95 protein-coding genes and 2 tRNA genes are annotated in these 115,343 nt (G+C 35.4%); 45 read left to right on the top strand and 52 right to left on the bottom strand.

Annotated features, from left to right (window positions below; all coding sequences use genetic code 11):
* Window positions 1-13: 13 nt before the first annotated feature.
* From BZG02_RS00485 to BZG02_RS00475, 3 genes are all read left to right on the top strand, one after another.
* On the top strand, window positions 14-556 hold the full coding sequence (locus BZG02_RS00485; RefSeq protein WP_101259449.1) for a nitroreductase family protein: 543 nt from the start codon (window positions 14-16) through the stop codon (window positions 554-556).
* A 108-nt stretch (window positions 557-664) separates the two neighbouring features.
* A complete protein-coding gene (locus BZG02_RS00480) occupies window positions 665-1,465 on the top strand; it encodes an SDR family NAD(P)-dependent oxidoreductase (protein WP_101259448.1) in 801 nt (266 codons plus the stop codon).
* A gap of 78 nt (window positions 1,466-1,543) precedes the next feature.
* Entirely contained in the window at window positions 1,544-2,419 is an 876-nt protein-coding gene (locus tag BZG02_RS00475) for a radical SAM protein (RefSeq protein ID WP_101259447.1), read from the top strand.
* A gap of 633 nt (window positions 2,420-3,052) precedes the next feature.
* On the opposite strand, the gene BZG02_RS00465 is transcribed toward BZG02_RS00475, so the two are convergent.
* The 9 genes from BZG02_RS00465 to BZG02_RS00430 all read right to left on the bottom strand — a co-directional run bounded on the left by BZG02_RS00465 (window position 3,053) and on the right by BZG02_RS00430 (window position 14,261).
* A complete protein-coding gene (locus BZG02_RS00465) occupies window positions 3,053-4,837 on the bottom strand; it encodes an acyl-CoA dehydrogenase family protein (protein ID WP_101259445.1) in 1,785 nt (594 codons plus the stop codon).
* Between the two features lie 117 nt (window positions 4,838-4,954).
* Window positions 4,955-6,130 carry an acetyl-CoA C-acyltransferase gene (locus BZG02_RS00460; protein WP_101259444.1) on the bottom strand — a complete coding sequence of 392 codons (1,176 nt, stop codon included), beginning with the start codon at window positions 6,128-6,130 and terminating at the stop codon, window positions 4,955-4,957.
* A 26-nt stretch (window positions 6,131-6,156) separates the two neighbouring features.
* Window positions 6,157-8,559, bottom strand: a complete 2,403-nt coding sequence (locus BZG02_RS00455) for a 3-hydroxyacyl-CoA dehydrogenase/enoyl-CoA hydratase family protein (RefSeq protein ID WP_101259443.1) — start codon at window positions 8,557-8,559, stop codon at window positions 6,157-6,159.
* Between the two features lie 21 nt (window positions 8,560-8,580).
* Complete coding sequence (locus tag BZG02_RS00450) at window positions 8,581-10,350, bottom strand: AMP-dependent synthetase/ligase (protein WP_101259442.1); 1,770 nt, start codon at window positions 10,348-10,350, stop codon at window positions 8,581-8,583.
* Window positions 10,351-10,637: 287 nt separating this feature from the next.
* The gene (fmt, locus tag BZG02_RS00445) at window positions 10,638-11,606 is read right to left on the bottom strand and encodes a methionyl-tRNA formyltransferase (protein WP_245868038.1); all 969 of its coding nucleotides are present in this window, start codon (window positions 11,604-11,606) and stop codon (window positions 10,638-10,640) included.
* A gap of 3 nt (window positions 11,607-11,609) precedes the next feature.
* On the bottom strand, window positions 11,610-11,777 hold the full coding sequence (locus BZG02_RS20720; protein WP_180335581.1) for a DUF5522 domain-containing protein: 168 nt from the start codon (window positions 11,775-11,777) through the stop codon (window positions 11,610-11,612).
* A gap of 1 nt (window position 11,778) precedes the next feature.
* Window positions 11,779-12,249: a nuclear transport factor 2 family protein gene (locus BZG02_RS00440; protein WP_101259441.1), complete on the bottom strand. Its 471-nt coding sequence runs from the start codon at window positions 12,247-12,249 to the stop codon at window positions 11,779-11,781.
* On the bottom strand, window positions 12,242-13,702 hold the full coding sequence (locus tag BZG02_RS00435; RefSeq protein WP_101259440.1) for an LptF/LptG family permease: 1,461 nt from the start codon (window positions 13,700-13,702) through the stop codon (window positions 12,242-12,244). The genes BZG02_RS00440 and BZG02_RS00435 overlap by 8 nt, the downstream gene beginning before the upstream one ends.
* A 184-nt stretch (window positions 13,703-13,886) precedes the next feature.
* Window positions 13,887-14,261, bottom strand: a complete 375-nt coding sequence (locus tag BZG02_RS00430) for an START-like domain-containing protein (RefSeq protein WP_101259439.1) — start codon at window positions 14,259-14,261, stop codon at window positions 13,887-13,889.
* A 367-nt stretch (window positions 14,262-14,628) separates the two neighbouring features.
* Here BZG02_RS00430 and BZG02_RS00425 point away from each other — a divergent pair.
* From BZG02_RS00425 to tsaA, 4 genes are all read left to right on the top strand, one after another.
* Window positions 14,629-14,702 (top strand) — tRNA-Met (locus BZG02_RS00425).
* A gap of 366 nt (window positions 14,703-15,068) precedes the next feature.
* Window positions 15,069-15,142, top strand: a tRNA-Met gene (locus BZG02_RS00420).
* 106 nt (window positions 15,143-15,248) lie between these two features.
* The gene (locus BZG02_RS00415; RefSeq protein WP_245868037.1) at window positions 15,249-15,761 is read left to right on the top strand and encodes a DUF4494 domain-containing protein; all 513 of its coding nucleotides are present in this window, start codon (window positions 15,249-15,251) and stop codon (window positions 15,759-15,761) included.
* Between the two features lie 409 nt (window positions 15,762-16,170).
* Complete coding sequence (gene tsaA / locus BZG02_RS00410) at window positions 16,171-16,671, top strand: tRNA (N6-threonylcarbamoyladenosine(37)-N6)-methyltransferase TrmO (protein WP_101259437.1); 501 nt, start codon at window positions 16,171-16,173, stop codon at window positions 16,669-16,671.
* Window positions 16,672-16,683: 12 nt separating this feature from the next.
* Here tsaA and hemH read toward each other — a convergent pair whose 3' ends face one another.
* From hemH to BZG02_RS00390, 4 genes are all read right to left on the bottom strand, one after another.
* Window positions 16,684-17,697: a ferrochelatase gene (gene hemH, locus BZG02_RS00405; protein WP_101259436.1), complete on the bottom strand. Its 1,014-nt coding sequence runs from the start codon at window positions 17,695-17,697 to the stop codon at window positions 16,684-16,686.
* A gap of 135 nt (window positions 17,698-17,832) precedes the next feature.
* The gene (gene hemF, locus BZG02_RS00400; protein WP_245868036.1) at window positions 17,833-18,756 is read right to left on the bottom strand and encodes an oxygen-dependent coproporphyrinogen oxidase; all 924 of its coding nucleotides are present in this window, start codon (window positions 18,754-18,756) and stop codon (window positions 17,833-17,835) included.
* 11 nt (window positions 18,757-18,767) lie between these two features.
* On the bottom strand, window positions 18,768-19,088 hold the full coding sequence (locus BZG02_RS00395) for a DUF6787 family protein (protein ID WP_101259434.1): 321 nt from the start codon (window positions 19,086-19,088) through the stop codon (window positions 18,768-18,770).
* Between the two features lie 298 nt (window positions 19,089-19,386).
* Window positions 19,387-20,913, bottom strand: a complete 1,527-nt coding sequence (locus tag BZG02_RS00390; protein ID WP_101259433.1) for a peptide MFS transporter — start codon at window positions 20,911-20,913, stop codon at window positions 19,387-19,389.
* A 315-nt stretch (window positions 20,914-21,228) separates the two neighbouring features.
* Between BZG02_RS00390 and BZG02_RS00385 the strand changes: the two genes are divergently transcribed.
* Window positions 21,229-22,740: an NAD(P)H-hydrate dehydratase gene (locus BZG02_RS00385; RefSeq protein WP_101259432.1), complete on the top strand. Its 1,512-nt coding sequence runs from the start codon at window positions 21,229-21,231 to the stop codon at window positions 22,738-22,740.
* Window positions 22,741-22,818: 78 nt separating this feature from the next.
* Window positions 22,819-23,961 (top strand): DUF4831 family protein, encoded by a 1,143-nt coding sequence (locus BZG02_RS00380; RefSeq protein WP_101259431.1) that lies wholly within the window; start codon window positions 22,819-22,821, stop codon window positions 23,959-23,961.
* 144 nt (window positions 23,962-24,105) lie between these two features.
* Here BZG02_RS00380 and BZG02_RS00375 read toward each other — a convergent pair whose 3' ends face one another.
* From BZG02_RS00375 to BZG02_RS00350, 6 genes are all read right to left on the bottom strand, one after another.
* On the bottom strand, window positions 24,106-25,377 hold the full coding sequence (locus tag BZG02_RS00375) for an adenylosuccinate synthase (RefSeq protein ID WP_101259430.1): 1,272 nt from the start codon (window positions 25,375-25,377) through the stop codon (window positions 24,106-24,108).
* Between the two features lie 244 nt (window positions 25,378-25,621).
* Complete coding sequence (locus BZG02_RS00370; RefSeq protein ID WP_101259429.1) at window positions 25,622-26,080, bottom strand: Fur family transcriptional regulator; 459 nt, start codon at window positions 26,078-26,080, stop codon at window positions 25,622-25,624.
* 101 nt (window positions 26,081-26,181) lie between these two features.
* Complete coding sequence (locus BZG02_RS00365) at window positions 26,182-28,428, bottom strand: RelA/SpoT family protein (RefSeq protein WP_101259428.1); 2,247 nt, start codon at window positions 28,426-28,428, stop codon at window positions 26,182-26,184.
* Window positions 28,429-28,611: 183 nt separating this feature from the next.
* Window positions 28,612-29,928 (bottom strand): M16 family metallopeptidase, encoded by a 1,317-nt coding sequence (locus BZG02_RS00360; RefSeq protein WP_101259427.1) that lies wholly within the window; start codon window positions 29,926-29,928, stop codon window positions 28,612-28,614.
* A gap of 2 nt (window positions 29,929-29,930) precedes the next feature.
* The gene (locus BZG02_RS00355) at window positions 29,931-31,169 is read right to left on the bottom strand and encodes a M16 family metallopeptidase (protein WP_101259426.1); all 1,239 of its coding nucleotides are present in this window, start codon (window positions 31,167-31,169) and stop codon (window positions 29,931-29,933) included.
* Between the two features lie 35 nt (window positions 31,170-31,204).
* Entirely contained in the window at window positions 31,205-32,158 is a 954-nt protein-coding gene (locus BZG02_RS00350) for an NAD(P)H-dependent flavin oxidoreductase (RefSeq protein ID WP_101259425.1), read from the bottom strand.
* Between the two features lie 371 nt (window positions 32,159-32,529).
* On the opposite strand from BZG02_RS00350, the gene BZG02_RS00345 reads away from it, so the two are divergent.
* The 3 genes from BZG02_RS00345 to BZG02_RS00335 all read left to right on the top strand — a co-directional run bounded on the left by BZG02_RS00345 (window position 32,530) and on the right by BZG02_RS00335 (window position 38,321).
* A complete protein-coding gene (locus tag BZG02_RS00345) occupies window positions 32,530-34,305 on the top strand; it encodes a chloride channel protein (protein ID WP_245868035.1) in 1,776 nt (591 codons plus the stop codon).
* 337 nt (window positions 34,306-34,642) lie between these two features.
* A complete protein-coding gene (locus BZG02_RS00340; protein ID WP_101259424.1) occupies window positions 34,643-36,418 on the top strand; it encodes a chloride channel protein in 1,776 nt (591 codons plus the stop codon).
* Between the two features lie 127 nt (window positions 36,419-36,545).
* Window positions 36,546-38,321 carry a chloride channel protein gene (locus BZG02_RS00335; RefSeq protein ID WP_101259423.1) on the top strand — a complete coding sequence of 592 codons (1,776 nt, stop codon included), beginning with the start codon at window positions 36,546-36,548 and terminating at the stop codon, window positions 38,319-38,321.
* A 28-nt stretch (window positions 38,322-38,349) separates the two neighbouring features.
* Here BZG02_RS00335 and BZG02_RS00330 read toward each other — a convergent pair whose 3' ends face one another.
* The 3 genes from BZG02_RS00330 to BZG02_RS00320 all read right to left on the bottom strand — a co-directional run bounded on the left by BZG02_RS00330 (window position 38,350) and on the right by BZG02_RS00320 (window position 40,104).
* The gene (locus tag BZG02_RS00330) at window positions 38,350-38,940 is read right to left on the bottom strand and encodes a hypothetical protein (protein ID WP_101259422.1); all 591 of its coding nucleotides are present in this window, start codon (window positions 38,938-38,940) and stop codon (window positions 38,350-38,352) included.
* Window positions 38,941-39,082: 142 nt separating this feature from the next.
* Window positions 39,083-39,586, bottom strand: coding sequence for a hypothetical protein (locus BZG02_RS00325; protein WP_101259421.1), 504 nt, complete (start codon window positions 39,584-39,586; stop codon window positions 39,083-39,085).
* Between the two features lie 35 nt (window positions 39,587-39,621).
* Window positions 39,622-40,104 carry a hypothetical protein gene (locus tag BZG02_RS00320; protein WP_101259420.1) on the bottom strand — a complete coding sequence of 161 codons (483 nt, stop codon included), beginning with the start codon at window positions 40,102-40,104 and terminating at the stop codon, window positions 39,622-39,624.
* A 435-nt stretch (window positions 40,105-40,539) separates the two neighbouring features.
* Here BZG02_RS00320 and glyA point away from each other — a divergent pair, with 435 nt between their 5' ends.
* Window positions 40,540-41,820, top strand: coding sequence for a serine hydroxymethyltransferase (gene glyA / locus BZG02_RS00315; RefSeq protein ID WP_101259419.1), 1,281 nt, complete (start codon window positions 40,540-40,542; stop codon window positions 41,818-41,820).
* A gap of 203 nt (window positions 41,821-42,023) precedes the next feature.
* A complete protein-coding gene (locus BZG02_RS00310) occupies window positions 42,024-42,794 on the top strand; it encodes a sulfite exporter TauE/SafE family protein (protein ID WP_101259418.1) in 771 nt (256 codons plus the stop codon).
* A gap of 167 nt (window positions 42,795-42,961) precedes the next feature.
* On the opposite strand, the gene tolA is transcribed toward BZG02_RS00310, so the two are convergent.
* From tolA to BZG02_RS00285, 5 genes are all read right to left on the bottom strand, one after another.
* Window positions 42,962-43,909, bottom strand: a complete 948-nt coding sequence (gene tolA / locus BZG02_RS00305; protein ID WP_101259417.1) for a cell envelope integrity protein TolA — start codon at window positions 43,907-43,909, stop codon at window positions 42,962-42,964.
* An 8-nt stretch (window positions 43,910-43,917) separates the two neighbouring features.
* Window positions 43,918-44,310 (bottom strand): ExbD/TolR family protein, encoded by a 393-nt coding sequence (locus BZG02_RS00300; protein ID WP_101259416.1) that lies wholly within the window; start codon window positions 44,308-44,310, stop codon window positions 43,918-43,920.
* A 7-nt stretch (window positions 44,311-44,317) separates the two neighbouring features.
* Window positions 44,318-45,028 (bottom strand): MotA/TolQ/ExbB proton channel family protein, encoded by a 711-nt coding sequence (locus BZG02_RS00295; protein ID WP_101259415.1) that lies wholly within the window; start codon window positions 45,026-45,028, stop codon window positions 44,318-44,320.
* A gap of 122 nt (window positions 45,029-45,150) precedes the next feature.
* A complete protein-coding gene (nhaD, locus tag BZG02_RS00290) occupies window positions 45,151-46,536 on the bottom strand; it encodes a sodium:proton antiporter NhaD (protein ID WP_101259414.1) in 1,386 nt (461 codons plus the stop codon).
* A 162-nt stretch (window positions 46,537-46,698) separates the two neighbouring features.
* The gene (locus BZG02_RS00285) at window positions 46,699-51,096 is read right to left on the bottom strand and encodes a translocation/assembly module TamB domain-containing protein (protein WP_101259413.1); all 4,398 of its coding nucleotides are present in this window, start codon (window positions 51,094-51,096) and stop codon (window positions 46,699-46,701) included.
* A gap of 191 nt (window positions 51,097-51,287) precedes the next feature.
* Between BZG02_RS00285 and tsaD the strand changes: the two genes are divergently transcribed.
* Window positions 51,288-52,310: a tRNA (adenosine(37)-N6)-threonylcarbamoyltransferase complex transferase subunit TsaD gene (tsaD, locus tag BZG02_RS00280; RefSeq protein WP_101259412.1), complete on the top strand. Its 1,023-nt coding sequence runs from the start codon at window positions 51,288-51,290 to the stop codon at window positions 52,308-52,310.
* Window positions 52,311-52,347: 37 nt separating this feature from the next.
* On the opposite strand, the gene BZG02_RS00275 is transcribed toward tsaD, so the two are convergent.
* From BZG02_RS00275 to BZG02_RS00250, 6 genes are all read right to left on the bottom strand, one after another.
* On the bottom strand, window positions 52,348-52,785 hold the full coding sequence (locus BZG02_RS00275; protein ID WP_101259411.1) for a hypothetical protein: 438 nt from the start codon (window positions 52,783-52,785) through the stop codon (window positions 52,348-52,350).
* An 80-nt stretch (window positions 52,786-52,865) separates the two neighbouring features.
* Window positions 52,866-53,408 (bottom strand): class IV adenylate cyclase, encoded by a 543-nt coding sequence (locus BZG02_RS00270; protein WP_101259410.1) that lies wholly within the window; start codon window positions 53,406-53,408, stop codon window positions 52,866-52,868.
* Between the two features lie 124 nt (window positions 53,409-53,532).
* A complete protein-coding gene (locus tag BZG02_RS00265; RefSeq protein WP_101259409.1) occupies window positions 53,533-54,099 on the bottom strand; it encodes a chemotaxis protein CheB in 567 nt (188 codons plus the stop codon).
* A complete protein-coding gene (locus BZG02_RS00260) occupies window positions 54,092-54,940 on the bottom strand; it encodes a CheR family methyltransferase (RefSeq protein WP_101259408.1) in 849 nt (282 codons plus the stop codon). Before BZG02_RS00260 ends, BZG02_RS00265 begins: the two co-directional genes overlap by 8 nt.
* A gap of 9 nt (window positions 54,941-54,949) precedes the next feature.
* A complete protein-coding gene (locus BZG02_RS00255; protein ID WP_101259407.1) occupies window positions 54,950-56,545 on the bottom strand; it encodes a response regulator in 1,596 nt (531 codons plus the stop codon).
* 78 nt (window positions 56,546-56,623) lie between these two features.
* On the bottom strand, window positions 56,624-60,379 hold the full coding sequence (locus BZG02_RS00250; protein ID WP_101259406.1) for a response regulator: 3,756 nt from the start codon (window positions 60,377-60,379) through the stop codon (window positions 56,624-56,626).
* Between the two features lie 302 nt (window positions 60,380-60,681).
* Here BZG02_RS00250 and BZG02_RS00245 point away from each other — a divergent pair, with 302 nt between their 5' ends.
* From BZG02_RS00245 to BZG02_RS00235, 3 genes are all read left to right on the top strand, one after another.
* The gene (locus BZG02_RS00245) at window positions 60,682-61,218 is read left to right on the top strand and encodes a hypothetical protein (protein WP_101259405.1); all 537 of its coding nucleotides are present in this window, start codon (window positions 60,682-60,684) and stop codon (window positions 61,216-61,218) included.
* Window positions 61,202-61,747 carry a PepSY-associated TM helix domain-containing protein gene (locus BZG02_RS00240; RefSeq protein ID WP_101259404.1) on the top strand — a complete coding sequence of 182 codons (546 nt, stop codon included), beginning with the start codon at window positions 61,202-61,204 and terminating at the stop codon, window positions 61,745-61,747. The genes BZG02_RS00245 and BZG02_RS00240 overlap by 17 nt, the downstream gene beginning before the upstream one ends.
* 194 nt (window positions 61,748-61,941) lie before the next feature.
* Window positions 61,942-62,991, top strand: coding sequence for a tetratricopeptide repeat protein (locus BZG02_RS00235; RefSeq protein WP_101259403.1), 1,050 nt, complete (start codon window positions 61,942-61,944; stop codon window positions 62,989-62,991).
* Between the two features lie 64 nt (window positions 62,992-63,055).
* On the opposite strand, the gene BZG02_RS00230 is transcribed toward BZG02_RS00235, so the two are convergent.
* On the bottom strand, window positions 63,056-63,538 hold the full coding sequence (locus BZG02_RS00230) for a LytTR family transcriptional regulator DNA-binding domain-containing protein (protein ID WP_180335580.1): 483 nt from the start codon (window positions 63,536-63,538) through the stop codon (window positions 63,056-63,058).
* Window positions 63,539-64,078: 540 nt separating this feature from the next.
* On the opposite strand from BZG02_RS00230, the gene BZG02_RS00225 reads away from it, so the two are divergent.
* The 7 genes from BZG02_RS00225 to BZG02_RS00195 all read left to right on the top strand — a co-directional run bounded on the left by BZG02_RS00225 (window position 64,079) and on the right by BZG02_RS00195 (window position 73,498).
* Window positions 64,079-65,182 carry a sensor histidine kinase gene (locus BZG02_RS00225; RefSeq protein WP_101259401.1) on the top strand — a complete coding sequence of 368 codons (1,104 nt, stop codon included), beginning with the start codon at window positions 64,079-64,081 and terminating at the stop codon, window positions 65,180-65,182.
* 681 nt (window positions 65,183-65,863) lie between these two features.
* Window positions 65,864-66,487: a TetR/AcrR family transcriptional regulator gene (locus BZG02_RS00220; RefSeq protein WP_101259400.1), complete on the top strand. Its 624-nt coding sequence runs from the start codon at window positions 65,864-65,866 to the stop codon at window positions 66,485-66,487.
* Between the two features lie 132 nt (window positions 66,488-66,619).
* Complete coding sequence (locus BZG02_RS00215; protein WP_101259399.1) at window positions 66,620-67,708, top strand: efflux RND transporter periplasmic adaptor subunit; 1,089 nt, start codon at window positions 66,620-66,622, stop codon at window positions 67,706-67,708.
* Window positions 67,705-70,761, top strand: coding sequence for an efflux RND transporter permease subunit (locus tag BZG02_RS00210; RefSeq protein WP_101259398.1), 3,057 nt, complete (start codon window positions 67,705-67,707; stop codon window positions 70,759-70,761). The genes BZG02_RS00215 and BZG02_RS00210 overlap by 4 nt, the downstream gene beginning before the upstream one ends.
* Before the next feature lie 11 nt (window positions 70,762-70,772).
* Window positions 70,773-72,137 (top strand): TolC family protein, encoded by a 1,365-nt coding sequence (locus tag BZG02_RS00205; RefSeq protein ID WP_101259397.1) that lies wholly within the window; start codon window positions 70,773-70,775, stop codon window positions 72,135-72,137.
* Window positions 72,138-72,228: 91 nt separating this feature from the next.
* Window positions 72,229-72,426: a hypothetical protein gene (locus BZG02_RS00200; RefSeq protein WP_101259396.1), complete on the top strand. Its 198-nt coding sequence runs from the start codon at window positions 72,229-72,231 to the stop codon at window positions 72,424-72,426.
* Window positions 72,419-73,498 carry an adenylate/guanylate cyclase domain-containing protein gene (locus tag BZG02_RS00195; RefSeq protein ID WP_101259395.1) on the top strand — a complete coding sequence of 360 codons (1,080 nt, stop codon included), beginning with the start codon at window positions 72,419-72,421 and terminating at the stop codon, window positions 73,496-73,498. The genes BZG02_RS00200 and BZG02_RS00195 overlap by 8 nt, the downstream gene beginning before the upstream one ends.
* Here the strand turns inward: BZG02_RS00195 and BZG02_RS00190 are convergent.
* The 8 genes from BZG02_RS00190 to BZG02_RS00155 form a co-directional block, all read right to left on the bottom strand.
* Window positions 73,475-76,312, bottom strand: a complete 2,838-nt coding sequence (locus BZG02_RS00190) for an ATP-binding protein (protein WP_101259394.1) — start codon at window positions 76,310-76,312, stop codon at window positions 73,475-73,477. The two genes, BZG02_RS00195 and BZG02_RS00190, sit on opposite strands and share 24 nt — an antisense overlap.
* A gap of 201 nt (window positions 76,313-76,513) precedes the next feature.
* Window positions 76,514-77,086 carry an electron transport complex protein RnfA gene (locus tag BZG02_RS00185; protein ID WP_101259393.1) on the bottom strand — a complete coding sequence of 191 codons (573 nt, stop codon included), beginning with the start codon at window positions 77,084-77,086 and terminating at the stop codon, window positions 76,514-76,516.
* 12 nt (window positions 77,087-77,098) lie between these two features.
* Complete coding sequence (locus BZG02_RS00180; RefSeq protein WP_101259392.1) at window positions 77,099-77,683, bottom strand: RnfABCDGE type electron transport complex subunit E; 585 nt, start codon at window positions 77,681-77,683, stop codon at window positions 77,099-77,101.
* Window positions 77,676-78,293, bottom strand: a complete 618-nt coding sequence (locus tag BZG02_RS00175) for an RnfABCDGE type electron transport complex subunit G (protein WP_101259391.1) — start codon at window positions 78,291-78,293, stop codon at window positions 77,676-77,678. Before BZG02_RS00175 ends, BZG02_RS00180 begins: the two co-directional genes overlap by 8 nt.
* Before the next feature lie 2 nt (window positions 78,294-78,295).
* On the bottom strand, window positions 78,296-79,291 hold the full coding sequence (locus BZG02_RS00170; protein WP_101259390.1) for an RnfABCDGE type electron transport complex subunit D: 996 nt from the start codon (window positions 79,289-79,291) through the stop codon (window positions 78,296-78,298).
* Between the two features lie 81 nt (window positions 79,292-79,372).
* Window positions 79,373-80,701 carry an electron transport complex subunit RsxC gene (gene rsxC, locus BZG02_RS00165; RefSeq protein WP_101259389.1) on the bottom strand — a complete coding sequence of 443 codons (1,329 nt, stop codon included), beginning with the start codon at window positions 80,699-80,701 and terminating at the stop codon, window positions 79,373-79,375.
* Window positions 80,702-80,716: 15 nt separating this feature from the next.
* Window positions 80,717-81,634 carry a Fe-S cluster domain-containing protein gene (locus BZG02_RS00160; protein WP_101259388.1) on the bottom strand — a complete coding sequence of 306 codons (918 nt, stop codon included), beginning with the start codon at window positions 81,632-81,634 and terminating at the stop codon, window positions 80,717-80,719.
* Window positions 81,635-81,637: 3 nt separating this feature from the next.
* On the bottom strand, window positions 81,638-82,066 hold the full coding sequence (locus BZG02_RS00155) for a SoxR reducing system RseC family protein (RefSeq protein ID WP_143470399.1): 429 nt from the start codon (window positions 82,064-82,066) through the stop codon (window positions 81,638-81,640).
* 518 nt (window positions 82,067-82,584) lie between these two features.
* Here BZG02_RS00155 and BZG02_RS00150 point away from each other — a divergent pair.
* A complete protein-coding gene (locus BZG02_RS00150) occupies window positions 82,585-83,055 on the top strand; it encodes a hypothetical protein (RefSeq protein ID WP_101259386.1) in 471 nt (156 codons plus the stop codon).
* A 120-nt stretch (window positions 83,056-83,175) separates the two neighbouring features.
* Here BZG02_RS00150 and recG read toward each other — a convergent pair whose 3' ends face one another.
* A complete protein-coding gene (gene recG / locus BZG02_RS00145) occupies window positions 83,176-85,281 on the bottom strand; it encodes an ATP-dependent DNA helicase RecG (protein WP_101259385.1) in 2,106 nt (701 codons plus the stop codon).
* A gap of 234 nt (window positions 85,282-85,515) precedes the next feature.
* On the opposite strand from recG, the gene BZG02_RS00140 reads away from it, so the two are divergent.
* The 3 genes from BZG02_RS00140 (at window position 85,516) to BZG02_RS00130 (ending at window position 87,223) form a co-directional block, all read left to right on the top strand.
* On the top strand, window positions 85,516-86,283 hold the full coding sequence (locus tag BZG02_RS00140; protein ID WP_101259384.1) for a hypothetical protein: 768 nt from the start codon (window positions 85,516-85,518) through the stop codon (window positions 86,281-86,283).
* Window positions 86,284-86,379: 96 nt separating this feature from the next.
* On the top strand, window positions 86,380-86,940 hold the full coding sequence (locus tag BZG02_RS00135) for a cob(I)yrinic acid a,c-diamide adenosyltransferase (RefSeq protein ID WP_101259383.1): 561 nt from the start codon (window positions 86,380-86,382) through the stop codon (window positions 86,938-86,940).
* A 61-nt stretch (window positions 86,941-87,001) separates the two neighbouring features.
* Window positions 87,002-87,223, top strand: coding sequence for a DUF2795 domain-containing protein (locus tag BZG02_RS00130; protein ID WP_096428124.1), 222 nt, complete (start codon window positions 87,002-87,004; stop codon window positions 87,221-87,223).
* A 19-nt stretch (window positions 87,224-87,242) separates the two neighbouring features.
* On the opposite strand, the gene BZG02_RS00125 is transcribed toward BZG02_RS00130, so the two are convergent.
* From BZG02_RS00125 to guaB, 6 genes are all read right to left on the bottom strand, one after another.
* Window positions 87,243-88,823 (bottom strand): OstA-like protein, encoded by a 1,581-nt coding sequence (locus BZG02_RS00125; RefSeq protein WP_101259382.1) that lies wholly within the window; start codon window positions 88,821-88,823, stop codon window positions 87,243-87,245.
* Between the two features lie 5 nt (window positions 88,824-88,828).
* Entirely contained in the window at window positions 88,829-89,794 is a 966-nt protein-coding gene (locus tag BZG02_RS00120) for an AAA family ATPase (protein WP_101259381.1), read from the bottom strand.
* Window positions 89,795-89,872: 78 nt separating this feature from the next.
* Window positions 89,873-91,225, bottom strand: coding sequence for a peptidylprolyl isomerase (locus BZG02_RS00115; RefSeq protein ID WP_101259380.1), 1,353 nt, complete (start codon window positions 91,223-91,225; stop codon window positions 89,873-89,875).
* Window positions 91,226-91,235: 10 nt separating this feature from the next.
* Window positions 91,236-92,078, bottom strand: a complete 843-nt coding sequence (locus tag BZG02_RS00110; protein ID WP_101259379.1) for a hypothetical protein — start codon at window positions 92,076-92,078, stop codon at window positions 91,236-91,238.
* Window positions 92,071-93,687 carry a peptidylprolyl isomerase gene (locus BZG02_RS00105; protein WP_101259378.1) on the bottom strand — a complete coding sequence of 539 codons (1,617 nt, stop codon included), beginning with the start codon at window positions 93,685-93,687 and terminating at the stop codon, window positions 92,071-92,073. Before BZG02_RS00105 ends, BZG02_RS00110 begins: the two co-directional genes overlap by 8 nt.
* Window positions 93,688-93,771: 84 nt before the next feature.
* Window positions 93,772-95,241 (bottom strand): IMP dehydrogenase, encoded by a 1,470-nt coding sequence (gene guaB, locus BZG02_RS00100; RefSeq protein ID WP_101259377.1) that lies wholly within the window; start codon window positions 95,239-95,241, stop codon window positions 93,772-93,774.
* Window positions 95,242-95,421: 180 nt separating this feature from the next.
* Between guaB and BZG02_RS00095 the strand changes: the two genes are divergently transcribed.
* The 8 genes from BZG02_RS00095 to BZG02_RS00060 all read left to right on the top strand — a co-directional run bounded on the left by BZG02_RS00095 (window position 95,422) and on the right by BZG02_RS00060 (window position 105,308).
* A complete protein-coding gene (locus tag BZG02_RS00095; RefSeq protein ID WP_101259376.1) occupies window positions 95,422-97,329 on the top strand; it encodes a RecQ family ATP-dependent DNA helicase in 1,908 nt (635 codons plus the stop codon).
* 99 nt (window positions 97,330-97,428) lie between these two features.
* Window positions 97,429-98,055, top strand: a complete 627-nt coding sequence (locus BZG02_RS00090) for a DUF5063 domain-containing protein (protein ID WP_101259375.1) — start codon at window positions 97,429-97,431, stop codon at window positions 98,053-98,055.
* A gap of 47 nt (window positions 98,056-98,102) precedes the next feature.
* A complete protein-coding gene (locus BZG02_RS00085; RefSeq protein WP_101259374.1) occupies window positions 98,103-98,690 on the top strand; it encodes a 3'-5' exonuclease in 588 nt (195 codons plus the stop codon).
* A 141-nt stretch (window positions 98,691-98,831) separates the two neighbouring features.
* A complete protein-coding gene (locus BZG02_RS00080; RefSeq protein ID WP_101259373.1) occupies window positions 98,832-100,019 on the top strand; it encodes a class I SAM-dependent rRNA methyltransferase in 1,188 nt (395 codons plus the stop codon).
* A gap of 124 nt (window positions 100,020-100,143) precedes the next feature.
* Window positions 100,144-101,352 (top strand): DEAD/DEAH box helicase, encoded by a 1,209-nt coding sequence (locus BZG02_RS00075; protein ID WP_101259372.1) that lies wholly within the window; start codon window positions 100,144-100,146, stop codon window positions 101,350-101,352.
* A gap of 24 nt (window positions 101,353-101,376) precedes the next feature.
* Window positions 101,377-102,579: a protoporphyrinogen/coproporphyrinogen oxidase gene (locus BZG02_RS00070; protein ID WP_101259371.1), complete on the top strand. Its 1,203-nt coding sequence runs from the start codon at window positions 101,377-101,379 to the stop codon at window positions 102,577-102,579.
* Window positions 102,580-102,628: 49 nt separating this feature from the next.
* Window positions 102,629-104,758, top strand: a complete 2,130-nt coding sequence (locus BZG02_RS00065) for a Tex family protein (RefSeq protein WP_101259370.1) — start codon at window positions 102,629-102,631, stop codon at window positions 104,756-104,758.
* A 313-nt stretch (window positions 104,759-105,071) separates the two neighbouring features.
* On the top strand, window positions 105,072-105,308 hold the full coding sequence (locus BZG02_RS00060) for a hypothetical protein (RefSeq protein WP_101259369.1): 237 nt from the start codon (window positions 105,072-105,074) through the stop codon (window positions 105,306-105,308).
* Between the two features lie 360 nt (window positions 105,309-105,668).
* On the opposite strand, the gene BZG02_RS00055 is transcribed toward BZG02_RS00060, so the two are convergent.
* Both BZG02_RS00055 and BZG02_RS00050 read right to left on the bottom strand, forming a co-directional pair.
* The gene (locus BZG02_RS00055; RefSeq protein WP_101259368.1) at window positions 105,669-106,394 is read right to left on the bottom strand and encodes a head GIN domain-containing protein; all 726 of its coding nucleotides are present in this window, start codon (window positions 106,392-106,394) and stop codon (window positions 105,669-105,671) included.
* 193 nt (window positions 106,395-106,587) lie between these two features.
* Complete coding sequence (locus BZG02_RS00050; protein ID WP_101259367.1) at window positions 106,588-108,363, bottom strand: diflavin oxidoreductase; 1,776 nt, start codon at window positions 108,361-108,363, stop codon at window positions 106,588-106,590.
* A 510-nt stretch (window positions 108,364-108,873) separates the two neighbouring features.
* Here BZG02_RS00050 and BZG02_RS00045 point away from each other — a divergent pair.
* The 7 genes from BZG02_RS00045 to BZG02_RS00015 all read left to right on the top strand — a co-directional run bounded on the left by BZG02_RS00045 (window position 108,874) and on the right by BZG02_RS00015 (window position 112,683).
* Entirely contained in the window at window positions 108,874-109,164 is a 291-nt protein-coding gene (locus BZG02_RS00045; protein WP_101259366.1) for a hypothetical protein, read from the top strand.
* Between the two features lie 77 nt (window positions 109,165-109,241).
* Window positions 109,242-109,496 (top strand): hypothetical protein, encoded by a 255-nt coding sequence (locus BZG02_RS00040; protein ID WP_101259365.1) that lies wholly within the window; start codon window positions 109,242-109,244, stop codon window positions 109,494-109,496.
* A gap of 75 nt (window positions 109,497-109,571) precedes the next feature.
* A complete protein-coding gene (locus BZG02_RS00035) occupies window positions 109,572-109,760 on the top strand; it encodes a PspC domain-containing protein (protein WP_101259364.1) in 189 nt (62 codons plus the stop codon).
* A 279-nt stretch (window positions 109,761-110,039) separates the two neighbouring features.
* Entirely contained in the window at window positions 110,040-110,753 is a 714-nt protein-coding gene (locus BZG02_RS00030) for a hypothetical protein (protein ID WP_101259363.1), read from the top strand.
* A gap of 133 nt (window positions 110,754-110,886) precedes the next feature.
* A complete protein-coding gene (locus BZG02_RS00025; RefSeq protein WP_101259362.1) occupies window positions 110,887-111,276 on the top strand; it encodes a pyrophosphohydrolase domain-containing protein in 390 nt (129 codons plus the stop codon).
* 7 nt (window positions 111,277-111,283) lie between these two features.
* On the top strand, window positions 111,284-112,087 hold the full coding sequence (locus BZG02_RS00020) for a PhzF family phenazine biosynthesis protein (protein ID WP_101259361.1): 804 nt from the start codon (window positions 111,284-111,286) through the stop codon (window positions 112,085-112,087).
* 23 nt (window positions 112,088-112,110) lie between these two features.
* Window positions 112,111-112,683 (top strand): pentapeptide repeat-containing protein, encoded by a 573-nt coding sequence (locus BZG02_RS00015; RefSeq protein WP_101259360.1) that lies wholly within the window; start codon window positions 112,111-112,113, stop codon window positions 112,681-112,683.
* Window positions 112,684-112,962: 279 nt separating this feature from the next.
* Here the strand turns inward: BZG02_RS00015 and BZG02_RS00010 are convergent, their stop codons facing one another.
* Window positions 112,963-114,633, bottom strand: coding sequence for an alanine/glycine:cation symporter family protein (locus tag BZG02_RS00010; protein ID WP_101259359.1), 1,671 nt, complete (start codon window positions 114,631-114,633; stop codon window positions 112,963-112,965).
* 252 nt (window positions 114,634-114,885) lie between these two features.
* Here BZG02_RS00010 and BZG02_RS00005 point away from each other — a divergent pair, with 252 nt between their 5' ends.
* Entirely contained in the window at window positions 114,886-115,221 is a 336-nt protein-coding gene (locus BZG02_RS00005) for a zinc-dependent peptidase (RefSeq protein ID WP_101259358.1), read from the top strand.
* Window positions 115,222-115,343: the final 122 nt, after the last annotated feature.

Here is a 115,343-nt window from a genome sequence, read left to right as displayed (position 1 = left end):
AAAAATATACAAGATGGATGCAATTAAAGCAATTGAAGAACGTAGAAGTGTAAGAAAATTTAAGGAAGAGAAAGTTGACCGAGAAATCATGAAGGAAATTGTATCGATAAGTCGATGGGCACCTTCCTGGGGGAATTTTCAGGTAGCACGTTACACTTTGATTGATAATAAGGAGGTGATTACAAAATTGGCGACTGATGGTGTTGATGGCTTTGTATATAATGTAAACACCCTAAAAGAAGCCAAAGGTGTTGCGGTTTTGAGCTTTGTAAAAGGAAAAAGTGGCAAAGCAGATAGCGACGACTACATAACTTCAAAAGGAGGAGCTTGGGAAATTTTCGATGCAGGGATTGCTTGTCAGACTTTTTGCCTTGCAGCTCATGCCAAGGGTGTTGGTACTTGCGTGCTCGGTATTATTAACGATGAAAAAATATCAGGTATTGTTGGTTTACCAGAGGGAGAAAGCGTAGCAGCGCTTATCGTATATGGTTATCCTGATGAAACTCCAAAAGCTACACCAAGAAAAAATGTTGAAGATATCATGCGTTTTATTTAGGAATAACAATCTCTGAACCTAATAAAAAGTAAAACTGCGAACAATACCATTTCGTTGGCGGTTTTTCTTTCAAATCAGTAAATAGCTTTTACAACAAACACTAAAAACATGAGTAAAAAAAATATACTAGTAACAGGAAGTACCGATGGGATTGGGAAATTGGTGGCCATAAGATTTGCTAAAGAAGGTCATCGTGTTTTTGTTCACGGAAGAAGCCCCGAGAAAGTGAATACCTTAGTTTCTGAGATGAAAAAAGCTACTAATAATGAAGAAATTGATGGCTTTGTTGCTGATTTTTCAGATTTAAAAGCGGTAAGAGAAATGGCTCAGGATGTAATTGGTAAAGTTTCTCACATTGATGTGTTAATTAACAACGCGGGTGTGTTCAAAACTCCAATTCTTTTAAATAAGGATGGCATGGATTTGAGATTTGTGGTGAACTATTTAGCTCCCTACCTACTTACCAAAGACTTATTGCCTGTACTCAAAAAAGGAAATGAAACACGCATTATCAATCTAAGTTCGGCAGCTCAGTCTCCCGTTTCTTACGATGTGATGTTGGGTAAAAGCAATGTTTCTTTAAACGAATCGTATGCGCAAAGTAAGTTGGCTTTAACCATGTGGAGTTTCGATTTAGCAAAACAGTTGAATGATATTGCCGTTATTGCGGTGAATCCAGGTTCACTGCTAAACACGAAAATGGCAAATGAAGCTTATGGGCAACATTGGTCACCTGCTGATAAAGGCTCCAATATACTATACGATTTGGCAGTGTCGGAAGATCATCAAGGCATTACAGGAAAGTATTTCGATAATGATAATGGCGTTTATGCCCAAGCTCATCCCGATGCTTATAACCAGGCAGCCATTCAAGAACTTACCGAACAAACAGAAAAAATAATTGCTTAAAAAATAAGCAGATCAAGTTAGCGATCAGGAATCAGTAGCTACTGGCTTATTTCGATTTCTGTATCAAATTAAAAAGAGATGAATTATACAGGACCCGTTTACCGGCCTCCTTACGAGGCAAATACGCTTTTACTGCAAGTAACAGTAGGATGCGCACACAACAAATGTACCTTTTGTACCATGTATCGCGATGTAAAATTTTCGGTTGATAAAATGGATCAGGTGGAAATGGATTTGCAGGAAGCACAAGCAAATTACCCTGGCGTAAAGCGGATCTTTTTGGTCAATGGAGATGCATTTGTTCTATCAGGAAATCGATTAAAGGCAGTCGCCGAAATGATTCACAAGTACCTGCCCCAGGTGGAGATAATTACCATGTATGCGTCGATTAATAACATTATGGGCAAAACCGATGAAGAGCTGGCGGAATTGAAAAAGCTGGGTATTGGTGATTTGTGGGTTGGTGTTGAAACTGGTTTGGCCGATGCGCTCGACTATTTGAATAAAGGAGCTTCGCTTGCCGATGCCTACGAACAGTTAGAACGCCTAAACAAAGCAGGCATTACATTCTTCTACGGATTTATGTTTGGAGCGGCAGGCAAAGGACGAGGAATTGAAAATGCCGAAGCCAACGCGAAGCTGATTAATCAGGTGAAACCTTTGGGGATTGTGCCAACAAGTTTGAACGCAAATAAGGGAACCCAACTAGCTAAAGATATTGAAGCAGGAATTTTCGAAATGGCTAGCGAGGGAGAAGTGCTCGAGGAGCAAAAGAAAACCCTGGAACTAGTAGATGTGGATACCTACTATATGGGAATTCATATCATTAATACAGTCAGCTTCGATGCGCATTTGCCTAATGAGAAACAAGCTGCTATTGCCAAAGTAGAGCAGGTAATTTCAGAAACTCATGCGTCTATTTTAAATCGTGTTCCAAAGCGACATACGATTTGATGATTCGAAATTTATATGGAATAGGTGAAAAACAATCCATCTGTTTTTTTTAAAATAAGCAAAACCTCCGGCTGCAAATAAGCGGCAACTGGAGGTTTTTTTATTGACATGCTAACGTCTAATTTTGTTCACTTTTCCTTATTATATAGGCTTCCCAGACTTGCAGGTGGAGCTTTATACTTTTATTGAAGCCTATTTTCGCAACCAAATGGAGCTTTTCACTTTTGTGGAAGCCTATTTTCGCAACCAAATGGAGCTTTCTACATTTGTTGAAGCCTATTTCAGCATGAAAAAGAGACTTTCTGCATTTGTAGAGGCCTATTTTGCCGGAAAAAGAGACTTTCTGCATTTGTGGAAGCCTATTTTCGCAACAAAAAGAACCTTTCTACAATTGTAGATGCCTTGTTTTTTATAAAAAGGAAGCCTTCTATTTTCATAGAAACAAGTTTTCGCAGGAAAAGGAAAGCTTTCGTTTCGAGTTAAGCTTTCGGATAATTGCCTTGCAATATCTCTATTGTAGGGGATGTGTTGTTAGTGATGTTTTTATTCAAATCCACTACGAAAACAGAACTGATTTTCATTACAAGAGAGCTTTCAGGTACAATTGTCCTGCTTGTTTTTATTCTCCAGGCATTAGAAACAATATCGATTTTCTTCCATCAATTTTGCGGCAATTAATCGTCGCTGCTCTTTGCTGTTTAAACCGGCATGCTTAGTGAATCGTTTTAAGCCTAAGAGCATCATGCGCAATTCATCGCCTTGGGTAATTGCATTGGCTGCATCTTTGGCATTTTTATGAATACGGTCGGCCGCATCGTAAAAGAAAACCTTACACATAGCCAATTGTTCGGTACTGGCATCTTCACCTTTTAGTTCCATTAATTTTTTAACACGAAGAAGGAGAGATTCCGCCTGATAGCAGTCTATAATGATATCAGAAATATTCATTAGTATTTCCTGTTCATCGCTTAGCTTTTGCATAAATTTTTGAGCTGCAGCTCCGGCAATTAGCAAGGCGCTTTTCTTAAAGCCGATTATTAATTTACTTTCTCGTGCTAAAATTGCCGTATCCTCTTCTCCAAAATCAGGAATAGCCATTAGTTCTTTCACCACATTTTGGGCTGCCGTTAAAAGAGGCAATTCATTTTTGAATGCTTTTCGCAATAGAAAGTCTACAATAAGCATTCGGTTAATTTCATTGGTTCCTTCAAAAATTCTATTGATCCGGGAATCGCGGTAAGCGCGCTCCATAGGTGCTTCGGCCGAATAGCCCATGCCACCATAAATTTGAACGCCCTCGTCGGTAACATAGTCCAAAACTTCCGATCCGGCAACCTTAAGAATAGCAGCTTCGGCAGCAAATTCTTTCTGCGCCTGAATTACAGCCTTTTCTTTGGGCATTCCTTCCTCCATTAAATGATGCATTGCATTTTGTATGTCGTTACTGCAACGGTAAATGGCCGATTCAACCGCATAGGTTCGTATGGCTTGTTCGGCAATTTTGTACTGTATGGCTCCAAAGTTTGCAATGGCTTGTCCGAATTGAATTCGTTCATTTGCATAGATAATGGAGTGCGTTATTACTTTTTTGCCAGCACCTAAAACAGCTGCTGCTAATTTAATTCTACCATTATTTAGAATGTTTAGGGCTATTTTAAAACCTTCGCCACGCTCGCCCAAAAGATTTTCAACAGGCACCTTACAATCTTCAAAAAACATCATACAGGTCGACGAGCCTTTAATTCCCATCTTTTTTTCTTCTAGTCCGAGCTTAATACCATTAAAACTTTTCTCAATAATAAAGGCACTAAGGTTTTTATCATCAGCAATCTTGGCAAAAACAGTATAGATATCTGCAAAACCAGCATTGGTAATCCACATTTTCTGTCCGTTTAAAATAAAGTGCGATTCGTCTGCACTAAGTATCGCTTTACTTTTTCCCGAGTTGGCATCCGAACCAGCTCCAGGTTCCGTTAAGCAGTAAGCACCTTTAGCTTCACCACTTGCCAGTTTTGGTAAATATTTTTCTTTCTGATCTTGTGTTCCGTAATACAAAATAGGAAGAGTGCCGATTCCTACATGAGCCGCATAAGCTACAGCAAAAGAACTGTAGGTTCCCATAATTTCGGTACTCAGCATCGAGGTATTCAGGTCTTGACCGAAACCACCGTATTCTTCCGGCACGGCAATTCCTAATAAACCAAGTGCGCCGGCTTTATCCATTAGGCTGGTCATTAAACCTTCTTGCTGACTGTCGATTTCATCGAGAAGGGGAAGTATTTCTTTTTCCTGAAAATCACTACAGGTTTCCAGAATCATTTTTTGCTCCTCCGAAATTTCTTCGGGAATAAAAATATCTTGAGGACTGGTTTCTTTCACTAAGAATTGTCCGCCTTTTATTGTTTTTATCTTTTCCATATTTTATGAGTTTAGAGTTATCTTTCTCACCCCTAAATCCCCTAAAGGGGACTTTGAAAAAACATTGTCAATTATCTTTGAAGAAGAACTAGCCCCTTTAGGGGGTTGGGGGTAGTTTTATAATAATTCAAAAATCCCGGCAGCTCCTTGTCCCGAGCCAACGCACATGCTAACCATGCCGTATTTTTGCTTGCGCTTTTTCATTTCGTGAAGCAGTTGCACCGTTAGTTTTGCACCAGTACATCCAAGAGGGTGACCAAGAGCTATGGCTCCTCCGTTCACATTCGTGATTTCAGGATTCAGGTGTAGTTCTTTCATCACGGCAAGTGCCTGTACTGCAAAGGCTTCGTTCAGTTCAATTTGCTCTATTTGGTTCATTGCCAATCCAGAGCGTTTCAGCACCTTTGGAATAGCCTTTACCGGACCAATTCCCATATGTTTAGGCTCTACACCTGCAACCGAGTAGGATACAAACCGAGCTATTGGTTCTACATTTAGTTGTTTCAACATTTTTTCAGATACCACCAAAACAAAAGCTGCACCATCCGAAGTTTGCGAGGAATTACCAGCAGTAACACTTCCACCTTTTGCAAAAACGGGGCTTAACCTACTTAAGGCATCTATTGTGGTTCCCGGTCGGGGACCTTGGTCCAGACTAAGGATGTGTTCTCTGCTTTTTATTTTTTCCTGTTCATCAACAAAAGTTTCTAACATATGAATGGGAACTATTTCGGTTGCAAAGCGGTTTGTTGCTTGTGCTTCCAATGCTTTTCGGTGCGAGTGAAAAGCAAATTCGTCTTGCTCCTTACGGGATATGTTGTACTTCATCTGCAAAGCTTCGGCGGTAATTCCCATGTTCCAGTACCAATCGGGATGCGATTTTGCGATTCCCAGATTCGGCACCAATCGCCATCCACCCATGGGCATCAGCGACATCATTTCTACGCCGCCGGCAAAAATGCAATCGGCAAGGCCGGCTTCAATTTTCGAGGCAGCAATGGCAATGGTTTCCAATCCCGATGAGCAGTATCGATTTACCGTCATTCCTGGAACTTGCACGTTGTCCAATCCCAATAGGGCAATCATACGACCAACGTTTAAGCCTTGTTCTGCCTCGGGGGTGGCATTTCCAACAATCACATCATCCACCATGGTGGCATCTAAATTTGGAATTTCTTTCCTAATTCGTTGCACCACTTGGGCGGCCATATCGTCGGGACGAATAAATCTTAAATTTCCTTTTTTTGCTTTGCCTACAGGACTTCGGTAGGCGGCAACTATATATGCGTTCATAAATATCAGTTATCAATTAACATTAATCAGTTTCTAAGAATTTTACCTTTTTGTAGTAAGCTTTGCATTCGCTCCAGCGTTTTCTTTTGCTGACAAAGCTTTACAAAAGCAATGCGCTCCAAATTCAGCAGGTAATTCTCCGAAACTTCGGTAGGTTCGCTTAATTCGCCGCCACTCAATACTTTACCAAGTTCTATTGAGAGGTATTTATCGTACTCCGAAATGTAATTTCCAACTTCCATTCCATCTGCGCCGGAATATACTAATGCGAGTCCTTCGGCACCTAACACACGAATATCTTTGGTTGGAAGAGGAGGAGTGTAGCCTTTTTCGCACATCAAAAGAGCGGCTTTTTTTGTGTAAAGCAACTGATGTTTTCTGCTGATAATTACTTCATCTACATCTTTACGCAGGTAGCCTAAGTTGAAGGCTTCGTAGCCCGAAGTAGATACCTTTGCTTGTCCGATACTTAAAAATTTTTCGCGAAAACGGTTGGTTCTAATATCGTCGGCAGCCATTTCGTTCGATAGGCGGTAAGCAAATTCTTTCGTGCCACCACCAGCCGGAATCACGCCAACACCCAATTCAACCAATCCCATATAGGTTTCGGCGTGAGCAATCACCTTATCGGAGTGCATGCAAACCTCGCAACCGCCACCAAGTGCCATTCCATGCGGAGCGGCTATAACTGGAACCGATGCATATTTTAATTTTAACATGGTATTTTGGAAGGTACGAACCACCATATCAAGCTCTTCATATTCTTGCTCGATGGCCAACATAAATACCAAACCGATATTTGCTCCGGCAGAGAAGTTTTCGCCTTCGTTCGATATAATGAGGGCTTTGTATTGGGTTTCGGCCAAATCAATTGCTTTATTAATTCCCTGAATAATCTCACTGCCAATGGTGTTCATTTTGCTGTGAAATTCCAGATTAATTACGCCATCGCCCAAATCGATAATACTGCAGCCTTCGTTGTTCCAAATGCTGTGAGTAGAACGAAGATTATTAAGAACCACTAATTCTTCCGTTCCCGGGATCGTGCTGTATTTTTCAGAACTAATATCAAAGAATTGTTTGTTTCCAGCTTTAAGCTGATAAAATTTCTGATTTTTTTCTGCCATTTTATAGATCCAGTCGGCAGGTTTGTAACCCAGCTCTTCCATCATCGGAATAGTTTTCTGCAAACCTAGCTCATCCCAAATTTCGAAAGGCCCCATTTCCCAAGCAAAACCAGTACAAATTGCTTCGTCAATCTTGTAAATTTCGTTGGCTATTTCAGGAATTCGGTTCGATACATAAGCAAATAATCCCAGGAACAATTTGCGATAGAATTGACTGATTTTTCCTTCCCCTTTTAGTAGCAGTTTAAATCTATTGTTTAGATGAGGAATGGCTTTGGCAGCTTCAAATTCAGCAAATTTTATTTGTTGTTTGGCCTGATATTCAAAACTCGATAAGTTTAAGCTAAGAATCTCACTAACACCACTTTCATTTTTAATCTTTTTATAAAAACCTTGTCCGGTTTTTGCTCCCAGCCATTGGTTCTCCATTAATTTCTGAATAAAATCGGGAATCTGAAATACAGCTTTAGATTCGTCGTTTGCGAGTGCTTTCTGTAGGTTTTGAGCCACAAGCACCAAAGTATCCAAACCAACTACATCGCAGGTTCGGAAGGTTGCCGATTTTGGTCTCCCAATAATTGGGCCGGTCAATTTGTCTATCTCCTCCACCGAAAAGTCGAATTCTTTTTGAAGATGAAAAACCGACATCATGGAATAAACCCCAATTCTATTTGCAATAAATGCAGGAGTATCTTTGCAAATAACTACCGATTTACCCAAATATTTTTCTCCAAATTCCGTAAGGAAAGCGATCACTTCCTTCGAAGTATATTTGGAGGGAATAATCTCCAGCAGTTTCAAATACCTTGGCGGATTAAAAAAATGCGTACCACAAAACGATTGTTTAAAATCATCCGATCGTCCTTCCAATAGCATTCCAATTGGAATTCCTGATGTGTTGCTGGTAATTAAAGAATTAGGCTTTCTAAATTCCTCTATACGAGCATATAATTTTTGTTTGATTGCTAAATTTTCTACGATTACTTCTATCACCCAATCGCAATTCTGAATACGGGAAAGGTCATCTTCAAAGTTTCCGACAGAAATTCGCTTTGCAAAACACTTTAGATACAAAGGTGCCGGATTCATTTTTATGGTTTTGGCAAGCATTTGGCTCACAATTCTATTTCTCACTTGAAGATGTTCGAGGGATAAGCCTATTTTCTTTTCCTTAGCATTCAACGCTTTAGGAGGCATATCCAATAAAAGAACTTCTATGCCAATATTTGCAAAATGGCAGGCAATTTGGGCGCCCATAACACCGGCTCCTAAAACGGCTACTTTCCTTATTTTACGATGCATATATAGTATTTTTAGTGTGTGTTAGGAATAAATTTCTTCAATCATTAACTGATATTTATTTTTTAAAACAGTGCGTTTTAGTTTTAAAGTAGGGGAGAGTTCTCCGGTTTCGGGAGTCCAAACAGTAGCAACCAATCGGAAACTTTTAATTTTTTTCGGATGATCAAGATTGGTATTCATTTTTTGAATTTCTTTCCAAATTCGAATCTGAATTTGCTGGTTGTAGATGATTTGTTCTGCATTTTCGAATGGTATTTTTTTGCGGCGACAATATTCTTTTAGGAATACAAAGTTTGGAGAAATAATCACAGATGGGAACCTCCTATGTTCGCCAATAACAATACTTTGATCAATAAATGGAGATTCTTTTAATTTGTTCTCAATTTCCTGAGGAGCAATATATATTCCTCCCGAAGTTTTGAATATTTCCTTTTTGCGATCCGTAATTTTTAAGAATCGCTTGTCTTCCCAACAACCAATATCTCCAGTATGAAACCAGCCATCGTCGTCAAGAACTTCTTTGGTTAATTCAGGATTTTTATAGTACCCAAGCATTACATTTGGTCCTCGGGCCAGTATTTCTCCATCTGTCGCAATTTTTACCTCCACTCCTTTTAAAACTGGTCCAACGGTTCCAAATTTCACATCGGGATAAGCATTTTTATTTGCAGCAATAATTGGTGATGTTTCGGTTAATCCATATCCCTCTTGAACAGGAATTTCGGCGGCCCAAAATAGTCGTTCCAAACGAACTTGCAGGGGAGCACCTCCCGAGCACATGAACTTTATATTCCCGCCCAAGGCTTCCTGCCACTTACTAAAAACTAGTTTTCGTGCAATTTTTAATTGAAATTCATACCACCAGCCGTTTGCCCGGTTCAACTCATATCTTTGTCCCAGATTCACAGCCCACAGGAAAATTGTTTTCTGCAAAAAAGGTAAACTTTTTCCCTTGGTCATGATTTTATCGTAAACTTTCTCGAGCAAACGGGGAACCGTAGCAAATCCGTGCGGCTTCAATTCTCGTAAATTTTCACCGATAGTATCCATACTTTCGGCATAACAAATACTAATTCCTTTAAATTGATATTGGTAATTTACCATCCGTTCATACACATGATTTATTGGCAAAAAACTCAGGGTTTTGTGCGTTGAATCTAAATTTAAACTGCTTGCAGAAGCCATAACGTTACTCATGAAATTATGATGAGAAAGCATTACTCCTTTCGGATTTCCTGTTGTTCCTGAAGTGTAAATAATAGTTGCTAAATCGTTGGCTTGAATGCTATTTTTTATTGCCAATAATTCCTTTTCGAGTTTATGCTTTGCTTTTTCACCTGTTTCTAGTAAACGAGTCCAATGGCTTACTGATTTTACTTTTTCAAATGAATACACCAACTTAATCGACACATGTTTTTTTAGCAGAGGTGCAATTTTTTCGTACAAAAAATAATCGGATACAAAGATGGCAACGGGTTGGCATTGCAAAATAATGTAATCGTAACTTTTGGTGTTTATGGTTGGATAAAGGGGAACATGAATTGCTCCTATCTGCGCCAATCCCATATCCACAAAATTCCATTCGGGTCGGTTATTGGTTATGGTTATCACACAATCATTTTTTTTAATTCCATTTTCAAGCAAGCCATAACTTATAAAGTTGGAGTAGTTAACGTACTGTTCTGTTGAAAATGGAATCCATTCCGTTCCTTCTTTTTTTACAAAGGCATTTCTTTTGTCCGGATAATTTGTCTGGTAATTTTCAAGTAAGTCAAAAATGCGCGTTACCATAAATGGTGAGTTTAGGCAGATGAGGTTGTATAGCATATCAATATGTAGCTGTTACATATGATGAGGCGCAGAGAATATAGTCTCTATGGAAGAGGTGAGAGGATGAAAAAGTTGTTCTTGCAATAGGTTTTACTAAATATGTAATTGGAATTACTCCTAATCTAAAATTAGATTAGAGTTCTATAGAATTTACGAAAAGCTTTCCGAAAATAAAATATTAATTGCTGGGTATTGTTTTTTATTTGGTGGGCGTAAAAAAAAGGAAGCCGATAAAAGCTTCCTTTATATTATAAGTGATAATTTTTTATTTGTTGAAATCCCCGGAGGAAATCTTCTGTTTTCATGCGTTTTTTACCTGCCTGCTGTAACATTTTTATGGAGATAAAACCTCCTTTAACAGCTACTTTTAAATAAGATTTTCCGTCGGTAGTAAGATGTCCAATTTTTTCACTGTGTTTTTCTTCTTCTTTCTCAGCAGTAAAAATTTTCAGACCAATTGCTTTTCCTTCTTCCTTAGGGATTAGTTCGGTCCAGGATGCAGGGTAAGGACTCAATCCTCGAACAAGGTTATGAATAGCATTCAAATCCTGTGTCCAATCAATTTTACAATCCTCTTTAAATATTTTTGGAGCTACTTTTAGTTCCAGAACTTCTCCCGATAAGCTTTCCTGAGGAATTTGAGGATATTTTCCGGCTTCAATAGCACGAACCGTTTTAACAACCAGTTCAGAGCCAAGCGTCATCAATTTGTCATGAATAACTTCTACATTATCATTATCGCCAATGGAAATTTTTTCTTGAAACAGAATATTCCCAGTATCAATTTCGTGTTGAAGCAGAAAGGTAGAAACTCCTGTTTCTTTGTCGCCATTAATAATTGCCCAATTGATTGGAGCAGCTCCTCTGTACTGAGGGAGTAGGGAGGCATGTAGATTTAATGTTCCAAATTTAGGCATGTTCCAAACCATTTCAGGAAGCATTTTAAAAGCGACTACTACCTGAAGATCTGCTTTTAGTGCTCTTAATTCTTCGAGGAATTCTTCGTTTCGAAATTTCTCTGGTTGAAGAATTTTAAGTCCTTTATCTACTGCAAATTTTTTCACTGCAGCTTCTTGAATTTGTTGACCTCTTCCGGCAGGCTTGTCGGGATTGGTGATAACACCAACAACATTGCATCCGGCATTTAGTAAGGCTTCAAGAGGAGCAACCGCAAAATCGGGTGTGCCCATGTATACTATTCGTAATTTATTCATCATTCCTTACTCTTTTAATGTGCTGTTTCCTTTATTGTGTTTTGGGAAGTAGGGGCAGTGTTTGCATCCATTTCCACAACAATAGCCTCTTTCTGTTAAATACTTTTTGGTGAGTATTCGGTATCCATCAGGGCTCATTGTATAATCAATATCTGGTTGTAAGTCGTCGAACATACTATTCTTGTTGAATTAATAAAAATTCGTTCATCTTCTCATTTTTGATAGTTACTGAAAGATGGTAGTGAGAAATTTTGAGTTTTCCATTTTCCAGAATTATAATTCCCGAGCCACGACAAACTCCCATCCATGTAGTAAGTAATTCATCAAACCAAATGGTTTTGTTATCGTCCGAGAAATATATTTGTCGGTTGTAAGGCTTAAAATCCCAAGTTTTTCCCTTTGAAAAGTGAGGCTCGCAAAATGCGAAAAACTCTTTTTTAGTCCAACGTTCGCCGGCATCGGTACCAATATAAATGGCATTTTCACTAAAGCAATTAAAATAAGTATCCAATTGAGCTTCGGTTGCTGCCTGATGCCATTTGTTTATGAATTCATCGATTTCTTTCTTTTGTTTTGGTGCGTTTGTATTGCACGAAAAGGCAATTAGAATAAGGATAAATCCTAAAGTAGGAAATAGTTTATTCATTCTTTTTCTTGAAAAATTTCAATGGATTAATTTTCTTAAAGAAATCAATATAGTTCTCAATATTGAAAACAGTAGAGTCGGTGGTTGCTTTATAAGTAAGAATTATTCCAAGTGGCAACACAATAAGAGAAGACATCCACATGCCCCAGACAGGTTCAAGAACCAGTTCTTTTGAGAAACGTTCCGCTGTCATCGAAATAATATAGTAAATAATAAAGAACAAAATGGAGACAATTACTGGCATACCTAATCCTCCTTTACGGATAATTGCTCCAAGAGGAGCTCCAATAAAGAAGAAAATAAAGCAGGCAAAAGGCAATGTGAATTTACGATGCCACTCGTTCGTGAATTTTCGCAGCCATTTAATTTGCCCTGATAATTCGTTATCTTTTCTCGCAATATTTTCACGGGCTTTTCTCCCTTTGTCTAAAGCATAACTAATGGTAGTCAGCTTTTTAGAAGGATTAAGTTTGTTGAATAAAGAATCGGCATCCTTTATTTTTTCAGTTATCAAGACCGATTTAATAGAATCATTTAAAAGATTCTTAGGTTCTTTTTGGAAGTAATGTCGAACGAGTAAACTTTTCGAGAAATTATTCTTTTCCTCTTCAATTATTGAATTAAGTGAATCTTCCTGATTTACCAGTTGACCCAAATTTAGCATTCTGTAACTATTCTTAAATCGATTCTCGTCGGTTCGTTTTAAATCATTGCCTGGCAATGAAATATTCTGCTTGAATTCATCAAATTTTATTCTTCGCGAAGGATGGTTTTTATCTCTATCTCGTGGCTTTTGTTTTACTTCCTGATATATATTACCACTGTAAAGTGTAAGGTTCATGGTTAATTTGTCAGCCGAGGTAACCATAGTTCCCGAATCGGCAACCGTTACATCGGTGTTTCCCAAACCTTCACGATGATCGTAGATCAAAAGATCGTGCAGCATTCCAGTGTTTTTATCAATTTTACCAACCTTAACACTAAATTTTGGGAGGTCGTTGGTAAAAATACCTTCTTTAAGAATCAGTTCTGGATTTTGTTTTTTAATGTCGTATAGTAAGGTGCTGGTTTTTAGGGAAGCAATAGGCATTATTACATTTGAAAAATAGAATGCTCCTAAACTAATAAAGATAATTAGGATGATTAAGGGTTTCATAATCCTTTGCAGGGATATTCCAGCAGCTTTTAATGCGGTTAATTCATAGTTCTCACCCATATTTCCGAATGTCATTATGGATGCCAGCAAAATGGCTAATGGTAAAGCCATAGGAACCAAAGTTGCCGAAACATAAAAAAGAAATTCAGCAATAATAGTCCAATCCAAGCCTTTCCCTACAAATTCATCGATATAACGCCATAAGAATTGCATTAGCAAAACAAACATGCAGATAAAAAAGGTGAATGCCAGAGGCCCTAAAAAGCTTTTTAAAATAAATGAATGTAATCTTTTCATTCCTTGCCATTTTGGTTGATAAATGGAATCTAAATTATTTTCAACCAGATTAGTAAATCATGTTTGTTGAAACTTCACGATTTGTTCCATACAAAACAAGACCAATAACACAATGAGACTGGTCTTGAGGAATACAAAAATAAGGTATTTTAATTAGGTTTCGTAAATGTGGAGTGTTAAAAAATCATATCCCTAAAACTTGCTTTAGCTCTGAAATTTGAGAGTCCCATAATTCAATTCCCTCATCTACCTCATCTTCTTCGGCATAATCAGTAATTATTAAAGATAAATCGTTGGTAAGAGCATCTATTTCAATTTTGAACTCGAAGAAACTATCATCATCATCGCTGTCTAACCAATGAAAACGAACCAGACGATTGTCTTTCTTTAAAAGTAATTCTGCTTGTTGTTCGGAACCTTCCCATATAAAGGTGAATATTTTTCCTTTTTGATTAACATCATCGGCAAACCATTCTGATAAACCACTTGCGCTGCTTAATCTATCGTAAATTACTTTTTGTGAGGCTTGTAGCACATATTCTAGTTCAAATTGTTGCATTGGACGGACTTTTGTTGAATAAAATAATTAGATGAAAATATGTAAAAACTAATTAAACAAGTCTGAAGTTTTTTCATATAACCCGAAAACCGGATTTTTTTCTAACTAAAAACGTGAATTGTAAGTTACTACTGAAATTTTTCGCAAGATACTTAAGATAATGGAATTAAAAAAACAGGATTGCAACTTACAGGATTTCCATATTTATTAGTATTGGTTCGTTTTGCTAATTGTTTGATTTTAGTAATATAAGGAAATTTTTAGAAATAAAATTTAGATGCTTTTATTCTAAAAAAATATGAAAAAAAGGGGCAAGGATTTTTTTTAAATGAAAAAGGATTTTATATTTGCACCTCGTTAGAAAAACGGCGAGGTAGCTCAGCTGGTTAGAGCGCGTGATTCATAATCACGAGGTCGGCGGTTCAAGCCCGCCTCTCGCTACAAAAAGGGAATTGCTGAAAAGTGATTCCCTTTGTTTTTTTATTAAATGCGATATTAGACTTGGAAAGAATGAAATGGTATCGTAAACTTTCTTTTTTGGTAGAATGATTTGAGTTTGTTTTTTAGAGTGATTTGCTAGAAATAGAAGTTTTAGGTTTATATATTACGAATCGGAACCTTCTTTTTTTCCCGATTGAGTATGGATAATTTACTTTTTTGAAAAAAAACAAAATATTTTTTAGCTGTAATAATTCTGTAATTGAGATAGTTTGCAATATTATTCGGGAAGCTTACTTCGATTTCCAATAAAAAGATTTTTTTTAGAACTAAAATGCAATTATATTTGCACCGCAATCCAGCAAAAATGGCGAGGTAGCTCAGCTGGTTAGAGCGCGTGATTCATAATCACGAGGTCGGCGGTTCAAGCCCGCCTCTCGCTACAAAAAGGGAATAACTGAAGAGTTATTCCCTTTTTATTTTTAGGAATATTTCTTTCATAAAACAATGGTTATTTTATCTTTGTTAGGCTAAAAATTTAAATAGAATATGATGACAAGTAATTGGTTTGAGTGCAAAGTGAAATACGTGAAAATTGACGAAGCATCTGGGAAAGAGAAAAAAGTATCGGAGCCATATTTGGTGGATGCGGTATCTTTTACCGAGGCCGAAGCAAGAATTCACAAGGAGCTGGAACAAATGATTAGTGGCGATTTTAATGTAACAAACATTAGTAAATCTAATGTTACAGAATTATATCCAAACGAAAATGGCGACCGTTGGTTTAAAGCAAAGGTTTCTTTTGTTGATATTGATGAAGCATCTGGGAAAGAGAAAAAAGCAACTCAATATATGCTTACCCAAGCAAGTAATGTAAAACAAGCTTACGAATTTTTAGAAGAGTGCTTAAGTACGATGATCGTACCTTACGAAATTCCTGCTATTTCGGAAAGTCCGTTAATGGATGTATTTCCATATTTTAGCGATGAGCTGAATGAAGAAATTCCTGCACATTTAAAACCTGTTTCTGAAATGGAAGAGAATAGCAACGAATTCGAATAGATCAGATTTTTCTGATCCTCTTCTTATCGAAAACGTTTGTTTACTGTTTAAAAACAGGTGTAAAATTACAAATTAAGTGTTGTAAAACCCTGTGTGTGTTGATATAATAATCACACATACAGGGTTTTATGTTTTTAAATGGGAAGCGTGTTGTTTTTCTTTTAAATATTCGTTTAAATTTAATTCTTGTTTTACATTTGTTCCGATAAATAAACACAAATTAATTCTTACCGAATAATTCTTTCTTTGGTAAGAAGTTTTAAGCCTTTAATCTATTGTTTTGGCTTGAACAACATTGCTCTTCATAAGAGTTTTTGGCGCACGAAAGAGGTGGATATGCTTATTGCGATCCACCTCTTTTATTTGGATGAGAATTGTTAGTTTTAAGCTGTGTATTAAAAATCGAAAAATGACTGAAATTAAATTTGAAAGCTTGGGAGTGATTCGAACATCCTATAAAACGCTTGAAAATATGCCGATCCAGCCAATGGGAGCAAAAGGCGTAAAGGCTAATATTGTTTTAAATACTGAATTTGTTGATGGATTAAAAGATTTGGAGGGTTTTTCTCATATCACTCTTATTTACCATTTGCATAAAGTAAAAGACTACAAATTGCGTGTAATTCCATTTATGGATTCCGAAGAGCATGGCATTTTTGCAACACGTTCGCCGCGCAGACCCAATGCAATTGGTATCTCAACAGTAAAATTAATTGGGATAAACGAAAATATTATTCATATCGAGGATGCTGATGTTTTAGATGGAACCCCTTTACTGGATATTAAGCCTTTTTTTGGACGTTTTGATAATCGTGAAAATGTGCAATCGGGTTGGTTAGATCGAAAATGGGACGACAAGCATAAAACATTAAAGTCGGATGAACGATTTAAAGTCTGCGATAACGAATAAGAGGTAGTTGGTTTATGCTTTTAAAACCAAATCCTTTAAGGTAGCAATCCATTTAGGATGATCGTTTAAACTTTCTACCAATACTAATTTCTCACCGCCGTTTTCCTCGAAAATCTCTCTATATTCGATGCCAATTTCTACAGTTGTTTCTAAACAATCAGCAACAAATGCTGGACTAAAAACTAGTATTTTTTTGGCTCCGTTTTTTGCTTTTTCTTCCACTACTTTATCGGAAAAAGGTTCCAGCCAGTTCTTATCCAATCGCGATTGAAATGAAACAGTGTATTTTTCTTTCGGAATAGCGAGTTTTTCGGCTAATAAACGACTGGTTTCGAAACAGGTAGATCGATAGCAATAGTAGTCTGTATCGGGTTTAAACTCTTTGTGGCAATTACAGGTAAGACAATTTCGATTGGGATGCACCTTGTTTATCTGACGAATAGGTAAGCCGTGATAGGAGAATACGAAATGATCGAATTCATTCAAATCATTCTTCTGTGCATTTTCAACAATCGTATCCAAATATCCTTCATGGTCGAAGAATTGATTCACAAATTTAACCTCTGGAATTACCTCCCAGGTTTTAATGATTTCCATTGCTTTCTGGAAAGTGGAACCAGTAGAAGAGGAAGCGTATTGCGGATACATTGGCAGAATAATTAATTTCTGAGGCATATCCTTTTGTATCTTATCCAAAACACTTTTCATCGATGGTTGTTGGTATCGCATGGCTAATTCTACCGTGAAATTGGTTTCCAATTCTTTCTGAAGAAGTTGCTTCACTTTTTCACCGTAAATCATTAATGGCGAACCATCCTTAGTCCATACTTGCTTGTATATTTTCGAGGATCCTTTTGCGCGAAAAGGTACAATAATAAGATTCACTAATATTTTTCTTAGCAACCAGGGAATGTCAATAACTCTTGGGTCGTTTAGAAATTCGAAAAGATAGGTACGAACATCCGATACGTTAGGACTTTTTGGGGTGCCTAAATTAAGAAGTAAAACAGTTGTTTTTTTTGACATAGTGTTTATGTGGTTTATTAAGATAAAAGGAAAACGTAATTGTTTGTTGCTAGCTTAAAGTAATAAAAATTTTCTTCCACCACTAAACAATTTAAATAGTAATTTGTTTTTCGAAACAGTCACAATTTAGTTAATTCATTCGTTGATCCAATTAATTCCTTTCCGCAATAAGGAAAGTGTTTGTTGCTCTTTAGAATTTTTTTCAATTGGGTATTGATACGTCCATTTAACCTCAGGTGGCATACTAACCAATATTGATTCCGTTCTGCCATTGGTATCCAAGCCAAATTTTGTTCCCTTGTCGAGCACCAGGTTGAATTCTACATATCTTCCTCGTCGGTGTAATTGCCAGTCTTTCTCCTTTTCGGAATAAGGAGTTTTGGCATTTTGTTTCATTATCTGACAGTAAAGAGGTGCAAATAAGTTCCCAACATCCATCGTAAAATTAAAAATTTGCTCCTTACTTAAACCATCCGTTCCATTTAATTGATCAAAGAATATACCACCAACTCCTCTTGTTTCCTCTCGAAAGGGAAGATAAAAGTAGTCATCAGCCCAAGTTTTAAATTTGGCATAGTAGTCTATGTTATGACGATCACAAACTTCTTTTAGTTGTAAATGAAATTCTTTGGCTTGCATTTTATCAATATAAATAGGAGTAAGGTCTATGCCACCACCAAACCAAAACGTACCGTCTTCTAATTCAAAATAGCGAACATTCATATGAATAATAGGCACGTGTGGATTTTCAGGATGCATGATTAAGGAAACACCTGTTGCAAAGAAATTGGAATTGGAAAGGTGCAATTTGTTTCTTATTTTATCGGGCAGTTCGCCGTAAACTGCCGAAAATTGAACACCGCCTTTTTCAATAATGTTTCCATTGGTAATTACCCGACTTCGACCTCCACCACCAGCTTCTCGCTCCCAATTATCTTCCATGAAAAGTCCTTTTCCATCCGTTTTTTCAATGGACTTCGTGATTCTATCTTGTAGCTGTTTAAATTTGCCTGCGATTTCTTCTTTATGCATAGAATTGTTTACTTGTTTACGAATCAAACATTACTTTTTTAAGCTTCCTTAGAAATTGCTTGTCTCTTTTTTTTTGAAGAGAATCGGGAGAGCATTTTCTTCTCAAACTTCCAGAAAAAACGAAACTGCCCCAATAAGCTTCCAACAATGATTAATAATACTTGATAGCTTGGAGTAATGATTAAAATGCTTAAAATAATTTTGATGAGTAAATTGGTATCCGGTCCAATGGATAGAAATTCAAAAACTGGCTTACGAACCATAACCGAAAGACTTCCAGTAAGCGAAAAAGTAATAAGAATAAGAATCAATTGGATGTTAGAGGTGATTTCCCAACGCTTTTTAAGTTTCTCAAACATGAGGTTTATACTTTTTTTTAATGTGAAATTTATCTCGTATAATGTTGTCCCTATTTATCGGGATTACCATTCCATATTTGCTTTCGCAGATAAGGAATGAGTCAAATACTAATCGACATTATTTAGAATAGTTTTTAATAAGGACAAATATAATATAAAATACCTTTTAGTCTTTAATTGCGCGAAATAAATTGGATTGATTTTATTGATTAAGCAATTGAGCTCTTTGATCGCTAGTTTGAGGCATAAAAAAACCGCCTCATTACTGAGACGGTTCCTTAAAAATATTTTACTTCGATTATTTAGAAACTCTTTCCAACCATTTCACCATAAATATGATTGTAAACATCGAGATGGCTGTTGCGATAACAAAAATACTCCAAGTCATCCAAACTGGTATAGTTTGATATAAAACTGCACCAATCCATAATAGACCATTGCCTAATGCAGTAGCACCTAACCATCCACCTTGCATCATCCCTTGATATTGAGGAGGTGCAACCTTAGAAACAAATGAAATACCCATTGGGCTAATAAATAATTCAGCAACAGTTAATATGAAATAAGTTCCTAATAATAAATATGGAGCAACACGCTCCGAATCCATAAGAGGAGTACCACCTGCTGAAGGAGTAATAGTTTCCCATAAAGGTAAACCGAAAGAACCTAACATCATTACAACAAAACCTAAACAAGCTATACCCATACCGATAGCAATCTTTTTAGGAGTAGATGGTTCCATGTTTCGAGCTCTTAACCATCCAAAGATACCAACAACAACAGGAGTTAAGAATACAACAAAGAACGGATTCATTGATTGGAAAAGTTCTACTGAGAAATTCCAGTTTCCTATCTTAAGTACGGTGTAATCTTTAGCAAATAACGTTAATGTTAAGCCATTTTGGTGGAAAGAGAACCAAAAGAAGATAACAACGGAAAATACCGCTAATAAAGCATACATACGTTGCTTAATTTCCTTAGCTTCCATTTTCACTTCTTCCTTAGTGTATCCAGAACCTACAGTTTCTGTTCCTTTTGGATTCGGAAACTGTTTTTTATTTTTGATAAATACAATAAGAGAAATAACCATGGCTACAATTGCCGTTCCAAATGCGTAATGGAAACCAGTATTAAATACGTTTAAGTATCTATCTGCAAATTCAGCTAAATTAGCTACAGGTGCTCCGCTTGCTTTGTCAGCATACTCTTGAAATGTATGCATGGAAGCTTCTGAAATGTTACCATTAATGAAACTGTGACAATATTCAGGTAAACTCGCATCATATTGTAATTGATTTTTTCCTAACCACCAATTACGCATTACAATTGCAACAATTGGTGCAAAAATTGCACCGATATTTATGAACGCATAAAATAGAGAGAAACCTGAATCTCTTAATGCATTATACTTAGGATCGTCATACATTTGACCAACCAATGCTTGTAGGTTACCTTTGAAAAGACCGTTACCAAAAGCGATTACAAATAAACCAATTAGTGAAATAGTTAAAAAGAGAGGTACACTTGATACAGGCGTAGGAGTAGGTATAGCTAAAATAACATAACCTGCTGCCATCATAATTAAACCAGTTAGAATGGTACCTTTAAAGTTGTTTATTTTATCCGCAATTATACCTCCAACTAATGCAAGTATATAAATCGAAAAATAGAAAATAGAGTAAATAATACCAGCATTAGCTCCATCTAAATTAAATTTTGCTTGTAAGAATAATACCAGAATAGCCATCATGGTGTAGAAACCAAATCGTTCTCCCATGTTTGCTAGAGCAGCAGGAATTAGTCCTTTAGGATGTCCTTTAAACATAAATGTTAGTTTTAAATTATAATAGTATAGTTTTTCTTATTCTAAGAAGCACAAATATATAGAAAAAATCAGAAGAGAGTAACGAATTGATAGCAGAATCAATCTATTTAAAACGTTTTCGTAAGCAGAATTGATAATTGAAAGTTTAGTATCTTTGAGATAACGCTCCAAAAAAAGACGAATTTAAAATACATAGAGAAATAACATATATACGGGGGGACAGTTTCCTGATGTTTTGTTTTATTTGGTGTTGTTTTTATCATTTTTTGCTCTTTAGGAGGGGGTATAATTTATATTTTTTAAAATTTGATAACCATGAAAATATTTTCTGCAAAACAGATTGCTAAAATTGATGCATATACCATAGAGCATGAACCAATTATGTCTATCGACTTAATGGAAAGGGCGGCAAGTAAAATTTTTAAATGGATTGTTTCACATTTTCCTGCTCCACAAAATTGTAAAATTTTTGTGGGGCCAGGGAATAACGGAGGGGATGGTTTGGCCTTGGCTCGAATGTTGGCAGTTAAAAATTATGCAGTAGAGGTGCATGTACTTCGAATTACCGATAAGCTATCGACAGATGCTGCTAAAAATTTAGAACGTCTAAATGGATTGAATACATTGGATTTGTACGAAATGTCGTCTATTGAATCCATGCCTTGGCTTTTTAAAGACGATATAGTGGTCGATGCCATTTTTGGATCGGGTTTATCAAGACCTTTAGAGGGATTGGTTTTGGATGTTGTGAAGGCAATGAATGCTAGTGAAGCCAATGTTATAGCTATCGATATTCCATCTGGACTGATGACAGAGGATAATTCGGAAAATAGTGGGAGAGGAATTGTTCGGGCCGATTATACTCTAAGTTTTCAGTTTCCAAAATTGGCATTTCTTTTTCCCGAAAATGCACAATACATTGGTGAATGGGAGGTTTTGTCGATAGGGTTACATCCTGAAATTATTAGCTCAGAAACCACGCCTTATAGAATGCTTAGTAAGGAGTTCGTAAAATCTTTATTAATGCCAAGGAAAAAATTTGATCATAAGGGGACTTACGGTCACGGGTTACTAATTAGTGGAAGTTATGGAAAAATGGGAGCGGCAATATTGGCATCTCGGGCTAGTTTACGTTCGGGAATCGGTTTGTTAACCACTCATATTCCACGTTTGGGGTATCAAATTCTGCAAACAGCAGTACCCGAAGCAATGGTGAGTATCGATCGTTCCGATATTATTTTTACAGAATATCCAGATTTAAGTCAATTTAAGGCAATTGCTATTGGGCCGGGAATCGATAAAAAGCAAAATTCTTTTAGAGCGATGATTGATTTATTAAAGGAAGTTAAAGTTCCAATGGTTATAGATGCCGATGCAATTAATATTATTGGAGAACATCCCGAATTAAAAAAGGAATTGCCGTTGGGAAGTATTTTTACGCCACATGTGAAGGAATTTGAGCGTTTGGTAGGTAAAAGCGACGATAGTTATACCCGCAACTGTATGCAGCGAGAGTTTGCCAAAAATAATGAAATAAGCTTGGTGTTGAAAGGTGCGTACACTGCTATTTGTTGTCCCGAAGGAAGTTGTTATTTTAATCCGAAAGGAAACCCAGGAATGGCAACTGCAGGCAGTGGCGATGTGTTGACCGGAATAATATTATCTTTGTTATCGCAGGGCTATCCTTCGCATGTTGCGGCTATAATTGGAGTGTACCTGCATGGTTTGGCTGGCGATTTGGCCTCGGTTGATTTTGGGGTAGAAGCATTAACAGCCAGTGATATTGTTGACTATTTGCCAAAGGCATGGTTATATCTAAAAAAATAGGGTTTTCTAATATAATAGTTAGCCAGTAGTAAACGAGTTTAATGATCCAATTTGTAAACAAAAAAAATACAGAATATAATGAAACGAATGATTTTTAGAACCTTGTTGGTATCAGTTGTTGTAATTTCTTGTCAGTGGAATACTACAGCACAAAAGAGGAGAACTCTAGAAACTCCAAGTACCGTTGTGTATGCATTGCCACAAACGGTTATAAAGCTTAATGTAAAGGCCGAAAAATCAATTTTGAAGAGAGGTCCTTTTGCCGATTATGCGAAAAAATTTCTGAATGTTTCAGATGTGGTTGTTGCCGATGGAGTGGAGTGGAAACTTAAATCGATTGATGTTTCGGCCTACGGAGAAGTAGATCCGGAACAGTACCATAAAATTACTACTTCGGTAGATTATGAACCAAGCTTAATTTCTTTAACTCCCGATGGATTAATCAGTGGCTTTAATTTGCAAAAGAAAAAGATGTTGGGAGCAGAAAAAGAAGTGGTTTTTATTAACGATGATGAGGTTAAAATAGAATATGGAAGGTTTGCAATTGATCCAATAATTAAGTACAAAGAGGATACTGTTTTTAAAGTGGTGGAAACCGATACCGCTTTCGTAAAAGTTCCTGTACTTGAAAAGCAAGCTTTGGTAAAATCAATGGAGGAAAAAGCTGAAGAAGCGGCTCATCAGATATTTAAGTTACGGAAAAGAAGATTTAAAATACTAACAGCTAATTACGAAGTATTACCTCCAGATGGGAAAGCTTATGAGTTGATCGTTAAAGAATTGGAGAAATTAGAAAATGATTACTTGTCTTTATTTATTGGAAAGAGAGTTGCTTTTGCCGAAAATTTCGAGTTTTTATACACTCCTAAAAGTGGTGAGACTGGTGGGGTAATATTTAGAATGTCTCCTCAAACTGGTCCTGTTGGAGTTAATGATTTAGGAGGAAAACCAATTCGTATCGATTTCAAAAATTTAGAAACAACAAGAGAGTTAGCTATTGTTCCAACAGCTGGTGTTACTGCTCAAAAGCAGATATTCTACCGAATTCCTGGAATGGCTGATCTTAGCATTTCTAACGGAAAAGATATTTTATATAAAAACAGAATATCAATCGCACAATTTGGCAAAATTACGAGTATGCCAGCAGAGGTATTGATGAACGAAAACTACAGTATTGAATTTTATCCAGATTTAGGATCCATTAAAAATGTGAGCAAGTAGTTTCTTTTTAATTCTAAAAGTAGTTTTAAATAGAAGGAAGTTACTTATAGTTAGGTCGATACAAACAATAGAATAAAAAAAACCTGTTTGAATTTCAAACAGGTTTTTTTATGCGCCTTATTAGGCTTTTATTATTGTGCCCGACTAGTCAAGCATTCTTTCAATAGTTTGAGCTCTGTTTGGACCAACAGAAACAATTTTAACAGGTACTCCAGTTTCTTCTTCAATGAAATTAATGTAAGCATTGAATTCTTCCGAAAATTCATTTTCATGAGTAACCGAAGTCATGTCGGTTTTCCAACCGTTAAACTCTGTATAAACAGGTTTAATTTCGTCTGTCATCTCGTAAGGAACGTGTTCTACTTCTTCTCCATTAACAAGGTAAGAAGTACAAATTTTGATAGTATCGAAATCGTCCATTACATCCGATTTCATCATGGTTAGTTCAGTAACTCCATTAATCATGATGGAATATTTAAGGGCAACCATATCCAACCAACCGCATCTTCTTGCGCGACCTGTAGTAGAACCAAATTCATTTCCTTTTGTTCTTAGCATTTCGCCGTCTTCATCAAAAAGCTCGGTAGGGAAAGGACCCATACCAACTCTTGTACAATATGCTTTAAAAATACCAATTACTCTACCAATACGATTTGGAGCAACACCTAAACCAGTACAAGCTCCTGCGCATACTGTATTCGATGAAGTTACAAATGGGTACGATCCAAAATCAACATCCAATAAAGTTCCTTGTGCACCTTCGGCAAGAATAGATTTACCATCTTTAAGGGCATCATTAAGGAATTGTTCGCTATCAATTAACTGAAATTCACTTAATACTTTAATTCCTTCGAACCATTCTGCTTCGTATTCCGAAATATCATAATCGAATTCGTAAAGTTTGTCGAGCATTAAGCGATGCTTTTCAACCAGAGCATTATATTTTTCCTTAAAATTCAAGTTGATATCACCTACACGCAAACCGTTTCTACCTGTTTTATCCATATAGGTAGGTCCAATTCCTTTAAGAGTAGAACCAATTTTTGATTTTCCTTTTGCAGCTTCAGATGCGGCATCAAGAATTCGGTGAGAAGGTAAAATTAAATGAGCCTTTTTTGAAATAAATAAGGTTTTGGTAAGATTGATTCCAAGTTTTTTGATCCCTTCAATTTCTTTTTTGAATATCACAGGATCGATAACAACACCATTTCCAATAACATTAATCTTATCGTCGCGGAAGATACCGGAAGGAATTGTATGCAGAACGTGCTTAATTTTATTAAATTCTAAAGTGTGTCCTGCGTTAGGGCCACCCTGAAAACGGGTGATAAAATCGTACTTTGGGGTCAGTACGTCCACAACTTTTCCTTTACCTTCATCTCCCCATTGGAGGCCTAAAAGTACATCAACTTTCATCTTTCTAATAATTTGATAGTGAATCTTAACAAGTAACTATCCAAACCAATTTTATTATTGGATTTATAAAATGGTTCGGGGTATGAGGTTAAATCTTGAAGGAGTGCTTACAAGTTTTAACAGTCAAAGGTAATAATTATTTTTAGTTTGGGTAGTGCAAAATCGGTCTTGTTAATAAGTCAGTTTTGGACATAAAAAAACCTCCGTAATTCGGAGGTTTTAAGAGATATTATCTGTTGATAAATTAATTATTTTCTAATTTTCTACATTCTTGGCAAATTCCGTAAATGTATAAGGAGTGATGAGAAACTTTAAAGTCCATATCATCCGAAACATTTTTACGTACATCCTCTAGACGAGTATCGCAGAATTCAAGAACTTTGCCACAGCGGGTACAAATTAGATGATCGTGTTTATTACTGTCGTAGGCTTTTTCGAATTGAGCTATGTTTTTACCAAATTGATGTTTCACTACTAATTTGCAATCCAGAAGAAGATCTATAGTATTGTATAAAGTCGCTCGACTAACACGATAGTTTTTATTTTTCATGAATATGTAAAGCGATTCAATATCGAAATGCCCTTCTCGGGAATATATCTCGTCAAGGATTGCGTATCTTTCCGGAGTCTTTCGATGTCCCTTCTTTTGAAGATATTCTGTAAACATCTTCTTAACAATTTCTTTAGTGTCTTCGTTGCTCATATCAAAAAATAACCTAGGTGTTATCTAATCTAATTTAAAATAATGGGTCTAAAATAGTGATTTTTTTTAGAACTAAAAGCTTATTTAGAATAAATTTTAATTTAGCTATATTCTTCAATATTTTCGATACGTTTCACATTATCAAGTCCTTTAATCTTGATAAGTTTCATAATTAAATTGTTTAAATCTTCTGTATTGTGAACATAGAGATGGATTAAGCCCTCAAACACACCATCATGGCTTTCAAAATGTAAGGATCTCATATTTACATCATGATCCTTTGAAATAACATTTGTTACTTCATTAACGATACCAACTTTATCAATTCCGGTCAATTCAATAATTGCCAAAAAAGACATTAATCGATGACTCGTCCAATCTGCGGCAAGTATCCGGTCTCCCTGACTAGACATCAGTTTAAGTGCGTTGGGGCATTTTCTTTTGTGAATGGTAACATTATTGGCCATATCCAAATACCCAAGCACTTCGTCGCCGGGTATGGGTTTGCAACAAGTTGCAATTTTATAACTCTCATTAGCTGCTAATTCGGTAAGCATAAGAGTTTTCTTTTTATCAACTTCGGGCTTTATATTTTCGGTTTCCAGCACTTCATCCTCATCACTTTCTTCCGAATGTCCAAAAAACTGAAGTTTCCAATACTTAATAAATTTGCTTTTCGATTTTTTTCGAACGACTCCATCAATTTCATTGATATTAATTTTGCCTAAACCAATTTTATAAAATAATTCTTCTTTGTTGGCAAGTTTGTAGTGTTCGAGCATTTTCCGGAATGCTTTTGCATTCATAAGCAGGCCACTATCAATCAATTGATCTTCGATCATTCGGGCACCTTTTGCGGTGTATTCTTTTCGTTCCTTTTTAAAGGCTGATTTTATTTTAGATTTTGCTCGGGCAGTAATTACAAATTCGATCCATTCGTATTTTGGTGCTTGTTTTTCCGAAGTTAAAATTTCTACCTGATCGCCACTTTTTAATTCATGACTTAAAGGCACTAGTCGATGATTTACTTTAGCGCCAATGCAATGATTTCCGATATCGGTATGTATATCGTAGGCAAAATCAAGTGTAGTTGCTTTTTTTGGTAAAGTGCGGATATGTCCTTTAGGAGTAAAAACCTGAATTTCCTTCGAAAATAGATTCAATTTGAATTCATCCAGAAAGGCCATTGCATCGGCTTCCGGATTGTCTAGAATTTCGCGAACATCGTTTAGCCATTTATCTAATTCCGATTCTCCGCTACCATTATTATTGTATTTGGAATGAACTGCAAAACCTTTTTCGGCAATGTCATCCATTTTTTCGGTTCGGATTTGAAATTCCACCCACTTTCCTTGTGGTCCCATAGCGGTTACATGCAAAGCTTGATAACCGTTGGCTTTTGGTGTACTAACCCAATCGCGGATACGTTCTGGTTTTGGTTTGTAGATATCTGTAATAAGAGAATAGATATTCCAACATTGATTTTTTTCAGGAACACCTTCTTTAGGAGTGAAAACAACCCGTACCGAAATCATATCGTAAATTTCTTCGATACTGGTATTTTGGGTTTGTACCTTATTCCAAATCGAGAAAATGGATCGCGGTCTATTTTTAATAGAACAATGAATATCTGCTTCTTTCAGTTTTTCTTCGATAGGAGCAATAATACTTGAAATAATTTTTTGTTGCTTTTCTTCCTGCTCAATTATTTTTTTGGATATACTTTCAAAATCCTCAGGATGTTCGTATCGTAAACTTAAATCTTCAAGTTCCGATTTAATAGCATACAAACCCATTCTGTGAGCGAGAGGAGCAAAAAGAAAAAGTGTTTCACCAGCAATTTTCATCTGCTTTCTTAATGGCATCGAGCTCAGAGTACGCATATTGTGCAATCTGTCTGCCATTTTTATCAAAATAACTCTAAGGTCATCCGATAAAGTTAAAAGCATTTTTCTGAAATTTTCTGCCTGAAGAGAGGTTTGCTGTCCAAATACATCCGATATTTTAGTCAGACCATCTACAATTTGTGCAACTTTTTCTCCAAAATGATTTCGAATATCATCGAGAGTATATTCGGTGTCTTCAACAACATCATGTAATAAAGATGCCACAATCGACTTTGTTCCCAAGCCCATTTCTTTTGCTGCAATTTGAGCAACAGAAATTGGATGTAGCACATAAGGTTCTCCTGATTTACGGCGCACGCCTTTATGGGCTTCCCATGCAAAATGAAAAGCCTTATCTATCATTTGTTTGCTTTCCGGCTCACGACTTCTTTTGCAATGTGTCAAAAGTTGCTCGTAGGCGTCAAGTATCATTTGTTTGTCTTCCTCAGTCTCACCGCTCATAAAAACCTATTTGTTCAGAATTGTTTGTTGTAATTTTAAAAGTAACAAAAACTAATAATTTTTTAATACTAAATATAGGACTTGTTTGCCTTTTTTTATTGGGTAATCATGAATATGTGAGGTTTTGCAGCAAATTAGCATTCATTAAGCGGATGTAATATCCATTTCAGCAAAAAATGAATGCTAATTTATTGTAACAAGTGCGTCTTCACATTCTTTTGGTCCGCAAACCACAAGGTAAAGATCTTCAGCCTTTAAATATTCATTTGCCAATTGCATTAATCTTTCGGCACTAACAGCCTTTAAATCTTTAATAAATTTCGCAAAATAGGTATTGTCCAAACCAAAAGGCAAATTTCCTCTTAAACCATCCGATAAGGCAAAAGGACTATCTAAATTTCGAAGCATTTCACCTGAAAAATAGTTTTTCACTAGGCTTAATTCATCTTCGGAAACTAGTTCCTCTCTTAATCGTTTAATTTCCAGGAATATTTCTTGAACTGCAGCTTTACACACTTCGGCTCCAACTTCGGTAACAATTACAAAATGTCCTTCTTTTAAATGAGATAGCATAATGGAGTTAATACCATAGGTGTATCCTTTATCCTCGCGGATGTTTTGCATTAATCTCGATCCAAAATAACCTCCTAATATTAAATTAAGTAGTTGTATTCCAGTGTAGTCGGGGTGTGTTTTTGTAAATAATTTACGTCCAATACGAATGGTCGATTGCACTGCATCTTCTTTGCATACAAAAGCAGTTTTTTCTTTTGATCCGATATTTTGGTAAGTATGATCAATAAGTTCGCTTTGCTTTAACCATTTGTTCTCCCCAAATAAATTGTCAACTTGAGTTAATACATCTTCATCTACCTTACCGGCAATTATAATATGACAGTTGCTGGCTGTGTAGTTGGTCTGGTAGAATTCCTTTACCTCCTGTAAGCTGCAATTATCGAACTCGCTAATGTTGTAGGAGTTTGAATAGGGATGATTTTTACCATAAATCAATTCGGTAAATTTCTCTTTTGCTAAAACATTTGTTTTCTGATGATCTACTTGATATTGTTGCTTTCTATTGGTAAGAATTGTTTTGAATTCTTTCTCCGGAAAAATCGAATTTTTGATTAGGTCAGCGGTTAATTCAAGCGTTTCAGAAAAATGCTTTTTAAGGCTGTATAAGGTTACGCTAGCTTCATGTTTACTAGTTGAAAAACCGATATGCGCTCCTAAAAAATCAAATTTTTCTGCAATTTCGGATGCTGTTAAAGAAGTAGTTCCTTCGTTAAGCATGCTATTGGTGAGTGTTGCAATTAAAGGTTTTTTTTGTTGCCAGATTCCAGCATTAAAAACAAATTCAATTTTCACCACATCCTGACTTCCACCATTAATAATGTGGACAGGAATATGATTGCTTAAGGAATGCTTTTGCGATGGTAGAATCTCAATGCTATCAACAGTTTTAAATTTGGGCGCTGTGTTTCTATATAGATTTTCCATTCTTATTTTTTAGAGTAATAATAAAGTGTAGAACAATTTTCTTTTCGGAAAATTTTAGCAGAACTGTTTAACAGGTCATCAACGCTCACTTTTTGATATTTTTCCACTTCTTTATTAATGTCGTTGGCATCACCTAATAATTCATGGGTAGCCAAGTTCATGGCTTTATTTAGATAGCTGATTTCGGAAAATACTAAAGTCGATTCAACTTTATTTTTTACTTTTTGAAGTTCATACTCATCTACTTTAATGGTGGCAATTTTGTTGAGTTCTTCCCAAATGGCAGCTTCTGCGGTTTCCATACTAACTCCTTTAACAAGCTTCCCGGTGATTAGAAACAATCCAGGTTCAAATTCCCCGGTAATATATGCATCTATCGATGAGAATAAGTTTTTTTCTTTTACTAAAGATTGAAAAATTCGCGACGATTGTCCGTTCGACAATACATCCGAAACCAGATCAATGATATAGAAATCCTCGTCCATTCTTCTTCCCATATGAAATGCCATATATATGGCGTCCAAGGGTACGTTACTATCAATTCTCTTGCTTCGGAATTCATTTTGAATAGGTTCTTCCGGAAGATTTCTTGTTGCAAGTTCCCTTTTCTCAATTGGACCAAACCACTTCTCAGCTAGCTCTTTAACTTGTTGTGTATCTACATTTCCAGCAACAACCATAATTGCATTATTGGGAGCATAATGATGGAAAAAGAAATCTTTAACCTCTTCTAAGGTCGCTTTTTCGATGTGATCGATAGATTTTCCAATGGTAGGCCATTGATAAGGATGTTCTTTATAAGCTAAAGGACGTAGGTGCAACCATACATCCCCGTAAGGTTGATTGAAATACCTTTGTTTAAATTCTTCGATAACTACACTGCGTTGTACTTCCAGACTTTTTTCACTAAAAGCAAGGCTCAGCATTCTATCAGACTCCAACCAAAATGCAGTTTCTAAATTTGCTTTTGGAACGGTCAGATAGTAATTCGTTATATCATTATTGGTCCATGCATTATTATCGCCACCTACCATTTGTAAGGGTTCGTCGTAATTCGGAATATTTATCGATCCTCCAAACATTAGATGTTCAAAAAGGTGGGCAAATCCAGTTCGTTCTGGGTTTTCATCTTTAGCACCAATATTATATAAAATATTTACGGCAGCCATTGGAGTGGTTTCGTCACGATGCACAATCACTCGCAAACCATTCTTAAGTGTAAATTTATCAAATTCGATCATAGTTTCTTTTGTGTAGTTTTAAGAATGGTTCTCCCTTAAAATAGATATTTGTCGGATTTTAATTGAGCAAGACTGTTTTGATATTCTTTATTTATTTGAGTAATAATTTCAGAAACAGTTTGTATTTTATCGATTAGAGCAGAAACCTGTCCAATTTCCAATTCTCCTTCTTCCAAATCTCCCTCAAACATACCACTTTTAGCGCGACCTTTACCTAATAGTTGCTTCATTTCGTCAGCGGAAGCTCCACGGCATTCAGCTTCGTTCACCTGATTGAAAAATTGATTTTTAATTAAGCGGGTAGGAGCAAGTTTTTTTAAAGCAAGTTTTGTTTCCCCTTCTCCTAGTTGAAGGATCGAGTTCTTAAAGTTTATATGTGCCGAAGATTCTTCAGAAATGGCGAAACGAGTTCCCATTTGAACACCATCAGCCCCCAAAATCATTGCGGATAGCATACTTTCACCAGATCCAATTCCACCTGCAGCAATTAAAGGAAGTTGAATGGCCTTTCGAACCGAGGGAATTAAGGTCATTGTTGTAGTTTCCTCTCTGCCGTTATGGCCTCCTGCTTCAAAACCTTCTGCTACCACAGCATCAACACCTGTATCTTCACATTTTTTTGCAAAAAAAGCACTAGACACAACATGAACCACTGTAATTCCATGCTTCTTTAGGAATGGAGTCCATTTTTTAGGACTTCCTGCTGATGTAAATACAATTTTAACACCTTCGTTTACAATAATATCCATTATTTTATCCATTTCAGGATATAGTAATGGTACATTAACACCAAAGGGTTTATTCGTTGCTGCTTTTGTTTTTTGAATATGCTCTTGAAATGTATCTGGGTGCATCGATCCAGCACCAATTAAACCTAATCCTCCGGCATTGCTAACTGCTGCGGCTAATTTCCAACCCGAACACCAAACCATTCCACCTTGAATAATAGGGTATTGAATATTGAAAAGAGATGTTATTCTATTTGTCATGTTCTTTAAAATCTTAAGTAATTCAATCAAAAAAGACACAAGAACAAAAATAGTATGCTTGTGTCTGTGGATATGAATAGGAGATATTGCAAATTTAAAAAAAAATCTCGATAAGAATAAGACATCGAAGTATGATTTTAAGTAATATTAAATAAGTTGTTTGTCATCAGGACTCATTACTGCAGAGATCGTACTAGTTCTTTAGATTTAATATATATATCAGAATATAGGGAGTTTTTATCTTCTTTTATAGCTTGCTGCTTGTATCTTAAGGTAGATATTCCTTATTTTATGCTTCTTGTTGAAGTAGTAAGGAAACTTAGTTGTTTCGTAAGATTCTTATTTGCAGATGGATATTATTTAATTGAAAAGTGAAAAAAAAATCATTATTAGGTCGTTTTTTAGTTTGGCGCTTGAAGCATGTTAACGATCGCCAGTTTATTTCTATGTTAGCCATTCTTATTGGAGTAACATCGGGAATAGCTGCTGTAATTATTAAAAATTCGGTGCATTTTATTAGCTCTCTTCTACAAAATAATTCGTCGGTTGAATATGAAAATATACTATACGTTATCTATCCAACCATCGGAATTTTAATTGCCGTACTATTTATAAAATATGTAATAAGACGTCCGGTTCGGCATGGTATTCCTAATGTTCTTTATGGCATTTCGAAATCCAATGCCCAAATAAGCAGGCACAATATGTTTTCATCCATTATTACTTCCGCTTTTACGGTGGGTTTTGGTGGGTCTGTGGGATTGGAGGGACCAACCGTAGCAACAGGTGCTGCTCTAGGATCAAATATTGGTCGCTTGTTTCATTTAAACTACAAGCATATAACTCTGCTTTTGGGCTGTGCATGTGCTGGAGCCATGGCTGCTATTTTTAAAGCTCCGATTGCAGCCATTGTATTTGCCTTAGAGGTAATTATGCTTGATCTTACTATGTGGTCTTTGGTTCCACTTTTGTTGGCATCTACTTCTGCAGTAATTACTTCCTATTTCTTTTTGGGAATGGATGTGTTGTATCCTTTTAAAGTAGAAAATGGATTTATAATGTCGGATTTACCTTATTACATTGTATTGGGAATTTTTACAGGCTTATTAGCTACTTATTTTACCAAATGTTACATGTTTATTCATGGTATTTTCGATAAGATTGAATCAATTTATAAGAAATTAATTTTTGGGGGATTATCACTTGGTATTATTATCTTTTTCTTTCCCTCCTTATTTGGAGAGGGCTACGATGCTATAAATGCATCTCTTTCAGGAAACTACTCCTATTTGTTTAATAATTCATTGTTCTATTCTTTTCAGGATAATTTTTGGATGATTATTGTTTTGTTGGTAATGGTGATCTTCTTTAAAGTGATAGCGGCATCTATTACTTTTGGAGCTGGAGGGGTAGGTGGTATTTTTGCTCCAACACTATTTATGGGAGTTAATGCAGGAGTATTGTTCGCTAAATTGGTGCAACATCTAGGGTTTCGTGATTTAGAGGTTAATAATTTTGCTCTTATTGGCATGGCTGGTATGATTGCCGGAGTGCTGCATGCTCCATTAACTGGTTTATTTCTGATTGCTGATATTTCAGGAGGATATCAACTATTTGTTCCATTGATGATTACAGCTACGGTTTCCTATGCAACGGTAAAAACCTTCGAAACTCATTCTGTATATACAATACAGTTAGCCAAGCGCAAGGAGTTGATGACGCATGATAAAGATCAAAACGTGTTGTCGTTGATGCGGGTTACTAAATTAATTGAAAGAGATTTTAGTACAGTAGATGCGAATGCTACTCTAGGCGAATTGGTAAAAGTAATTGCCAAAGCGAACCGAAATATATTTATTGTTATTGATGAGGAGAATAATTTTAAAGGCATTGTGAAGTTGGATGATATCCGAGAAATTATGTTTCAGCCTGAAAAATACAATGATGTTTTCGTGCGTGACTTAATGGTGATGCCACAGGTAGTTATACAGCATGATGAATCGATGGCTGATGTGGCTAGTAAATATCAATATTCCGATAAATTTAATTTGGTAGTTTTAAACGATGGTAAATATTGTGGATGCGTATCGAGGGCGCAAATATTTTCTACCTACCGCCGTATGCTAAAACATTTTTCTGAAGATTAGAGAAGTAATTTCGGAAACCGAACTTATTGGCATTTGGTTTTTTAACAAACGTTTGCTTTGTTCGCTCTGGTAATCAATGTCTTAGTTTTTGTTGTGGAAAGTTTTTAAAAATTACCGCTAAAAGGTTTTCTTCTTACTAATTATCTATTACTTTTGCACTCAAATTAGGAGCTGTTATGCAAATATAGTTGCAAATTAGTTCAGATAATCAGTAGGATACATATATTTTATAAAGTCGCTGGATTTTTTTATGTAACTATAATTTAAGGTCGCCTGACTTCTTCAGCCATTCGACCTTTCCGGATTATTTTTTAGATGTAAATGTTGATTGTAAGCAATGAAAAATAAAAGCTTGCTTTCCCGGTTTTTGATTTGGAGAGTGAAGAACATCAAGGAGCGGCAATTCGTTCTACTTTTAAGTTTTTTAGTGGGTTTGATAAGTGGTTTGGCGGCACTATTGCTAAAGAATGCAATACACTTTACGCACCATTTTTTAACCCACCGATTACATGTTGATTCTGCCAATTTACTGTATTTAGCATATCCAGCAATCGGAATTTTATTAACTGTCTTGTTTATAAAATTCTTTGTGAAGGATAATATCGGACATGGTGTATCGAGAATTCTCTATGCTATTTCAAAGAAAAATTCTCAAATAAAATCACACAACAATTTTTCTTCAATTATTGCCAGTACATTAACCATCGGATTTGGTGGGTCGGTTGGAGCAGAGGCTCCCGTAGTTCTTACCGGAGCATCAATAGGATCGAATCTTGCTCGTATGTTTCATATGAATTACAAGATTGTTACGCTGATGGTTGGTTGTGGTGCAGCCGGAGCTATTGGAGGCATTTTTAAAGCTCCAATGGCAGGAATGATTTTCACATTAGAGGTGCTCATGCTCGATTTAACCATGGCTTCTCTTATTCCTTTATTGATTTCATCCATTACCGGAGCAAGTATTTCCTATTTTTTTATGGGAAAAAGTGTTTTACTAAGCTATGATGTTGCTACCCCTTTTGTAATTAATAATATTCCTTACTATATCATTTTAGGTGTTTTTGCTGGTTTAGTATCTCTTTACTTTACTCGGTTTTCCATGTTTTTAGAAAGTATTTTTGGAAAAATCACCAATTGTTATCGAAAAATGGTTGTGGGAGGTATTTTGCTTGGGGTAATGATTTTCTTGTTTCCTCCACTTTACGGGGAAGGTTACAATACGATTCAGGCGCTACTCGATGGGGATCACACGCATTTGGTAAGCAGTAGTATTTTCTATTTTTTGAAAGATAATTATTGGATGCTGCTGGGCTATGTATTACTAATACTTGGTTTTAAAGTAGTTGCTTCTACGGTTACTACCGGAAGTGGAGGAGTTGGAGGTATTTTTGCTCCTTCCTTATTTTTAGGAGCGGTTTCCGGATTTTTTGTTGCTCGAGTTATTAATGGATTTAATTTCATTAAGCTTTCCGAAAGTAATTTCACCCTTATCGGGATGGCAGGTATGATGGCCGGAGTTATGCATGCGCCACTTACAGCAATCTTTCTTATTGTTGAAATTACTGGTGGATATGCATTGTTTATACCCATCATGATTACAGCAACAATTGCATACCTCACTATCATGTATTTTGAACCACATTCCATTTATACCAAACGATTGGCCAAACGTGGTGAGTTGATTACTCACAATAAAGATAAAGCGGTGCTTACGCTGATGAAAATGGGGAAGGTGATCGAAACAGATTTAAAACGAGTAAATCCAGACGCAACTTTAGGCGAACTGGTGAAGATTATTTCACAATCGCAACGAAATATCTTTCCGGTAGTTGATGAGGATGAAAAGTTACTGGGAATAGTACTTTTAGATGATATCAGAGACATCATGTTTAATCCTGAAATGTATGATGATACACATGTATGGAGCTTAATGATAATGCCACCTGCAGTTTTAGATGTAGATGCTCCAATGGATAAGGTAATGCGTAAATTTGAAGAAACAGGAGCCTGGAACCTGCCAGTTGTGCAGGATGAAAAATATTTAGGTTTTGTTTCAAAAGCGAAAATATTCAATGTTTACCGAAGAGTTTTGGTGCATTTCTCCGATGAATAGAAGAATAGATTTATCAAAAAATAAAGTCAACTCCATTTTGCAATTGCGAATTGGAGTTTTTCTTTTTTTTAAAGTGTTGAAATTAGAATTTGATTTATTAAATTAGAACTTCAGCCAATTAAATTTCATGATCGGGAATACACAATGGCGTCGATTTCTAATTTGGAGACTTCGTTATATCAACAACCAAAGTTTTATTTTAATTCTGAGCGTATTTATTGGTATCGCTTCGGGAATGACTGCGCTTGTGCTAAAAACAGCAGTCTATCGCGGGCGTGAGTTTTTATTGGAAGGAATTAATTGGAGTTATCAGAATTATCTATTTTTTCTGTATCCTATGATTGGAGTTGGGCTCACTTTGGTATTCCGAAAATATATTATTCGCGATCTGGCAAAGCACAACCTTACCTCTTTGTTGCATGCAATATCAAAAAAAAATAGTATTGTAAAATTACATAAAACTTATTCTTCGATAATTGGGGCAATAATAACCGCAGGCTTTGGTGGTAGTATTGGTCTTGAGTCTCCTATTATTTCATCGGGAGCAGCTATTGGATCCAATATGGGACGTAACTTTCACCTGAATTACAAAGAAATTACATTGATGTTAGCCTGTGGTGCTTCTGGAGCTATTGCGGCTATTTTTAATACGCCCATTGCGGCTATTGTATTTGCTTTGGAGGTGTTATTAATCGATATGTCTCGATTTTCCTTAATTCCTTTATTAATGGCCTCGGTTAGCGGTGCAATTACCACCAAACTTTTTTTAGATGAAGAGATATTGATTGAGTTTGCTATTACGCATCCGTTTGCTATTCGGGATATTCCATTTTTTATTTTACTGGGTATTCTATCGGGACTTGTATCGGTTTATTTCACGAAAACTTTTCTTTGGATAGAAAAACGATTTGAGCAAATTAAATTGTTACGAAACAGAATGCTGATTGGGGGAATTACACTAGGGGTAATGATATTTTACTTTCCTGCTTTATATGGGGAAGGTTATAATACGGTAAAAGCATTGATAGGTGGAGATTTATCGGAGGTTTTTCGCTCTAGCTTATTCGAAGATTATACTCAAGTATGGTATATGGTTGTGATTTTTATTGGGACTTTGGTTTTTTTTAAGGTGATTGCAACCTCCATTACTATAGGTGCAGGTGGAATAGGCGGTATTTTTGCTCCTTCGGTGTTTACTGGAGCAATGCTCGGGTTTCTGTTTGTATTTATTTACAATCATTTTGAGTGGGGAGAACCGCTTTCGGCAAGTAATTTCACCTTAGTAGGCATGGCTAGCGTTCTTGGTGGTGTTTTGCATGCCCCTTTAACCGGCATATTTTTGATCGCAGAAATTACAAGTGGATACGAATTAATTGTTCCACTGATGCTGTCGACCACGATTTCCTTTATCACTGTAAAAAGTTTGCAAAAGGAATCTATTGTTACGGCTCAATTAGCTAAAAGGGGAGAGCTTATTACCCACAATAAGGATCTAGCTGTTTTACGTTTCATGCAGCTTTCTAAAGTGATAGAAACAGATTTAATAAGCGTTTCGGAAGATGGAAATTTAGGTGATTTAGTAAAAGTGATATCCAAATCGAAACGAAATATATTCCCTGTACTAACCGAAGAAGGGTATTTAATAGGAATAATATTGCTCGATGAGGTTCGGGATATCATGTTCAACGATGAATTGTATTCCACTCCAATTAGTAGTTTAATGAATATGCCACCAGCATCAATTTTGGTATCCGATTCGATGGAAAAAGTATTAGACAAATTTAAAGAAACAGGAGCTTGGAATTTACCGGTTTTGGATAATGGTAAATACCTTGGTTTTGTTTCGAAATCGAAGTTATTTTCTGCATACCGTCAGCACCTGGTAAATATTACAGCCGACTAACATTTTTCCTGCAAAATAACCTATTGCATTACAATTCGATAGATTTACTATTTTCGTTTTCTTTCTCCTGATAGATGGAATCTTTTTGTTGGAAAAATCGCCTCTGTTTTTCCATAAAATCATTGTGTAAAGAATCTAAATTTCTAGGTTTTAGCAGATCATTTCTTTTGGAGAAACTGTTGTGCTCTTCTATCATTTTTTGTATTTCAGTAAGCATGTCATGGTGCAGCGAATCCATCGAAAAAAAGTTATTTTGGAAAAATTGGGAATCGAAAATATCCCTTCCAAAGAAATCATCAGAGAAAAATGGATGGTGAAACTGTTTATTTTCAGAGCTATCTCGACTAAAGAGATGTTCCATTTGTTCCTGCATTTTTTTTCTCATTTCATGAATATCCGAAAAATTATAAAAAGCCGAATCAGGTGTAAATGAATGAATGCTATCCGAATGCCAACTATAAATATAGGTAGAATCGTAACGAATTAAGTTGCCGTCTTTATCGAATTCTTTATTGACCGTAATGTCTTCGTTTGGTTTGTTTTTGTTGATTTTGTTTTGAGAAAATCCGGTAAAGGAAAATAGTAAGATCAAAACAATGAATGTAGATTTTGTTCCCATTTTTTTAGCAGATTTATGTAGTTAAACATTGTTACAAATTTACAAAAAGGGAGATTTTATTCCGAGTTAAAATATTTTAAAAAGTATTAAAAAAGCCGTTCAGTGTAGAACGGCTTTCGGTATAAAATAGCTTGAATTTTTACTATTCCATATGTTTTAGGTTCACTGCGTACATAATAATAAACAATATTGTAAAGAATCCCATAATTAATGCATTCATCATTGAGGCTTCAAAGTCTACAAGAACTAAAGGAACAAGTAGCCAGAAAAGATTAGCCACAGAGTACAGATAAAAACCATTCTTTTTTAATTTGAATATAAGAAAAATACCAGCTAAGCTTAGTATTGCAAACAAAATGTTGACTCCACTTATCATGCCTAAATTTTGGGATGTTTTTTCAAGTGTTACAATTCCATTCTCAAGACTTTTATAGGTGAATCCAGAATCAATGCCTGCATCTGATAAAGTTTCTAACTGAGTAGTGAACATCTCCATTTGTTTCGGATAGCTTTTTTCAAATGTAAAGTACTGGTATATACTCGCTCCTAGGAGAAATACACTACCAATAAATGATAAAATACAAAGAACGGTTAAGAAACTTGGTCTTTTTTTAGGGGCTTCAATAGTTGTTACATTTTCTTCCATAATAGTTTGGTTTTTTTTAGGGTTTAAAATATTAATTAATTCATATTCTTAAGGTTAATGGCATAAAGGGCAATAAATAGGATGGTAAATATACTCCCAAATAAAATTGCCATATTCACAAAAAGGTTAAAGCCAATAAAGATAGGAGCTACAAATAAAAGTAGAATTTGCGCTATTGTATAAATGTAGAAACCAGTCTTTTTTAATTGAAACATGAGAATGGCACCTATTAAGCTTGCCACATACAATAGGATTTGAGTGAGGGAAATTTCAAAGATATGGGCTATAGCTTTTTGTCCCATTTCCAAGGCTTCTCCCACAAATTTTCGTAAATACACATCATGAATACCATCAAGGGCTGTTGCAAAGAGGTCAGGATTAATAAAATTCTTAATCGGAGACATAATCATGCCAAAAATATTGTTGAGGACTCCAAATCCACTACCAATAAAAGAAAGAATAGATAAGGTAGTTAGTAATCCGGGGCGCTGCTTTGGGTTTGTATCTATTATTTCCATGATGGTTTGTTTTGGGTTAAATACAGTTTTAAATTTACAATAAAAGCTTTACGTTGTGAAATGAATGCTTATAAATTAGATTTTATATGCTTATTGAGAGGTAAGTCGGGATTTTTACTAGATAATCAAGCTGTTTTTTTTATTCGGTAGCCTTGGTTGAATTAGAACTGAAAATAAGTGTTTAGCGAGCTTTAGGTTCTATATGCTTTATAAATATTCATTTAAGCAGGAATTAGGCAAGAAATAATTTTTTTAATATGCTGATTTGTCTAATTTTGAACCTGCACTTTCAAGAATTTATAATTTAAAGTTTTTTTCAGTGCATCATCTTTTCAAGGGGGAATAAGAACTTTATAGTTAAGGAATTACATTCCTTCTAACACACTAACAAATCATTAATTCATTTCGAAGAAATTCGGAAAAAGACAAACAACAATGGAAAGAGATATTCAAATTTTCGACCTAATTGATCAGGAATACCTACGTCAAAAGAATGGTATTGAATTAATTGCTTCTGAAAACTTCGTAAGTCAGCAAGTAATGGACGCAATGGGCTCATGCCTAACAAACAAATATGCTGAAGGATATCCAGGTAAGAGATACTATGGTGGATGTCAGATTGTTGATCAAACCGAGCAATTGGCTATTGACAGAGCATGTGAATTATTTGGTGCCGAATATGCTAATGTGCAGCCACACTCTGGAGCACAGGCAAATGCGGCTGTATTTTATGCCTGTTTACAGCCAGGAGATACATTTCTAGGATTAGATTTATCACACGGCGGTCACTTATCACACGGATCACCAGTAAATTTATCTGGAACATTGTACAATCCTGTTGCCTATCATGTAAAAGAAGAAACCGGAACGGTTGATTACGATGAATTAGAGCAGTTGGCAATGGAGCACAAGCCTAAGATGATTGTTGCAGGAGCTTCGGCTTATTCTCGCGATTGGGATTTTCCTCGTTTGCGTAAAATTGCTGATAAAGTTGGCTGTTTATTGATGGCTGATATTGCTCACCCAGCAGGATTAATCGCCAAAGGATTATTAAGCAATCCGATTCCTTTCTGTCATATTGTAACTACAACTACTCACAAAACGCTTCGTGGACCACGAGGAGGTTTGATTTTGATGGGTAAAGATTTTGAGAATCCTTGGGGACAAACAACTCCAAAAGGAGAAGTGAAAATGATGTCACAGGTATTAAACTTTGCAGTTTTCCCAGGACAACAAGGTGGACCTTTGGAGCATATTATTGCTGCTAAGGCCGTTGCTTTTGGTGAAGCTTTAACAGATTCTTATAAAGAGTATGCTATTCAAATGCAGAAAAATGCAAAAGTAATGGCTGCTGAGTTTATTCGTTTAGGATATAAAGTTATTTCTGATGGAACAGATAATCATTCTATGTTGGTTGATCTTCGTTCAAAATACCCTGAAATTTCTGGCAAAAAAGTGGAGAATGTATTAGTGAGAGCTGATATTACTATCAATAAAAATATGGTACCATTCGATACTCGTTCCCCATTTGCAACATCTGGTTTACGTGTTGGAACTCCAGCAATTACCACTAGAGGTTTAAAGGAGGAGCATATGTCAGTTATTGTTCAAATGATTGATGAAGTAATTAGTAATATCGAAAACGAAGAGGTAATTACTTCGGTTCGCGAACGTGTAAACGAAATGATGTGTGAGCGTCCGATGTTTGCATATTAAGCTAATATCATATAAAAATATACGTTGAAAAGAGGGGATTTAGTTCTCCTCTTTTTTTTGATAGAAAGTGTATCTCTATTAAGATGAGATTTTAATGCCTCTACAACATACTGTTAGCATATTATTTTACTGCATGTTTTGTTTTTAAACATATATACTCTCAGTTTTTATCCATAGTTTGAGCATCTAAAAAAAATAAAATTATGGAATGGTATTATTACGTTTTGGTGGTATTAGTTGGAGTTTTTGCAGGATTTCTAAATACACTTGCAGGTAGTGGATCAATAATTAGCTTGGCGATGTTGATGTTTATGGGACTTCCTGCAAATGTTGCTAATGGGACCAATCGAATTGCAATACTTTTACAAAATATAGTTGGTGTAAGTAGTTTTAAAAAACAAAAGGTATTCTCTTTTAAAGAAGGTATATGGCTTGCAATTCCTGCCATTGTTGGATCGGTAATTGGAGCTGGTTTGGCCGTTCAAATAAATGAGGATATGATGGAGAAAACCATAGGAGGTTTACTGATATTCCTATTTTTTATTGTGCTTTACAAGCCCGATGCTTGGGTGAAAGGACAAGCGGGACTTATTCGATCGAAACCAAGTATCGTACAAGTTATAATTTTCTTTTTTATTGGTTTGTACGGTGGTTTTATACAAGCAGGAGTTGGTTTCTTTCTCTTATCAGGTTTAGTACTTGGAGCCGGTTTCGATTTGGTAAAGGCAAATGCAATTAAAGCGTTTATTATTCTTCTTTATACTGTATTTGCGATTGGCATATTTATTCTAAATGATCAAATTAACTACCAGATTGGGTTTATTCTTGCTATTGGAAATATGATTGGAGCTTATATTGCTGCTAATTTTGCGGTAAGTTTAGGTGCTAAATTTGTACGATATATTCTTTTGGCAGTAATTATTTTCGCCTCGCTTAAGTTTCTTGGGGTTTATGAAATGCTTGGTTTATTGTAGATGGATATCGAGGAAAAATGAAACTACTGTAGCTATTTTATTAAGTACATGTACATTTTAAAGAGCAAATGTAATTTTTAAGGCTTTAAAGTACGTAAACTTAAACTTTGAGAGAGAATCATTAAACATTCTCTCCATGATTATAGTAGTTCATTTAAGGTATAAAATCAATCTAACTGAAAATGATAGGTGATGGTACCTTTTTGAAAAGCTGAAGCTTTTGGGTCCGCATTAAAAACCGCTTTCATTGCGGCCTTTCTGGCAGCTTCGAATAGGGTGGAGTTACTAGTGGTAGAACCAGGCATTCCAGGTCTGGCATTAACCACTTTACCATTCTTGTCAACCGTGATTTCAACAACAACTTTACCGCTTTCTTGCAGGTTGTATTGTGGTTTTGGTATCGATAAAGAGTTTCTGCCTTTTAAATCGTACGAAACGCCTTTATTTCCTAATCCGGAACCATTATAATTGTCTGAGTCTGGAGATCCGTTAGGAGCGCCCTGATTCCCCGAGGGAAAGGTAGTTCCTTGTGAGGAATTAGAAGAAGTTCCCTGACCAAAAACATTTTTTGCTTTATTGTTAATATTGGCAATTTTTTCTTGACGTTCAGCTTCTTCTTTTCTTCTTCTTTCTAGTTCAGCTAATCGTTGCTTTTCAGCCTCTGCTTCCTGTTGCTTTTTTATCTCTTCAAGTCGTTTTTTTTCAGTTTCAATCTTCTTTAGTCGGTCCTGTTCTGCTTTTATCTTCTTATTTTTTTCAACTTCCGCTTTTTTCTTCGCAATTTCTTCGGAAGAAGGAACCGAAGGAGCATCCTCACTGTTCTGAGTTAGGATTTTTTCGTTGACTGAACTTGCTGGTTTATCCGGTGTTGTTGGAGAAGCCTGGGGTTTTGGAGCTGGTTGCGAAACTGCAGGAACAGCCTGACTAGATTGAGAAGGTGCTGGATCTTCTTTCCCTAATCCTTGATCTGTATTCCCAAAATTCACCAGGATACCTTCTTCCTCAGGAAGAGGAAGTGGAGTATAAAAGCCTAAATAAAATAGTAAGGCAAGTAATCCAATATGGAAAATTATTGTCCCAACAAATCCAATTTGTTTACCTTTTGAATTACTCATCTAATATATTATTTAGCTCTTGTTGCCAATATTAACTTGTACTTGTTGTTTTTTGCAATATTCATTACTCGAACAACTTGCTCCATAGGAACAGATTTATCAACGTGCAAGGAGATAGTTGGTTCCTCTTCTCTTGCTAATTGTTTTTGCAAACGATTTTCAAGTTGAGAAAAAGGAATTGGAGTTGTTTCAATAAAAAAATTAAAATCTTTATCGATAGAAACTGTAGTTATCGGTTTTGCAGCGGTTTGATTTTTACTTTGTGGTAAAAGTAATTTTAGAGCATTAGGTGCGATAAGAGTTGATGTTACCATAAAAAATATAAGTAACAAAAACACAATATCTGTCATCGATGACATACTAAAATTAGGATTTACCTTATTTCGGGTTTTTAATGCCATGAGCTAATTACTTAATTGGTTCGTTCAACAAATCCATAAATTCGGTAGTGGTAGCTTCCATTGTGAAAACTACTTTTTCAACCTTTGCTACCAAAATATTATAAGCAAAATAAGCGATTATACCTACAATAAGACCAGCAACGGTTGTTACCATAGCTGTATAAATACCATGTGATAGAAGAGAAACATCAATGTTGTTTCCAGCAGTCGACATATCGTAAAAAGCCTGAATCATTCCCATAACCGTTCCTAAGAAACCAATCATTGGTGCAGCTCCAGCTACGGTTGCAAGGGTTGGGAGGTTTTTTTCTAGTTTAGAAACTTCTAAATTACCGATATTTTCAATGGCAGCGTTTACATCATTTAAAGGTCGTCCAATTCGTTTCACACCTTTCGAAATCATTTTTGAAACAGGAGTATCATTCGACTCACAAAGGGCTAATGCCGAATCCATTTTTCCTTCATGGATATAATCTCTTATTCGATTCATAAAGTTTGAATCGACCATTGAAGCTTTTCGTATGGCATAGAATCTTTCAAAGAAGATGTACATCGCAATGCCCGAAAGTGCTATAATCGGAACCATAATCCATCCTCCTTTAAAGGCTAGATCAATAAAATTAAGAGAAATTTCGGTGGCTTCCGCTCCTTGTTCTTCAAGTAAGGCTTCATTTTGAGCCACAGTTTGAATTCCAGCTAAAATCAAAAGATAATTCATATTTACTATTTTCAAGTTAAATCTAACACATAAAAAAACGAGATACAATACAGAATATTATATCTCGCTAAAATTATATTAATGTTTTCGAATCCCCATACAAAAAATGGGAAATTATGATTTTAATGAAATAAGACTGCTTCAAGGTAGTAAACTCCGGCTCCTGCAAGGTATCCAGTTAGGGCAAGAAGAGAAATCTTTTTGAAATACCAAATGAAATCGATCTTTTCCATTCCCATTGCTGCAACACCAGCTGCAGATCCGATAATTAAAATACTTCCACCTGTACCAGCGCAATATGCTAAAAACTCCCAGAATAAACCATCCTGTACAAAATGGGAAGCGTAACCAACAGCACCTGCGGCTTCGATAGGATACATTCCCATGGCGGCAGCAACTAAAGGTACATTATCAACTACTGAAGAAAGAACTCCAATAATAAGGTTGATCACATAAATATCGTGAACATTATCGTTAAGCCATTGTGCTAAAATATCTAAATGTCCTGCAGATTGTAAACTAGATACTGCAGTTAAAATTCCTAAGAAAAATAAAACAGTTGGAACGTCTACTTTTCTTAATACACCAGTAACATTTAAGCGGGTTTTGTACTCGCTCTCTTTGTTTTTGTGCATAATTTCTGTTACAATCCACATTACTCCCAAGCCAAATAACATTCCTAAGTAAGGAGGTAGGTGAGTAACCGTTTTAAATACAGGAACAAATAGTAAAGCCGAAACTCCTAGGCAAAGAATAGTAAATCTTTCCTTTTGGGTGGTATATTCTTTATCGTTACTATTTGTTTTAGGACGGGTAACATTTCCTTTCATATAGGTACTAACAATTGCTAGAGGAACAAGCATTGTAAATAAACTAGGTAAAAATACTCCAGTGATAATTTTCATGGTGGTAACCTGACCGCCAATCCAAAGCATAATAGTGGTTACATCACCAATAGGAGACCACGCTCCACCGGCATTAGCTGCCAATACTACCATAGATGCAAAGAACCAACGGTCTTTTTTGTCACCTATTAGTTTACGGATTAAAGCAACAATTACAATAGTTGTTGTAAGGTTATCTAATGCCGCAGACATGAAAAAGGTTAAAATACTAAGTACCCAAAGTAGTTTTATCTTATTTGTTGTTTTAATTTTATCGGTAATAATTTTAAAACCTTGGTGTTGGTCAACAATTTCAACAATTGTCATTGCTCCTAAAAGAAAGAACAGAATTGTAGAAATTTCAGATAAGTGATGTAAAACCTCATGGTGGGTGATGAAATCAAGCATTCCTTCATGAGAATCGGAACCAGGATTAATTGCGATGTACTCGTTCCAAGCTCTGCTGACTCCTGAAGAAAGAATATCAACTCCTCCAAATACATACAGAACCCAAGTAATTACTCCGATTAGGAGAGCGGTAGCTGCTTTGTCAATTTTCAGTGGATGTTCTAGTGCGATAGCTGCATATCCTAGAACAAAAACTACAACCATTAATGTAAACATAGTAATAGATTATTTTTTAGTGAATTTTTTTCGAGTTAGATAAGATGCTAATATAACAATATTTGCAGTTTTTTTATTTGAAGCAATAAAAGAAAAAAATCTCTTTTAAGTTCTGTTGAAAAACATTGAGATCGAAATTTTTATCCTTTTTTTAATTCACAACTAATCTTTTTTTTCGTCTTTATTAGATCGTAAAAAATTCAGGTACTTTCGAAATAAATCAGAGAATGTGTTGAAGTCTTCTTTGTAAAATATGCCAATTCCTTGAGTATTTCTAGTTTCTTCATACACCAAATATTCATTGGAACGTGTAAATGCTTTTAGTTGTAATTTTCCTTTTTTATCCAACTTTAAATTCACGTCAACATCGCCAACAATATCACTACTATTGGTTTCACTATCGCCAGTTCCGATGTTTCCATTAATAGTTAGTTTATCGTTGAAAACCTGAGTAGAAAGTGCTAATTCAATTTCATCATTGGTTAAGTTATCTCCAGGTCGGTAGCTAACACCAATATCAAAATCGTTGCTTATTTGGCTAAGCCAGTTCGATAGTTGATTGGATAATAGTTCGCTGGTGGTGATTCCAACGGCATAACTTGAGTTTTTATTTTCAAAATCAGGATCGGTAGATCGCAGGTACTCTGGAGTATAAAAACGATTTAATACCAGTAACGATAAAATTTGCTTATTCATTTCATCTTCGGTAGAGAACAGTCCGTCTAAAATACTTTGTGTTTGCTGATCTAAGGTCGGGAAATTGATATCGAAACGAATCATTGGATTCTCAAGATTCTGACTTAAATTCATATTACATTCCACCGGAATTTTTTTTGTGTTATCGATGTATGGTGTATTAAGCAATAGATCGTACAGTGTAGTTTTTACATTGTAAACTGCATTAATATTAATGGTTGCGTTATACGGATCGCCATCCCATTTTATATTTCCGCCATTTGCCAGATCGAACTTTTTATTAATTACATTTTGAAGTGTGAATAAGTAACTTCCTGTTTGAATGGTATAATCTCCAAATATCTTAAAATCGCCTTTGGTGTCGGTTTCTAGTTTTAAGTTTCCTCCTCCTTTGGCTTTTAGTACATCACCAATTTTCGAATCGAAAATAATTTGTATTTCGGTTTGCGGCGTAATTTCTAAATCGCAATTAAGACGGATGCCCGTTAAGTCAATTTTGTATTCATCTTCTAATTTGGTTTCCGACTGGCGATTTAAATTTACGAAAGTGATAAAGTTACTTTCCTCTATATCGCCACTATTGTTAAGAGGTACATACAATTTTGTATCCTTCTCGGTTTTTGCTCTAACCTCAATATCTAAGTCGAATATAGGACCAAATAAAGTAGTAACTCCACTTACGTATGCATCTCCGTAGAATAGTTCGTTGTCGGTTATTTTTGTGTTTAAAATGTTAAACGAACGGGCATTTACAGACAAATCTAATTTAAAGTTGTGGTATTGCTCATGAGATATTACCCCATAAATAGTAGCTGTATGTTGATCGGTATCTACTAGTTTAAAGTCATTAAACTGTAATTCGGATGGGGTTATTTTTATGCTGTCGTTGCAAGTATATGTGGTTTGTAATTCATTTATTTTAAAACTTGCATCATCTAACTTTAAAAAGCCCGAAGTTTTTGGCTTGCTTGTATTGCCTTCAATATGTACATGGCCAGATGCATTTCCTGTTATGTTTGAAATATTTTCTTGCAGGTAAGGATTCAATAGATCTAAACGCATTTTATTAATAGTCATATCTATACTTAAGGAATCTGAGCCAGGGTAATAATGGCCTTGTAAATCCAACTCTTTCTGATTGTTATAATCTGTAAATGAAGAGAATGAAAGTTTCTTTTCTACTTTATCCCAATCGCTGATTAAATAAAAATTACCTAAAGTGTCCCTGTTAAGAACTAAATTTTCGAGCATTAGATTAGAGTTGGATCGCCTGTCTCCATAAAAATCTGAAATTTGAACGTAGCCACGCACAGTTCCATCAATTCCGATGTTTTGTTCTCGGGTTAAATCATTTAAATTTTTTAAGCTTATATTCTGAACCTCAAAGTTGATACTATCGTTTGGGTTGGCCGATATTTTTCCATCCAAACCAAAGAATTGATTATCTCTGCTGATTCTAAATTTATCAACGGAAAAACTAGTACTATCAATTATCATCTTCGATTTTTGGATAGACCAAACACTATCAGCCATTATTATACTGCTAGGAAGTAGATTAATACTCCAAAAAGGCCGATTGGATTCTTTTGATTTTTGTACGCGAGCATTTGCAGTTACATAGCCGCTATAAGTAATGGAATCCCAATTATTCCATAGCAAATCCAGATTAACTTTATTATTACTTGCTGTAATTTTTTCCGATAAATTGTATAATCTTAATTGATCTGAAAAGCTAAATTTATTGGTGCGTCCTTTAATCACCAATTCCTTATTGTCGGTGGAAAGATCTATTTTTAGCTCTTCAAAAGATTTGTCCTGAATACTAAGTAACGGGGAGTTAAAATGCATTTCAATTATTTGTGCTTTTGCATTTAAACTGCCAAGCAAACTACTGTTTGGAGCTAATTTAATATCTGGATAAAGGAGTTTTGTAATTGGTTCTGTTTCTTTTAAATCTATCCTGAATTTGAAATTATTGGTGCTGTCGGTATTTACAAATTTCTTTCCCGGAGCATAGGCTGGGAAGTAAACATATGCCAAGTTCGTAACCGATGAAATTAATTGAGTAATTTCATAATTTCCTTCTACCTTGGCATCCGAAATATCAGAATTTAAAGTGATTTTCTTAAAAGCAGGAGAGGAAAAAGAGTTAATTGTAAATTTATTGAGAATAAATTCACCCAAACTGTTTTTGTATTCAGTGTTCGTAATTTCAATACTACCATTGGCATTATCAAATCCACTTCCTGCAAAGTTTGCATCCATGGATAAACTAAGTTCCGATTTTGGATCTTTGGTGTTTAAATGCAAAGGAAATAATTTAGCATTCCGAAGATGAGAACTAAATTTCATTATTGGAATTTCCTTAGAAAAGTCAATGTTTCCATTAAAATCAAATCCTATGTTAGGATCCTCAATAGAGATGCGTCCATCGAACAGCGAATTGGCAAAAAGACCATCTAAGGAAAGGTTTTTGTATTCGTAGTCATAGAAGTCTACTTTACTAATATTTCCTTTCATTACCCCTTGGGTGGTAGTTGTTTCGGTAAATCCTTTCACCGAAACGTTTAAAGATACATTCCCTACTTTTTCCTGTTCAATTAAGCCTCCCAAATAAAAGTTAGATGCTTTTAAATCTCCTTTAAAATTTAATTTACTACTGTCAGGGTTTGGTTTAAATAAGATATCTGTTTCTATTTTTCCCAAATCGGTTTCAAAATCGCCATAAAAAACGAAATCATTTAAAAATCCATTAAACTGACCATTGTAATGAATCAATCCTAAATTGTCGAAGTAATCGGGCAAATTAAAGTGTTCTTTGTCGTAACCAGGGATATAAACCTTTTCAATATCAGAAATTGTTGTTGTTAGTTCCTCAAAATCGGCTTCTAAATAGGCATCTTTTAAGTAGGGAAGACCATTCATATAGAATTTTCCTTTAAGCGCTGTGTTTGCGCCGTATACAATATCTATGTCACGACCTCTTAAATCATAAATAGTGCCGTAAATATGTCCGGATACGAATCCAGTTTCTCTAAACCCGAGGAGTAATTCATTAAAATAGGCAACATCTAAAAAACTAACCCGCGAGGAGGTTAATTGAAAATCCAGCTTCATTTTTTTCGTGAACTGCGACCAGTTCTCTCCACCGGGCTCGTAGTTAAAGTACAAATGCTCCGCTTGTAGTTTACTATTTGGCGAGGTAATATTTACATCCTTTAGTCCCCATTGATGACTGGTAATCCACGTTCTGGCAGTAAAGTCTTTTAATTCGAATCCCGATTTTTCAATACAGCTTAAATGCTGAAGTTGAAAATCTACAGAATCCCCTATTATTTTAATTTTTCGAGCTTGAAGGTTAAGTTTTGTAACATAAATATCATCGTAATTCATTCCAAAATCTTGAGGAACGGCATAAGAGGTGTGGTATCCAAATTGAGAATTAATAAGATCAATGTTAGCAACTGTTATAGTCCAGGATTTTTGGATGGTATCACTTTCATTTCCTTTTTTACCGTTCGATAGCGAGTCAAGAAATACATCATAGTTAAACAATCTATTTTCATCTTCGTGAAGATTTACATAAGCTCGGTCTAAGGTGAGTTTGTTAATAAAAATCTTTTGCTTTCGGATATTGAAAGAATCTATTTTGGCAGTTAAATTTCCAACGTAAACTAAGGTGTCCTGTTGATAATCTTCAATGTAAAGACCTTTTAGTATGATACTTTTGAAAGGAGATATATTTACTCCTTCAATTCGAACAGGAGTATTTGTTTGCTCGGTAATATAGTTGGCAATTTTTTGACTCACATAAGTTTGTACTCTACTATTTAAAAATATCAAATACGTCAATATAGGTATCATAATGATAACCGTAAGTGTCCAAATTGATATTTTGAGAAATTTTTTGATAATTTTGCTTTTATATGAGTTGCACAAAATTAGCTAAAAAGAAGAAGATTTTTACATCTCAATATAGTGTTTCCTGAGATTTTTGATTTTTTTAACCTTTTGAGTGTGCAAAGGCATTTTTATTCAGTTTTAAATTAAATTTAATGAGTATTACAATATTAGGAATTGAGTCGTCTTGCGATGATACTTCTGCTTCAATATTAAAGGATGGCGTGATTTATTCGAATATCATAGCGAGCCAAAATGTACATATGGATTATGGCGGAGTTGTTCCGGAGCTAGCTTCCAGGGCACATCAGCAGAATATAATTCCGGTTGTTCATCAAGCCATGCAAAAAGCGGGAGTAACTGCTGACGAGATTGACGCTGTAGCGTTTACCAGAGGACCGGGTTTGCTTGGTTCATTGATGGTTGGAACTTCTTTTGCTAAAGGTTTTGCTCTTTCTAAAAATATTCCGTTAATCGAGGTGAATCATCTACAGGCTCATATTCTTGCGCATTTTATCGACGATTTAAAAAACAAATATGAACATCCTGGTTTTCCTTTTTTAGCATTACTAGTGTCTGGCGGTAATTCTCAAATTATTGTGGTAAAGGATCATTTAGAGATGGAAGTAATAGGGGAGACTATTGATGATGCTGCCGGAGAGGCATTCGATAAATGTGCCAAGGTAATGGGTTTGCCATATCCTGGGGGACCAATAATCGATGCTAATGCAAAGTTGGGGAATCCACTTGCTTTTGAATTTAGTCGCCCGAGAATTCAGGGATTGAATTATAGCTTTAGTGGACTTAAAACCTCATTTTTATATTTTGTTCGCGATAGAATTAAGGAAAATCCGAATTTTATCGAAGAAAATAGGAATGATTTGTGTGCTTCGTTGCAATACACCATTGTTGAAGTTTTAATGAATAAACTTAAAAAAGCGGCAAAGGAAACGGGAATTAAGCAAGTAGCTATTGCTGGTGGAGTATCGGCTAATTCGGGCTTGCAAAATGCTTTAAAAGATGCGGCGCTTAAATTAAAGTGGAAAGTATTTATTCCTCAATTAGGATATTCTCTCGATAACGCCGCAATGATTGCGATTACAGGATATTTTAAATATCTAAAAGGTGAGTTTATAGCTCAGGATGCGGCTCCTTTTGCAAGAATGACCATTAAATAATATAAGAAAAACGGAAAACTTTTAAGTCTTCCGTTTTTTATACATTCAAGTAACTTTTTAATATTGAAATTGCCTGATCGCTAAAACAGCATAAATCGATTGGTATTTTTTCTTTACTTTTTAGAATAATAATTAATTCTTGATCGGTAATTGTGAAATCTTTAATATCCTTTAGGTAAACTTTAAGCTGTTTATTTTTCCAACCTGTTTTGTAGGTCAATTTTCTGGCATTAATAGTTAAATATTCTTTCGGATAAAGGAATTTGCAACCCAATAGTAAGCCTATAAAGTAAAGGGAAGTAATTACTAAAACAAGTAAAATGTACTCGCTAAAAGGAAAGAAGTTTAGGTAACTAATAAATATAAAAAATAAAGTAGCACAAATCATAAAAGAAATACTTAAGGCAAGCTGTATTCCTTTCGATTCATTGTTGTTAATTTTATGGTCTCGTATATCAAATTCAAATTGAAGCATCAAAACCTGGCTTTAGTTGTCTTTTAAAGGTACTAAATTGTTTGCTGATATATAAAAAAAACTAAGCTTTTGGTAGCATTTTATTCATCGACTAAAATCTGACTAAATAGATTATTTTGTTGTAGAATATCCGAGTATGATTCTGAAACTAAATCTTTTGCGTTGATTTCTAATGTTTTAATATAGAGGTTGCATTGTTCCTGTAATTTTTCTTTTGAAATACTGCCATTTTTATTTTCGGCTTCAATTTCAATAAAATCGCCCAAGTATTTAACGGTGTCAATATGAAAGTTCACATTGCCGATGGAGTATATTTCTCTTGTTTTTTTCACAATGCATTTAGTTCCTACTGTTTTTTCTAGAATTACTTTTAAACCCGAATTTGGCTCCGATGAATAGTAATTAACCTGACTTTCGCTAGCGCCTTTTTTATCTTCCCGAAGGTAGTGGATTAACTTATTTTCATTCGCTCCTTCTCTAAGCTTTAATATGCCCGATTTAGAGTGAAAGTAGGTATCGGTCTGCGAATCAATATTTTTGTATATAGCACCTATCGATAAGAGAATCTCTCTTATTTTATCCTTGTTTTTACAGTATGCTTTTAGTTCTATGTTCGTTTGCATTTTTTGCCAATTAATTATTGGGGAAAGGTCGGAAAAAAATATCGATTTATATCCTCCTATTATAACAAGCAGTACGGTATAGGTTTTTGCTAATATCGCGATAGCAGCAGTTTTAAGAAAAAGTTTAATGCAGTTTACTTAACTCTACTAGCTTTTCGGAAATTTGATTCAAATTTAGAAGGTAGTCTGGGTTCATTATTTTAATCGCAGCTACTGGCATAATGCTGGCAATAGCGGTTTTTGGATTTTCAACAATTGTAATACCACCATATTTTTGGATTTCTTTGATACCGTGAGCACCATCCTGATTTAAACCGGTTAATAAAACACCAACTAATTGGTTTTTGTAGTGCCAAGCTGCAGACTCAAATAAAACGTCGATGGATGGTCGTGAATGATGAACTTTAGGTTCGGCTGATAGAGCGATGCTAGAATCATTTTCAATTAATAGATGATAGTTGGGGGGTGCAAAATAAACAGTTCCGGCTTTTACTTCTTCTTTTTCTTCTGCTTCTTTTAAAATTAGCTGGCAGTTTTTACTTAAATACTGAAGGAAAGAACCATTTTTATTATCGCCAATGTGCAGTACAACAATAATCGCCAAAGAGAAATCTTTTGGTAGCATGGGGATAATGGCTTGTAAAGCCTCTAAGCCACCGTATGAAGTACCTATGACTACAGCTTTAAGCATTGTTAATTTTCTTTTTATAAATTTTTAAAGGAGGATCGATAGCTACAAAATTACCTTCTAATTGGGTGAAACGAAGACTCTCTTTAGTGCCAAGACACAAAAATCCGCTTGATGACAAACTGCTATAAAACAGGTTGATCACTTTGTCTTGTAAGTCTTTATTAAAATAGATTAATACATTCCGGCACAAAATCACATTGACTTCGGCAAATACTTTATCGCTTACCAAATTGTGATCGGCAAATACTATTTTTTTAGATAAAGATTGATCTAATTTTAAAGAGCCATAATTAAGCGTGTAATAATCTGAAAGTTTTTGTTTACCGCCTGATTCGATATAATTACGATTATATTTTTCGAGATCTTGAGTGGGATAGATTCCTAATTTAGCAATTTCTAATACTTTCCGATTAAAATCGGTTGCATAAATCTGACATCTTTCAAGCAGATTCTCTTCTTTTAAAAGAATAGCTAGAGAGTACACTTCTTCGCCAGTAGCACATCCGGCATGCCATATTTTAATAAATGGATAGGTTTTTAAATTAGGGATAACATGCTCGCGAAAAGAGGAATAAAAATCGGGATCGCGGAACATTTCGGTTACATTTATGGATAGATCTTCAAGCAAACTGATAAAAAAAGTTTTATCGCGAAGAATTTTATCTTGCATTTGAGAAATAGAATCAAACTTACCAAGAGTCATGCGGTGCATTAAGCGTCTTTTAATATGGGCATTGGAATAATTCCTGAAATCGTAACCATATTTTTGAAATATTGCCTCCAAAAATAAAGGAATTTCGATATCGATATTTTCAAGAATTTCAAGTTTTTTTCGATCCATATTTATATGCTAAAGGGAAATGCTTTTTGATGCTTGATTCAATATTTTTCGGAGTCCGTCTTCTTTAAATGGTTTACTAATAAAATCATTCATGCCTGCTTCAATACATCTTTGTTTGTCTTCGATAAAAACATTAGCGGTAAGTGCAATAATGTAAGCAGGCTCTACAATTGTTTCCGATTGTTCAAAAGCCCTAATTTTTTTGGTAGCACTAATTCCATCGAGAACAGGCATTTGCATGTCCATTAGAATTACTTGGTAGCGATCTTTTTTATACATTTCAAGTGCTTCTAAACCATTTTTAGCGATATCGCACGATAAGCCCATCATTCGAAGGGTGAGAGTAACTACTTTTTGGTTGATTGGATTATCCTCCGCAACTAATATCGACAAATTAGATGGAGGGATAATATTCTGATCCTCAGTCATAATTTCTTGTATTTCTTTGTATCCAAAACTTAATTCGAACATAAATTCGGATCCAATTCCCAGATCGCTTTTCACTATAATTTTTCCCCCCATCAATTGAGCGAGATTTTTTGAGATAGCAAGACCTAATCCTGTACCTCCATATTCCCGGGTAATTGATTTGTCGGATTGTGTAAACTCACGGAATAGTTTTTTTTGTGCTTCTTTTGATATTCCTATGCCTGTATCTTTAATGGAGAAGAATAGAGACACGCAGTCGTCGGTTTTTTCAATGCATTTTATCGATAAAATTACCGAACCATTTTGAGTAAACTTAAGTGCGTTATTCGTCAAATTCATAAGAATTTGATTCAATCGGAATGAGTCACCAACGATTAGTTTAGGAATTAACTCGTCAATTTCTATTTTAAAATCGATATCTCGTTCACTGGCTTTGTAATTTAATAGTTGAAAAATGGTATCGCTTAGCTTTCTAATATCAAAATCAATATTTTCTATTTCAATTTGTCCAGCTTCAATCTTCGAATAATCTAAAATATCGTTAATAATTTGAATTAAATTTTCACCTGATCGTGTTATTACGTCTAACATGTCTTTTTGTTCCGAATCGAGTTCCGATTGTTGTAGAAGTTTTGAAAGTCCTAAGATTCCATTCATCGGAGAACGAATTTCGTGCGACATATTTGCTAGAAATAACGATTTGGATCTGGTTGCTTCCTCGGCTTTATTTTTTTGAATAATTAGTTCCTCGTTCTTTTTCTCTAAATAAAGCAAAAGTAGATCCAATTCCTTACGTTGACGATATAAATCTAAAAAAACGCTTACTTTTCCCTGCAAAACTTCAGGAATAATTGGTTTTGGGATAAAATCAACTGCTCCGGTTTCTATTCCTTTAATAATGTGTAAATCGCTTTGGTGAATTGCCGAAACAAAGATCACCGGCAAAAATTTGGTTTTTTTTCGTTGTCTCATTAACTCTAAGGTTTCATAACCATCCATGTTAGGCATTTGAACGTCTAAAATGGCCATGGCAAATTCATCTTTAAGAGTTTGCTTAAGAGCATCTTCCCCAGAAAAAGCACGAACGAATTCAATATCAAAATCGCCAAGAATTCTTTCCAGACTAATTAAATTCTCCTCTTTATCATCAACGATTAATATTTTATTTTTTTTCATTTTATTGTCGTTGTTTGTAATCCATTAGAGTTTTAAAATGCATTTTTTTGTTGAAGTAAATGCACTTAAACAGTAAGATTAATTATAGAGCCATATTTTTAACATCGCAAATAATTTGTTTTCGTCAATTGGCTTCGATAAATAATCATTTGCTCCCGAGGAAATTGCTTTTTCGTAATCTTCCTTCATCGCCTTAGCGGTTAAACAAATAATTGGAATATTCTTTATTTCAGGTGTTTTTCGTATAATCGTCATGGCTTCGTAACCATCCATCTCCGGCATCATAATATCCATCAGTATTAAATCTACGTTTTTGTTTTCCATTAAAACATCCACAGCAATTTTTCCATTTTCTGCCTCCAAAACTTCTATTTCTTTATCTTCCAATATTTTACCTAATGCAAAGATATTTCTAATTTCATCATCAACAACCAGAACTTTTTTTCCTTTAAAAATAGAATCATCTATTTCGGTTGCCTTAGCTTCTGGATTATCAGTAATATTGCTTGCAACATGATACAGAAAGAGCGTAACTTCATCCATAAGTCGCTCGTCCGACTTTAAACCTTTTAAGATAATCGAATTGGTAAATTTACTTAACTGTCGATGTTCTTTGCGCGATAATTCTTTACCAGTGTAAATAATTGTATTCGGTATCGGAATATGGGCTTCGGTAAGCTTCGTAAGAAGTTCATTTCCTGTAAAATCGGGCAAGCCTAAATCCAATATTACACAATCGTAACTATTTTCTCGAATCAGTTTAAAAGCTTCAATTCCGGTCGAAACTTCTTCTATTTCAGCGTTTGTCGATTTTAAAAGAGTTCTAATTATTTTTCGGGTGACCGCATCATCTTCTATGATTAATATTTTTTTTGATTCAGAAAATAGTTCTTTTTGAATTTTTTTAATGGCACTAGCAAAATCTGTTGCCTTTACCGTAGGGAGTACTTTTTTTTCTTTTTCTCGGATTCCTTCAACGGGGTTAACGATATGTATTGGTAGGTTGCATGCAAAAGGGTGCGATTTTAATCGATCCAATTCAGCTTCTCCGTTCTTCATTAGTAATTCTACGCCTATTATTATTGCCGAAGGCTGATGAGCTTCAATTAACACAATTGCGTCTTCAATATTTACTGCGGCCAGCGCATGAAAACCACTTGTGTGAATTTGATAGTACAACAAACTAGCTTCTTTTTCATTGGGATGAATAATTATTACTGTAGAACCAGAATGCGGAATATCCCTATCATCATCAATAAAAATTGGAAGAGTAATTTTTTTTTCGGGTTCGGATATTGTATCGTTCAGCTCCGAATTAGATTTTGGAGTGCTTATACTAGCTTGTTTTACCGGTATGATTAGCGAAAAAGAAGATCCTTTTCCAATATCACTTTCCAAATGAATTTCTCCGCCAAGCATTCGTGCTAATTCTTTAGAAATTGATAAGCCTAAGCCAGTACCGCCATATTTTCTTGAGGTGCTTCCGTCGGCTTGCTGAAAAGCTTCAAAAATAGCTTCTTTTTTTTCGTCGGGTATTCCAACTCCAGTGTCGGTAACTACGAAAGCACATGTTTCAACACCTTTTAAATCATCTCGATGTACAATTTCTGGATCGCTAAGTTTTCTCATCGTTACAGAAATGCCTCCTTTAGAAGTGAATTTGAATGAATTGGATAAAAGATTTTTTAAAATTTGTGTTAAGCGTAATTGATCTGTTTCAATGGTTTTTGGGAAGTTATCGTCAATATCTATTGAAAAATTAATTTTTTTCTTTACCGCCTGATGTTTGAAATTCATTAAAATTTCTTGAGCTATATTATCTGGATCTAAACTTTCAAAATGAACGGTCATTTTTCCGGCTTCAATTTTCGATAAGTCTAGAATTTCATTTATAAGTTGTAGTAAGTCTTGTCCGCTTTTGTTGATAATCTCTATGGATTCAATATCATCTGTATCTAAATTTCCTTTTTTATTTTTAGCCAAAAGGTTGGATAAAATTAGTAAGCTATTTAAAGGAGTTCGCAATTCATGAGACATATTTGCAAGGAAATCCGTTTTATATTGACTAGTTTGTTCTAATTCTCTGGCTTTTGTTTCTAATTGTTCGTGGGTGTGAGATAGGCTAATATTTTTAGTTTGAATTTCGTCTTTTTGGATTTCCAGTTGATTGGTTCTTTCTTCGAGTTCTTCATTTGCTACTCTTAATTCCTCTTGTTGCACCTGAAGCTTTTTCTCATTATTGATTAGGATTTTTGTTTGTTCTGCTAATTCTTCGTTTGCAACGCGAAGCTCTTCTTGTTGCACTTGTAGTTCGTTGGCTTGTTTTTGAGTTGTATCTAATAGCGTTTCGAGTCGAACCCGTGCCATTGTCGATGCGATTTTAACGGTAATGCTCTCTCGAACAGCTTTTATAAAATCGAGTTCGGTGGTACTAATTTTTTTTATGGCTGCTAATTCCAAAACTCCCCAAAGCGTGTTATTGAAAATTAAAGGAACAATAACCAAGTTGCTTGGTTTTATTTCTCCTGTTCCCGAGAAAATTGTAAAGTAATCTTCCGGAATATCTTTAATATATTTTAGTTTTTTAATTTGGGCAACTTGTCCAACTAAACCATGTCCTAAACGAATGTTTTTATATTGGTTTTTATTTGGTAATCCAATTGATGCGGTTAGAGATAAAGTTTCATTCTCCTCCTGATAAACGTATATGGCACCCAGTTCGACATTTAAAAATTCGCTTATAAATAGCAAGGAGTTATTCGAAACCTCTTTTAGATTTTGATCTCCCTGAAGAGCTTCGTTTAGTTGATTAACGCCAGATCTAAACCACAAAGTTTCATCATTTATAGCTTTAGCATCCTGAAGCGTTTTTACCATTTTATTTAAAGAGGTGGATAATTCATCCTCTTTTGATTTAGGGCTTAAACTAATACTTAAATCGCCGTGAGCGACTTTTTGAGTATAGTCAATTACATTCAAAAAATCGTGTTGAATAATTTCAAATGAATTTGCTAAAGCTCCAATTTCATCTTTTGTATGAATACTAAGGGGAGTGTGAAAATTACCTTTAGCAATTAGTTTAAAGTTGTTCACCATTTGCTGAACAGGAATAGAAATGGATCTGGAAATATATCTCGATAGCAGAAGAATTAAAACAGATAGAAGTAGGGCAATAGTAAGCATTGCCCAAATTAATCCCGTGTTAAATTTGTTTGCTAAGGCGTTTATTCCAGAGCTGATTTCGGCATATTGTTTTTGAATTTTAATGAGTTGCTTATGAGTAGTATCGGTATTGATGTTTTCTTTTTGTTCTAGCAGGTTATTTCTTATTTCTACTACTAAATCGAGGTTTGTTTTTACAATTTCTCTCGATTTTCTCATGTCTGAATTTTCTAAGTTATTTAGCAGTCTTAGTCTGCTTACCATCATTTTTGCATTATCGAATTCATGGTTGTATACTTCCGGAAAGTTTTCAAAAAGATAGGTCGCAATTTCTTTATTGTTTTTTAGGGCATAATCATTTCTAAGTTTGAGTAAATCTTGTACCAAAAGATTTGCTCGATTTAAATGGCTTGCTGAAGTTTCCAGATATTGCGAGTCGTTGGTTATTTTAAAATGATAAAGATCTTCAACTGCATTTTGAATAAGCATTTGGTGAACACGAACACCATTAATCATTACACTAAGAGTTCTGCTTGTGTTAAAAAAATAACTGGAGATCAGACTTAAAATAAGAATACTAGTAAGTGTGAGAAAAGTTAGCAATAAAAGCTTGGTTTTTATCTTCCAGTCTTTAAATCGTGTAAATATGGTTCGCATAGTTTCTTGAAGCATTTATGTCTTATAGAAATAAAATTTTGGTTTGTTTTTCTATAATAGAAATAGTACGTCAATCCCTGTGGATAGTTACTATTGCAGTTCGAATGTTTATTTTTATTACATCAATACCTAATTTACTGATATTTTTTGGTTTTAAAGCAATAATATTTTATGTGTGTGGCTAGGAGCTTAATAATTAGGACTTGTTAGGGAAATAAATCTTGTTAATAAGTGGTTATTTATTAGGATTTATTCCTTGGTAATCATAAGTTTGTGCTAATCAAAACAAACAATTAATAAGTCTAAACAGTAACAGAATGAAATACTTAAGCATTATTGCAATTTGTCTTTTGTGTATGTCGTGTAATTCAAAACAAAAAGAGGCAAAAAATGGAATTATTGAAACAAATCAGCTCACTCTAACCGAATCGTCCGTTGAAACGATTGATCAGCTAATGATAAATGCGGAGAATTTGGTAGGAAAACAAGTTAATATTAGTGGTTTGGTAAATCATGTTTGTGCACATTCCGGCAAACGTTGTATTTTAAAGAATTCAACGGGGCGATTATCTATTCGTGTGGAAGCAACAGGAAGCCTAGAAGGGTTTGATAAAGAGATTGCTGGACAAGTTATTAAGGTTTCGGGTATTCTTCGTGAAAAACGAATGGATATAGCATCTATTGATGAATGGGAAGCAGAAGTAAAAACCAAACACGATGCCGAGGAAGGTGGAGAGCATTGCAGTTCGGAAATGGCAAGTATTAAGGAAATGCGTGATTGGATGAAGGAGAAGAATAAAGATTATTATGCAATTTATTATGTAGACGGAAACAGTTATGAAGTTGTGGAATAGTGTTGCGCTTAGAAAATGGTTGCGGTTTATTCATCGCGACTTAGGGTATTTTTTTGTTGGAATCACTATTATTTATTCTGTCTCCGGAATCATTTTAAATCATAAAAAAAATGGAGAAGATCCGGCATATCGCACCGAATATACAACCATTCAGTTAGCAACGAATTTAACCCCTGATCAGTTAACAACTTATTGGCACAAAAATATTACAGATTACTCTTTAAATCGAATTCTTCCCGATGATAGCAAGTATAATGTATACTTAAAAGGAGGATTGGGGAGTTATAATCCGATGAATGGCCGTTTATCTTTTGAGGTGTATGAGAAAAAGGAATGGGTTTATTTTATTAATAAATTGCATTACAACAGTAAAAAAGGTTGGACATTAATGGCAGATATTTTTGCTGTTGTAATGATTGTTTTTGCTTTGTCGGGAATGTTCATGGTTCCTGGTAAAAGAGGTATTGCCGGAAGAGGGAAATGGTTGGTTCTGATAGGAATAATTATTCCGTTTCTATTCTTTTTGTAAAAAAAATCACTTAGACATAAAAAAAAAAGTTCAGACATAAGGTTTTTTTGTCCTTGATGAATGAGCTTTTTTTGTTTCTTAATTTTAAAATTATTTTTGGAATAATTATTGACTAAAAAGTAAAGAATAGTAATTACTCATTTTGTGAATCAATTTATTCCTGTAAATTGTCAGCTCCAAATCAAATTTAAACGATGAATAGAATCCTTATTACCATCCTGCTAATCATTTTTCATTTTAGTTTAATGAGTCAAAACAAGGAGTTGAAAAAATTATTTTCGAAAGGAAAATACGATCAGGTAATTGAGAAGGCACAGTCTAGGTTGCAAGGAAATACAGTAGATCCTGATTTAAATTCGATATTAGGGCGTGCTTACACAGCTTCTAAGCAATTTACAATCGCAATTCCTTATCTCGAAAAATCTATTGCATCGGAAACAATATCGAATGAGGTAAAACAGATAAGTAAGGCTTATTTGGCAAAATGTTATTTTGTTAAAGGCGAGGAACAAAAAGCTGTTAAATTATTAAAAGAGTGTCAGAATGACAGAAGCTCAAAAGAAGCAACTAATTATTCGCATAAATATTTGAGTTTATTTCAAACCGAAGTTTACTATAAAGCTTGGGAAGTGGTTGAAACAGATTATATTCGATTTCATTTTCAAGACAAGAAGAAATTGGAAAATGTTGGTGAATTTATTGCAAGAAATGAGATTAACTATAAACGAATTACGGAGGTATTGGATGTAGATCCGATTAAAAAAGTTGATATATTCGTTTGGAGTGATAGAAATGAAGCGTTTCGAAAATTTAATCGACCGCTTGCATTTTCAAATTCCGATCTTCGAATTGTAAATGTATTATCCAATCAGGCAAATGAATATGAACTTTCTCATATGCTCTGTCAGCTGGCTGTGCAATCGAAGTTTAAATCGATGCTGATTCAGGAAGGCTTAGGATTGTATTTCGATCAAATGGATAAAAATTTATTAAAGGTTGCTCGTCTTCGTGTACCAAAAGATAAGTTCTCATTGCTTGAATTGTGGCAGGAACCTACCAAGTATGAAAGGGATTTAAGCTATCCTGTTGGAGCCTCTTTTATCGAATTTTTGATTAATAAAGGAGGAAAGAAAAAACTGAAGGAATTTTTAAGAATTCAAACCATAAAACATGCCGAGGAAGTTTATCCTGATTTTCACAAGTGGGTGAAAACTTTTGAAGCTATGCTGATGATGAAAATGTAATAGTGTAGGTTTGTTTAAAATTGGGTATAATTAGATAATCTGGTTTTCATACCCTTTTTCTTTTTCATTTTATTTCTTCTGTAATTTCATGGAAATTAGGTAGTTTCTTTATCCATTTATGAAATTCTTTTTCTTTACTATTCGTAATCGAAACAATTTTATCTTTTGGAACTTTTAACCTTACCGAAATGGTTCCATTTGTTGATATGATTTTTGTAATATTGCATTTATTGATAATGCATTGTCTATTCACTCTAAAAAAATTCTCATCCAATAATTCTTCGTAATGGTTTAGAGAGAGCGGTAAAACAAAATTATTTCCCGAAAAGTTGATTAAGGAAACAATTTTGCATTCAATATACATGTAAGCAATCGTGTCGCTATTAATTAATAATGTCTCATTTCCCTTTTGTATCTGAATCTGTTTTTCGTTTTGGTTTAGTGTCTTATTTAAATTTTGCCAGGTATTGGTTGAAGTGAATTGAAAAGGGACTACCTCTATTTTCATTTTATACTCAATTTTATCTTCTGTTTTTGTTAGTTCCATTCTGCATTTATTTTTACAAATCATTTTCATTATGTATTTGTTTTCCTATGTTCATAAGCAAGCTTTGTAGTAGAAACTCAATTTATATCTGGGAAAGTATTTGGTGTGAAAAAATTAACAATATGATTTTAATGTATTTAGTTGGATTTATTGAATAATCTCATTTTTATAATTACGAACTGCGTTGATAATAACTGGCAAATATATATAATTGGAATGATGAATTTTAATGAACGATGTTAATTAGTTGATGAGATGCGATTTATTGTAGGTAAGTGTTAGCTTATCGAAGAAGATTATAGTAGAGGAACAATAGAACTTGATAAGTGCTTGCTTAAATTTGATTAGAATTTTATTCTTCGTCTATCGAAAAGATAAATGTTGTTAGTGATGAGTTCGGGGTATTATCTATTGTTAATAGTTGGTTAAGGTATTAAAACATTTTTATGTTTGGAAGTGTAAATGTAAGAACGCATTTTTGTTTCGCTATTTTAAAATTGATTTTATTCACCGCTAAATAAAGCCATTCAAATACACTAAATGATTAAAAATAAAAAGACGGCATTGATGTTTTGTGTTGATAACACAGAACGAAAAATCTTATCAAGATTAATGCATACTTTTTCTTTTGAGGTAATTGAAGAAAATTTTATTGATGAAGTTCTAAATTTAGTTCAACATTCGAGTGTTGATTCTATTCTTATAAACGAGGATAAAGAACAATTATTCGGATTGAGAAAGATTTTGAAGAAGGCAGGTTATAGCGGTATTAAATTTATCCTTTTTCGGAAAAGTTTAGTTTATCTTCATCTTAAATTTTTTAGTAAGGATGAAAATCATACGAGTTTAATGGTTGATTTAAAAGATTCTGGTTTTGATCAACGCAAAGAGCTTTCTAATGGCAATGAAAATTTCAGCAAAGCTTTAAATAGGAATCTTCTTTCGATGCTTTGTCATGAAATATTTACTCCTTTAAATTCGGTGATTGGTTTTTCGCAACTACTTCAGAAATTTAGTTACAGTGAAACGGAGGTAAGAACTTATTCTGGTTTTATTAATAAGTCAGGACGAGAGATGCAGGGGAAATGCACATTACTTCTTGATTTTGTAGCTTTAAGTAGAGGGGAATTAAAAACTCATTTGTCTCATTTTTCAGTTGTTTCGCTTTTTAGCGAGGTTTATGAAAGGTATAAATTTCAAAAACAATCTGTGTTTATTAATGTGGAGTACGATTATGCTTTGCAGGATGTTGAAATTTATACCGACAAAGCTAAAATAGAACGAATGCTTGAAATGCTTCTAGATAATGCATTGAAATTTACCGATATTGGAAAAGTGAGTTTTGGCTTTTCGATTAAAAAGAATAAATCCTTAACTTTTTTCGTGAAAGATACTGGTATCGGAATTACCGAAGCAGATAAAAGCAATGTGTTTGAGGCTTTCTGGCAGGTAGATAGTTCTGACTCAAGAAAATATTATGGTTTAGGGATTGGTTTACATTTGGTGAAGGAATTTTCGGACTTGTTAAACGGGCAAATTGTATTAGATAGCCAGGTTGGAAAAGGGACTTGTATTCAAGTAGAGATACCATTAGTCGAATCAATGGTCTTCGAAGAGATTGCGTCCGAAAAGTCTTTTATATAGCGTAGTGTTAGAAAAATAATTTCGAGTGTACTTTGTAATTTTCATTCGCTTAAGCCACAATTAGTAGTTTAACTACTTTATTGCATTCATGTAGCTTGAAAAATAGTAGGTATTTTCTTCGTTCTATATGCTTTTGTGTTTCTCTAAATATAGTGGTGCTTTTATTGTGCATTTTCTAATAGAATGTAAATATTCGTGTCGCAAGTAAAATCTCCATCTAATATTTTATAAAGGGTTTTAAAAAATACAGATGCATAAAAATCTAAGGTTTAGTTCCCTTTTTATTGTTCTCTACTATATTATTCGTCGTTTTTTTTATTTCTACTAAGGCTAAAGTTCCAATTCGACCTTGTTATACTTCGGGATAGATGATTGTTAATTTCTCCTTCTTTTTTGACAGTCTAAATTATTAGCTTATAGCTCACTTTTTCATTATAAATTTATTGTCACCTTACAAGTAGATAGTGATCAAAATTCAATGAATTAGCAGTACATTCATTAATAGGACTAATAGTTTTTCTTCTCGGTGAAAATGACTTACTACAGGAAGTAAGCCTTCTTAAGAATATTGATATTCCCCTATTTTTTTGCTATAAATTTTGATTTGTATCGGGATTAGTAATGTGTGTTTATAGTTCTATTTTAAATTAATATTAAAAATGAATATGGAGACTTGTACGAATGAAATATTTTATACATTTGTCCTCAGAATACTATTCAAGTTCAATTATGGCAAAAACGGATAAAATAGAAATTCAGGAACGGGTCACCAAAGTAGCCATGGAGATGATTTTAAAGTTTGGTTTGCGTGGCTTGAATATGGTGGACCTTGCTAAGGAGTGTGGCTTGGCAAAAGCTACTTTGTATAAAATAATTGGATCGAAAGAGGATTTGATTCGGGAAATTGCATTGGAAATTTTCGATATTAATATTGTAAAGGTTCTAGATCCAATCATGAAACAGGATGATCCAGTACTTGCATTTAATCAATTTTTAGACAACTATTTTAACTATGCAGTTGAGAGTCAGAAGATTTTAATTGACCAGATTTATAAGGAATATCCTTTAATAGAAAAGGATGTTAAAGCTAACTATGATAAGATGATCGTAAAAATGCATCATCGATTTATAGTGTGGCAAAATAATAAACTAATAAGATCGGATATTAATGTTGATTATTTTTTGGAATCGGTGGAAGCTCTAAATGAATTCTACATAAGGAGTGATTATTCTAACGAGGAAATAATCAGACGATTGAGAGCAGTGTTTATTACTGCATTTCGAGGAATAGGAATACTATTATAAATATAATTTATAGGCGGTAACAAATTCTGCTTAATTGATTTTGTAGGATATTCTAATTTGAAGTTGAAATGCTTCTTTTATTTTTTTTACTAAAGTGAACCGGGTGAACCGTTAAAGTTCAAAAGCGACAGGATGAAAATGATGAAAATGACGAAAATGATGAAAATCGTAATGTTTACGGCAATATTGTCGGTAGGGATTTTTGCATGCAAAGAAAAAGCAGAACCCACAAAGGAAATTCTTCAACCAGTTAAGGTTTTTAAAGTGGGGCAAGATAACGGTAAAGCATCAATTAAGATGTTTACTGGCTTGGTTAAGGAATCGAGAGAAGTGAAATTAGCTTTTCAAATCTCGGGTCCTCTTGTAAAATTAAATGTGGATGAAGGGAAGTTTGTTAAGAAAGGGGAATTAATAGCTGCCTTGAATGAACGTGACTATTTGGTGCGATTAGAGGCTGCGAAGGCACAGTTTGAAAATGCAAAATTGCAAGCAGAACGATATACCGGATTGTATGAGAAAAAAAGCACATCAAAAAGTGTCTACGACCAAATTCAAGCGGCATTTAAATTGGCCAAAGCGCAGAAAGAAGCAGCCGAGAATGCATTAAATGACACTAAAATTTACGCACCGTTTTCGGGATATGTACAGGCGATGTATACCGAGAATTTTGAGAAGATAGGAGCTGGGCAACCTATTGTTTCACTTTTAGATTTAAATAATTTAGAAGTTTCTGTAGCCTTAAGTGAAAATGATTTTTTTCAAAACAATCTATTTGCTGATTTTAATGCCAAGTTCGAGAATTTCCCAAATACGGAGTTTGGTCTTCAATTAATCGAAATAGAGAAAAAACCAAATGGCGACAATTTCTTCCGAATGAGATTGAAAATTGATACGCAGAACAAACAAATTGTACCAGGAATGGTAGCTAGTATCACAACAAAATTAAAGGCCACAAATACCACAGATTGCAAAGTTCCAGTAGAGTCTGTTTTTAGCAAAGATGGTAAATCATATGTGTGGGTTTATAATCAAACATCCGATTGTGTAGAAAGCAAACACGTACAGATGAAAGGCTTCGATTCAATGGGAATGATAACTATTACGGAAGGTGTTTCGGATGGAGATTTAATTGTGGCAGCAGGAGTTAATAGTCTTCGCGAAGGGCAGAAAGTTAAGCAATTGAAACAGAAGTCGAATTCTAATATTGGAGGTCAATTATGAGTTTTACAGATGCTGTTTTGAAACGGCGAAAAGTACTCCTTTTTGTATTAATTGCAATTGCATTTGGAGGAGTAGCCGCTTTCTTTAAAATGGGCAAACTCGAAGATGCCGAAATTAGTGTGAAAACTGCTTTGGTGATTACTCAGTATCCAGGAGCTTCACCACATGAGGTGGAATTGAGAGTCACCGATATTTTAGAAACTGCCATTCAATCGATGGACAATATTGATAATATTGAATCCCGATCAATGGCAGGATACTCCGAAATTACTGTTAATATCGCAAAATCGGTACGAACAAAAGATTTGCCACAGATATGGGATATCCTTAGGCGTAAAGTAAACGATATAAGTGTTGCTATGCCTCAAGGAGCAGGTAAACCGATGGTTGTGGATGATTTTGGTGATGTATATGGTATTTTTATGGCTTTGAGTGGTGATGGGTTTTCGGATGAGGAAATTCAGGACTATGCTCGTTTTATGAAACGAGAACTATTGTTGGTAGAAGGGGTGAAAAGAGTTGATCTTTTTGGGGAACAACGAAGTTGTATCAATGTGGAGTTGTCACAGGAGAAGTTGGCTTATTTGGGAATACATCCTGCTAAAGTGATTGAGATTTTGAACAATCAGAATCAAATGGTTGATCCTGGAAGCATGAAAGTTGGAGGAGATAGAATTCGAATTGCTTCGGAAGGTAGTTTTCATGAACTAGAGGATTTACAGAATATTTTGATTTCTGCTTATGGTAAAAGTCCAATTTATTTAAAAGATGTTGCTAATATTAAAGAAGACTATGTAACCCCATATTCCACCAAGTTAAAGTATGATAAGATACCAGCTATTGGATTGGCAATTGCCATGAAAAAAGGTGGTAATGTTATTGAGTTGGGCGAGCGGGTACAGCAACGCATAGATGTTTTGAAATCTACTATTCCTGTAGGAATAAATGTAAATCCGGTTTTTTACCAGCCAGAGCGTGTTAGTATTGCTATTGATTCTTTTATGATAAATTTGATAGAGTCGGTGTTGATTGTAGTATTTGTACTGTTGTTAGCTATGGGTTTTAGAACCGGTTTGCTGATAGGTAGTGGTCTGATATTCACTATATTGGGCACTTTCATTGTCATGCTTAGTATGGATATCATGTTGCAACGGGTAAGTTTGGCGGCCATTATTATTGCCATGGGAATGCTGGTGGATAATGCAATTGTTATTGCCGACGGTATTTTGGTTGATTTAAAAAAGGGAATTCGTAGAGATGAGGCAATGAGCAGAACAGCTCGGCAAACAGCTATGCCTTTATTAGGAGCTACAATAGTTGCCATTTTGGCTTTTTTACCTATTTACATGTCGCCAGATGCGACGGGCGAATTTTGTGAGAGTTTATTTCAAGTCGTAGCAATATCTTTGTTTTTAAGTTGGATATTATCACTTACTCAAACACCTTATTTTTGCGATTTATTCTTAAGAGGTAAAAAATATGAGAATATTCAGGAAGGCGGAGCAGATCCTTACGGAAGTAAATTTTATTTGAAATTTCGTCACTTCGTAAAATACTCATTACGTCATAAAACAATGATTCTTCTTGGAACAATATTTTTCTTAGTTTCTTCTGTTCTAGTATTTAAGAGCGTAAAGCAACTTTTTATGCCTAATTTGGAATACAATCAGTTTATTGTTGAATATTTTTTGCCAGAAGGTGCGGATATTGAAACGGTAGAAAAAGATTTGGGCGGACTGGAAGCTTATTTATTAGAGCAAGAAGAAGTTTTGAATGTAACAACCAGTTTAGGAGCTACACCGGCACGATATACTTTGGTTCGACCTTTTACGATGAGTAATTCCAATTATGGAGAGTTAATTGTGGATACCAAAGATTACGAAACTACAGTGAAATTTGGTGCTGAATTACAAGCATATTTAAATGAAAACTACTCTTGGGCAAGAGCTAGAGTGCGATATTATTCTGCTATTTCGAGCGAATCTATGATTGAAGCCAAATTTTCGGGTCCCGATCCTCAGGTTTTAAGAGATTTGGCAGAACAGGCAGAACAAATAATGATTGATGAACCTGCAGCTATTAAAGTGACTAACAACTGGAAAAATGCGGTCAAAGTTTGGAATCCTCATTTTTCACAAGCGCAGTCTCGTATAACCGGAATTCAACGTTCTGATGTATCGAATGCTTTGGCTTGTGCAACCGATGGATTGCCAATTGGGGTATTTAGAAAGGATGATGATATTTTACCAATTTATTTGAAAACGACAGTTCCTAATGATAAATACATTGAATCATTGGAAAATACTCCGGTTTGGGGAGCCAGACTTCAAAGTATTCCTTTGCGTCAGGTGGTGTCGTCGGTGGATATAGAATTTGAAGATCCTTTAATTAAGCGTTACAACAGAAGAAGAGCCATAAAAGCGCAATGCGATCCTGCTCCAGGATATAATGCTCCAGATACCTACAATCAAATTCATGATAAAATAGAAGCAATTGTTTTACCTGAAGGGTATGATTTGGAATGGTTGGGCGAACACAAGAATAGTACCGATGCGAATGAGAATATAGGTAAATTTCTACCATTGGCATTTTTACTTATTGTAATTATTATCATGGCTTTGTTTAATAATTTCCGACAGCCAATTATTATTTTATCCATTTTACCATTGGCCTTTATTGGTGTAAGTTATGGATTGTGGATTACGGGAAAACCATTTGGGTTTATGCCTGTTTTAGGAACGCTTGGTTTAATGGGAATGATGGTTAAAAATGCCGTTGTATTGCTCGATCAGATTAATTTGGATGTAAAAGAAGGGAAGGACGTTTTAGTGGCAATTATCGATTCTGCAGTTTCGAGAATGCGCCCTGTAGTTATGGCGTCGCTTACCACTATATTAGGAATGATTCCCTTAATTAGCGATGAGCTATTTGGAGGAATGGCTGTTGCAATTATGTTTGGATTGTTAATTGGTTCCATAATTACTTTAATTATTGTTCCTGTTTTGTATGCAATTTTTTACAGAGTTTCAACCAAAAACGTAATGGATTTATAGTGTTAGTAGATATGAAAAATAAAATAATTAGCCTTTTGATCTTTTCCCTGATTACTTTTCAGGGATTAGCTCAAGAGTTGTCATTGAGCGAGAGCCGTGCATTGGCATTGGAATACAATCAGAAAATTAAAATTGCTGATGAGATGATTGCGGAAAATGAATCGAATGTTCAGTTTGTATTCACTCAATTTTTGCCAAACTTAAAAGCAAGCGGATCCTATAATTATTACCATGATATAGATAATATTAGTTTGCCCGGATCATTTTTGCCAACTGCCAACAGTCTAGCCGAAGCTCAGCAAGGAGTTTTTAGCGGAACAAGCGATGTTTATTTTCCAGGCTTTAATTTAGAATTAGGGAATGTAGATTACTATTCGGCAAACTTAACGTTAACGCAACCTATTTATATGGGCGGTAAAATTAGGAGTTCCTATCAAATGACTAAGATGGGAAAAGAAATTTCTATCTATAACAGAAAACTCCAATCATCAGATGTTCTATTGGAGACCGATCAAGCATATTGGAATTTGGTTTCGATAAATGAAAAAGCAAAATTAGCGGCTAAGTATGTAGACTTGCTTTCTGCTCTTGTGCAAGATTTACAAAATGCGTTTGATTTAGAAATTACTACTAAAAATGAGTTGTTAAAAGCACAAGTGCAATTAAATCAGGCAAAATTAGATTTGTTTCGAGTACAAAACCTTCAGGTGTTGTCTAAAATGTCACTATGTCAGGTAATAGGAAAAGATTTAATGACGAACATTATTGCTTCCGATACCATAGTGGAAGTTACTGAAAATGCTATTGATGCAGGTTATATGCAAAAAGCGTTGCAGCAACGCCCAGAACTTTTGATGATGGGAAAACAGGTTGAAATAGCGCAGGAACAAATTAAAAATACTCAAGCCGATTATATGCCTCAACTTGGTGTTGGTGCATCGTATGCGTATATGAGCGAGGTGGAAAATTTGATTGGATCGACTAAAATATTCGCTGTACAAGCAAATTTATCAGTTCCTATTTTTCATTGGCAGGAGCGGAAACATAAAGTAGCAGTAGCTCGATTTAAAAGTAAACAAGTGGAGTTGGAAATGGATCGCACAAAAGATTTAATAAGTCTTGAAGCGCAACAGTCTTATTTCAAATTACAGGAGGCTTATCAGCAAATCGAATTGGCGAAAGTATCCATGGACCAGGCAAACGAAAATATTGAACTAACTCAGAATAGTTTTTTCGAAGGTCTAGCCAATACAACCGAACTACTCGATGCTCAGGCTTTTTGGCAAAGAGCACATAGTGAGTTAATTGATTCTAAAATAAATTATAAGCTTCGAGAAATTAGTTTCTTGAAAGCAATTGGAGAATTAGAAATTTAATAGTGGAGGGGTTGTGGCCGAATTAGCAGTAGGATGGGATTGATAATTATTTGTCAATTTTTAATTCGGTCACGCCTTTTTAAATATAAATATGAAAGTAGCAAAAAGTCATCAGGACAGAGAGAGATTATACCGATTTGGCATTGGTAAATTGGGAAACACATCTCCTGAAAATATTAAAATGTTAGAAAATCATTTGTTTCATCTAAAAATGAATGAGGATTATGTAATTAACTCTTTTGAAGAAGTATCGGAATTAGTACAATTTTTGAATAATAATAATGAATAGTATTTCTTTTAAGTATCACATTCAACCTATTGTTTTATATTTCCTTACGATAATATCGGTTTGGGTACTTGCATTGTTTTTTTTAATGGTGTTTCAAATCGATAAACAGAGTCAATTGTCGGTATACAGAATCGAAAATTTGATAAATGTATTTTGGGCTGGTATTATTTCAGGGGTTATTTGGGGAAGCATATTTAAGTTTGCAAAATATTTTCGGAATCAAATTCCAACTTATTTTCTTTCCATGGCGGTTAGTTTTCTTGTTAATAGTAGTAGCGCTTTCCTGTTAATTTACTGCATGTATCATTTAGAAGGTTTGATTGCCTTCGATAATTTTCCTGAAACATTTCCTCAATTACTTTTGCTCTACAATTCACAATTTTTTTATGCCGTTTTAGTCTATTTTTTTGTGGTGGGAAGCTTAATTGAAATTTTTCATGAAATAGATCGGAAATTGGGTAAAGGAGTGCTTTTAAAATTTTTATTGGGAAGATATTACAAACCAAAAGAGGAGCAACGTATCTTTTTATTTATGGATTTACGGTCCTCAACTTATTATGCAGAAAAGTTAGGACATTTTAAATACAGCAGATTAATTCAGGACTGTTTTAAGGACCTTTCTGATGCGGTATTAGCAAATCATGCACAAATATACCAATATGTTGGTGATGAGGTTGTATTAACCTGGAAAATTAAAGATGGAGTCGAAAAACTGAGGTGTTTGCAGGTTTTTTATGATTTTTTGGATACGCTGGAAAGAAGAAAGGAATATTATCAAAATCAATATGGGATGGTTCCAATTTTTAAGGCAGGGGTGCATTCTGGTAAAGTAATGGTGGCTGAGGTTGGAGAGTTAAAATCGGAAATTGCCTATCATGGCGATGCTATTAATACAGCATCAAGAATACAAGGATTGTGTAATTCCTACCAATCCAGATTATTAATTTCAGGTAATTTATATTTAGAATTGCAGAAAGAGAATGCTTTAAGATTTAGGTATGTGTCGTTAGGACCAGTATTGCTGACTGGGAAAAAAATACCGGTAGAATTATACTCTTGCTTTACTAATTAATTTATTTCGTTTTTTTAGGTGTTTGTTAATGGTTGAAAGTAGCTTACTCTCATCAAAAGGTTTTGCAATAAAATCATCACAACCAGCTTCTATGCTTCTGTTTCTGTCTTCTCTGTAAGCATTTGCTGTTTGAGCAATAATTGGCAAATTGTCTCGCATTTTTTTAATCGATTGAGTTGCTTCCAAGCCGTTAATATCTGGTAATCTTAAGTCCATTAGCACCAAACTAATTGTTGGATTTCTTAAGCTTAATTCAATGGCTTTATTTCCCGATATAGTATGCAGTATTTTAGCTTTGGTTGGTTTTAAAGCCGCTTCAATGTATTTAAAATTTGTTTCATCATCTTCTACAACGAGAATTAGTTTATCGTCCCATTGGTAGTTTTTTTTTATTGCTTTATTTTCCGATTCTATATTTACCGGGTGATATGGAATTGTGAAGTAAAAGGTAGTTCCTTTATCCTCTTGGGTTTCCATTCTAATTTGTCCGCCCATTAATTCTACAAAACCTTTTGAAATTGCTAAACCAAGTCCGGTACCACCATATTTACGGGTAAAAGTTTCTTCTACTTGGCGGAAGCGTTCAAAAATAATTTCCTGTTTTTCTTTTTGTATTCCAATTCCCGAATCTTTAACGTAAAATTCCAGAAAATCATTATCTATTAATCGATAGCCATACTCTATAAAACCCGAGGAAGTGAATTTAAACGCATTATTAATTAGATTAGAGAGTATTTGTCGCAATTTTCTCTCTTCTGTAACCACAAATGCTTCTTCTTCCGAAAGTGTCTTATAAACTCTAAAATCAATCGCATCATCGGTACTATTATCTTTCGAAAATTGAACATGTAATTCGTCCAGGATAACATTTAGGGAGCATTTTGTTTCCTTTATAAATGTTTGTCCGGAATCAAGTTTCGAAATGTCTAAAATATCATTAATGATTTTTAGTAGCTGATTGGAACTTTTGTAAATAATATTAATATAAGTATCACTTTGAGCCTCTGTTCTATCTGGTCTGCGAAGCATATCTGCAAAACCAATAATACCATTCATTGGCGTTCTTATCTCATGCGACATGTTGGCCAAAAAAGCCGACTTTAAGTGATCACTCTCTTCTGCTTTTTCTTTTGCTTTGCGTAATTCTTTTTGTGTGGATATAATTTCCGAAATATCATTAATAATAATCATGGAGGAATTGTCGAAAGGAACCATAAAGAATTCACAATGGCGAGTTTCTCCATTTTTAATTGTCATGTGGAATTCTTGTTTTCCGATGTCGGAATGTTCTTTTTTTGCTTTTTCGATAGCCTCTTTCCAAGTATTTTTAACTTGTTCGCGATATGCTTTATTTGGGAAGCAGGATTTATACCAATCGTCCGAGGTTTTAATATCCTCTAAAGTATATTCAAATAGCTCAATAAATTTATCATTAAAGTATTCTATATTTTGTTTTTCATCGGTAAGAACAATGGGCAGGGGAGACTGATGAATCATTTTTTTCAACCTTCGTTCGCTTTGCACAATTGCCTGCTGGGCATGTTTACGTTCGGTTATATCTCTTGATGTTGACAGAATTACGTGTTTGCCTTGCAAAGTAACTAACTGACTCACGGTTTCCATCGGAGTTTTTTTGCCGTATTTAGAAACAAAGGTTTGTTCGTGAGTGAATTGCTTTTCTCTCGTTAATCTTTTTATGGAGTTGATAATATATTCTTTAGGAAGATCATCGATGTAATTTGCTGGAGATAGAGTAAAAAGCTCATCCTTGGAATATCCGAGCATTACGCATGCTGTGTCATTTGCTTCTATTAGTCTCGAACTGCCATCGCCAATATATTCATTCACTAAAATAATATCGGTACTTCCATTAATTAGGTTACGGTATTTTTCTTCACTCTCGGCCAAGGCAGTTGTTCGTTCGGTAACCCTTTCTTCCAATTTATCATTAAAGAGTCTTAGCTTTTCCGAATATTCATGAATTTCCTGATACTGCACCCGAATGGTATCTTCGCCACGCTCGCGCTCCTTAATTTCATCCTGAAGCTTATTATAGGTTTGAGTTAATTCGGTCATAGAATGATCCAGAAGCTGTTCCTCGCTAATTCTACGAATAGAACCGTTACCTTGTCCCTGATAAATTGCTTGTGCCTTATATATAAATTTTTTAATCGGTCGAGCAATGCTTTCCGAGATAATATAGGTTATAAAAACGCTGGATAGTACAATGAGAATTGCAATAACAATAAACAGGTACAGTTTTCTATTGTGATTGGCAGTGGCTTGTTGATAGGTATAATTCGCCTGGTTTTCGGCGAAATCGGTCATTACCTTCGTTTTTTCCTTTAGTTTATTCAAATGTTCGGCAGCAATACCATCCACCATTTTTTTTGCATTTACCTCTTTACCGCTAACTTTCAGGTCAATAATTTGATTTCGAAGCTCTTCCCATTCTATGAAAGTATGATATGCAATTCCAACGTCTCTTTTATCGCCTAAAAAGCGATTAAAAACAGTGTCGAATTGGGTCATGGCTTTTAGGTGATATAAATTGATTGTGTCAATTGCCTGATCGAACTCTTGTTGGGTTTGGGCAAGGAGAATATCCTTCATGGCACTTTCCATGGTTTGGATATGTGTATTAATATCGCGAACAGCGTTACTTACCGTATAGGTGTGAGTGTAAATGAATTCGGATTCGTTACGAAGATCTTTAACTTGTAAAATAGAGAGGATAACAAATGATACCGTAAACAGCAGTATTAAACCGAATCCGGCAAGCACTCTTGTGCGGAATTTCATTTTATTTAACATGAAATCTCAACGAGTTTAGGTGTAACATAGTGGTAGTTCTGATCCAAGTTGATCGCAATGGTTACCAAGTTAATTATTATTCCGGATTTTCACAATAAATTTGATTAAAGGTATTTATTTGCCCATATAGACGTAATAATTAGCAATAAAAAAAGCAGCTCTAAATGAGCTGCTTCCTATATATAATGGATTGTTTCTTAATTACACAATGCCAGAGAATCCCATAAAAGCCATCGCTAATAAGCCAGCTACAATTAGAGCTGCTGGAGTTCCTTTTAGTCCTTTTGGTAAATCAACCAAATCAAGATGCTCGCGTAGACCTGCAAAAATTACCAAAGCAAGACCAAAACCGATAGCTGTTGCTCCCGAGAAAACAACGGCTTCAAGAAGATTGTAGTCTTTCTGAATGGTCATAATAGCAACCCCTAAAATGGCACAATTGGTAGTGATTAGAGGCAGAAATACTCCTAATGCTTGATACAATGCAGGACTAACTTTTTTAAGGATGATCTCTACTAATTGTACCAGAGCTGCAATAATAAGGATAAAGGTAATAGTTTGCATAAAACCAATTCCAAAAGCATCCAAAACATATTTTTGAATGAGATAGGTAACAATGGTAGCTAAAATCATTACAAATGTTACGGCTCCTGTCATACCTACTGCAGTAGATACTTTTTTCGATACTCCAAGGAAAGGACAAATTCCAAGGAATTGTGCCAATACAACGTTGTTTACGAATATGGCGGATATAATAATTATAATATATTCCATGATAATTTCTCTTTATGCTTTTCTTAATCGGTTAATAATTGCAATCAGATAGCCTAATGCTAAGAATGCTCCAGGAGCTAAAACGAATACCAACATACCGTAAGTGTCACTAAAAAGAGAGATTCCAAATACTTTTCCACTTCCTAATAGTTCTCTAACAGATCCTAGTATTGTTAATGCCATTGCAAAACCTAAACCCATTCCGGCACCATCTATAATCGAAGGAATTACCTTGTTTTTAGAGGCGAATGCTTCGGCACGACCCAGTACGATGCAGTTTACAACAATAAGAGGGATGAAAACACCCAATTGAGCATGTAATGCTGGTGTATATGCTTCCATCAAGAAACTAATTATAGTCACAAAAGTGGCGATAATAACAATGAAAGATGGAATTTTAACCTTATCAGGAATTAGGTTACTAACCATTGAGATTACCATGTTCGACATGATTAAAACAAAAGTAGTTGCTAGTCCCATTCCCAAGCCGTTAATTGCCGAAGAGGTTACCCCAAGCGTAGGGCACATACCTAAAAGCAGAACGAATACGGCATTCTCTTTAAAGAATCCTTTGGTGAAATTTTGAATGTTATTCATTGCTATTTCCTCCTTCTTTTTGATTTTTCATATACTCATTGTAGGCCGTTTGAACAGCATCTAAAAAAGCTCGGGAACTGATGGTAGCAGCAGTAATTGCATCTATTTCCCCACCATCTTTACTTACCGTAAAATTGGTAGTTCCTGGGTTTTTATGAAGAATACTTGCTTTTTCTTTAGTAGGATCAGTAGGTTTAAACCAGGCTCCCATTTTTGAACCCAAACCAGGAGTTTCCATATGTTCCAAAACGGAATAATTGTTAATGGTTCCATCAGGAGTAAATCCAACCATGAGCCAAACATATCCCGAAAAGCCATTGGTAGTAAAAGTTTTAACAGCAGTACCCACTAATTTTCCATCTTTTTTAGCTGGATAAAATTCCAGACTGTCTTTCTCGTTGATACCAACTTTGTACACTTCATCGCTAGGATTGTTGTCAAATTCAGGTACAACTTCTTTAATTGCGTTTAATTTTTTCGCCAATTTCGCGGCAGCAATAGGTTCTTTAGTTAACTCATAAAGTCCTCCTAAAGCTGCTGATGCTACTAGTGTTACAATAAATAACACTAGAACCATATTTATAAATGTAGATTCTTTTTTCCCAGCCATGATTATTTTCTTTTTTCGCCGAAACGCTTAGGTTTAACATACACATTAATCAGTGGCACAAATGCATTCATTATTAGAATTGCAAAAGAAACACCTTCGGGATAAGCACCGAATACACGAATGATAACAGTTAGTAAACCAATACCAATACCGTATATAATCATTCCCTTATGCGACATTGGAGAGGTAACGTAATCGGTAGCCATAAAAATTGCTCCCAATAGCAAGCCTCCTGTTAAGATATGGAATAATGGTCCGGCGTAAGCCTCAGGATTAGCCATATGAAGAATGCCTGAGAAAATAGCAACCGTTCCAAGAATAGTTAGTGGAATATGCCAGGAAATAATCTTTTTAAATAGCATGTAAAGCAAACCTAGAAGTAAGGCAACACCTGCTATTTCTCCCATTGATCCGCCCATGTTACCCATAAACAAATCCATATTACTTGGAATATCATGCATTAATTGTGATAATGGCTCTCCCTTTTTTAATCCCTCTTTAATAATGGCAAGAGGAGTAGCGCCTGTTTCCGCATCTAAATAAGCTGTATTAAAGCCTAAAGGTTTTGGCCAGCTAGTCATTTGTACCGGAAACGAGATTAAAAGGAATACACGACCAACTAAAGCAGGGTTAAAAACATTGTTTCCTAATCCGCCAAAGGTCATTTTACCAATTCCTATTGCAACTAAGGCTCCAATCAGAATAATCCAGATTGGCAGGTTGGCCGGAACGTTAAAGGCTAAAAGAATACCGGTGATTAAAGCAGAACCATCGTTTAAAGTAGGAACTTTTTTAAGCAGGTATTTCGAAATTAAAAATTCGAAAAGATAACAAGATGCTACGGCGGTTAGGGTAACAATAATTGCACCCATGCCAAAGTAAACGAACGAAAAAACAAGTGCCGGTAGCATCGCAAATACCACTCCATACATGTTTTTCTGTATGGAATCTCCACCATGAACATGTGGAGATGGGGCGACTAGTACTTTGGAGTTCATATTTATTAGTTTATTAGTAATTGAGTTAATGTGTGAATGAGTAATTTGATCTTTATTTAATTACTCATTATTAATTTTTAATTACTTGCGTGATCGCATAATCTGTCCAACTTTACCTTTGCCCATTCGGATATAATCCAATAACGGACGGTTTGCCGGACAAGTGAAACTACAAGAGCCACACTCCATACAATCCATAACGGCATTGTTCTCTAGTCGCTCGTATTCTTTTTTATCCGCTAAAACCATTAGTAAGAATGGTTCCAATCCCATCGGACAAGCAGAAACACATTTTCCACAACGAATACAAGGTTTCGATTCCTTACGAAGGGCTTCTTCACGAGGTAAAAGTAACAATCCAGAGCTTCCTTTGGTTAAAGGAACTTCAACAGTTGTTAAAGCTTTTCCCATCATTGGTCCTCCGCCAATAATTTTACCTGTATCTTCAGGTAAACCACCTGCAGCATCAATTAAATCTTTAACCGGTGTTCCAATTCTAAACCTCCAGTTCGAAGGGTTTTTTAATGATTTACCTGTGATGGTAGCAATACGCTCGAAAAGAGGTTTGTTTTTTTGTACTGCTTCATAAACTGCAAAAGCAGATCCTACATTTTGAACCACAGCACCAACTTCAATTGGTAGGGCTCCCGAAGGTATTTCACGTTTTATAGTTGCCGAAATCAATTGTTTTTCTCCCCCTTGAGGGTATTGAGTCTTAAGCGGGCAAATTTCTATTCCTTGATAGTTTACTGCAAGCTTAGTTAAATGGGCTATTGCGTCAGGTTTGTTGTTCTCTATACCAATAATGGCTTTGTTAACCCCTAAGGCTTTCATTAAAATTTGAGTTCCCACCAATACTTCATCACCTTTTTCGAGCATAACTCGATGGTCAGAAGTTAGGTAAGGTTCACATTCCACTGCGTTAATGATTAAAACTTCGGCTGTTTTTCCCGGAGGAACCGATAATTTCACATGAGCAGGGAAGGTCGCACCACCCAAACCAACGATACCAGCTTCGGCTATTTTTGCAATAATTTCTTCTTTGCTTGCGCTGATTTCAGTAACTAAAGTTTCACTGCGATCAATTGTTTCCAACCACTCGTCACCATCTACTTTAATGATGATTGCTGTTCTGCGAAAACCACTGGAATCCATAATGTCATCCACTTTAAATACGGTTCCTGACACCGAAGAGTGAATATTTGCGGATACAAAACCAGATGATTTTGCGATCAATTGTCCTACTTTAACTTCGTCGTTCTTTTTTACGACAGGAGTAGCAGGAGCACCAATATGTTGAGAAATTGGAATACTTACTATTTCGGGTATTGGCAATACCTGGATTGCGCTACTTGCCGACAATTTGTTTCCGGCAGGATGAATACCTCCTAATGAGAATGTTTTTAACACTGATGATCCTCCTATTTATTTGTTCTCAGTTGTTTCGTCATTTGCAGTTGGCTTCGCTTTTGGAGCCTCTTCTGCTTTTGCTTCAGCACTTGGCTTATCGGCAGGTTTTTCTTTTCGAGGTGGAAAATTCAACTCGTGAATTGCATGTGTTGGACAAACCACTACACATTTTCTACAAAGTTTACATTTAGTGTAATCGATGTAGGCAAGATTGTTTTCCAAAGTAATTGCACCGAAAGGACATTCCTTTACACATTTACCACAGCCAATACAAGCAACGTCGCATGCTTTTTTAGCAACCGCACCTTTGTCTTTGTTTACACAAGACACAAAGATTCTTCGACTTTTTGGACCTTTATTTCGAAGCTCGATAATGTTGTTTGGACAAGCTTTTACACATGCACCACAAGAAACACATTTGTCTTCAATGATTACCGGAAGACCTGTTTCTTTATCCATATACATGGCATCGAAATTACATGCCTCAACACACTCGCCTAAACCTAAACAGCCATATTGGCAACCAGTTTCGCCACTATAAAGAGTGGCTGCAATGGTACAAGATGCTGCGCCATCGTACTGATTGGTTTTAGGACGGTTTTCGCAAGTTCCGTTACAACGAACTACTGCAACCGTTGGTTCGGCAGCACTAATTTCGTGACCAAGAATAGATGCAACCTGCGACATAACAGTAGCTCCGCCAACAGGGCAGTTCATTTTTGAAATGTCATCGGCTTTTACCAATGCTTCGGCAAAACCTCTACATCCAGGATAACCACAACCACCACAATTTGCGGCAGGTAATACCTCTTCTACCTCGTCGATACGAGGATCTTCATACACTTTGAATTTTTGCGCTACAAAATATAGAATAATAGCTGCTGTTACTCCAATAGCACACAAAGCCAGAATAGTGATAACTATAATGCTCATAGTTTAAATGTTTACGATTTTCTCGATTGTAAATGAAAAAGTTTTCTTAAAACGGCCTTTAAAAAAGGACAGTATTATATAGTAGGGAAGTAATATGGCTAATGCCGATATCCCGCTTATTAATTCGTTATTGGTGAAGGCTGTGGCAATAATCAGGGCAAGTACTACCAAAATAAATGGTAACACATAAGCAATAAACATAGCTAACCATCCTAAGGATTCGCGATAGCTAAGGTTAACCTTTTCGCCAATAGTAAATTTATTACTGTAGTCAATAACATCAATCGACTTTTCTTGCATGTCAGACATGGTGCAAGCACCTTTTGCATGACAAGCTGCACAGGCAGATACATTTATAATGCCTACCGTAATCTTACTATCCTTTATTTCAAGGATAGTCCCCTCGTGATCAATCTTTTTGGGATCTTGCATATTACTTTTCCCTTTTTTTGTTAAAATGTGAAAAAACTTTCGAAAGCAATTGGGCTTTATTCCTGTAACACTCACTTAATCATGATAGTAGTAAGAAGCGTTGTTTAACACACCGCAACAAAAATAACACTTTAGAACACATTCGATTCTGGTAAAAGTCAATTTATAGTGTGTTTAAATAGAGCGACTTCCCTACTTTTGTAAACTAGAGATTACAATTTTTCTTGTATCTCTGTTGAATACAGTTAGTTTCAGCTATTATCGAAAAAAATCGGTAATTTGACTCTGTTTTGCAATCGTAGTAATTTAGATTTAGTATGAATAAGGTAGATCTATTTCCTCGATTAAAATTAGCTTCGGTTCCATGTTTTTCTGTGCAGGAATGTTTGTTTCGTAAATATCTGATAGAATGTTTGTTTGTATTTTATGCATTATTACAGAAAAAATAATACGGGAAGAGGTAAAGCAGTCTGGCAAAAAGATTCTTACTTTAATAGTTTAATTTTAAAAACAGACTCATGAAGAAATTTTTATTAGTGGCATTTTTGTTGATGCCAGCTTTATTAATGGCAAAAACTCAAAAGTTAGAATCTTTTGAACAGTTAATGGATGCTTTAAAAGAGGGCAAAACAGTTAAAGCGGTTTTTTATTATAAAGATTGTCAGTTAATAAGCGACAACGAAATTGAGGATAAAAGTGTGGATGCCGTAGGTGGAATGAATTTTGAGACTTGGGAATTTTTTGCGAAAGGATCAATTCGAAACCTGGAAGCTTTTGTTGTGAGTTCTACATCCAAGCTAATTGCGAATCCTTTAGGCGATGGCTATGTGTACAATTATGTGAAAATTAAGGTGAAAGAAAATGGTAAAGTAAAGATTACTGCTAATTATGTCGATTCAGTAAGTCATGAGGAGACGATGAGCGAGAACTTTTTTACAGAAATAAATAAAGGGGAAGTGGGAGCGGCTCATTTTTTTGCAGTAGAATAAGCTTTTAATAATAAAGTTACTAACAGCGAAACACACCTTGGTTTTCGCTGTTTTTTTTTGCTTATTGGTTACAAGTGAAAAAGCAGGCTGGTTTGGTTTCTTAGCTGTTACGAGTTGGATTTAACTAATTACACTCCAATTTATTTTGGTTTTACTAAGTCGTTTAACCTGTTTTGCTAGTATAAAGTTTTCTTCCTTCTCCAGCAAGGGATCTTTATCGAGTATTTCCTGGGCTACATCTCTTGCATATTTTAGTAATTGTCCGTCTTTACCAAGGTTGGCTATTTTTAAGTCGTAAGAAATACCACTTTGTTGCGTTCCCTCAATATCTCCAGGACCTCGAAGTTTTAAATCCACTTCGGCAATTTCAAAACCATCGTTGGTGCGCACCATGGTTTCAATTCGCTTTCGCGATTCGTTGGAAATTTTATAAGACGACATAAGAATGCAGTACGATTGTTCGGCTCCACGACCAACTCTACCTCGAAGCTGATGAAGTTGAGATAAGCCAAAGCGTTCGGTACTTTCAATAATCATTACCGAAGCATTGGGGATGTTAACACCAACTTCGATTACTGTTGTTGCCACCATTATTTGCGTTTCTCCTTTTGCAAAACGTTGCATTTCGGCGTCTTTTTCGGCTGGTTTCATTTTTCCATGCACCATACTAATGCCATATTTTTCGGTGGGGAAATAATGGGAAACACTCTCGTATCCTTCTTCCAGATTTTTATAATCCATTTTTTCAGATTCTTTAATCATTGGATAAACTAAGTAAATTTGTCGACCTAAATCAATCTGTTTTTTCATGAAATCGTATACCTGTTTTCTTCTTTTCTCGAAGTAATGAACCGTTTGTATCGGTTTTCTTCCCGGAGGCAGTTCGTCTATTACAGAAACTTCCAAATCCCCGTAAAGGGTCATGGCAAGTGTTCTGGGAATAGGTGTTGCAGTCATTACAAGAATATGTGGAGGAATGTTATTTTTTTTCCACAAACGAGCCCGTTGAGCAACTCCAAATCGATGTTGTTCGTCAATTATTACCAATCCTAGGTTTTTGAACTGTACAATATCTTCTAAAAGTGCATGTGTTCCAATTAAAATTTGCAATTCACCACTCAATAATTGTTCATGAATTATTTTTCGATCTTTTTGCTTGGTTGATCCGGTAAGCAAAGCAACTTTAATATGCAGCCCTTCTAGAAATTCACAGATTGATTCCATGTGTTGGTTTGCCAATATCTCTGTTGGAGCCATTAAGCAGGATTGACAGCCATTGTCCAGTCCTATAAGCATGCACATCAACCCAACCATTGTTTTTCCGCTCCCCACATCTCCTTGTAGGAGTCGATTCATTTGTTTTCCCGAACCTACATCTTTTCTAATTTCTTTTACCACTCTTTTTTGAGCGTCGGTGAGCTCGAAAGGCAGGTTGTTTTGGAAAAACTGGTTAAAGTTTTCTCCTATTTTAGTGAATTGATGACCACGATAAAGCACTTTGCGCTTCATCTTCATTTTAAGAATGTTAAGTTGAATGTAAAACAGTTCTTCAAATTTTAGGCGGTAGGTTGCTTTTTTTAAGATTTCGGTATTACTAGGAAAATGAATCTGCATAAGTGCTTCATGAAGATTTATTAATCCTAATTTACTGGTTAGACTTGCAGGAAGTGTTTCTGGTATTTTCCCGTTTAAAGATTGCAGGGCATTTTCCTGAAGTTTATGAATGGCTTTCGAATTAAGGAAACTGCTTTTCATCTTTTCGGTAGTTAGATAAAAAGCTTGCAGGGAAGCATTCAATTTGCCATTTCTGGATTCATTCTCTTCGAGTTCCGGATGAACCACATTTATTTTCCGATTAAACTCGGAAGGTTTCCCAAAAACTATATATTCCGTTTTTGGTTTAAGGCTTGCTTTAATGTATTTAATTCCTTTGAACCAGACTAGTTCCATAACTCCTTTACCATCGGTAAAATTAGCGACTAGTCGTTGTTGTCTTTTTTCTCCAATTACCTCAATGCTAATTATTTCTCCTTTTACCTGAATGTATGGTAGTTTGGAGTGTATTTCGCTAATTTCGTAGAACTTGGTTCTGTCGATATATTTGTAGGGAAAATGATACAGTAAATCTTCGTAACTATAAATCGATAATTCCTGATTAAGGATGGAGGCCCGTTTGGGACCAACTCCGGCTAAAAATTTTATGTCGAGTCCAGCTAATTCTGACATTCTAAGGATTCTAATTCTATTTAAAAGGAAAAGATAAAAAACTATCTCCTTTTGTGAAAAAAACATTTTAAAAATCTAAAAGTAGTAACAAAAGTAAATTGAAAAACTTTTATTTTAAAGAAATGAATGTTTAATCTTAATTAGATAATGTTTGTAACAAGTGATATCTTGGCGAAAGAATTTGAAGAAATTCAAATTTACGAGTAAATTCGCCATTTCTACTTTATTCTAAATATGGGTCGAATCCACTACAAATTAAAAAAACGTTTATATCGCTTAAAGGCATTTCGTCGCAAAGGCTTTGGGGTACATTCGCCTTTTACTTTTCACCTAATTGTGAATGTAATCGAGGCAAAATTAACCTATTATGCATTCGGTCAATTGTTTCCCTATCGAAAAATCATTGCCAACGCATTAAAAAATAAATTGGAAAATAATGAAGTTGAGAAATCTTTAATAAAGAAGTACAAAGAGGAAATTCAAATTGTAAAATCGACCGAGGGTTTGGATCGTTTGTTGTTTCGTTTAATGAATTTTTGGCAAGCTAAAAAAGCTGCCTATTGTGGTGGTGGAATTGGATTGTCAATCGTTTATATGGCAAAACTCGATTCTCGAAAAGAGATAGCATGTCTGGATCGGGGAGATGTATTTGCTACTTATTCGGATGATCTTTTTCAGAATTATATGGAATTTCGGAATCTCAAGAACTTCGATTATCAGGAGATTTTGAAGGAGAATCCAAATTTTGATTTCCTGGTTTTTTCTGAAAACACAAGTAGTGAAATACTATCTGATTTTTTGCAAAATTATGAACATTTGTTGGCCGGTAAATGTATGGTGGTGGTTCAAAATCCGCATAAAAACGATGCTATTAACCAGTTTTGGAGGCAAATGAAGAAGTTAGAGCGAATTTCGGTAAGTCTTGATTTATTTTATTTGGGAATATTGATTTCGAGGGAGGGAATGCAGAAACAGGATTATGTAAGAAAGCATCGATTTTAACTATTGCAATATTTCTACGAAATTTTATCTTTGTAGAAGCGCTACGAATAACGATAAAAATATTGTAGAAATCGAGAGCCAATTAAAAAATACAAAATGACTAAATTTAAAGTATATACAAAAACCGGCGATGCCGGAACCACAGGATTGATTGGTGGAACAAGAGTTCCAAAGTTTCATTTACGATTAGAAGCTTATGGAACGGTTGACGAACTAAATTCTTATATTGGATTAATTCGTTCGCACGAAATTGAAGCAAAATCAAAAGAAATTTTGTTGGTGATTCAAAATAAATTGTTTCTGATAGGTTCCAGACTGGCAACTGATGATGAAAAATCTGATTTGAAAGGAAAGTTACCAATTCTTGAAGAAGATATTCTTTTATTGGAAAAAGAGATGGATCGAATGGATGAAGAGCTACCTGAACTCAATAACTTTGTACTGCCCGGAGGTAGTGTGGCCAATGGTTTTTGCCACGTTGCCAGAACTGTTTGTCGAAGAGCGGAGCGTAGGGCTAATCAATTATCAAGTGATGTAGATGTAAATCCTCTCTTATTGAAGTATTTAAATCGACTTTCGGATTATTTATTTGTGCTGTCTCGTAAGGTTTTGCTGGATGTTGGGGCTGATGAAATAAAATGGAAGACGGACTTGTAAATTCAAAAAAAAAAATTATATTCGCAGAATAATTAAGGATCATTAAAATAATATTAGATATATGTACTGGACACTTGAATTAGCAACTAAATTAGAGGATGCACCATGGCCTGCTTCAAAGGATGAGTTAATTGATTATGGAATTCGTTCTGGAGCTCCGTTGGAAGTAATTGAAAACTTGCAGGAAATTGAAGAAGAAGGTGAAATTTTCGAAAGTATTGAAGATATCTGGCCAGATTATCCAAGCAAAGGAGATTTCCTATTCAACGAAGATGAATATTAAAATATAGAAAAAAGGGACTTTATAAAGTCCCTTTTTTTAATGGTTTTTTTTGCAAAGTATTCAATTTTCTAATTGGAGTATACTGTTTCCAGATAAATATATCCTCCTTCGATTTCGGTTGATATTCATCAAGCCATTGAAAGTCTTTCAGGAATTTCATTTCCTTTTTTACTTCAAAAAGAGGATACATATTGCCATCGGGCTTTTTCAGGAATATAATTTTATCAATCTTATTATTTTCGATAAGAATATTGATGTTACTACTCTTGGCAATGTTCATTCCCATAATTACTTTTTTATCAACAGGGTAATATAGCGTTTCTCCATTTCCTCTAATATCAAGTTTGTAAAGCTTATTCTCTTTAACGTGGCCAAGCATATTCCGTCCTTTTATCTGATTGTAAAAGGTGGTGTCTTCTTTTGCTGTTAAAAAAGCCGATCCTCTAAAGTGCAGGTAACGAATTGCTTCATTTTTTGTTTGAATACCAATAGTATCTGCTACCATTTGATTTTGCTGCGACCATAGGACCGGATTATTAAATAGTCGAATGGTAGAATCCTGCATGGTGTAAACCATCGAATCGCAAATGCCCTGCATATCTTTACGATAAAATTTCACGTGGTGAAAAGCTTTAATCCGTTCAAATTTAGCGGTGTCTTTTTCAATTTTCAGGGTATCAGAATGCAGAAATAATGAATCACCTTCGGTAATTTGAATAAAAACAGCAGAATCAGTCATGAGAGCTTCTTCTGTATTTTTAAAAGTTTCTAGGTAATTTCCCTTCAAAATTAAATTATTCACCGTATCGCGCAATTCCACATTTTTAAAAATACGAGCAAGTTCGTTGTTTCGATCCAAGTAAATGCTGTCGCCTTTAATTTGATACGATTTACTGTCAAGAGTAGTATTCTTAAAAAATTGAGAGATATTGGATTGCGTATTGTACCAACCATTTTCGGAATACAAGGTTTCTTTTTCGCCAACAATTTTAGTTGGTCCTAAAATAAAAGCAACTTTGCTTACTGTGTGGTATTTTAAAGTATCCGAATACAAAGTGTAATCGGTAGTTACAGCTTTAACACTATCTTTAAAAAATAGTAATTCCTGCTTGGTGTAATACCTTCCAATATCGCTTGTTAATACATTCTTAGCATCAACAATTTTCCCACCGTTATAGTAGTACCCAACGCTTTCATTCATATCAAAATCAAGAAAATGAGTAGTAACGGTAACCGATTTATTTTGCAGTTTCACATTATTTCTTAATTCAGCGAATTTTGTGTTGCCAAAATACTTTAGGTAGTCGCCATAAATATGAACCGTGTCGGCATTAATAATATGCACATTTCCAAATGCTTCCAGAGTATTTAGTTCTTTTACTTGATATGCACTGTCGCAATACATTTTTATATCGCCATGCGTGATGAAAACATCACCTAAAAATTTATTTATTGCAGGATTAGTATTCATTATAAATTCAGCAGTATTTGAATTCCTGATCTGAACTTTAGATTTCTTTTGAGCAGAAGCCGAAAGATTTAACAGACAAAAAATGCCGGTTAAGAATAAAATGATATATCGGTTAGCAGTGCTAAGCATTTTTTTTACTTTAATAGTTCTTGTATAATATTTTCAATACTAATTCCTTCGGCTTCGGCTTTATAATTTTTCATGATTCTGTGGCGAAGAATGGATACTGCAACTTCCTTTACATCTTCAATGTCTGGAGAATATTTTCCAGATAGTAATGCGTTGGTTTTAGCACCTATCACCAAATATTGCGACGCTCTTGGACCAGCACCCCAATTAATGTATTCGTTTGCCATGGAATGTGAATGCTCGGTATTTGGTCGTGTTTTTGCGGCCAAATTAACGGCATATTCTAATACGTTTCTATTAATTGGTACTTTCTCAATTAATTTCTGATAATACAGAATCTGTTCAGCCGTTATTATTTTATTAAGAACAATTTCTTTGCCAGAAGTTGTATTTTCTACAATTGCCAATTCGTCTTCTATTTTTGGATAGTCCAAATAGATACTAAACATGAATCGATCCAGCTGCGCTTCGGGAAGAGGATAGGTTCCTTCTTGTTCAATAGGATTTTGAGTAGCAAGCACAAAAAATGGCTTTTTAATCGGGTAGGTTTTACCGTTTACCGTTACCATCTTTTCCTGCATCGCCTCCAAAAGTGCTGATTGGGTTTTAGGAGGTGTTCTATTTATCTCATCAGCAAGCAGAATGTTTGCAAACAAAGGACCTTGAATAAAATTGAATTTTCTCTCGTTGTTCAGTATTTCGGTTCCAATAATATCCGATGGCATTAAATCGGGTGTAAACTGAATTCGTTGGTATTTTAAATCGAGAACCTGTGCTATGGTGTTTACCAGAAGTGTTTTTGCTAAGCCAGGAACTCCAACAAGCAAACAATGTCCATTACTAAAAATGGAGATTAATACTTTTTTGATAATATCATCTTGCCCGTAAATTTTTTTCTTGATTTCAGCAGTTAACTTTTGGTAATCTGCCTGAAGGGCATTTGCAGCTTCAACTTCAGTTGTAAAATTCATAAGCTTCCTTTATTAATTATTGCCGTTAATAAATCAGACACAGCATAGGCTGTGTCTGAGAAAAATATCGGTATTTGTTTATTTTATCCAGCCTTTGAATCGGAATTTTGAATTTTTATAGGAGTCGTCAACATGAACGTAAGTCTTGTCTTGTTTCTCCAAAATCCATTTGTTCAGAATTTTTTGTTGTTTTTCACCTGTCAGCATATTTTCAAATATACTCCAATCATCCGCTAGATTGGCTTTATGTGCTTTTGTTTCCGATTTAATTCGAATTACTTTATAGGCCTCTTTACCTCCGGTAATATCTAGAAAAGGGGAGGATATTTCATTAATTTTTAATTCGTTAATTGCTTTAGATACTGCAGGAGGTAAATTATCTTTTTCGAATTTAGATGCTCCAGTATAAGGATTTACAAGTAATCCTCCATTGTTTCTAGTGTCTTTATCATCGGAGAAGTAGAAGGCGGCTTGTGCAAAGTCCATTTTATCCTCACGAATTAAGTCGGAAATACTATCTAACTTTGTGGTTGCTGCAATTCTTTTTTCTTCTTCAATTTGTGGTTTTAGAAGAATGTGACGAACATTTATGCGTTCTCCTTTTCTATCGATTAGTTGAATAATATGGAATCCAAATTCGGTTTCAACAATTTTAGAAACTTTATCTGTTTTTAAATTAAAAGCAACATTTGCAAATTCAGTAACCAGACTAGATCGAGGTGTGTATCCAAGTTCTCCACCTTTTTGTGCACTTCCTGGATCCTCCGAATAAAGTACTGCAAGGGTAGCAAAACTATCGCCATTGGCTACTCTTTCCCGATACTCTCTTAATTTGGTTCTAATTCTATCTTTTTCATCATCCGATACCTGAGGGTATTTTACAAGTTGTTGAATTTGAAGTTCGCCAGGAATAGTTGGCAAACTATCGGCAGGAATAGAATTGTAAAATTCTCGAACTTCGGCAGGAGTAATGTGAATGTTTTTTGTGATTTCAGCCTGCATTTTTTCTTTTATACGTTCGTCGCGGGTATCATCACGAAGATCGTTTTTCATATCCAGAATACTTTTATTGAAATATTGTTCTAGTTTTTCTTTGGAACCAATACGTTGAATATACATTTCCATTTTACGTTCCAGTTGCTCCTCAACTTCCTGATCGGTTACCTCGATACTATCCACTTGCGCTTGGGCAATCATCAGTTGTTGAATCAAAAGATCTTCAAAAATCTCGGTTTTTAAATCAACACTTCCGGATGTGTATCCCTGAGCTTGCAGACTTAAAAATCTATTTTCTACATCCGATTTTAGAACCACCTGATTCCCAACAACAGCAATTACTTTATCTACCATATTATCTTGAGCATTGGCCGAAAAAACGCCAATTAAAATCAAGGCTAAAAGAGTATTGAATTTCTTGAAAATGTTACGCATATTTTATGGATTAATAAATTTTGAATTTGTTTTTGGATTCGGCATCTCTGTAAATGTTTTCTTCCAAATTTTTAATAAACTGAATTTTACGTTTGTTTAATAATATTTTTCTAATGTCTTCCTTTACAAAAGGTAAAGGTGCAAGATTATCTTTTAGTTCAACCTCCTGAATTTTCACAAAATAATGATGCGTTGAATCGCTTGTTTCATAGTTTTTTGTTCTTTTCAGAAATTGGTCTTCATCGCCTATTTTTCCGGGAAGCTTATTTAAAAGTTCTTGAGCATAAATCCAACGATCGTTAAAATTATCAAATTTTGTTGCATTTTGAAAACAGTAGTCCTGCAATTCCGACCAATCGTCCTCTTTGTCCGATTTGTAAAGTTTTTGGATGATAGCAAGATTAGGTACCGGAATAGGTACTTTTATATACAAAGCTTTAAGAATGTTTCGGTTCAAAACAAAATTGGCTGAATAGGTTCTGTAATAATTATCGATTTCGAATTGACTCACTAAAGTGTCAATTTTTTGTTCGATTAATTGTTGCTGATATTTGTGAATAATAAGGGACGATCTATAATCTTCCACCATTTTACTAACATCTTTATCCTGATCGCTTAAATTCAATTCTGCCTTTGAGATAAGAAGTTGTTTTTTTACCCACTGATGGGTATAATTGTTGGCAATAAGTAAACTGTCATCTTTACTGATACCAACCGGAATTACCTCATTAACGGTGCTTGAATAAAGAATTTTGTCGTTTACTTTTGCTACTGGTTTATCGTTCTCACTTTTGTTCGGATTACACGAATAAAAAATTACAACTAGAAGTATTAGTAAGGAATATTTAGTCATTTCGTTGTGTTGCTATTTTGTTTAATGCTGATTGTGAGATTTTAACTTTGTAATTTTCCCATAATTTAGTTTCCCACATTTCTTTCAAATACATTTTGTAATCAGAAGTAACTTCTTGTTTAATGCTTTCAAAAGCAACATTGGTGTTATATCTATTTTTTTGTTTTTGATAGAATTCCATCAGGCCTTTCTTATTGTGTTTTGCCGGTAACCAAACATTTAATTTGGTGATAGCAAGAACCAAGACTCTGTTTTCGTAATTTAGCACCAAATTTTCAAGTTCACTATTGTTCTCAAGTAACTGTTTTTTGTAAAAGGCTAAGATACTATTGTTTGAGAAATTATCGTAAATTCGGTTGATGTATTCTATAAAATTTTCGTAAATATCTTTTGAGGCCTGCTGGCTAAGATAGTCTGCAAAATCTTCTTGAGTATATTCTTTTCCTGCTATTGTGAATAATGGATCTACTAAATCGGCATATGCATAATCTAAAATGGAATAGAAATTGGAAAGAAGATGTCTGTTTTCCTTAAAATGACTGTCTTTTTTTATTTTAGAAATTAATTCTTCAGGACTTAATTTAGATCGACTGTCCGATGCTATTAATCGTTCAATTTCATCTCTACAATTAGCTAATGAGGAATAATCCTTTTTGTCGATAAGTTGAAAAATATGATAGCCGAAGTCTGTTTTTACGGGCGCTGCAATTTCGCCAAGCTTTAACTGAAATACAGTTTCCTCAATTTTAGGGTGAGTTTCAAAAAGTCCAAACCATGGAATAATTCCACCCGATGGAGCAGATCTTTTATCCTCAGAATATTTTTTTGCTATTTCTTCAAAGTCCTCTCCATTCAATAGTAAAGTATACAGAGAATCTATTTTTTGCTTTTTTACTGCTTCATTTTTGGCCTTATATTCAAGTAGTATGTTTCTTACTTTTACTTTACCCGGATTAGGTATTTTTTCTAGAATTTGAATAATATGATAGCCAAATTGAGTTTTTATTGGGGCAGAGTATTCCCCAATTTTTAAATGATAGGCACTTGATTCAAACACATAATCCATATCAAAGGCAGTGAAATAGCCTAATTCACCATTGTTGGCATTTACCGATTGATCGTCGGATTGTTTGTGAGCTAATTTTTCAAAGGATTTTCCGTTTAAAAGATCCTGATAAATTTTCTGTGCTTCCTGATATGCTGCAAGAGTATCGTTGCCTCGTTTGTTAATTTTTACCAAAATATGTCTGGCTTTCAGAAAATATTGAATGCGTTGGAAAGCTTCCTGAATTTTTTCTTCGCTTACGATTGTTGGGTAAAGAAAGGAGTGCAGAGCAATGTCTCTGTTAACCTGAAGTTCGTGTTTTATTTCGGGTAGAGTATCTATCTGTAATTTCTTTGCTTCGGATAGTTTAATTTGAAACAAGATATACAAATTTAGAGCTTCTCTAATGGGCAGTTGATTGTTTTCCTGATAAAGGTATTCAAACTCTTGCGAAGCGAATGGAGTATTATTTATAGTAAAAAGAGTATCTATTGGATACTGTTGTCCAAAGCTTGCCATTTGGCAACACAACACTATCGATAGATAAAAGAGAACTCTCTTCATGTAACAGATATAATAGGTTCATTGAATCGCAAAAAAAAAATGGTAGCCTGTATGAAACAAGCTACCATGAAATATCAGATATAACTATCTGCTATAATTTGGAGCTTCGCGAGTAATCGCAACATCGTGAGGATGACTTTCTGCCATACCCGAAGCTGTTATTTTTACAAATTTAGCATTATGAAGCGCATCAATATTTGCGGCACCACAATAACCCATTCCGGCTCTTAGTCCACCTACTAACTGATAAATAACTTCATATAGTGTTCCTTTGTAAGGCACACGAGCTACAATTCCTTCCGGAACCAGTTTTTTAATATCGTCTTCAGTATCTTGAAAATAACGGTCTTTCGATCCTTGTTGCATGGCTTCAATAGATCCCATACCTCGGTACGATTTAAATTTACGACCATTATAAATGATTGTTTCTCCAGGAGATTCTTCAACTCCAGCAAATAACGAACCTGCCATTATTGAATCTGCACCAGCAGCAATTGCTTTCACAATGTCGCCTGAATAGCGCAAACCACCATCAGCAATAACCGGAACACCTGTTCCTTCAAGGGCTTTAGCAATTTCGTAAATCGCGGTAAGCTGAGGAACACCAACACCAGCAATGACACGTGTAGTACAAATAGAACCCGGACCGATACCAACTTTAACAGCATCAGCACCAGCTTCCACTAAAAATAAAGCAGCTTCGGGAGTTGCAATGTTTCCAACCACAAATTGCATGTCTGGAAATCTTTTCTTTGCAATTTTAAGTAAATCCGCTACGCCTTTTGTGTGTCCGTGAGCAGTATCGATAATAATTGCATCGGCATGAGCATGCACTAATGCTTCAATCCTGTCAAGCGTGTCGCCTGAAACACCAACTGCAGCAGCAACTCGAAGTCTTCCTTTTTCATCTTTACATGCCAAAGGTTTATCTTTTGCTTTGGTAATATCCTTATAGGTAACCAAACCAATTAATTTATTATCAGAGTCAACAACAGGTAATTTTTCAATTTTATAAGCTTGAAGAATTGCGGCTGCTTTTTCAAGATCGGTTGAAACCGAAGTGGTCACCAAATTATCTTTGGTCATTACCTCAGAAATAGGACGATCCATGTCTAATTCGAAACGAAGATCTCTATTGGTTACAATACCTGTTAACGATTTGTCTGATTCAACAACCGGAATTCCTCCAATTTTGAATTCTTTCATCAATGCCAATGCATCTTTAACTGTTTTGTAAGAAGCAATAGTAATAGGATCATAGATCATCCCATTTTCTGCTCTTTTCACAGTCATAACTTGTTTGGCTTGAGATTTGATACTCATGTTTTTGTGGATGACTCCAATTCCTCCTTCTCGAGCAATCGAGATGGCCAATGCCGATTCTGTTACTGTATCCATTGCTGCTGAAACAATTGGGGTGTTCAGAGTAATGTTACGAGTGAAACGGGATTTAAGATTTACATCTCTTGGTAATACTTCAGAGTACGCAGGAACTAAAAGTACATCATCAAAAGTTAGGCCGTCAGAAATAATTTTATCAGATACAAATGACATTATGCAATAATTTTAGATTTAAATTGCATGCGAAATTACAAAAAAATAGTGGAACAGAGATTGTTCTGAATTCTAAAAAGTGTTAATTAGTTGATTCATTTCAAAAGTTACTATTTTTAATTTGATATTTGTCTTTCATAATCGTGTTTTTTTTAATCAAAACGCTTGTAATTCAGTTTAATGGATCGTTACAATGAAATTTTAAAAAAATATTGGGGCTATGAAGGTTTTCGACCCTTGCAGGATGAGATTATAAAATCTGTTGCTGCCGGGAAGGATACGCTTGGATTAATGCCAACAGGAGGAGGGAAATCTTTAACTTTTCAGATTCCTGGTTTGGCAGTGGAAGGAATATGCATTGTTGTTTCCCCTTTGGTGGCTTTAATGAAAGACCAGGTGCAAAATTTAAAGGACAAGGGAATTAAGGCTGAGCTTCTTTATTCGGGTTTATCGCTTAAAGAGATTGAAATTATTTTGGATAAATGTTTGTTTGGCAATATTAAGTTTCTGTATATCTCGCCCGAGCGAATTGGTTCCGATTTATTTCAAATTAAATTAAGACAAATGAATGTTTGTCTTATGGCTGTGGATGAATCGCATTGTATATCGCAATGGGGATATGATTTTCGGCCTGCTTATTTAAAAATCACCAAGCTCAGGGAATTACTGCCAGAAGTGCCGGTATTGGCTTTAACCGCCACTGCAACACCTGATGTTGTGAATGATATTCAGGATAAATTAGAATTTAAGGAGAAGAATGTTTTTCGAAAGAGTTTCGAACGTAAAAATTTAATTTATTTGGTTCGCGAAGTTGAAGATAAAAACAGGTATCTATTAAAAATATTCAGTAAGCAAGGTGGAAGTTCGGTGGTGTATGTTCGAAGCAGGAAAAGATGTAAGGAATTAGCCGAGTTTCTAAAAACAAATAATATCAGAGCGGAGTTTTATCACGCAGGTTTGCCAAATGAGGTGAAAGATTTTCGTCAGGATCGATGGAAAAGGGGCGTTGTTCAGGTGATGGTAGCAACCAATGCTTTTGGGATGGGAATTGATAAGGCAGATGTGCGAACTGTGGTTCATATGGATTTGCCGGATTCGCTCGAGGCTTATTTTCAGGAAGCCGGTCGTGCGGGTAGAGATGGGAAGAAAGCTTATGCCGTATTGCTTTATTCGAAACCCGATAGAGTACAATTATTAAAACGAATTTCCACTTCTTTTCCGGAAATAGATACAATAAAAAGAGTGTATCAATCGGTGGGGAATTTTTTACAAGTTGCCGAAGGCGCAGGAAAGGATGCTGTCTTTGATTTCGATTTATCTTTATTTTGTCAGAATTTTAAATTTAATGTGCTGCAGGCTTTTAATAGTTTAAAGGTACTTGAAAGAGCAGGATATTTGGAACTTACCGATGATTTAGAACACGAGTCGAGAATCCATTTTCGAATGGAAAGAGATGATTTGTATAAATTTCAGGTTGCCAATAAAGATTTCGATGCTTTTGTAAAAGTGCTTCTTCGATCTTTTACTGGTTTATTTACCGATTTCGTTCCTATTAATATTGATTTGTTGGCAAAACGCACGAAAACTTCCAAGGAGTTAATTGTGAAATATTTAAAAGAGCTATCTAAATACAGGGTAATTCAATACATTCCCAGAAAGAAAACTCCTTTCATAATTTTTACACAGGAACGCTTGCCACAAACTTTTATAAAATTCACAAAAGAAGTTTATCAGGATCGGAAAGAAAATTTATCTCAAAAAATTAATTCGGTGATTAATTACGCTGAAACGAAATCCATCTGTCGATCAAAATTTTTGTTGGAGTATTTCGGACAAGCTTATGCTCCAGCCTGCGGGCAATGCGATGTTTGTAAAGAGCTAGATGGTGGGGTGATTAGTAAGGATGAATTTGCTTCTATCTCCCAAGAAATTGGGATGATAATGGGAAAAGAAATTGTTGCGGTGGAGGCAATTATTAAGGCTTCTAAATTCAAAGAAGAAAATGTAATGGAGGTAATTCGTTTCCTGAAAGATAATGACGAATTGGAGTCTTTAGATGGCAACAGGCTTCGTAGGATTTCTCCCTAAGGCTTGTTTTTATTCTTTTGTAAGCAGTACTATCTTGTTATTCTGTCAAATATTAGCAAAATCTTGTTATTTTTGCATGCTTATAGTATTATATAGAAGATGAAAGATCAATTTGACCATATCGTATATTCAAAAAATGTGATCGAGTTTGTAACGATCGCAAACGAGTTTTGTTTGCTGTTGGAAACTAGTGGAAAGATTACGAAGATTGAATTTATTGAAACTGCACAGAAACTATTGCCTTTATTATACCTAAAGGCATGTTTGTTGCCTAAAAACGAAACCGAATTAGAGGAAGAAATTGAGAAATTTGTTTCCGAAGCAGATTGGGAATTTATTCACTCTTCTGTGCAATCGAAAATGGGAGCTCACGACCAATATTTGGAAGTATTCGAAAAGGATATGGAATATAGTGAAACGCCTGTGATTGCTTCTGTTTCGGAAAATTTTGCCGATATTTATCAAGATTTAAAAGATTTTCTTACTTCCTACCGAATAGGAAGTTTGGAGGTGATGAACGAAGCCTTGTGGGATCTAAATAACAGTTTTTATCAACATTGGGGACAGAATTTAGTAAATTCACTGCGGTCCATTCACAATTTAGTCGCCAGAAACGAAAACCTTGACGAAGAGATTGATGATTCGGATGGCACAGGATTAGACAATATCGACTTAAGTGACTCTATCTTTTCCCAGCGGAAAAGAGAATGGGGAGAAGAAGATTAATAGATGGGAAAATAAATTCATGTTTTCCGAAGAAAAAGACATAATAGATGTTACCATTTCAGAAATCAATTACTAAGGAAGAAGTAAACGAGTTGCCTTTGCAGGCTTTCGACGGAGAAATCATTTTGGTGGATCAAGGCGAGGAGCTGCAAGACGCGGTGCAGTATTTGAAAAAGTTTCCCATTTTGGGATTTGATACCGAAACGCGACCGTCGTTTAAAAAGGGGAGAGTGAATGGTGTAGCCTTACTACAATTGGCGGCTAATTCAAAAACTTTTCTTTTTAGGGTAAATAAAATAGGATTACCGGAACCATTGGTTGATTTGCTTACTGATCCAGAAATTATAAAGGTAGGAGCAGCTATAAAAGATGATATCCGAGGATTGCAGAAATTGAACGATTTCGATGCCAATGGATTTTTGGAGTTGCAGGAGTATGTTTCTAAGTTTGGAATCGAAAGTTTTTCTTTAAAAAAACTATCTGCAATAGTATTAAATTTCAGAATTTCGAAACGCCAACAGGTTTCCAATTGGGAAGCAGAAGAACTAAGTGCCGGACAACTGAAATATGCAGCTACCGATGCGTGGGTATCCCTTAAAATATTTGAAAGATTAAAGGCTTCAAAAACAAAATAAGCAAAGCTTTGTGAACTGAGTTTCTCTGCAGTAACTATACTGGTTAGAGGAGTTTTAATTATTATTTTTAAGGAGAAGATCGACGGGAGGAACAATTCCGATTCGAATTTTCTCTGTTCAAAAAGAAAAGAAATTTCCAAAATGATAGATTATCCAAAAGTTATCCTAAAGCAAGGAAAAGAACATTCTATTAAACGATTTCATCCCTGGATTTTTTCGGGAGCAGTAAGTAGAGTGGACGAGGGGCTGGAAGAAGGAGACTTGGTTGCTGTTTATTCGGCAAAAGAAGAATTTTTAGGGATTGGGCATATTGCTATCGGTTCCATTGTGGTTAGAATTATTTCCTTCGAGAAAGTTGAGATCAATCAGGATTTTTGGGTAAGGAAATTCAACTCGGCCTGTAACATGCGTAAAGCAATTGGCTTGTATGGAACAGCGGATAATAATGTTTGTCGTTTGGTACATGGCGAAGGAGATGGATTATCAGGATTAATAATTGATTTTTATGCCGGAACTGCTGTTATTCAGTGTCATTCGGTGGGAATGTATTTGCATCGCGAAGAAATTGCAGAAGCATTATTAACTGTTTTGGGAGATGATTTAAAAGCAGTTTACGATAAATCGGAAGGAACCATTCCTTTTAAATCGGGAATTGAGCCAAAAAATGAATATTTGTATGGAAATGCAGATTCTTTTGTTGCTTTGGAGAATGGATTAAAATTTAATGTGGATTGGCTAAAAGGACAAAAAACAGGATTTTTTATCGATCAGCGCGAGAACAGAAGCCTTTTGGAACAATATGCTAAAGGAAGATCGGTTTTGAATATGTTTTGTTACACCGGAGGATTCTCATTTTACGCCATGCGTGGAGGTGCAGAATTAGTACACTCTGTGGATAGCTCGGCAAGAGCAATTGAGATTACAAAAGAAAATGTGGAACTAAATTTCCCTGGGGATACTCGTCACGAAGCATTTTCGGAGGATGCATTCAAATATTTGGATCGAAGCGCAGGGAAATACGATTTAATTGTGTTAGATCCACCGGCTTTTGCAAAACACAAGAACGTGTTGTCGAATGCCTTAAAAGGGTACAAACGATTAAATACCATTGGATTTGAACAAATTAAAAGTGGGGGAATTCTATTCACTTTTTCATGTTCGCAGGCGGTTAGCAAAGAAGATTTTCGAAAAGCCATTTTTGCAGCAGCCGCAAGTGCAGGAAGAACCGTACGAATTCTTCATCAGCTAACACAACCGGCCGATCATCCTGTAAACATCTACCATCCCGAGGGAGAATACCTAAAAGGTTTGGTTTTATATGTAGAATAGTCTAAGTACTTTCACAGAGGAATGGGTAAAAGAATACTCCGTTTTTTGTATCTTCCCTGTCGCTTGATATTTAGTTGGTTTTCAGATTTGAAAACTCAGTCATCAATAAGTAAATCGAAAAAAATTGAAGTTTTCTGAATTTAACTTTACACCTGAATTAATGGATGGATTGGATTCCATGGGGTTCGAAACTCCTTCTCCAGTTCAGGAACTTGCGATTCCGCAAATCATCGACAATAAGGATTTAATTTGCTGTGCTCAAACAGGTACCGGGAAAACGGCGGCCTATTTGCTGCCAATAATGGATAAAATACAAAAGAACAAAATTGACGGTTTTAGTACTTTAATTTTGGTGCCTACCCGCGAGCTGGCGATGCAAATCGATCAGCAAATGGAAGGCTTTGGTTATTTTGTATCCATTACCTCGCTTTCGGTTTACGGAGGTGGTGATTCTTCGGTTTGGGATCAGCAAAAAAAAGGATTAATGGAAGGCGCAGATATCGTAATTGCGACTCCAGGACGAATGATATCTCATTTAAGTTTGGGTTATGTGAATACCTCTAAACTAAAACATTTAATTTTAGATGAGGCCGATAGAATGCTGGATATGGGATTCTACGATGATTTAATGCAGATAATTGGTCATTTGCCAAAAGAGCGTCAGAATTTAATGTTTTCGGCTACCATGCCACCTAAAATTCGCGAACTGGCAGGAACCATGATGAATAATCCAGAGAGCATTAATATTGCGATCTCGAAACCTGCTGAGGGTGTTTTGCAGGCAGCCTATATGTTGCATCCAGAACAAAAAATTCCCTTGATAAATCATTTGCTGTCTGGCAAAGACATTAAGAGTGTTATTATTTTCTCTTCAACCAAGCTGAATGTAAAAGCAATTACCAAAGAGCTTATTAGAAATAAATTTAAAGCCGCTGGCATTCAATCGGATTTAGAGCAAAAGGAGCGGGAAGATGTGTTGCGCGAATTTAAAAATCGCAAGCATCAAATATTGGTGGCTACCGATATTATTGCCCGAGGAATTGATATTGATTCCATCGACCTGGTAATTAATTTTGATGTGCCACGCGATGCCGAAGATTATGTGCATAGAGTGGGAAGAACCGCTAGAGCGGAAACCGAAGGAGTTGCGATTACATTAATTACTCCGAAGGATCAGAACGATTTTAAAAAGATTGAAGATTTAATAGAATCTTCGGTTTATAAAATTCCTGTTCCGGCAGAATTAGGAGAAGCTCCGGAATACAATCCTAAATCTTTTAAAGCAGGCGGAAAGAAGAAGTTTTTCAAGAAAAAGAATTTCAAAAAAAAATAAACCCAAGCTAAACGAACCCAAATCATGACCCATTCGAAAGTATACGATATGATTGTTGTGGGCGCTGGCATTAGCGGATTAAGTCTCGCTTATCAAGTCGCTCAAAAAGGAAAACAAGTTCTTGTATTAGAGAGTGATAATAGAATTGGAGGTTGTTTAAATACCCATTACCACGATAAAAATGATTTTTGGGTGGAAATGGGTGCGCATACTTTTTATGCATCCTACACCAACCTGATTGCTTTGATTCAAGCTTCCGGATTAGAAGCGAGCATTGAACCAAGAGCAAAGGTGGGAATGAAAGTATTTACCGATCGGCACGAGAAAATTATGTCGGGAGTAAATAAATGGGAGCTGTTTACCTCCGCACCGAAATTATTTTTCTCGAAGCGCGATGGTAAAACAGTAAAGGAATATTTCGGGAATATTGTTGGCAAAAAAAACTACGAAAAGGTGTTTAACCGCATGTTTAGTGCTGTAATTGTTCAGAATGCAGACAATTTTGCGGCCGAATTTTTCCTGAAACGACGCAAAACAAAAAGTAAGGAGCATCCGAAAAGTTTTATCCTGCAAAAGGGAATGCAAAGTTTTATGAATGCATTGGCCCAATCGGAAAATGTAACAGTGCTTACCAAGCAGAAAGTGCTTTCGCTTCGCAAAGAGAATGGTGTGAGCCTAAAAACGGAATCGGGGGAAGAATTTACTGCAAAAGATATTGCTTTTGCAGTTACTCCATCGGTAGCTGGGGATTTATTGACCGATGTGCTACCCGCTTTAGGAGCTAAACTGAACGAATATACTACCAAAAATATTCTGTCGAGAACTATAGTTCTGCCCAAGGAAAAATTGTCTTTCGATCCGGTTTCCTTTATTATTCCTTTGCAGGGAGCCTGTTTATCGATGGTAACCAGAGACGTGATGGAACACGAGGAATCGAGAGGATTTGCTTTCCATTTTGAAGAGGGTAAGGCATCTGCCGAAGAGCAGGAAGCTGTAATGGCGAAAATGTTAGGTATCGATGCATCGAAAATGGGAAGTTCAATACTGGCAAATCACCGCTTGCCGGTTTTAGACTTAGGACACAAGCAACGAATTCTGGATATCCAAAAATTAGCCGAACAAGCAGGAGTTTATTTGACCGGCAATTATTTTAACGGTCTTTCGTTAGAAGATTGTGTAGAGCGTTCGACAAATGAATGTAAAAGATACTTAAGAAATAATAGTTAATAGGCGCAGTGATCTCAAATCTCAGGTCTAATATCTCATATCTAAAATAATGAAAAAATATATCGATCACATAACGAAAAGCTTGCAGTTGCAGGCTTTTCAGGTTGAAAATACCTTGCAACTTTTTACCGAAGGTGCTACTTTGCCATTTATTTCCCGTTATAGAAAAGAGATGACGGGTAGTTTGGATGAAGTGCAAATTGGCAATATAAAAGAAGAGCTTACCCGATTAACAGAGCTCGATAAACGTCGCGAAAGCATTCTGGATTCTATCGAAAAGCAGGACAAGCTAACCGACGAGTTGAAGCAACGCATTATGGCTTGCGAAGAGCTAAATCAGTTGGAAGATATCTATTTACCCTATAAGCAAAAACGGAAAACCAAAGCGGTAAAGGCCCGAGAAAAAGGACTGGAACCATTGGCAAAAATTCTGATGAAGCAGGAGGAACGTGATGTAGAAAGTCGTGCCACCCACTTTTTGAATGATGAAGTGCCAAATGTCGACGAAGCATTGCAAGGAGCCCGCGATATAATTGCCGAGTGGGTGAACGAAAATGAAGTAGCCAGAAATTCGGTGCGAAGTATCTTTCAGCGCCAGGCCATTATTCGTTCGAAAGTAGTAAAAGGAAAAGAGGAAGAAGGCGAGAAATTTAAAGATTATTTTGAGTCGGAAGAGCCTTTGAAACGGGTAGCCTCGCATCGTATATTGGCTTTGCGAAGAGGCGAGGCCGAAGGAGTTTTGCGTGTGAGCATTGCTCCCGACGAGGAGGAAGTACTGGAACGTTTGGATCGGCTTTTTGTAAAAGGAAATACCTCGGCAGCCCAGCAGGTGGAACTTGCCGTAAAAGATGCTTACAAAAGATTGTTGGGATCGTCGCTCGAAACCGAATTTGCAAACAGCTCGAAGGAGGCTGCCGATAAGGAGGCCATTCGGGTATTCTCCGAAAATCTACGACAGTTACTCCTTTCATCGCCGTTAGGGCAAAAAAGGGTTTTGGCTTTAGACCCCGGTTACAAGAGTGGTTGTAAAGTAGTTTGTTTAGATGCGCAGGGAAATTTGCTGCACAACGAAACAATTTATCCACATCCGCCGCAAAATCAGGCTAGTATGGCAGCTAAAAAGCTGACTAATATGGTAGAGACCTATAATATTGAAGCCATTGCTATTGGAAACGGAACAGCGAGTCGCGAAACAGAACGTTTTGTAACCAACTTGCATTACGATCGCAAGGTACAGGTTTTTGTGGTGAGCGAGGCTGGAGCGTCTATTTATTCGGCATCGAAAGTAGCACGCGAAGAGTTTCCCGAATACGATGTTACCGTGCGTGGCGCGGTTTCCATTGGCCGTCGCTTAATGGATCCACTGGCCGAGTTGGTGAAAATTGAAGCAAAATCGATAGGCGTGGGGCAATATCAGCACGATGTAGATCAGAATTTATTGCAGCAAAGTCTCGATCAGGTGGTAGAATCCTGTGTAAACAAAGTGGGCGTGAATTTGAATACCGCCAGTAAGCATTTGCTGAACTATGTATCGGGCTTAGGACCACAATTGGCACAGAACATTGTCGATTACCGTGCCGAAAACGGAGCTTTTACCACTCGTAAAGAAATATCCAAAGTGAAACGAATGGGAGCAAAAGCATTCGAGCAATGTGCAGGATTCCTTCGAATACCCAATTCCGATAACCCTTTAGATAACTCCGCCGTGCATCCCGAATCGTATGGTATTGTGAAGCAAATGGCGAAGGATTTAAAATGTTCGGTGGCCGATTTAATTGCCGATAAGGAATTGCGTAAGCAGATTGATCTGAATAAATATGTAAGCGATGAGGTTGGATTGCCTACCCTTAAAGATATTATTGATGAATTGGAAAAACCCGGGCGCGATCCGCGAACCATTATTAAAGTGTTCCAGTTTAAAGACGGAATTTATAAGGTAGAGCAGTTGGAAGTAGGCATGGAGTTGCCGGGAATTGTAACCAATATCACCAATTTTGGCGCCTTTGTAGATGTTGGTGTAAAGCAGGATGGTTTGGTTCACATCTCACAACTGGCAAACCGCTTTGTAAGCAATCCGGCCGATGTGGTTCAACTACATCAGCATGTTACGGTGAAAGTAACCGAGGTCGATGTTGCCCGCAAGCGCATTCAGCTATCGATGAAAGACTGCGAACAGTAAATGAAAATAACCTACATCCCTCGAATAATTTCGGGGGATTTTTATTTGTAATCGTTCATTATGGGGTTTCCCTTCGGGGCAGGCTTTCCATTTCAACTCCTCGCTCGTTCCTCGCTGTGGGGTTTCCACTACAATCCTTAACCCGCCGGCATAACTATTGCCTTTCCTTAGTTGGGGAAAACGCCAAACAAAAATGTAATGCCTTTCCCCGGGTTTTTGAACTGTTAAAACGGAATGGTATTACTTATTTGGAACGCGGAATATTCCAATTTTTCCAATACTTTTGTGAATCGAGACTTAAAAATAAGAAAGCATGGAATTTAACGATCAGGAAGTAATTATTGATTGTCCGCATTGCAAGGGCGAAATTATTGTAAATATTTTAGAAATAACCAATCACCACACGGTTAGCTGTCCAAAATGTTTAAAAAAAGTCGATTTAGCAGCGAACGATCCTTCTGCAAAATTAGGAGTTACTAAAACCTATATGCCTTTCGAAGGTTTAGGCGATTATCTGAAACAGGTAGAGGAGAAAAGAAAAAAGAAATAATATCACTACTGTCCGACTAAATAATGAGCATGCATGGCAAAGAACTTTTTTCACTTGTTTTTACACTGTATCGCCACCTACGGGGCTCTTTTTGTTGATTGTCTGTCAGCTACCATATTCTCGCTCCTCTGGAGCTGTTCAAAATCCCGAAGGGATGTTAATATGGTAGTAGTCAATTAATATCAAAATAAGAAGTGCTGTGAGCACGAAAGAAAATAATAGAAAAGAATTTTAAAGCAGGAGGCAATTACCTCTGTGTACCTCAGAGCTCTCTTTGGTGGAAAAAAAGTAGTGGTTTGGGGAAAGAAAATAGTTAAAATCGAAAAGAGACATTCCGAAAAGAAATGCCTCTTTGTTGCTCTAACGACGATTAACATCTCCACCGCTCGAATCACTAACCTTAACTTTGGTTGGATTCCCGTAGTAGCTCACATCGCCACCCGAACTAGCGTTTGCCTCAATTTCTTCCGAAGCATAAACACTAACATCGCCACCGCTTGAGGCTTTTGCTCTGCAGCTTCGGGCAATCAATTCTTTGGCTTGTAAATCGCTGCCACTACTTGCTTTTCCCGTAAAAAAATCAGCTTTCCCTCGAAGCGTGGCGTTGGCACCAGAGCTAACCGAACAGCTTAATTCTTTAGCATTCAATTCCAATTTTGCATCGGCACCACTACTTACCGAAATGTCTAAATTTTCAAGCTCTAAGGTGTTTCTGCTTTCAAAATCAGCACCACTCGAAACATTTATTTCATTTATATTTACCAGCGTTACATAAATATCCATTTTAGTTGCCCGGCGAATAGTACCATTTACTTTAAGAATTAGTTCGTTTTCTTTTACTTCGGTAACAATATATTCCAATAGGTTCTCGTCAGCTTCAACAGTCACCGATTCTTTATCGCCCTGAAGCACGTATACATTTAGACCCATACTTGCCGATATTGCAGAGAAGGATCCAACTTCACGATCTTGTTTTTGAATGTTTCCGTTTCCTTTTTCGCCCCAGAATTGAGCACTTGTATTTCCCGATAAAAGGAAAGTAAGACCTACAATAAGAAGAGAGGCCTTTTGAATGATTTTTTTCATAAGAATTGTATTTAAGTGAAAATGTTAATCGGTATATAGGACGCTACGAACAAGTTTTAAGTTACAGCTCCATAAAAAAAAGCAGAGATTCATAAGAATGTCTGCTTTAAATAATTCGAAGTAATGACGATAAAACACACTTAAGCGTTGCACCAAAACTTAATTTTTGAGAAGTGGGCTATAAAGCTCATTTTTAGTATATATCCAGAAGCAATCGTTTCTCTTTTTTCATCTTTTTTACATATTCCTCCGCTTTTTCGATACTCATTCCACCTTCCTTCCTAATAATATCCAATAAGCAAGTTTGAACCCCTTTGGCCATGTTATTTTTGTCGCCACAGATGTAAAAATGGGCATCATTTTCGAGCCATTGAAATATTTCTTTCCCTTTTTCTTTCAATCGGTGTTGCACGTAGTCTTTTTCTTCCTGATCTCTCGAAAAGGCAAGGTCTAATTTCTGAAGTATTCCTTTTTTAAGGAGTTTTTGCCATTCCGTTTGGTAAAGAAAATCCTCTGTAAGTCGCTGATTTCCGAAAAACAACCAACTTTTTCCTTTGGTGCAATTTTGCTCTCGCTCCTGTAAAAAGCCTCGGTATGGTGCGACTCCGGTTCCTGCTCCCACCATAATTAGCGGTTTACTTTCATCATCCGGCAAACGGAAAGCCTCATTTTTTTCGATGTAAATAGGTATATGATCGCCAACCTTAATTTCATCGGAAATGTAACTCGAGCAAGCTCCGTTTCTGTCGCGCTTTTTGCGATTGTATCGAACCGAGGCAATGGTAATGTGAACCTCCTCAGGATTTGACTTCGGACCCGAGGCTATAGAGTAGAGGCGTGCATACAAAACCCGAAGAGTGGATAGAAATTGATCGCTGGTAATTTCTCCCTTATAATCCTCCAGTAAGTCATAAGCATCGGCACCATGCAGGTAATTTTCCAATTCTATCTCATTATTCAGCAACAGTTCCAGCTCCTTATTGTGCACTATGGCATTGTATTTTTCCAGTACTTCGCGATTTAAAACCGTAATTTCCAATTTATTTTGCAATGCTCTAAACAGGCTTACTTCTTTTTCGCCAAGGCTAAGCATTCGTTCCGGATCATCTTCTAGCTTGTCAATTAGTAGGTCTACCAAATCAATAGGGTTGTTGGGCAAAATGCCAATACTATCGCCGGCTTGATATTGTATGCCCGAATCGGCCAAAGCAATTTCTACATGGTAAATTTCTTTTTCAGAATTGGGAGTGGTAATTCTCACTTTATCAAGCACTTCGGCATAGTAGGGATTTGTACGGTTGAATTTCTTTTTAGTACTTGCAGTACTCCCCACAAATGCCGACTTGCTTGCGTTAGGAAACAAGTTCTTTAATTTGTCAAGCACTTTGGTCATCCATTGCTCAGCTACTTCTTCGTAAGCAACATCGCTGGTTTCAACAGGAAGAATTGCTTTAGCACCCAATTCGGTAAAACGTTGATCGAAGTCGATACCAGTTTGGCAATATTTTTTGTAGGTTTTGTTTCCTAAGGCCAAAACAGCATAATTCGTATCTGTTAATTTTGGAGCTTTGCTATCGTGCACATATTCGTAAAATTCTTCGGCCTGAATGGGAGCTTCGCCTTCGCCATGGGTACTTACAATCAGGAAAAGGTATTTCTCCTTTTCCAAATCCGTTTTAGTGTAAAAGTCAAGGCCTTGTATCTTCGCATCAAAACCAAGGGACAAAAGTTTATCTTGAAAATCCATAGCTATTTCTTTGCTATGCCCGCTATGCGTTCCAAACAAAATAGTAATACGTTCGGAAGATATTTCGGAAGCAATTTCGAGGGATGCTTCGCTCTCCTTTTTTTTATCGATGTTTTCGGATAAATATTCCTTTACCCAAACCAATTGGTCGGTGGTTAAATTTTGTGTCAACCGTTCGAGTTGAGACAATTGGTCTTTATTGATTTGAAATTTTGTTTCCATTATAGTTGTCAATAAATATATTCTTGGAGTTTGTTAGTAGATCATTGCTTTGGATATAAAAAAGCCTTTTTGCTATAGCAAAAAGGCTCTTGAGAATATTCCAATATCTAATTCGTCAATTTAAGCTCATCCTTTATGCATAACAATACTTTCTATGCACATACAACATGTTGTACACATAAACAAAGACCTTTTGTTATTTTGAAGAAAGTTGCTGATTGCTAAAAATAGGATATAGTAATCTGTTTATCTGATACAAGTTTAGACAGAAATTTTTTGTAATCCAACAGGAAGAGAATAAAAAAAAGACCTATTTGTCTTTTTTATTTATTCTTTTCAAGAAATCTTAGCCGGAGAATTACTTTTTCCGGCTTTAATGAAAGGGGAATTTTGAGTTTTAGTAGCTTATTTATCTTTCACGATTCAGGAAGACAAATGCTTTCACTTCCAAAAAGATAAGATATAATTAACAGGAAATGATTGATTTTGTACTTCGGTTCTTCTAAACTTGTGGAAGTAATTTACGATAGCATTCTAAATGTACATCGGGAGGAGGCAAGAGATAAATTTATTCGTTTTCCTAAAAAATACTCTCAGGATGGTGATGTGGCAATTAAAATTGTCGATTTAGGAATAGAGAATAATTTTTATGATTTTATTTTAGACGATATGTCTATTTATTGCAACAAAAAGGAGGTGAAAATGCTGTTTGTTTTTGGTCTGAAATTGGTATTGAAAAAGCTATGGATGAGGAAAATGATTGTGAATTATGAGTATCAAAAAATAAAAAAAACGAAATAAAAAAATTGTTAAGTCTATTTTGTTGCTTGGAGTTCAATCTCTTCCTATATTTACACCACGAAATTAAATTAAAAATTATGCTCCCAAAGTTTTTATTAGCAGACAATTCACAAGAGTTACCAGACACTCTTTTTATTGTTCACACTCGTACACCAAAGTGTATTATTGAATGTGATGTGGAAGATTTTAACTCCAATCAAACAGTTTATTGGTTAGAGGAAACCCCGGAAGATAAAAATCTTATTGAAGATTTGATGGACGAGGCGGAAACCTTCTATAACGATGAGTTAGATAATCAGGAAGACCTTTACGACGAAGAGTTTGATGATTAATTTGGAGTAACTGTTTCGGACTAAAATTTAGGTGGATGTAGCTTAAATGAAAGTGTGAAATAAAAAATAAAGTATATGTCAAAAAGAATGAGACGATCATCGGATAAGATGATTGCAGGCGTTTGTGCAGGAATAGCTGAATATTTTGGATTAGATGTTAGTCTGGTTCGTATTCTTTATGTATTGATTTCCATTTTTAGTGCAGGATTTCCTGGCATATTAGTTTATCTTATTCTTTGGTTCATATTACCAGATAGTTATTAGAAAATACATTCGGAATATATATAAGGAGAAGGGCAAGTGCTTTTCTCCTTTTTTCATGCCCGATTTTTGGCTGATTTAACGAGCCATTTATCAGTCAGAATCTGTGTTTAACAACACTTGATAAATAAGATAATTATCATGATTTCTGCCTTCTTTTTCTTCTATTTTTGCATCGATTTTAAACACACAAGAGGGAATACGGATCGAAATAAAAAGGAAATTTATTTTAAAAAGGACACTCTCTTTATACAAACAACAACACCTTAATTATTTTTACTGATGAAGTTTTTTAAATCTATCGTTTTGATAGGATTATTACTAATCTGCGGGGGAGTAAAAGCAGACAATTTACCATCAAAAACCAAGGTAAATAGTAGGATTGATTTGGTTAGTCGACATTTGTGGCGCGGATTCAATAGTGGAACAGCACCAACCATCGAGCCTACCATCGAATTGCAAAGCGGAAAGTTTACTGTTGGTGCCTGGGGAGCCTACTCGTTCGACGAGAGTTATCAGGAAATCGATTTGTATTTGCAATACAACACACCACTATTTCAATTTAGTTTATTCGATTTTTATTGTCCGGCACCTGATTTTTCCAATTCAAAGTTTTTTGATTTTGATAGCAGGCAAAGTGTACATTTATTCGATATTTCGACGAAATACAAAGGCTGTGAAAAATTTCCAGTTTCGATAATGGCATCTGTTTTATTTTATGGTGAAATGGATCGCGATGAAAATAATGACCAACAATATTCTACCTATCTTGAATTTGGATATTCAAATTTTATTGGAGGAAAAAAATTCTCATGGGCGGTGGGCATGACTCCTTTTAAAGGGATGTATGACGATACCATTAATGTTGTGAATATGAACATGACAATGTACAATACCATTAAATTTACAGATCAGTTTTCATTGCCTGTAAGGGGCGGTCTTACTTTGAATCCGGTTAGCGAAAAATTATTTTTAACTTTTGCGATTACGCTGTAATCTATTCTCTAAAATATTGTAAAGGCTACTTTTTGCAGCCTTTTTTTGTGCAGTGAATTCTGCTATTAAAAAAGATTTAGTGATATTTAAATTTCGAAACAAAGCACGGCATTAAATCTAGAATTAATAACTTATGACAGCATTAGAAAAGGTGAATGAATTTCACGAAGCATTTGGTGTAAATGTTGAAAAAGCACCAGTAATTCCTGCAAAAGAAAGGTGTGAATTAAGACAGAATATCATTCAAGAAGAGGTGGATGAGCTGAAAGAAGCATGGAAATCGGGTAATTTAGTGGAGGTGGCAGATGCACTAGCAGATATTCATTATGTAATTATGGGTACAGTACTTGAATTTGGTCTTCAGGACAAGTACGCAGAAATTTTTAACGAAGTTCATCGAAGTAATATGAGTAAATTAGATGAAAATGGGAAGCCAGTCTATCGGGAAGATGGAAAGGTAATTAAATCAGAATTGTACTCGAAACCAGAAATTGGAAAAATATTAAAACTTGAAGACAAATAGCTAGCCGATGAAACTGCAGAAATATCATATCGATGCTTTTACCAATAAATTGTTTGGAGGTAACCCTGCTTGTGTAATTCCATTAGAGGAATGGTTGCCTAATGAAATTATGTTGTCCATTACAAAAGAGAATAATTTAGCCGAAACTGCTTTTTTTGTGGCGCATGAAAATGATTTTCAGATAAGGTGGTTTACTCCTGAAGTAGAGATGGATTTATGCGGGCATGCAACTTTAGCAACGGCTCATGTAATCAAAAAACATTTAGGATATACTGGCGAACTTATTCGTTTTCAGTCGGCAAGTGGAGAATTGCAGGTAAGTTTCGAGGCCGGTAAATATGTACTTAACTTTCCTTTTCGGATGCCAAAAGTGGCAATATTGCCCGAAATTATTAAGGAGAGTTTAAATATACAGCCCAAGGAAGTTTATTTGGCCAGAGATTATGTATTGGTTTACAATTCGGAAGCGGAAATAAAGGCTTTGCGCCCCGATAAAAATAAATTGGAGCAAATCGATTTAGGCCATGGAGGAATTGTTTGTACAGCTTTGGGAGACGAAGCAGATTTTGTATCCAGATTTTTTACTCCTGGAGCGAGTATTTTTGAAGATCCAGTTACGGGATCGGCGCATTGCAGTTTAGTTCCTTTTTGGAGCAATCGGCTGAAAAAGAAAGATTTACTAGCTCATCAGCTATCCGATCGTCATGGTGTTTTATTTTGTACCAATAAGAAGGATCGCGTTCTGCTTCGTGGAAATGCCGTTACCTACAGCGTTGGAGAAATTATATTACAACAGTGTGAAAGGGATTAGAGTGAAGAAATTAAAATGAAATTATGCCAAAAGTATATATAGAAGATCAGGTTTTTGAGAAAAAAAATTATACCTCGGAGGCTTTACCTAAAGGAGAGTATGAGAATTGTCGTTTTGTGAATTGCTCATTTGCCAACAGCGAATTGTCCGAGAACATTTTTCTCGAATGTGAGTTTGAAGAATGCGATTTAAGTCTGGCTAAATTAAATTTTACTGCTTTTCGCGATGTACTTTTTAAAAGTTGTAAAATGCTAGGACTAGGATTTCAAGATTGTAATCAATTGCTGCTATCGGTGCAGTTTGAAAATTGCCAGTTGAAACTAGCTTCTTTTTACAAATTGAAATTAAAGGGTACTAAATTTAGGAATTGCAATTTGCAGGAAGTAGATTTTTCCGAGACGGATCTCTCCGGATCCATACTAGATGATTGTGATTTGAGTAGAACTGTTTTCGAATATACAAATATTGAAAAAGCGGACTTACGAAGTTCTTTTAACTATCTAATTAATCCTGAAATCAATAAAGTAAAAAAAGCAAAATTTTCCTTGTCGGGAGTAGCAGGTTTATTAAGTCAGTTCGATATCGAAATTGAATAAATAGAAGTAGGCTGTTTTGGTATTTGAAACAGCCAAATAATTCTATAATTTTCATTTTTTTTAAATAGAAGTTCATTATCTGTACAGGCAAGTGTACTTATTAAGAACAAGGCATTATCTCGTGCATTGTTATAAATGTGCTTCATATTTTAATTTGCTATTTTATAGCTTTATAAGCTCGTATAGCTTACTATTTTATTGCATTGGTTAAAATACAAAAAAAACACCCCAAATGTTGTGTCCAACTTTTGGGGTTCACTTCATCTCTTCGTTGTGGATTTAAATATCTCCGGGATGTTCTTTCGAAAATTTATCCAGATAGGTATTCATAGTTCCTTTCATGTCTTTATGAAGCATTAATATTCCTACTAAATTGGGAAGTGCCATTAGTGCAATGGTAATCCCCGAAAGGGTCCAGATAATGGTTGTATCTGCAAAAGAGGCAATAAAGAATGCAATACAATAAATTATTCGATAGGGAAGAACACCTTTAGCTCCGAAAAGATAGGTTACCGATCGGCCTCCGTAATATGCCCATGCAATTGCTGTTGAAAAGGCGAATAGGAGTAAACCAATAGATACAATCCATTTTCCCCATTCTCCCAATAAACTTCGTGTGAATGCTTCGGCAGTTAAGGGAGCCGAATGCACTAATGAATTTCCTTCGAAATATGTCTCGTTATCGGATATATTTTTACCGGATTTTATGGTAATGACTCCGGAAAAGGCTTCATCATTTAAATTATAGACTTTAACTTCTTCGGCAATGGAACGAGAGTTGATAATAGAAAGAGGATTTTGAATAATTCCATTTTCTACATTCAATTCTCCATTGAATACTGGTAAATCTGATTTTCCAATTAAATAGTTATAAAGCTTTTCTTGATCCTCCTCATTAGAATCGTCATACTGGTCGGCCATAATTACCATATCGGTAGTTTGAAAACGGTTGGGAAGTTTTTCTTGCCAAACTCCCGATGATAGGATTACTAAACCAGTTAAGGAACAAATAATAATAGTATCAATAAATGGTTCTAGGATAGCAACCATTCCTTCCGATACGGGTTCTTCGGTTCGGGCAGCGGCGTGAGCAATTGGAGCAGAACCTTGTCCGGCCTCATTACTAAATAAACCACGGTTTACCCCACGGTTAAATGCATAAGCAAAACCAGCTCCTAGAAAACCACCTGTGGCTGCTGTGCCGGTAAATACATTTGCAAATACCGAAACCAAAGAAGGAACAATATTTTCGTAATTGTACAAAATTACAGATATCGCACCAACAAAATAGATTAAAGCCATTGCTGGAACCAACTTGTCGGTAACTTTCACAATTCTTTTAATTCCTCCTAAAATTACAAAGGCAAGTAATACGGCCAATACGGCTCCAGTAATCATTTGATCGAAACCAAAAGTAGAATAAAGCGAACTAGATATGGAATTTATTTGTGGCAAACTACCCGTTCCAAAAGAGGAAACAATGGTCATTGCGGCAAAGAAACCCGCAAGCCAAGGCATTTTAAGTTTGTTTTTCATGTAGTACATCGGTCCACCGGAAATGAATCCTTTTTCATCCGTTTCGCGATACTTATGCGATAGGGTAACCTCAACAAATTTAGTGGTCATACCCAAAAAAGCAGTTACCAGCATCCAGAATAAGGCAGCAGGTCCTCCCAAATAAATAGCAAAAGCAACACCGGCAATATTACCGGTTCCAACAGTTCCAGAAAGTGCCGTAGTTAAAGCTTGAAAATGTGATGCATCTCCTTTTTCGCCGGGCTTATCGTATTTTCCTCGAACTACTCGTAAAGCGTGCTTAAAAAATCGAATTTGTGGAAACTTAAGGTATATGGTGAAGAAAACACCAGTGAAAAGTAGCAAAAGAGTAAACCAATTGCTTCCTCCTAAATAGATTTCAATTCCGGCTAAAAAGTCGTTTAGTTTGTGCATAAAAAATAGGGGATTAGTAATTTAAGCTTGATAGATTTATTTAAAATCTCCCTAAGATAAAGGATAATTTTTAAAAGACAGCAAGGAATCAACAAACTAGTAAGGTTTAAGTTTGAATGTGTAGATAGCGTTTAGAATATATCTATATAATCATAATTTATTTGATAGAGACGTAACATAAGAAATGCATTTCTTATATTTATTTTTAATATAACTAAATAGGGAGTTTTCCTTCATCTAAAATTTTTACTCATGACAGAGATTCTTGTAATAATTCTTATTGCCGTATTTATCTTGTTTTTACTATGGAAAAATAAGAAGAGTGCTTGGAAAAGTCCAACGACACCTTTTCCGAAAGAATGGAGAATAATTTTAATTGATAAAGTTGTATTTTACAATGCACTTTCGATGGAAGAGAAAAATCGTTTCGAACATAAAATTCAGGAATTTTTATTGAATTGCCGAATTACAGGAATTAATGTAGAGGTTAATCTTACCGATAAAATTTTGGTAGCATCAAGTGCAATTATTCCCATATTCGCATTTCCAGAATGGAAATATACCAACCTTTTTGAAGTACTTCTATAATACCCTAAGAAAATTAGACCAGGAGCTTAATTGAAAAATAATGTAAATTAAACTCATGGAAAAAATGAAAAGAACACGTCGTAAATTTAGCTCAACATTTAAAGCAAAAGTTGCAATAGAAG

Origin of the sequence: Labilibaculum filiforme (genome assembly GCF_002843315.1) — a bacterium.
In the GTDB taxonomy this organism is placed as follows: Bacteria; Bacteroidota; Bacteroidia; order Bacteroidales; family Marinifilaceae; genus Labilibaculum; species Labilibaculum filiforme.
This window is presented reverse-complemented; position numbering and strand designations above follow the sequence as displayed.

Excerpts from the sequence above, each read along its gene's own strand:
- BZG02_RS00355 (WP_101259426.1), bottom strand. The coding sequence starts at position 31,169 with ATGATCGAATTTGATAAATTTACACTTAAGAATGGTTTGCGAGTGATT.
- BZG02_RS00120 (WP_101259381.1), bottom strand. The coding sequence starts at position 89,794 with ATGAATTTTACAACTGAAGTTGAAGCTGCAAATGCCCTTCAGGCAGAT.
- BZG02_RS00220 (WP_101259400.1), top strand. The coding sequence starts at position 65,864 with ATGAAATATTTTATACATTTGTCCTCAGAATACTATTCAAGTTCAATT.
- BZG02_RS00385 (WP_101259432.1), top strand. The coding sequence starts at position 21,229 with ATGAAAATATTTTCTGCAAAACAGATTGCTAAAATTGATGCATATACC.
- BZG02_RS00040 (WP_101259365.1), top strand. The coding sequence starts at position 109,242 with ATGCTCCCAAAGTTTTTATTAGCAGACAATTCACAAGAGTTACCAGAC.
- BZG02_RS00085 (WP_101259374.1), top strand. The coding sequence starts at position 98,103 with ATGTTACCATTTCAGAAATCAATTACTAAGGAAGAAGTAAACGAGTTG.
- BZG02_RS00140 (WP_101259384.1), top strand. The coding sequence starts at position 85,516 with ATGGGTCGAATCCACTACAAATTAAAAAAACGTTTATATCGCTTAAAG.
- BZG02_RS00135 (WP_101259383.1), top strand. The coding sequence starts at position 86,380 with ATGACTAAATTTAAAGTATATACAAAAACCGGCGATGCCGGAACCACA.
- BZG02_RS00360 (WP_101259427.1), bottom strand. The coding sequence starts at position 29,928 with ATGGAAAATCTATATAGAAACACAGCGCCCAAATTTAAAACTGTTGAT.
- BZG02_RS00440 (WP_101259441.1), bottom strand. The coding sequence starts at position 12,249 with ATGAATAAACTATTTCCTACTTTAGGATTTATCCTTATTCTAATTGCC.
- BZG02_RS00015 (WP_101259360.1), top strand. The coding sequence starts at position 112,111 with ATGCCAAAAGTATATATAGAAGATCAGGTTTTTGAGAAAAAAAATTAT.
- BZG02_RS00435 (WP_101259440.1), bottom strand. The coding sequence starts at position 13,702 with ATGAAAAGATTACATTCATTTATTTTAAAAAGCTTTTTAGGGCCTCTG.
- BZG02_RS00020 (WP_101259361.1), top strand. The coding sequence starts at position 111,284 with ATGAAACTGCAGAAATATCATATCGATGCTTTTACCAATAAATTGTTT.
- BZG02_RS00465 (WP_101259445.1), bottom strand. The coding sequence starts at position 4,837 with ATGGAAAAGATAAAAACAATAAAAGGCGGACAATTCTTAGTGAAAGAA.
- BZG02_RS00105 (WP_101259378.1), bottom strand. The coding sequence starts at position 93,687 with ATGAAGAGAGTTCTCTTTTATCTATCGATAGTGTTGTGTTGCCAAATG.
- BZG02_RS00150 (WP_101259386.1), top strand. The coding sequence starts at position 82,585 with ATGAAGAAATTTTTATTAGTGGCATTTTTGTTGATGCCAGCTTTATTA.
- BZG02_RS00155 (WP_143470399.1), bottom strand. The coding sequence starts at position 82,066 with ATGCAAGATCCCAAAAAGATTGATCACGAGGGGACTATCCTTGAAATA.
- BZG02_RS00160 (WP_101259388.1), bottom strand. The coding sequence starts at position 81,634 with ATGAGCATTATAGTTATCACTATTCTGGCTTTGTGTGCTATTGGAGTA.
- BZG02_RS00080 (WP_101259373.1), top strand. The coding sequence starts at position 98,832 with ATGATAGATTATCCAAAAGTTATCCTAAAGCAAGGAAAAGAACATTCT.
- BZG02_RS00240 (WP_101259404.1), top strand. The coding sequence starts at position 61,202 with ATGAAGTTGTGGAATAGTGTTGCGCTTAGAAAATGGTTGCGGTTTATT.
- nhaD (WP_101259414.1), bottom strand. The coding sequence starts at position 46,536 with ATGTTTACATTAATGGTTGTAGTTTTTGTTCTAGGATATGCAGCTATC.
- BZG02_RS00205 (WP_101259397.1), top strand. The coding sequence starts at position 70,773 with ATGAAAAATAAAATAATTAGCCTTTTGATCTTTTCCCTGATTACTTTT.
- BZG02_RS00310 (WP_101259418.1), top strand. The coding sequence starts at position 42,024 with ATGGAATGGTATTATTACGTTTTGGTGGTATTAGTTGGAGTTTTTGCA.
- BZG02_RS00395 (WP_101259434.1), bottom strand. The coding sequence starts at position 19,088 with ATGTTTGAGAAACTTAAAAAGCGTTGGGAAATCACCTCTAACATCCAA.
- BZG02_RS00330 (WP_101259422.1), bottom strand. The coding sequence starts at position 38,940 with ATGGGAACAAAATCTACATTCATTGTTTTGATCTTACTATTTTCCTTT.
- BZG02_RS00210 (WP_101259398.1), top strand. The coding sequence starts at position 67,705 with ATGAGTTTTACAGATGCTGTTTTGAAACGGCGAAAAGTACTCCTTTTT.
- BZG02_RS00180 (WP_101259392.1), bottom strand. The coding sequence starts at position 77,683 with ATGAATAACATTCAAAATTTCACCAAAGGATTCTTTAAAGAGAATGCC.
- BZG02_RS00260 (WP_101259408.1), bottom strand. The coding sequence starts at position 54,940 with ATGGATCGAAAAAAACTTGAAATTCTTGAAAATATCGATATCGAAATT.
- BZG02_RS00185 (WP_101259393.1), bottom strand. The coding sequence starts at position 77,086 with ATGGAATATATTATAATTATTATATCCGCCATATTCGTAAACAACGTT.
- BZG02_RS00270 (WP_101259410.1), bottom strand. The coding sequence starts at position 53,408 with ATGCAAACGAACATAGAACTAAAAGCATACTGTAAAAACAAGGATAAA.
- BZG02_RS00125 (WP_101259382.1), bottom strand. The coding sequence starts at position 88,823 with ATGCTTAGCACTGCTAACCGATATATCATTTTATTCTTAACCGGCATT.
- BZG02_RS00350 (WP_101259425.1), bottom strand. The coding sequence starts at position 32,158 with ATGACAAATAGAATAACATCTCTTTTCAATATTCAATACCCTATTATT.
- BZG02_RS00450 (WP_101259442.1), bottom strand. The coding sequence starts at position 10,350 with ATGGTAACGCGCATTTTTGACTTACTTGAAAATTACCAGACAAATTAT.
- BZG02_RS00095 (WP_101259376.1), top strand. The coding sequence starts at position 95,422 with ATGGATCGTTACAATGAAATTTTAAAAAAATATTGGGGCTATGAAGGT.
- BZG02_RS00480 (WP_101259448.1), top strand. The coding sequence starts at position 665 with ATGAGTAAAAAAAATATACTAGTAACAGGAAGTACCGATGGGATTGGG.
- BZG02_RS00245 (WP_101259405.1), top strand. The coding sequence starts at position 60,682 with ATGAAATACTTAAGCATTATTGCAATTTGTCTTTTGTGTATGTCGTGT.
- guaB (WP_101259377.1), bottom strand. The coding sequence starts at position 95,241 with ATGTCATTTGTATCTGATAAAATTATTTCTGACGGCCTAACTTTTGAT.
- BZG02_RS00415 (WP_245868037.1), top strand. The coding sequence starts at position 15,249 with ATGATGACAAGTAATTGGTTTGAGTGCAAAGTGAAATACGTGAAAATT.
- BZG02_RS00115 (WP_101259380.1), bottom strand. The coding sequence starts at position 91,225 with ATGCGTAACATTTTCAAGAAATTCAATACTCTTTTAGCCTTGATTTTA.
- BZG02_RS20720 (WP_180335581.1), bottom strand. The coding sequence starts at position 11,777 with ATGTTCGACGACTTACAACCAGATATTGATTATACAATGAGCCCTGAT.
- BZG02_RS00375 (WP_101259430.1), bottom strand. The coding sequence starts at position 25,377 with ATGAAAGTTGATGTACTTTTAGGCCTCCAATGGGGAGATGAAGGTAAA.
- BZG02_RS00255 (WP_101259407.1), bottom strand. The coding sequence starts at position 56,545 with ATGAAAAAAAATAAAATATTAATCGTTGATGATAAAGAGGAGAATTTA.
- BZG02_RS00060 (WP_101259369.1), top strand. The coding sequence starts at position 105,072 with ATGGAATTTAACGATCAGGAAGTAATTATTGATTGTCCGCATTGCAAG.
- hemH (WP_101259436.1), bottom strand. The coding sequence starts at position 17,697 with ATGTCAAAAAAAACAACTGTTTTACTTCTTAATTTAGGCACCCCAAAA.
- BZG02_RS00430 (WP_101259439.1), bottom strand. The coding sequence starts at position 14,261 with ATGCAACAATTTGAACTAGAATATGTGCTACAAGCCTCACAAAAAGTA.
- BZG02_RS00035 (WP_101259364.1), top strand. The coding sequence starts at position 109,572 with ATGTCAAAAAGAATGAGACGATCATCGGATAAGATGATTGCAGGCGTT.
- BZG02_RS00050 (WP_101259367.1), bottom strand. The coding sequence starts at position 108,363 with ATGGAAACAAAATTTCAAATCAATAAAGACCAATTGTCTCAACTCGAA.
- BZG02_RS00130 (WP_096428124.1), top strand. The coding sequence starts at position 87,002 with ATGTACTGGACACTTGAATTAGCAACTAAATTAGAGGATGCACCATGG.
- BZG02_RS00215 (WP_101259399.1), top strand. The coding sequence starts at position 66,620 with ATGAAAATGATGAAAATGACGAAAATGATGAAAATCGTAATGTTTACG.
- recG (WP_101259385.1), bottom strand. The coding sequence starts at position 85,281 with ATGTCAGAATTAGCTGGACTCGACATAAAATTTTTAGCCGGAGTTGGT.
- BZG02_RS00065 (WP_101259370.1), top strand. The coding sequence starts at position 102,629 with ATGAAAAAATATATCGATCACATAACGAAAAGCTTGCAGTTGCAGGCT.
- BZG02_RS00170 (WP_101259390.1), bottom strand. The coding sequence starts at position 79,291 with ATGAACTCCAAAGTACTAGTCGCCCCATCTCCACATGTTCATGGTGGA.
- BZG02_RS00225 (WP_101259401.1), top strand. The coding sequence starts at position 64,079 with ATGATTAAAAATAAAAAGACGGCATTGATGTTTTGTGTTGATAACACA.
- BZG02_RS00485 (WP_101259449.1), top strand. The coding sequence starts at position 14 with ATGGATGCAATTAAAGCAATTGAAGAACGTAGAAGTGTAAGAAAATTT.
- BZG02_RS00090 (WP_101259375.1), top strand. The coding sequence starts at position 97,429 with ATGAAAGATCAATTTGACCATATCGTATATTCAAAAAATGTGATCGAG.
- BZG02_RS00055 (WP_101259368.1), bottom strand. The coding sequence starts at position 106,394 with ATGAAAAAAATCATTCAAAAGGCCTCTCTTCTTATTGTAGGTCTTACT.
- BZG02_RS00025 (WP_101259362.1), top strand. The coding sequence starts at position 110,887 with ATGACAGCATTAGAAAAGGTGAATGAATTTCACGAAGCATTTGGTGTA.
- BZG02_RS00010 (WP_101259359.1), bottom strand. The coding sequence starts at position 114,633 with ATGCACAAACTAAACGACTTTTTAGCCGGAATTGAAATCTATTTAGGA.
- BZG02_RS00110 (WP_101259379.1), bottom strand. The coding sequence starts at position 92,078 with ATGACTAAATATTCCTTACTAATACTTCTAGTTGTAATTTTTTATTCG.
- BZG02_RS00285 (WP_101259413.1), bottom strand. The coding sequence starts at position 51,096 with ATGATACCTATATTGACGTATTTGATATTTTTAAATAGTAGAGTACAA.
- BZG02_RS00370 (WP_101259429.1), bottom strand. The coding sequence starts at position 26,080 with ATGAGCAACGAAGACACTAAAGAAATTGTTAAGAAGATGTTTACAGAA.
- BZG02_RS00455 (WP_101259443.1), bottom strand. The coding sequence starts at position 8,559 with ATGCATCGTAAAATAAGGAAAGTAGCCGTTTTAGGAGCCGGTGTTATG.
- BZG02_RS00380 (WP_101259431.1), top strand. The coding sequence starts at position 22,819 with ATGAAACGAATGATTTTTAGAACCTTGTTGGTATCAGTTGTTGTAATT.
- tsaD (WP_101259412.1), top strand. The coding sequence starts at position 51,288 with ATGAGTATTACAATATTAGGAATTGAGTCGTCTTGCGATGATACTTCT.
- BZG02_RS00235 (WP_101259403.1), top strand. The coding sequence starts at position 61,942 with ATGAATAGAATCCTTATTACCATCCTGCTAATCATTTTTCATTTTAGT.
- BZG02_RS00365 (WP_101259428.1), bottom strand. The coding sequence starts at position 28,428 with ATGAGCGGTGAGACTGAGGAAGACAAACAAATGATACTTGACGCCTAC.
- BZG02_RS00295 (WP_101259415.1), bottom strand. The coding sequence starts at position 45,028 with ATGAATTATCTTTTGATTTTAGCTGGAATTCAAACTGTGGCTCAAAAT.
- BZG02_RS00005 (WP_101259358.1), top strand. The coding sequence starts at position 114,886 with ATGACAGAGATTCTTGTAATAATTCTTATTGCCGTATTTATCTTGTTT.
- glyA (WP_101259419.1), top strand. The coding sequence starts at position 40,540 with ATGGAAAGAGATATTCAAATTTTCGACCTAATTGATCAGGAATACCTA.
- BZG02_RS00195 (WP_101259395.1), top strand. The coding sequence starts at position 72,419 with ATGAATAGTATTTCTTTTAAGTATCACATTCAACCTATTGTTTTATAT.
- BZG02_RS00275 (WP_101259411.1), bottom strand. The coding sequence starts at position 52,785 with ATGCTTCAATTTGAATTTGATATACGAGACCATAAAATTAACAACAAT.
- BZG02_RS00320 (WP_101259420.1), bottom strand. The coding sequence starts at position 40,104 with ATGGAAATAATAGATACAAACCCAAAGCAGCGCCCCGGATTACTAACT.
- BZG02_RS00265 (WP_101259409.1), bottom strand. The coding sequence starts at position 54,099 with ATGCTTAAAGCTGTAGTCATAGGTACTTCATACGGTGGCTTAGAGGCT.
- tolA (WP_101259417.1), bottom strand. The coding sequence starts at position 43,909 with ATGAGTAATTCAAAAGGTAAACAAATTGGATTTGTTGGGACAATAATT.
- BZG02_RS00175 (WP_101259391.1), bottom strand. The coding sequence starts at position 78,293 with ATGGCTGGGAAAAAAGAATCTACATTTATAAATATGGTTCTAGTGTTA.
- BZG02_RS00230 (WP_180335580.1), bottom strand. The coding sequence starts at position 63,538 with ATGGAACTAACAAAAACAGAAGATAAAATTGAGTATAAAATGAAAATA.
- BZG02_RS00325 (WP_101259421.1), bottom strand. The coding sequence starts at position 39,586 with ATGGAAGAAAATGTAACAACTATTGAAGCCCCTAAAAAAAGACCAAGT.
- BZG02_RS00390 (WP_101259433.1), bottom strand. The coding sequence starts at position 20,913 with ATGTTTAAAGGACATCCTAAAGGACTAATTCCTGCTGCTCTAGCAAAC.
- BZG02_RS00460 (WP_101259444.1), bottom strand. The coding sequence starts at position 6,130 with ATGAACGCATATATAGTTGCCGCCTACCGAAGTCCTGTAGGCAAAGCA.
- BZG02_RS00070 (WP_101259371.1), top strand. The coding sequence starts at position 101,377 with ATGACCCATTCGAAAGTATACGATATGATTGTTGTGGGCGCTGGCATT.
- fmt (WP_245868038.1), bottom strand. The coding sequence starts at position 11,606 with ATGATGAATAAATTACGAATAGTATACATGGGCACACCCGATTTTGCG.
- BZG02_RS00300 (WP_101259416.1), bottom strand. The coding sequence starts at position 44,310 with ATGGCATTAAAAACCCGAAATAAGGTAAATCCTAATTTTAGTATGTCA.
- BZG02_RS00200 (WP_101259396.1), top strand. The coding sequence starts at position 72,229 with ATGAAAGTAGCAAAAAGTCATCAGGACAGAGAGAGATTATACCGATTT.
- BZG02_RS00190 (WP_101259394.1), bottom strand. The coding sequence starts at position 76,312 with ATGTTAAATAAAATGAAATTCCGCACAAGAGTGCTTGCCGGATTCGGT.
- BZG02_RS00475 (WP_101259447.1), top strand. The coding sequence starts at position 1,544 with ATGAATTATACAGGACCCGTTTACCGGCCTCCTTACGAGGCAAATACG.
- tsaA (WP_101259437.1), top strand. The coding sequence starts at position 16,171 with ATGACTGAAATTAAATTTGAAAGCTTGGGAGTGATTCGAACATCCTAT.
- BZG02_RS00030 (WP_101259363.1), top strand. The coding sequence starts at position 110,040 with ATGAAGTTTTTTAAATCTATCGTTTTGATAGGATTATTACTAATCTGC.
- BZG02_RS00340 (WP_101259424.1), top strand. The coding sequence starts at position 34,643 with ATGAAAAATAAAAGCTTGCTTTCCCGGTTTTTGATTTGGAGAGTGAAG.
- BZG02_RS00335 (WP_101259423.1), top strand. The coding sequence starts at position 36,546 with ATGATCGGGAATACACAATGGCGTCGATTTCTAATTTGGAGACTTCGT.
- BZG02_RS00250 (WP_101259406.1), bottom strand. The coding sequence starts at position 60,379 with ATGCTTCAAGAAACTATGCGAACCATATTTACACGATTTAAAGACTGG.